Origin of the sequence: Thermoanaerobacterium aotearoense, assembly GCF_009905255.1 — a bacterium.
Taxonomy (GTDB): domain Bacteria; phylum Bacillota; class Thermoanaerobacteria; order Thermoanaerobacterales; family Thermoanaerobacteraceae; genus Thermoanaerobacterium; species Thermoanaerobacterium aotearoense.
This window is the reverse complement of sequence record NZ_CP047602.1, coordinates 2,460,245-2,567,500: the sequence shown is the minus strand read 5'-3', so window position 1 is coordinate 2,567,500 and position 107,256 is coordinate 2,460,245. Positions and strand designations below refer to the sequence as shown.

Below are 107,256 nucleotides of genomic sequence, written 5' to 3'. Positions count from 1 at the left end.
GGTGCCCGTACCACAAACCGACACAGGTAGGCGAGGAGAGAATCCAAAGACGAGCGGGAGAACCCTCATTAAGGAACTCGGCAAAAAGACTCCGTAACTTCGGGAGAAGGAGTGCCGAAAGGCCGCAGAGAAGAGGCCCAAGCGACTGTTTACCAAAAACACAGGTTTCTGCTAAGTCGAAAGACGAAGTATAGGAGCTGACGCCTGCCCGGTGCTGGAAGGTTAAGGGGAAGGGTCAGGAGAAAATCCAAAGCTCTGAACTTAAGCCCCAGTAAACGGCGGCCGTAACTATAACGGTCCTAAGGTAGCGAAATTCCTTGTCGGGTAAGTTCCGACCTGCACGAAAGGCGTAACGACTTGGGCGCTGTCTTGAAGGGGGACCCGGTGAAATTGTAGTACTCGTGAAGATGCGAGTTACCCGCGACAGGACAGAAAGACCCCATGGAGCTTTACTGCAGCTTGTCACTGAATTTTAGTAATATCTGTACAGGATAGGTGGGAGGCGGAGAGATATGGGCGCCAGCCTATATGGAGCCAACGTTGGGATACCACCCTGATATTACCGAAATTCTAACATAGGAGCCGTAAGCCGGCATATGGACACTGACAGGCGGGCAGTTTGACTGGGGCGGTCGCCTCCTAAAAAGTAACGGAGGCGTCCAAAGGTTACCTCAGCGCGGAAGGAAATCGCGCGTAAGAGTGCAAAGGCAGAAGGTAGCCTAACTGCGAGAAAGACAATTCGAGCAGGGACGAAAGTCGGGCTTAGTGATCCGGCGGTAGAGAATGGGATTGCCGTCGCTCAACGGATAAAAGCTACCCTGGGGATAACAGGCTGATCTCCCCCAAGAGTCCACATCGACGGGGAGGTTTGGCACCTCGATGTCGGCTCATCGCATCCTGGGGCTGAAGTAGGTCCCAAGGGTTGGGCTGTTCGCCCATTAAAGCGGTACGCGAGCTGGGTTCAGAACGTCGTGAGACAGTTCGGTCCCTATCCGTCGCGGGCGCAGGAAATTTGAGAGGATCTGCCCTTAGTACGAGAGGACCGGGGTGGACAAACCGATGGTGTACCAGTTGCGTAGCCGTACGCACAGCTGGGTAGCCAAGTTTGGAAGGGATAAACGCTGAAAGCATCTAAGCGTGAAACCCACCTCAAGATAAGATTTCCCATCCGAAAGGAGTAAGACACCTTGAAGAAGACGAGGTAGATAGGCCGGAGGTGTAAGAGTAGAAATACTTTAAGCTGACCGGTACTAATAAGTCGAGGACTTGACCAAAAGAAGCATTGTGCAGTATTCAAAGTTCATTTAGAAGGAAATGAACGAAAGATTTCCGGTGGCAATAGCGGAGGTTAAAAACCCGTTCCCATACCGAACACGGAAGTGAAGCCCTCCAGCGCCGATGGTACTGATTACTCGGGAGAGTAGGTCGCTGCCGGTAAAAATTTCATATATTAGCCCCCTAAGCAAAACTCCTTAAATAGGAGTTTTTTAATTTTTGTATTGACAAGTTAGAAAACATATACGAATATAGAATTAGAGTAGATTTAGTTTGCTTAGGAGGAGTGTTTATGAAAAAACTTGCCTGTGGCGTAGATCTTGGTGGTACAAAGATAAATACGGGCATTATGGATCAGGACGGAAATATTTTGTGCAATGTAAAAATACCTACAGAGGCAGATAAAGGACCGCAACACGTAATAGACAATATAAGAAAAAGCATAATGGAATCTTTGAATAAATCGAATATAGATGTCAGCCAGATTGCAGGCATTGGAATAGGTGCGCCAGGACCTTTGAATGCAGACAAAGGTGTGGTGGAATGTCCTCCTAATTTGCCTGGATGGATTGACATTCCCTTGGTGGACATATTAAAGGGAGATTTTGATACAGAGATAAAACTTAACAATGATGCTAATGCCGCGGCACTTGCTGAGCATTTATTTGGCGCAGGGCAAGGAATAAATAATATGGTCTATATGACTGTAAGTACAGGTATCGGCGGTGGTGCAATAATTGATGGAAAATTGTACAATGGCGCAAATTCAAATGCTGCTGAAATTGGGCATCACACCATAAACTTTGACGGACCTAGATGGTGCAATTGTGGCAATCCTGGATGCTTAGAGTCCTATGCTTCTGGAACGTCACTGGTTAAATTTGCAAAAAAATATATTGATTCAGGCAGAGATACTATTCTTAAAAACATACCATTAGACGATTTAAAAGCGGAAGATATTTTTGATGCTGCAAAATCTGGCGATGGATTAGCTTTAGAGCTTATTGAGAATGAGGCATTTTATCTGGGAATAGGTATTGTAAACATAATGGCTTTTTATAATCCTGAACTTATAGTAATTGGCGGTGGTCTGTCAAGTCAATGGGATGTCTTGTATGACAAAATGATGAAGACAGTTGATGAAAGAGCATTAAAGCCTAATAGGCAGATTTGCAAAGTTGTTAAAGCGAAACTTGGCGGAAATGTTGGCCTTATAGGTGCGGCGTCGTTGATATTATAAAATGGAGGGAAAAATGGATAGATGTCCTTGGTGTTTAAAAGATGAAATATACATAAAATACCATGATGTAGAGTGGGGTGTACCTGTGCATGATGATAGAGTCCACTTTGAATTTTTAGTATTGGAATCGGCACAGGCAGGATTAAATTGGCTTACGATCCTTAAAAAAAGAGATAATTACAGAAAGGCATATAGCGGATTTGATCCTCAAAAAGTTTCGCTTTTTGATGAGAAAAAAGTGCAGGAACTTTTAAATGATGGTGGTATCATTCGCAATAGGAGAAAAATAGAATCATCTATTGAAAATGCCAAAGCTTTTTTGAAGATACAAGGGGAATTTGGCAGTTTTGATGCGTATATTTGGAGTTTCACTGATGGAAGGCCTATCATAAATTGTTGGGAAAGCATTGAGGAAGTGCCTGCTAAAACCTCATTATCTGATAAGATAAGCAATGATCTTAAAAAAAGAGGGTTTAAATTTGTAGGTTCGACTATAATATATTCACATATGCAAGCGACTGGAATTGTGAATGACCATATAACATCATGTTTTAGGCATAAGGAACTATTGCAATTTGACTAATAAAAAAATACATGCAGGGCTTGGTGCAAAATGCACTTAGACCTGCCTTTTTTTATTCTTAAGATAATATAATGTTAATAAGGAAGCGTATAGATACTGGTTACCATGGAAATAATTATATTAGAATATTATGAAAGATGGTGTAGCATATGGAAAGCATGTTAAAAACTAAAAAGTGCTTTATATGCAATCATGAAAAGACGGATGGTATCGACGTATTGGGAGAATTTTTATGCAATGACTGCCAGAAGATAATCGCTCATATATCCCCAGATGATGCAAAGTACGAATATTATAGGAAAAAGATAATTGATATCTGGCGCAACTATACAAAGGATTTTGAATATGAGGACTGTTGAAAAGCGTCCTCATATTTTTATAGGCAATAATCATTTGTTTATGGTATTATATATGTATAATACGTGAAAAGGTGATAAAATTGGCAGCACCGCTTTATGAGGCATTGATTAAATATGTTGAAGACGGTACAATACCATATCACATGCCGGGACATAAAGAAGGGAAAATTATTTCCCGGAAATACATAGAAAACATTGCAAAAATAGATGTGACAGAAATTCCGGGTACAGACAATCTTCACGATCCACATGGCCCGATTTTGGAAGCGGAAAGACTTGCAGCGAAAGCATTTGGAGCCAAATCATCGTTTTTTCTCGTCAATGGTACTACGTGTGGTATATATGCGGCAATGTCATCAGTTTTAAATGATGGTGACATGGTAGTTGTTCAAAGAAATTCTCATAAATCTGTATATAATGGATTGATACTTACAGGCGCTATACCAGTTTATTTAAAACCGCTTATAGATGACGAAGATGCTATAGCCATGGGTATATCCATAGATGAGCTTGAAAAACTCCTTATAAAACATAAAAATGTAAAAGCTGTGGTCATTACATATCCAAATTATTATGGCTTTTGTGTCGATATAAGCAAAGTAGTTGATGTTGTTCATAAACACGACAAGATATTGATAGTAGACGAGGCCCATGGAGCTCATTTTGCATTTTCTGACAGATTGCCGTTACCGGCATCTTCAGTTGGCGCAGATATAGTGATTGAAAGCATTCACAAGACTTTACCCGCATTTACGCAAAGCTCAATTTTGCATGTGAATACAGATAGGATAGACATTGATAGGTTAAAATTTTACTTAAGCCTCTATCAATCAACATCGCCTTCTTATATATTGATGACATCAATTGATTTGGCCAGAGATTTTATGGAAAGAGAAGGTAAATCAATGCTTGATAAATGTGTAGATCTATCGATTCAAGCAAGGGGATTTATCAATGAGATAGACGGTGTAAGGTGTATTGGCGATGATGTCATAGGCAAATATGGAATCTGTGATTACGATGCAACAAAACTTGCCATTAACGTAAGTGGACTTGGCATATCCGGCAGTATGGCAGAAAGTATACTGAGAGAAAAATTCAACATTCAGATGGAAATGTCAGACTACAGAAATATACTTGCCATAATGACCGTAGCTGACGATGAGTCATCCTTCGATAAGCTAATAGAGTCTATCAAAGGTCTTTTAAAGTACAAAAAGGGTGAAAAATTAAGCTATCTTGATGGCAGTAGTTATCCGGATATTCCTGAAATGGCTATGAAGCCAAAAGACGCTGTAAATAAAGAGTATAAACATGTAAACATAGATGATGCTATAGGCATGGTCTCACTTGATTATGTAATTCCATATCCTCCAGGTGTGCCTCTTTTGTGTCCAGGTGAACTAATAAAAAAAGATATGGTACAATATATAAAATTACTATATAATATAGGTATAAAGATTATTGGAATTGATAATTTGAAAATACGGGTGTGTAAATAATGTACAAAGGAAAACTCATAACGTTTGAAGGAATAGATGGCAGTGGGAAAACTACGCAGATAAACTTACTTAAGAAGTACCTTTTGGAGATTGGACGAGATATTGTCGTTTTAAGAGAACCTGGAGGTACAGCAATAGGCGAGAAAATCAGAGAAATATTGCTTGACAAAAAGAACAATATAGTTCCATCTGCGGAAGCACTTCTTTATGCAGCATCTCGGGCAGAGTTAGTAAAAGAAGTGATAATACCGTCATTAAATGATGGGAAAATCGTGATATTGGACAGATTTGTTGACAGCTCCATTGTATACCAAGGATACGCGAGAGGACTTGGAGTAGAAGTCGTAGAGGAGATTAACAGTATCGCCGTAGATGGACTTGTACCCGATTTAACTGTGTATTTGGATATAAAGCCTAAAGATACCTTAATGAGAATCGACAGAAGGAAAGACAAGGATCGTTTGGAAATTGAAGATGTGCAATTTCATGAAAAAGTTTATGAGGGATATATGAATCTTATTAAGTCAAGACCAGGCAGGTATTTTATTGTAGATGCTACGCATGATATTTACCATATACAGAAGGCTATAATTGATGAAGTAAGCAAAATTATTTAAGGAGGGGAAAAAAGTGAAACTGATTTTTGCCATAGTACAAGACGAAGACGTGAGGAGACTTATGGATGGACTTACGGAAAAAGGGTTCAGCTTTACAAGAGTTGCTTCTACAGGTGGATTTTTAAGATCTGGCAATACGACACTTATGATAGGTGTAGAAGATGATAAGCTGGATGATGCTATTGAAGTGATTGAGAAGAAATGCAAAACGAGGGACAGGATAATCACATCTCCGACTCCTATGGGCGGAGCCACTGATATATTTATACCACAGCCTGTTGAAGTCTCTATCGGTGGCGCTACAGTTTTTGTCATAGATGTAGAAAAATTTTTCAGGATATAGGTGTTTTCCATGAAAATACAAGAGATAAATTCCAATAAAATAATGACAGGTTATGAGAAAGATGATAGAGGTGAAAGGACTTCTGCCATAAAGTTTGAAGACATCTTTGACAGTGAAATAAGCAAAGTTGAAGAAAGTATGTTAAACAAGATGCTTAATGATATTGACGATGCTGCTGAAAAATTAAAAGACGAAATGAACTTAGATAACCTTATGGTTTACAAGAGAAAAGTTAAAGAGTTCTTGCAGAAGTCTTTAAATGGCATGTTCCAAAAAAGCAAGAGAGAGTCAATAAATCTAAACGGACGGAAAAAAATCTACACTATTGTTGAAAAAGTAAATGAAAAACTTGAAACTATGACGCAGGAGTTTTTGAAGGGAAACAAGAAAAATCTTGATATTTTAGGTGCTATTGAGGAAATTAGGGGATTGTTGATAGATATATATTCGTAGGTGAAGCTTCATGCACAAAATTTACGGTCATAAAAACATTTTAGAATTGTTTAATAAAATCATAAATTCAGGTAAAATAGCAAATGCATACCTTTTTGTCGGAGAAAGTGGGTTAGGCAAAGAATACATGGCAAAGTATTTCGCCATGATGGTAAATTGCGTTAAAAGTCCTAAGCCATGCTTCAGTTGTCATTCATGCGTTCAATTTGTATCAGGCAATCACCCTGATATTTTCTTTATAGAGCCTGAGGGAAGCTCAATAAAAGTAGACACATTGAGAAATACTGTCATAAGCAATGCCTATATTAAGCCGTACAATTCGTACAAAAAGATTTTCATAATAAAAGAAGCAGAAAAAATGACAGAGCAATCTCAAAACAGCATTCTCAAGACTTTAGAGGAACCTCCTTTGCACGTTTTATTCATATTGACAGCGTCTAAAATGGATGGTCTTTTGCCTACAATTGTATCAAGATGCGAGACAATAAGGTTTAATAGAGAGTCGGATGATGTTATAGAGGATTATCTTATAAATGAGAAAAGCGTCGATGCAAATGAAGCTAAAAAGATTTCATCTGTTGCTTGCGGCAATTATGGCAAGGCGGACTTGTTGACTGATGAGAAGTATTCAACTATAAGGAATGAAGTCGGAGATGTATTGGAAACCTTATTAAAAAGCGACAAGGCTTTAAGGCTTGATAACTTTAGATTTTTCGACGAAAACAGGGAAATGATAGATGATATAATTGACATAATGCTTTCTTACGTGAGGGACATTATGGTTTTAAGCTTCCATGATGAAGAAAGCATTATAAACAAAGATGTACTGGATAGACTTAAAGCTATTTCAAATGATTTGACAGCCTTTAAGCTTAATAATATAATAAATGAGATAGAAGATCTTATATTCAATCTTAAGTCAAACGTCAATTACCAAATGGCCATTGAAAAATTTCTCTTAAGCATTTAGGAGGTTTTATTTTGTATACAGTTGTAGGAGTTCGGTTTAAAAAAGCCGGTAAGATATATTATTTCGATCCAGGTGATTTGCCTATAAATGTAGGTGACAATGTCATAGTAGAGACAGCCAGAGGAGTAGAGTTTGGCGAAGTCGTGGTAGGCAAACGAGAAGTTGACGACGATGAGATTATAGCTCCTCTTAAAATGGTTCTTAGGATTGCCACAGAGGAGGATTATGAACATTACAAGGAAAACAGAGCCTGTGAAGCAGAAGCATTTGGCGTCTGCTTGGACATGATAAAAGAGCATAACCTCGACATGAAGCTAATAGATGTTGAGTACACTTTTGACAATAACAAGATAATCTTTTACTTTACTGCTGATGGCAGGATAGATTTCAGAGATCTTGTAAAAGATCTTGCTGCAGTTTTTAAAACGAGGATAGAGCTTAGGCAAATAGGCGTAAGAGACGAGTCAAAGATAGTAGGTGGCCTTGGGCCTTGTGGCAGACCTCTTTGCTGTGTGACATTTTTAGGAGATTTTGAGCCTGTATCTATCAAGATGGCAAAGGATCAGAATCTTTCACTTAACCCTACTAAAATCTCAGGGCTGTGTGGCAGATTAATGTGCTGCTTAAAATATGAACAGGACACTTACGAAGAAGTCAGATCAGAGCTGCCTTCTGTAGGAAGCCTTATAAAAGTCGATGATAAAGAGATGAGAGTAGCGGAAGTTGACGTTGTAAGAAAGAAACTTAAAGTAAAGATGAAAAATGCTGAGGGAATAGAGATAACGAAGGAGTACGACCCAGAAGACGTCGTAGTTATAGAAGAAAGCCAAGACGATAAAAAAGACGAGATTTCTGAAATTTACGAAGAAATACTGGGAAGTGATTTTGTAGAATAAAAAAATAGAGGTTTTACCTCTATTTTTTTATTCTACTTTGCCTAACACAAAGCTTAATATAAGAATAATGAACACTGCCGTCGTTATGTATACATACATATAGTCTTTTTCCTGAAGAAATGTGATTATGGATACTCCCACGCGAAAGACGGGTGTTAGAATCAGCACTAGAAGCCCTGTCATGATTATGGCGTAAGGCTTTAGAGACATTAACCCTTTAATTATTGCTATTACTGATGTAGGATATACACCTGCAGGGTAGCCGCTGCTTTTTGTCACAAAAAATAGAATTAAACCGATGAGAATTATTAAAGCGCTTAATAAAACTCCTGCCCTTAATGTTTGACTTATTATTATCTCCATATTTTCTATTTTCTCATTTTGATTTTTTCTGTCTTCCACGGCTATACCCCCAATCCTTTAAGAAGCATTTCAATGGAAACATAAGCTAAAACAGGTATAAATATTTTCCTTATTGTTGTGCTTTTCATATTTGTCATGATTTTTGTTCCCAGTGTTGCACCTATAAGCACTCCAAGTGCCACAGGACCAGCTATCTTTGGGTCTATATCGCCCCTTACAAGGTATACTCCGGCACTGGCGGCTGCAGTAACACCGATCATAAAATTGCTGGTAGCGGTTGAGACTTTCATTGGAAGCCTCATAAATAGATCCATTGCCATTACTTTGAAAATGCCGCTTCCTATACCCAAAAGTCCCGATATTACACCAGCTATGTACATCATGCCAAATCCTTTGTTTACTCCAGTGACATTGTACTGTATTTCTTTTTTTAGGACTTTATCGTAGTAAGACCCTTCTAATTTCAATTTTTTTGCGATAGGCTGTGATACCACACCTACAGGAAGTTCTTCATTTCGCTTTTTTAACATAGTGAATGCTGAATACAGAAGAAGAAGGCCAAAGATAATATAAAGGTATTTTGAACTTATAAGCCCTGCAATAAAAGCGCCTGTCAAAGCACCTGTCGTGGTAGCTATCTCTAAAAACATCCCTATCCTTAAATTAGTAATTTTATCTCTTACATACGTTACGGCGGCACCGCTGGATGTGGCAATGACGGATACGATGCTGGCACCAATGGCGTATTTTATGTTTACGCCTAAAAGAAGTGTAAGCATTGGTATTACTATTATGCCACCGCCTAATCCTAAGAGGGATCCAAATACTCCAGCCACAATTGATATGAGAAGTATAATTGATGATGTCAATATCACTTTATCATCTCCTAAATTTCATTATGCTTTATTTCCCTTTCCAACATTATCAGTATTGGAGGAAATGCGTATATGCACATTGTGGAAGCAGCCACGATTCCAGCATCGTTAAAAGCCAACGCAAAAAGCATTCCTACAATGCTGCCAAAAAAGCCATAGTAGATATATTTATTTTTCTTAAATATGTTTTTTAGTATTCCTGTAGGCTTGTATGACAAGATAAACAAGCTCATTATGGTTATGATTAAAACCCACGACCATATTGTGTATCTTATTAATGTTAACTCCATGTCTAATTTGCGGGCAAATATCTTGTATAAAGCCATTATTCCTTCGTTTTTAACAATCAAAGCGGTTTGCGCCATGTGTGTTACAGTGCCCATAAACATTGATGCTATAAACATAAGCGTTAGAAGGACAGCCATACTTATGAACAAAATCAGCAAACTTTTGTAGTTGATTTTGATTTCTGACATAAGCAAAAGCGTTACGCCAAATGCCATAAATCCTGTTATAAATCCGCCAATTTTTGCACCATACTGTGGCAATACCATCAACATGAAAACTACCGCGAATAAGAGCACTCCTAATAATTTGTTTATTCTCGTGTCGTACTTTTGAATGTATGTCATGATGCCCATGATAGTTGACCCTATGAGAACACCCATGTATTCATTGCCTATTCCGTAAAATCTGGCACCTGCTATGACGTCATATCCTAAAATAGAGCCTTTCATCAGATGTGCTCCTGTAAAAATGTCAGCCGTGATTGTCAAAGCAGTTAAAAGGCTTATCACTATTAGCATATTAAGTTCATCTTTAGCAAAAAGCTTTATTATAAGCAATAAAGCTATTGTTATCAGTATCAAAGCGATCATGCTTGAATACACAGTCAAAGGACCAAAAAGGGACAAAATCAAAAGCGACAGAGGAACGATCATCACGCCTAAAACTACGGGCTTCAAGTATTTTAAATAGTTGATCTTTAGAAATAGCGTAATTAAGTACAGTATCAAGATTATAATGAGAAAAATTACGTAACTTTTTAAGACGATAGGCCGGGCATTGTAAATAGATACTACTTTGCTATTTAGATTTTCCAAGTAGTTGACTTTGTCTTGGGTTTTTATATTTGTTATGGGATGCCCTAACATCTCTACAGGTGCCTTTATGTTAAAATAGTTAAGTATTGTAGGTGCCAAATCCAAATTTGTAATGATTCCATCTCTTTTTGTCGTGATAGATGTTGTAAGTCCGTTGTATCCAGGACCATAGATTATTATTGGCGACAGCAGATTGTTGGTAGACATATCGCTTTTTGAAGGATAAGGTGTTGCCACTATAAGCAAATCTTTCGATGGATCTAAGCTTTTTAGAAGCTTTCCTATAAATGCATCAGCATTTTTTATGGCATACTTTTCATATTTTGATGCTAATTCATTGGAAACATCGGAAGAATAGCTATCCACCCTTGATGTGTCACCTGTGTCGATTACAAAGAATCCTCCATTTTTATCGTATTTTTGAAAATAGTCAAAGATTTTGTTGTAATCAGTGCTCATAAAATAGGGGCTATTTTTATCGTACTTCAATACATTTTCACTGACGTCGCCAAATGCTGTTCCTTTTTCATCCATGGCGATTAGCGCCCCATACCTTCTATATGAAATTGTGTTGTCAGTTATTGCATCAGAATTTCCAAAAACGTATGTAGGAATGTTGTTATCCTTTAGCAGTTGACCCAAAAGGCCAGGTGTAATCTTATAGTCTGCACTTTTGCTGCTTTGTATAAGGTTTGATATGCCTATATTAACTATATTTGCATTGCCATAGCCATATCCTGTATTAAGCTTGTAAATTTCCCCTGCGGTTCCGAAAGAATATTTTTCGTTCACATTGAGATTTATTTGACTTATGCCATGAGCACTTGCTCTTGTTCCAGTTCCAAATGTCAAATATCCAGATGCATCAACATAACCATCAGCATTTCTGACATTCATGAGACCAACTGAGCCATTGTCGATTAGCTTTTGAATGTTTTTTGCGTCGTATTTAATATAGTCGTTTAGGCTAACCCTGTCGATTATTACAAGCACTACTTTTTTATTGTTGCTTGTATCAGCGTAACTTTTTTGTGGCAGCATAAAAGTCAAAGTCATCAATAAAAGCATAAAAGCAGTGATAAATTTCTTCAAGTGAAACACACCCTCTATAGTTTTTTATTTATTATACAACATAAATGTTAAGAAATTATTAAAAAGAGGGTTTTACCCTCTAATATCTTAAAAGTGGCATGCTCATGCATCTTGGACCGCCTCTGCCTCTTGATAGTTCAGAACCTTCGATCTCGATTACCTCGATGCCTTCTTTCCTCATGATTTTATTTGATGATTCATTTCGGGAATATGTGATGACTTTGCCTGGCGCTATAGCAAGCGTATTTGTGCTGTCGTTCCACTGCTCCCGAGCTGACGTTATGGCATTAAAACCCCCTGTAGGTATTATTTCAATATTTTTGAGATTTAATGCAGATTTCAGTGCGTCTTGGAGATCTTTTTCCTTTTGGATCGAAAAGCCTTTGTCATCCTTTATTATGCTGAAAACCCTCAGATCTTTTTTTATTCCAGGATAGAAGACGAACCTTTCCTTATCTACCATGGTGAATACAGTATCAAGGTGCATGTAAGACCTGTTTACGGGAATCTGGACGACAAGAATGTGTTCTACTGTTGAATTGCCTTCAAAAAGATTGCGGGCAAGTCGTTCTATTGCTTGTGGCGTAGTCCTTTCGCCACATCCTACTGCTATTACCTTGTCGCTTAATATAAGCACATCTCCACCTTCTAAAGAATGAAAATAAGTGTTGTCATACCAGCATGGAATGTTGTTTTTCTTGAAAATATCGTGGTTTTTGTATATGTATTTCATTATGAGCGTTTCAGGCTTTCTCGCCGCAGACTTCATGGAGCTTATCATAAATCCTCCATCTATCATTGCGCCTGGATCTCTGGTAAAATACATATTCGGGACAGGCTTAATGTAGAAATAGTGTTCTTCGTAGATGAATTCAGCCAGGCCTTTTGGGATGATATTGTCAATATCGCCTTTTTCAAGGCCGCTTATGGCAATTTCCGCAACATCGCTGCAGCCTAAATCCATAAGGTAATCTTTAAGGTAGCTTTCTGTTTCGGTATTTGTTATGCCGTTTATCTTCAGAAGATCCGCTATAAACTGTTCCTTTATAGCTTCATCTCTCAGTACATCCTGAAGAAGGTCTTTTACGTACAAAACAGTTATACCGTTATCCTTTAACACTTTGGCAAATTCATCATGTTCCTCTTGAATCTTTCTAACCCATGGAATATCATCAAAAAGCAGCTCTGTCAAATTTTGAGGCGTAAGCCTTTCTAATTCCTTTCCGGGTCTATGAAGTACGACTGCTTTTAAAGTTCCTATTTCTGATGATACATGTGGCACTAATAATGGATGCGTCACCAACACATTCCTCCCTATGCATAAACTCTTTATATAGTATACTTTGCTTATATCCATTTTTCAATACGATTTATATTAATTTATTGATATGGTAAAATTATTTGTAACGAGGTGGTAATATGCTAAAAGATGGCGAGAGAATTGACGATTTGAATTTGAATGGACTTAAGCTCATACAGAGAGAAGACATGTTTAAATTTGGGATGGATGCTGTATTGCTTTCCAATTTTGTATACACAAAAAGAGGAGATAAGATTGTAGACTTAGGCTGTGGAACAGGCATCATACCAATTTTGATAGCAGGAAAATCAAGAGATACACGTATTGTAGGTGTTGAAATACAAAGTGAAGTTGCCAATATTGCTATAAGAAACGTATATCTCAATAATTTTGAAGGCAGAATAGACATAATAAACGATGATATTAGAAATGTTGTGGATAAGTTGGGAATTGAAAAATACGATATTGTGACGTCCAATCCTCCGTACATGCCGTACAAGACAGGGTTTGACAAAAATAGCGAAAGTGAAAACATATCGCGATATGAGTTAAATGGCGGACTTGACGATTTTATAAAGGTTGCAGCAAAGCTTTTAAAGTTTGGAGGCAAGTTTTTTTTAGTGCATAGAGTGGATAGGATTGTGGATATTGTTTATAATTTGCGGATTTGCAACTTAGAGCCTAAAAAAATAAGGTTTATCCATCCACATTTTGGGGAAAAGCCGAATTTAGTCTTGGTAGAGGCAAAAAAAGGCGCAAAAAGTGGTGTTGTAATAATGCCGCCCCTTTACGTCTACGAAGAAAATGGAGAATATACGAAAGAGCTTTTAAGCATATACGGAAAAACTTCGATAGAGGAGGAATAGCATGTCTGGAAGCTTGTATTTGTGTCCAACACCAATTGGAAATTTGGAAGACATAACCTTAAGAGTTTTAAGGGTGCTTAAAGAAGTGGATATAATAGCTGCTGAAGACACAAGGCAGACTTTGAAACTTTTGAATCATTACGATATAAAAAAAACAGTAGTAAGCTATCATGAGCATAACAAAGTTTCAAGCGGTGAAAAACTTTTGATAGATTTAAAAGCCGGTAAAAATGTAGCGCTGGTTACTGATGCTGGTACACCGGGAATATCTGACCCCGGAGAAGACCTTGTAAAACTTTGTTTGGAAGAAAAGATAAATGTAGTGTCACTGCCCGGTGCTACAGCTATAACAACGGCATTAGTAGGTTCTGGACTTGACACAAAGAAGTTTGTCTTCTTGGGATTTTTGCCAACAAAGAAAAGCGAGAGAGAAAGTGTCTTGGATGAAATAGGGAGAGAAAAGAGAACGGTTATCATTTATGAAGCGCCTCATAGAATTGTCAGAACGTTGGAAGAATTAAAGCCGTACATAGAGGACAGAAAGGTTGTAATAGCAAGAGAGCTTACAAAAGTGCATGAAGAGTACATAAGAGGTACGGCAGATGAAGTTCTATCAAAATTGGGGGATGACGTAAAAGGAGAAATTGTAGTCCTTATAGAGGGTGGAAAAGATGAAGTTGCGATGGAGCCAGAGGAGCTTCTCAGAAGGTATATTGAATGTGGCATGGATAAGAAGGAAGCGATTAAATTGACGGCTAAACAATTAAAAATACCTAAGAGCGAAATTTACAAGCTTGCATTGAAAGATGAATCGTAATTCGATTTCGCCTATCAGTATCAGTTGATAATGATAATCAATAATCTTTAACCATAAAAGTATCTTAATATATTGCATAATTTTTAGTTTAAGCATATAATATGTATTATATTAAAAATTATCAATTGATACAAAGGGGTTTTATAATGAATTCATTTAAAAAGATAAAGAATGTTTTGATACTCATACTGTTTATAAATATAGCTGTGGCGTTGGCTAAACTTTTATACGGTTTGCATATAAAAAGCGCCAGCATGGTAGCTGATGGGTTTCATTCATTATCAGATAGCTCAGGCAATATAGTAGGTCTTGTAGGCATATATTTAGCGTCAAAACCGCAGGACGAAGAACATCCTTATGGACATAAAAAATTTGAGACATTTTCATCAATTTTTATATCTGTGATGCTGTTTGCAGTAAGCTATACTATACTAAGAGAAGCTTATGGAAGGCTTTTAAATCCTGTAGAACCAAAAATCACCTTAGATAGCTTCATAATAATGATTACTACATTATTGCTTAATATATTTGTATTCACTTATGAGTACAGACAAGGAGTAAATTTAAAAAGCGACATACTTGTATCTGATTCACTCCACACAAAAAGCGACATATACGTGTCTGTCTCTGTTCTTATTACGCTTATTGCATTAAAACTTGGAATACCGCCATACATCGATCCGCTGATGTCTGTAGCAATATCAATATTCATCGTAAAAGCAGGTATTGAAATAATAAAGCATAGCTCTGATATACTGTGCGACAGAATAGTGATAGATTCAGAAAAAATCCGCGACATCGCTTTATCTGTAAAAGGTGTGCTTTCTTGCCATCAAATAAGAAGCAGAGGCAGAGAAGACGACATAAATATAGACATGCATATAATGGTTGACCCGAGTGAAAACATAACAGATGCCCATTATATAGCTGATCAGTTGGAAGAAAAATTAAAAAAGGAAATACCTGGTGTCACTGAAGTCATCGTTCATATAGAGCCTTATGATAAAAATGAAGTAACAGAGTAAAAAAATAATAGAAGTAAAACTTCTATTATTTTTTAATATTATTCGCTTTTTTTAATGTCATCGAGGCATGCTTTGCAGATGTTTTTGCCTTTGTAATTGACGACATTTTCTGCATTGCCGCAGAAAATACATGCAGGCTCGTACTTTTTAAGCACAATCTGCTCGCCATCCACGTAGATTTCCAAAGCGTCTCTTTCTGCAATATTCAGAGTCCTTCTAAGTTCGATAGGAATGACAACTCTTCCCAACTCGTCCACTTTTCTTACAATTCCTGTGGATTTCAACATATCTCTCCCCTCCTAAAACTACAAAATTCGACAAATTCTTTGCATTCTAATAATACCAAGTTTTGAAAAATAAGTCAATAGTTTAATGGCATTTTTTTTTAAAAATAACATAAATTTTTATAGGATGGGGGAGATAAAGTTGATAAATTATATATGGATCTTCATGATTGGTGTAGGTATTGTTGTCGGTATGATAAACGGTAGGATGGGGGAAGTATCAAAAGCTATAATTGATTCATCTGAGTCGGCTGTCACAATATCAATAGGACTCGTAGGCATCATGTCTTTATGGTTGGGTATAATGCAGATAGCTGAAAAATCTGGGCTTATGGACATGCTGGCAAAGGTCTTAAAACCAGCCATAATAAAACTATTCCCTGAAATACCTAAAGATCATCCTGCCATTGGTGCTATGATAATGAATATATCGGCTAATATGTTGGGGTTAGGCAATGCGGCCACGCCTTTTGGAATTAAGGCTATGGAGTACCTTCAAGAGTTGAATAAAAGGGATGTTGCATCTAACTCCATGTGCACATTTCTCGTCATAAATACTGCATCAGTTCAGCTTCTCCCTGCTGTAATGATAGGGTTAAGGGCTTCTTTGGGTGCGAAAAATCCAGCAGATTTTGTATTGGCTGGACTTTTATCCAGCGTTACAGCTTTAACCGTAGGCCTTGTGGTCGTAAAATCACTTGAAAAGTCATCACTTTTTAAGGAGTGATATTTTTGCTTAAATCAATTTCTGAGTTTATAATTCCAGCCATAATGCTTTTGATTCCTGCATACGGGTTAATTAAACATGTAAAAGTCTATGAAGTCTTTTTAGATGGTGCAAAAGAAGGCATTAATACAATAATAAAAATATTTCCTGCTTTGCTGGCAATGTTGGTGGCAGTGGGAGTCTTAAGGGCATCAGGTACTTTAGATATCTTTGCAAAGTGGATTTCACCGCTTACTGCAAAAATTGGGATGCCGTCAGATGTAGTGCCATTGGCACTCATAAGGCCTCTATCTGGAAGCGGTGCATTAGGCATAGCGACGGAACTTATTAAATCCCATGGGCCTGATTCATTTACAGCCAAACTTGCTTCTGTCATGTACGGCTCCACTGAGACTACGTTTTACGTCTTAGCAGTTTATTTTGGATCTGTTGGAGTCAAAAAGATGAGGCATTCCATAGTAGCAGGCATTGCTGCCGATATCGCCGCAATACTGTCATCTGTTTTTTATAGCAGACTGTTTTTTTAACGGTTCAAATTTGATATACTAAAGGCAGTAATAATAAAAAACGAGGAGTTTACATGATATGGGGATATTGATAAATAGGATAAAGCGCATACTATCTGATGAGGCCGAAAAAGTCTATATTGTAGGAGGAACTATAAGGGACAGAATACTAAATGTAGATATAAGCGATTATGATTTTGCTGTATTAGGTGATGCTGCTTCGGTTTCAAAGCTTGTATGTGATAAGCTAAAAGGCTCTTACGTGCCTTATGCAGAGGACAGAGGAACATATAGAGTCGTGTATGAAAATATAGTGCTGGATTTTACGCAAATCAGAGGCGAAAATATAGATGAAGATTTGCTTCATAGGGATTTTACGATAAATGCGATGGCAATAAGGCTAAATGATTTTTTTGATGTAGACTTGATAATAGATCCTTTAGGCGGGCTAAAGGATTTAAGAGAAAAGAAGATAAAATGCGTAGGGAAAAGTTCCTTCGATGATGACCCTTTAAGGATGCTTAGAGCTATTAGATTTGCAGCCAAATACAATTTTTCCATAGATGAGGATTCCAAAAATCTTATAAGAGAAAAAGCCGATTTGATTGAGAATGTTTCTTCAGAAAGGATTATGAGTGAAATATATTCTATACTTAAGTCAAAGGAGTCCTTCAAATACGTACAAATGATGGACGAGCTGGGGTTAATCGATGCGATTTTTCCTGAGATAGCTGAGATGAAAGAGATAGGCAAGTGCTATTATCAGGTTTTAGACTCATGGCATCATTCTATAAAAACGATAGAAGAATATGAAACGATTGTAAATGAGCTTAGATTTCCTTCAGATATAGAGAATTTGGTCAAAAAGTACCTTGATAAAGATCTTTCTTCGGGAAACAAACTAAAAGATGTATTGAAACTTGCTGCAATGTTTCATGAAATCGGCAAAAAAGATGCCATTTATATAGATTCTGATAACAGGCTTCAGTTCTACAATCACGATGTAAAGGGAGAAAAAATTGTTGCAGATATAGCTAAAAGATTAAAACTGGCGAAAAAAGAAGCATCCCTGATAAAGAAGATGGTCTTGTACCACGGAAACCCATTTTCACTGTACATAGATGGGATTGGAAACAAAGCATTGTTTAAGTTTTTTTCAGACCTTGAAGAAAATGCTTTGGGGTGCTTGCTTTTGTCGTTGGCCGATGTTACCTCGGCTATGAAAGGACAAGGCCGGTTAAATGAAGCTTCATGCTATAGAAATTTCATAACCAAGCTATTAAGAAGGTACATGGACTTTGAAAGGACGAAGACACCACTTCTTACGCCGCTTGATATAATAGTCAATTTCGATCTTAAAGATTATAAGCTTTTAAATCAAATACTGTACGAATTGAGAAAAAATCAATTTTACGGTGAAATAGAAAGCAGAGAAGACGCAGTAAAATTTGTGGAAGAAAGAATGAGGATGGAGAAAATATAGTTGACAATGTATTTGCGATAAAGTATATTATTATGTAATGATGTAAATAATATATTAAAAAGGCAATGAAGGGAAGAGTAGAAAGGAATTTCTCTTAAAGAGAGCTGGGTTAAGGTGAAAGCCAGCAGAGAATGAACTTTTGAACATGGACCTTGAGCTTCAAAGCTGAAACTAAGTAGGCTTTGGCGGGATTTCCCGTTACAGAGTAGGAGTGTGACAGCACTTTACGAGGCATACTGCCGTGAGGCGTATGTGAAAAGGGTGGTATCGCGATCAAACTCGCCCCTTAGTGGGAGGCGGGTTTTTTTACGCCTTAAAAATAAAGTTATAAGATGAGGAGGATTTTTATGGCGAAGACTTTTTACATTACGACACCTATATATTATCCAAGCGATAAGCTGCATATAGGTCATTCTTATACGACTGTCGCTGCAGATGCGATGGCTCGGTTTAAAAGGCTTACAGGTTATGACGTGATGTTTTTGACAGGAACAGATGAGCACGGTCAGAAGATACAGAGAAAGGCAAAAGAAAAAGGCGTTACGCCGAAACAGTATGTAGATGAAATTGTGGCGTGGATAAAAGATTTGTGGAAGACAATGGACATAAGCAATGATAAGTTTATAAGGACGACGGACCAGCAGCACGAAGAGATTGTGCAAAAGATATTTACAAAGCTTTACGAAAAAGGGGACATATACAAAAGTGAATACGAAGGTTGGTACTGCACACCTTGCGAGACGTTTTGGACGGAGAAACAGCTTGTAGATGGGAACTGTCCAGATTGCGGCAGACCTGTAGAGCTTGTGAAAGAGGAAAGCTATTTCTTTAAGCTTTCAAATTACGCTGACAAACTTCTTAAATACTACGAGGAGCATCCAGACTTTATACAGCCTGAATCAAGGCTAAATGAGATGGTAAGCTTTATTAAATCCGGACTTGAGGACTTGTGCGTATCCAGAACGTCCTTTGATTGGGGCGTAAAAGTTCCCTTTGATCCAAAGCACGTTGTGTATGTTTGGATTGACGCTCTTTCTAACTATATAACTGCACTGGGGTATTCTACAGATGACGATGAAGATTTTAAAAAGTATTGGCCGGCAGATGTACACCTTGTTGGAAAGGAGATCGTAAGATTCCACACTATTATATGGCCTGCAATGCTTATGGCGCTGGATTTGCCTCTACCTAAGAAAGTGTTTGGCCATGGTTGGCTTATATTAGAAGGCGGCAAGATGTCAAAATCGAAGGGCAACGTGGTTGATCCGAAAGAGCTTGTATCAAAATACGGCGTGGATGCCATAAGGTATTTTCTTTTAAGAGAAGTTCCGTTTGGAGCAGATGGCGTATTTTCAAATGAAGCTCTGATTTCCAGGATAAACTCAGATCTTGCCAATGACTTTGGAAACCTTCTAAGCAGGACTGTAACGATGGTAGAAAAATACTTCGACAGTGTAGTGCCTGAAACTTCGGATAAAGATGATGTTGATGATGAGCTAATATCCATAGCAAATAATTTGCCAAAAGTTGTTGAAAGCTATATGGATAAGCTGCAGTTTTCAAATGCTCTTGCGGAGATTTGGAAGCTTGTAGGGCGAGCAAATAAGTACATTGACGAGACGATGCCATGGGTATTGGCAAAAGATGAAGACAAGAAAGGAAGGCTTAAAACTGTTCTTTACAACCTTGTTGAATCGTTGAGGTTTGTCGCTATTTTGATAACGCCGTTTATGCCGAATACGCCTATCAAAATATACGAGCAGCTTGGAATCAGCGATGACTTAAAGACATGGGATAGCCTTAAATTCGGCTTACTGAAACCAGGCACAAAAGTCAAAAGAGGGGAGAATATTTTCCCGAGGATCGATGTAGAAAAAGAGCTTAAAGAAGCTGAAAAAGAATCGCCTAAAAAAGTAGATGTAGAAAAAGAGACAAATTACATCAAAATAGATGACTTTGCAAAGATCGATTTGAGGGTTGCGGAAGTATTGGAAGCCGAAAAAGTAGAAGGCGCTGATAAATTGTTAAAGCTTAAGCTTAAAGTAGGCGACGAGGTAAGGCAAGTTGTATCAGGACTTGCACTGCATTACAAACCAGATGAACTTGTAGGCAAAAAACTCGTCCTCGTTGCTAACTTGGAGCCTAAAAAATTAAGAGGCATAGAATCGTACGGAATGATTTTGGCGGCATCAAACGAAGGCAAATTGACCGTCGTAACTGTCGACAAAGATATAGAAAGCGGTGCGAAGGTGAAATAAAAAGAAGGCGGGGTGATTCCCGCCATTATTTTTATCTAATTGAATTACTTTAAGTGTTTTGCTTCTTATCATCTTTCGAATTTTTGTCTGAAGAACTATATGGTAATCCGGCTGCTAATCCAGTGAACAGAGCTAAGTAAAATGAAGATGTTTTTGGATAAAAGAAATCTAATATGGCAGCTATGACGACAATTGCTATAAAGCAGAAAAACTTAATTTTAGATTCTTTGTCTTTCGGTATGGAATACTTAAAAACCCGTCCAGAAAAGCGTGCCATTTCAAAACCAATTAGAAAAATGATTAAACTTACTACAATACTTATTAGCCAAACATATAAACTCTTCAAAGACAAACTCCTTCCTTATGGTTATTTACATCATAGAAATGATGCAAAATATTTCGTAGTGCAAATATATTGGGTATGTGCTGCATCGGCATACCATTCATCAATAACTTCTTTATTTAGCGATGAACCATAATACCAGACATTTTCGTGATAATAAAGAGAAGGTGTATTGCCATAAGGACAATTTTGGATAGCACTAATAATAGCGCTTGCTACCAATCTAGTGACTGGATTTGGTAGATAATTAGCTAATGCTGAAGATAGAGTATCAATTCCAATATTTTTTAACCAAGTACTCAAGGCCAAATCTTTATTAGTAATACCAGCGTGAATGTTGTAATCACTTTCTGTGCCAACTATTGGTGTATTCATTTGGTATACCCATTCATCAATCATTGGTTTTGCAGTTTTAGAATCAATGTTTGTAACATTATAAGTAGAACTATTTTCTTCTATGGATTTTATTGCTTTTTCATTTGAAGGGATTTCTAAAGCAAAAACAGAACTAAAAGTTGAAACTGTAAGTAGCACTATAGCAAGAATCAACGAAACAACCTTTTTTAACATTTTTAAACATCTCCCTTTTATAGTTAGTAATACTATTTTGGTACAAAACAGTATACTAACTATTTTTTATTAAACATCGAATGACCATTCATCTGTTTAATTACATTATAACTCTAACTCCAACATTTGGGAAGTTCCGAAATTCGGCACATTTTTTATGAAGTAGGTGCCGATTTTCGGAACTTCAATTTCTGCTTTACTAAGTTCACCTAACATGATATGTAAGACAAGCTTCAAGTTATGTAATAAGCTTTATTACAATAAATGATTAAAATAAATAGATAAACGTTCAAAAATGCCTTTCTGCTTGAATTCTAACGGAGGAAGTCCATATAGAGCTTCATTGCTGCCTATTGTTTTATAATTTCCTTGTTTTGCTTTTTCTTGAATATTATGTACTTTGTTCATAAAAGATTTTTTAATAATATCGCTGTTCACAAGTGTTTTTTCTTTTAAACCAGCAGTTTGATCAGAGTAATATGGTGAAAAGGCCATCTCTTCTCCATTTTTATTAACAATTACAAATATATCACCACCAAAATTCAGTAAAAAACAGTCATCCGGATTAAAGTTATTTTCACTTGCTAATTTATAAATATTTTTGGTTAATGCTCCACCAAAATCTACAACATGCCATTCTTCATTCTTTAATATGATTGAAAAATCAGTTATTACATTGTTTTCAGCTATTACTGGATATGTGTAAAATGGTTCACGAGTGACTTGATCACTTATTTTTATTGAAGGATCATATTTATTAATATTAATAGTGGCCCATTATACAGATATTAAAAAATCATTAATAATGCATTTATTATATTATGAATACTATGAATAGATAAAACAATTTTAAATGGAGTCAAAGTTTTATTTTTATAGATTACATATGAATAATTCAAAATCAATCCTGCCAAAAATGTCGAAAAAATATATATATAACTATAACAATGTGATAAGCCAAAAATTATTGAAGCCACAATTATAAGTAATATTTTATGATTATTTAAATAATTTATTTTTTTTAGTAGATAAATCAAAATAACTTGATACAAGTATGTTTCAAATATTGGACTAACAATTCCTACTAAAATCAGTATTAATATTGGTGACATATCAAGCTTAGGACCGTTAAACTTTATATTCGAAATATTCATATATATCAATATTACATTATCTATTATGAATGAAAATACTACCATCATTAGAATATAACCATGATCAGAAATTTTGTTTATGTAATTACAAATTATCTTATTGATATTCATTAAGATACCTCTTATCTTTATAAACTATTTAATGAGCAAATTTAACTTTTCAACAAAAATTGTTACTATAGATAAGAAATTAGTTAACATATATATTAACAAGGTTATTGATTGAGAAGTTATTTTTTTATTATTATACAAAATATATGAATACGACAAAATAATTCCAAATAAAAACATTGGAATAAAACTATCATAATACGTAATAGCAAAAAGTAAAGACGAAAAAAGCATTAATAATAGATCACTTTTTATATTAAATTTTTTCAAAATATATATTACTATACGCTGGTATAAATAAGTGTTAATTATAGGATAAAGAATTAATAATTTTCCTAACACTTTTGCTATATTTATAAATCCATCTTTAGAAGTTAGATTTGCTATATTCTGAATAATAATTTTATTCTTAAATATCACTGTCACCATCAAATACGATAAAAACGCCATTATAACAATATATTCTAAATCATTTAATTTATTTAACTTTTTCATATTTGTAATCATTCCTTATAATTATTCTAATATTTATTAATTGTACCGAAATTCAATATACTCAAAACTGTTCTTCAAGCATCATTAAAATCATGATATTTGTTACAGATTAACCTCTATTTTTTATATAGAATTAAGCAATACAATATAAACATATCATAAGGTTTACCTTTTCTACAAAATAATAAATTATCCTTTTGATGGTAAATAATCCTCATATTTCAATCATGTATACCGTTCATACTCAACTTATTTAACTTGAAATTGATTTATAGCTAAATATGCTTTTAAAACTTTTTATCTTTTACCTTCTTTAGCTGCAAGTTAATTTTTAAGGACTCTACTCCCTTGCTACCCTGCCGGATAAAGGGTTAGATAATATCACCTCTAGTATAATATACACGATTTATATCAAGTATAGAGTCAATACAGCAAATAATAATTTAACATAGCCTTTCTATGTTCGGATTTATTCTAAATACTCAACTCCCATATTATGCATATCTCATCATAAATGACTTTATATTTCACATCTAAAAAGTCATTTAGGCTGCTTTTAAATAAATAATTCGGGATATCCTTTAAACCGGTATAGACTTAAACTTTTGTGTACAATCTTCTCTGAATAGAGGATAGATAAAAGTCCTCCTGGGAAATCATCCTTATGGTCTATACTTGTGAAAAAGCTAATTATTCCATTTAGTGAGGGTTAATGTTTTGATTGGTTGGGACTGGCTTCCCGGGATATCCGCGGCACATGCTAGGTTGTTTACTCACTAGATAAAATGGATACTTTTATTCACTTTTATTTAAAGGAGTTGTTGTTTAATGAATTTTTTGCCTAATTATATTAGTGTTGGTATTGATGTTGCAACTTAAAAATGGTGATTATAAAATGTCTGTCAAGGATGGCAACGTCTCGCTTCATCCTCGACAGACTATGGCTAATTGCCACAAGCATTGCATTATACACGTGGTCAACTAATGTGAGTAGTTATACAGTAAATTCCTTTACCATTAACATTAATTATTATATGAAATCATCGTCCAATTATGTCAAAGGGATTAGGTTCGGTATAATAAGCACCTTTACATAACAAGTAAGCCACATATCCTATCCCATAACCAACGTAATAAAAAGCACGCATAGGGTTAAAATCGCCACCATTTATAGATAGTAATTCTTCTTCTTTTAAAGTGTTCATATTTATTTTATCCATATTTGCTCACATTCCTCCTTCCAATTTATCAACTATATTAATTTATTAGAAAGCTACCCTACATATGCCCAACCCGAATATAAATTATGAGGAACTGAATTATTGTCATGGCTAGCAGCAGAGTTAAATCCGTCAATAAATCCTTTACCAGCTTCATATGCTACAGTCAGCCAAAAAACATATTTTTCTACGGTTCCACGAACCTCCTCTAATGCGCTACCAGCATTTATATTTTGCAAATCATCTTCTGTCAATTCCATAAATCCATTCATTGGCATTACGGCTTCCATCTCTTTCCCTCCTTTAATTTTTGACTACAACCGCGCGATTTTCATCTAAATTTTAAAATACCATGGTAAATCTTTTTAGAAAGCACAAAATAGGAACTAAAATTATGACTATTCCAGATGTTTATGTAAAATTTACTCAGCTGATAATTCTTCATCTATAAGAATAATTTACCTCTATTGGTAAACATGTTCAACCTTTAAAAAACTCTCTTCCTCCATTTTTATCTGTTTTTTTAAATTTACTACTTTACTACTCATGTTTTCTCAATTTATTTCAACTTTATATTAATCATCTTTATTGTTTGTTTTAAGTGCAAATTCTCCTTGTTTTAAGTTTTAAAAATCATACAATTACATACTGCCTATATATTCCATATACTGTTCTTTCCATGTTTTTCATTTTCTTTATAATAGCACAAAACTGTTCATTTTTTCAATGTCCGAAAGTATACTCTTTTTGATTTTTTTAATAAATTTTTCTGCAAAAAGTATACTTTCGCATACTAATAACTATACTATAGATGAGAAAATTCACTAACATAAACTACCATAATAAACTTATAATGAGTAAATTTCATATTTCAAATAGCTTGATATTCCTATAGAGACAAAACTTGAAATGGTTTTGTCGCAGCTTGATTTCTCAAATGTCGTGCTTTCACTATTAAGGTCCGAATATAAAAGAGGCCCTAAAGGATATGACCCATTGTCTTTGCTTTATGCCTTAGTAGCTATGCAACTTGAGAAAATTCCCACTATAGCAAAGTTTGTAGATAGACTAAAATCAGATCCTGTATTTAGATATAACTGTGGTTTAAATGTATTGGGTCCCGTACCATCTACATCAACCTTTAGCAGATTTTTAAACCTAATATCAAAATCAGAGGCACTGGAGGAAGACTTTAAGCAATTAATACTTAAGGCTAAAAACCTCAACATAATTGATGGTACTAATATAGCTATTGATTCAACTAAATTGAACTCTTTTGAAAAGCCAAAACCTAAATCTAAGCTAAAAGATGATGGTAAATCTCCTAACTGGGGAAAGAAAAAAGATACTGATGGCAATGATATAAAATGGTTTGGATGGAAGCTACATATATTAGCTGACTCTTAAGTGAGCTTCCACTCGCCATAGAAATTACTCCTGCGAGTGTAAATGATAGTATTTTAGCAATACCTTTATTAAAGAAGCTAAAAGATTTCTATGGCAATACTTTTAATGTAAAACACTGTATTATGGATTCGGGCTATGATATAAAAGAGAATTACGATTATATTATGAATGAGTTTCATGCACAACCAATCATAGCCTACAATAAAAGAGGAAGTTTCGCTCCACCAGAAGGACTAAATGAAAGACTTCATCCAATTTGTTCTATGGGATATGAACTTGTGTATTGGGGCAAAGACGGTGATTATCTAAAATTCAGATGCCCACATGTATTAGGAAAAGTAGATTGTCCTCATGGTTCTTCTTGGTGTAGCAGTTCAAACTATGGGTATTGCCTTAAAATCAATTACAAGAAAAACAACAGGTATTTTAGCTTTCCAATAAGAAGTTCTGATGAGTGGCAGGAAATATATAACCTTAGAACTTCTATTGAGAGATGTAACAGCAGGTTGAAAGAATATTTAAATACTGACAATATACGCTCAGCAGGTATTAAGAAAGCTAAAATCTTTGCCTTATTAAACTGTATTACACTTGTTGCAGGTACTATTGCTGTTAATGTTAATAAATCATTGTCAAAAGTAGCTTAATAAACTGCTTATGCTTAAACAAGCATATAGAAACAGACAAAAATTATTTTATAAACTATTTTTGTATTAAATTTTCAAAGTTCATAAGTTATCCACAGGCATTGCTATGCTTAGCTTTGCTATTGCCTTTTTTAGCTTCAAAAAATTAAAGCTTAATTGTGCAATTTTCTCACATAAACAAATTAAAGATTGTAGAAAGAAGTGATGACATGATAAATGATTTTGCAAAAAGAAATAAAATATTTCTATCAAATAGTAATTTTATGCTTTATATTATTGGCTATGTAATATCAGGCATTGGTACAAGACTTACGACGATAGCTATCTCAAGCAAAATATTGTATCTTACAAATAGTGGACTGTCTTTAAGTGCAACACTAATGCTTGAAGGGATACCGAGTTTTTTGCTAGATTTGTTTGCTGGGAATGTAGTCGATAAGGTGAGAAAAAAGAACATGAACATATTGATGATTTTATATATATTATTTGCTTTTACGTCTTTTGGATTGATATTTGCAAATGACATGAGCCTAATATACATAATTAGTTTTATAAACGGTATTCTCACATCGTTTGAATATCCCGCCAGAAGTTCGATTGTTCCGCTTTTGGTTGATAAAGACCATCTTTTAGAGGCAAATAGCATAAGAAGCAGTTTATCAAGTATAAATATGATAGTGGGGTATTCTGTAGGTGGTATAATTGTTTCGATATTTGGGAATGATATATCTTTTTTAATAGATAGTCTTACATTTATCATAATTGCGATTTTGATTGCCTTTATTAGAATAGATGAAAAGGCTCAAGAAGATAAAAGTGAGAATATATTTGATGATGTTTCAAAAACAATCAGCAATATAGTAAGTGAAATAAAGCAAGGAATAGGATTTATCAAGGGCAGCATGGTAATAAGACAGGTGATAAATCTTAATCTATTGAGTACGCTTATAATAAGTATGCAAACGCCACTTGTGTATATTTTTGTTAAGAACTATTTAGGTGGGGAGAAATTGCTTGCAGCAAGAAGTGGTATGCTTTTTTCGCTGGCAGGTGTTGGAGGGCTTATTGGAGGTATATTGATAAATTCAATAGGGAAGAAATTTAATAATATTTCAATTATGACGACTGTACTGCTTTTTGATGGAATTACTCTTATTACATTTTCAAACAGCAAAATATTTTTATTATCATCAATACTTTTTACCTTCTTAGGTGTAATATTTGTAGTATTTGAAACACTTACAGATACGATAATACAAGAAAATACTAATGACGATAACAGAGGCAAGGTTTATGGATTTTTAGGTTCATTAGTCGATCCTTTATCGATAATATCATTAGGCATCGGCGGTGCTTTAACAAATGTATTTACTGCAAAGGCGATTTTTATTCTATGTGGAATCTCGGAAATTACTGTATCACTGATATATAAAGTATGTAATAAGGTTAAATCAATTAATTGAACCTGTGTAAAAATTGTAGACGATCATCTGAACTTGCTTTTTTAGCATAGTATGATTTTTCACTTTATACTTCGAATTAATAAAATATGTTAAAATAAAAAAGACTATAAAAGCATTTAGGAGATGATTTTATGCTTATAGATTCACATGCCCACTTGGAAGATGAAAAGTATGACGAAGATAGGGATGATGTTATAAAAAGGTGCAGAGATGAACTTACATTGTTGATAAATGTAGGATCCAGCATTGAGACGTCAAAAAAATCGATTGAGCTTGCTGAAAATAATGGTTTTATATATGCTGCTGTCGGCATTCATCCTGAGCATTCGCAAAAGGAGATAAACGACATTAGGGTTATTGAGAAATTGTTATCTCGAGAAAAAGTCGTTGCGATAGGAGAGATAGGACTTGACTATTATTACGGCGATCCACCGGTGGAATATCAGAAGCAGTGTTTCATAGAACAGATAAGGCTTGCCAAAAAGTATGATTTGCCAATAATAATCCACGACAGGGATGCACACGGCGATGTGTTTGACATTGTGAAAAGTGAGTGGACAAGCAGTTTGAGAGGGGTTTTTCACAGCTATTCCGGCAGCAGTGAGATGGCATTCCAGTTGATTGAGATGAACTTTTACATTTCATTAGGAGGACCAGTGACATTTAAAAATGCAAAAAAAGCCGTCGATGTAGCTATGAAAGTACCGATAGAAAAGCTGCTTATTGAGACGGATAGCCCTTATTTGACGCCTGTGCCCCATAGAGGCAAGAGGAATGAACCTATTAATGTGAGATACGTAGCACAAAAGATTGCAGAGATAAAAAATATGGCATTTGATGAAGTTTGCGATATAACGGCATCTAATGCATTAAAGCTATTTAAAATAAGTCAAAGCAATTTATAGCAATTTAAAAGGTGGAACATATACTGTATTGAAATGGATATTTCAAAAAAAGGAGGAAAAGTGAAAGATGGATAGAGAAAATGTAAATGAAAATCCTATGAATGTTCCACCTGTAAATCCAGAACCGTATTTAGGCCCAATGCAGCCGCCTATGGGAGGTATGCCTACGATGCCGTGCCCTTCCGAGCCACCAATGGGACCTATGCCTTATCCTATGCCAGGAATGCCGGGTATGATGCCACCAATGCAGTGCCCTCCTGAGCACATGAGAATGTTTATGGATGCTTATAACCATGTTTCGATGGCATACATGATAATGACACAAATGATGCAGATGATGCGCCCGTGAGGGCGTGTTTTTTTAGAAGCATAATATTTTTATGTATATAATATAATAATATAGTAGATAATATAAATGATAGCTTATAATGGAAATGGAGATAAAAATTATGAAATCAATTTGACAAAAATAACATGGTGTATTAAAATTAAAAAAAGTCTTCCCAATAAAAATGAGGAGGTTATGTAATGGATGCAAGCAACCGAAGAATTTGGCCGGATGCATTTACTGAGTTTATCAAGAAACCGGCTGGAATTCTGATAGTGGCTGCCTTGGTCATTTTGTTAGTAGGTATAACTGTATACGTTAACTTGAAAAAACAGGTTACAATCACAGATAACGGGAAAACAGTTGCTGTGACCACATTTAAAAGCAGTGTAAAAGACTTATTGGCAGAGAAAAATATAAAGCTTAGAAAAGAAGACGAAGTTACACCATCGATAGATTCGAAGTTGAAAAATGGAATGAGAGTCAGCATTAAAAGAGCATACCCCGTGGTAATTCACGTTGATGGAAAGGATATTACAATATACACAGTAAAACCAACATTAAAAGATGTATTAGCTCAAGGAAAAATCACAGTAAGTCCCATCGATAAAATTAGCACTCCTTTAGATAGCAAAACATATAGCGGAATGAATGTCACAATTACCAGAGTAAATGAAAAAGTAATAACTCAAGATGAAGATATAGCTTTCAACGTTCAAACAATCCAAAATGACAATATGATAAGAGGTCAGACTTTAGTTGTGCAAGAAGGTCAAAACGGAAAGCGAGAAAAGACGATAAAAATTACATATGAAGATGGGAAAGAAGTATCAAGGCAAGTTATAAAAGACGTTGTAGTACAAAATCCCATAACAAAGATAGTACAGGTAGGCACATTAGGGCTTTTGACTACATCAAGAGGAGAAACCTACAGATATAGAGAGATGAAGATAATGGATGCAACAGGGTATGATGCACCGCCTGGATCCCTTACGTATTCTGGTGCTACAGTCGGGCGTGGTATCATTGCAGTTGACCCGAGAGTAATACCTTTAGGTACAAGACTTTATGTTGAGGGGTATGGTCCTGGGGTTGCAGCAGATATTGGGGAAGCGATAAAAGGCAATATCATCGATTTGTTTTTTACATCATATAAAGAAGCATGTAATTGGGGAAGACGAACTGTTAGAGTTTATATACTTAAGTAGACAGGTTTAACCTGTCTTGTTTTTTGAAAAAAGCGAGGTTAGATGAGGATGAAAGTAAAAGGATTCAACGCGAAGAAAAGACTTGGACAAAATTTTATTTTTGATGAAGCCATACTATCAAAGATAGTTGATTTATCAGGTATAACAAAAGATGATAATGTGATAGAGATAGGTGCGGGATTAGGCACCTTGACCAGAAAGATATTAGAGAAGGCTAATATGGTAGTGTCTTATGAGATAGACAAAGAAGCTTATGACATACTGAAGGCAGATTTTAAAGGACATGATAATCTAATCGTATTAAATGACGATATAATGAAAGTTGACTTAAAAGAGACTGTAGATGCGTATTTTGGAGGGGAAAAGTGCAAAGTCGTTGCAAATTTGCCTTACTACATAACATCGCCTATAATAATGAAACTTTTAGAATCTCACCTGATGAAAGACATAACTATAATGGTGCAGAAAGAGGTGGCGGAAAGGATATGTGCAAAGCCAGGAGGCAAAGATTATGGTGTATTGACGGTGGCAGTAAACTATTACTCTAATCCAGAGATATTGTTAAATCTTCCTCCGGAAGTATTTTCACCTAAGCCAAAGGTAAGCTCATCGCTTATAAAATTACATGTTTTAGATAAGCCATCTGTATTTGTAAAAGACGAAAGACTTTTTTTCAGAATTGTAAAATCCTCTTTTGGACAGAGGAGAAAAGTCATAACAAATTCATTAAAATCCCTAAACATAGATCAATCGATAATTGCAGATGCTTTGACAAAATGTGGCATAGATTTAAAGCAAAGAGGAGAGACTCTTTCAATAGAAAAGTTTGCAGAGCTTACAAATACCATTTATGATATGAAGATGTAATATTAAATCCTCCTGTTTCATAATATATATTGCTAAAATATATTTGAAATAAGGGGGATATAAAATGCCTTTAAGGAAGGACATTTATAAGCGCATGTATATAATGCTGGAACCTGACGAGAGGGGTGCGGCGCTTTTAAAGGACAAGGAAATATCAGGGTACCTTAAAATAGAGACTATAAACGGAAGAGGGAGAATTACAGCGTCGCTTCAAAATCTCGATCCCAATTATTCGTACACGGTAAAATTTTTAAAAATCGGAGAAAGCCCTAAATTGGTTGAGTTTGGAGCAATAAGAGTGGATGACAAAGGCAGAGGTGGCGCGGAATGGTCTTTTAATACAGATGACGTTCTTGGTAGAGGAGTGAAATTCGAGGATCTTGCTGTGGCATTAGTAGAAGCGGATAATGGACAACAAAGGTTGATTCCTTTGTCAGGCGTCATAGACAAGTCCAGATTTAACTGGAAAGCTACTTACAAGAAACTTATGAAAAGTATAGAAAATATTGAGAAAGATAAAAGCGAGATTCAGTTTATTGATGATTTAGTTGAAAATCAGAAAGAAAACGCAGATGATGGTATAGTATTGCCACAGTACAATGATGAGGAATATCACGAAGAAGAAGTCGAAATTCAGGTTGAGCCTGAAGAAGATGTGGGAAATGGACAAATTGATAATATAGAGAAAACCGTTGCTGATGATGTTGATGCAAATGATGAAGAGCATACAAGCGTTCAAATGGAACACCAAAGCGATGATAGTATAAGCAAAAGTGATGTTTACGAGCAGGAAAATAGCGGCTATGTAAAGTATTTAAAAGAATATGTAAATAATATTGTGAATTACCTTGATGAAGTTCATCCGTTTGAAAACAATATGGAAGGTTACAGATGGTGGAGGATAAACACAGGATATAGAAATGGCTTCTACGATCATTATCTGGTGGGCTTTGTAAATGACGAAAATGGAAAGCTTAAATACATCGTCTATGGAATGCCAGGGCTGTTTACACTTACAGATCAACCTTTTGGAGGCATGACAGGATTTGTGTACTGGTGCCCACTGAAAGAAAACATGAGAAATGCTGGTGATATGGGATATTGGTTGATGCATATTGACGCATTAACAGGGCAAATAGCAATACCAAAAGGCTCTACACCGCCACCAATAATATAAAAATGAAAGCGTAGATAGTCTACGCTTTTAAATTTGCTTTTTACTTCATGTATTCTTTTATGTCATCGGAAAACTTCGCTAATGTTTCTTCATCGTCTGTATGCGGTATGACCGTAAGCAGATTTTCGAGGTTTAAGCTGAAAATCCCCATTATGGACTTTGCGTCTATGACATAACGACCTGATACGATGTCAATATCAAAAGGGTATTTTGACATCTTCTCTACAAAAGTTTTGACTTTGTCGATTGAATTTAAAGAAACCTGAAATTCTTTCATACATTTATCCCCCTTATATGTATTTATTTTAATCATATATTAAGAACTAACTTTATTCAATTAACCGATTTAACAAAAATTTCATTGTTAATTTGGTAATTGTTTTCACCATAAAAATAAATTTCAAAGTGACATATGATAAAAATATTGCCTTATAGGTATTCTATTTAGAGTAATTGTATATTATAATATAAGTGTTAAAAGATAAAATACCGTTAGGGGGTATATACTTGGTTACAAAAGAACAAATTTTAAATGCACTAAGAGATGTTTTTGATCCTGAGATAGGGAGAAGCATCGTCGACCTTAATATGGTTGATAATATCAATATAGACGGCAGTACAGTCACGGTTGACATAAAATTGACAATTAAAGGCTGTCCACTTCAAAACACTATAAGGGAAGATGTCATAAATAAGCTTAAAAACTTAGATGGTGTTGATGATGTGGTGGTCAACATGGGTGCCATGACAGAAGAAGAAAGGCAAAAGCTTGCAAATAGCATGAATCAAGGAAAAGTGCCTGTATTCGAAAAGACCCGTGTTATCGCAGTGGGAAGCGGCAAAGGCGGCGTTGGCAAGTCTACGGTTTCTGCAAATCTTGCCGTTGCACTCGGAAAGTTAGGCTACAAAGTTGGCTTAATTGATGCTGATGTTTTAGGTTTCAGCATACCTCGCTTATTAGGCATAGTTGGCGAGAGACCCTATGCATTAGATGAAAATACGATACTGCCGATAGAGAAGTACGGCATTAAGGTCATTTCAATGGGCAATTTTGCTGATGAAGATACGCCGCTTATATGGAGAGGGCCGCTTTTAGGAGGTGTCCTTGAGCAGTTTATGAATGATGTTTACTGGGGAGAACTTGACTACATGATAATTGACTTACCACCAGGCACTGGGGACATACCTCTTACAATAATGCAGAAAGTGCCTGAGCAGAAATTTTTACTTGTCACAACTCCGCAAGCATCTGCTTCACATGTGGCGGGAAGAATTGCCTATATGGCTCAGAAGGTAAATATAGACCTTATAGGAATAGCGGAAAACATGTCGTACTTCGAGTGCCCTGATTGCCACAAAAAGTACAATATATTTGGAGAAGGTGAAACAGACAGACTTGCAAAAGAGCTTAATACAGAAGTTCTTGTGAAGATTCCTATTGACATAAAGATACGGGAAAAAAGCGATATTGGCTTACCTATATCTTTTATAAACGGGCCACAAGCAAAATACTACTTAGAACTGGCTAAAAAAGTGTCGGAAAAAGTAAAGCCCATCCGCTGATAAGTTAATTAAAAAAGGAGGCATCGAAATTATCAATGCCTCCTATAATTTTTTTATTTTTTCTTAAATAATTCTTGCTCTGGTATATCATACGCTGCGCTATTTAAGTATGTTTCAAGGTTTTCGATGACTTCTTCAAATGGCAAGCTTTCGTTAAGCCTTATGAATTTGATGCCGCTGTTTTTAGCCTTGCCATACGATATATCGCAGAATGATTCGGGTATTGTGATTACATGATCGACTTTTTTGTCTATTAGAAAATTAACTGTAGCGATTCGCCTACCGTCTTTTAGAGTAAAACCTGGATTTTCGTATTTTTCTGCGTCTTTTTTCCCGCTATCATAGATAACTATATAAGGACCGTCTGGCAATTTAGAAATTAATCCGTCAGTTGTTACCGTAGCTGCTATCCTCATGATCATTCACCTCTGTATTTGTAAATTTTAAACATTAAGTTTTGAGTAGAAGTTGTAATATAATTATATATTATTAAGCTAATTATAGTTTTATGAATTGCTGAAGTCAATCGAGATGGTGTTGTCTGAGTATATATTTTGTGATATAATATGATATATCATGTCGCCGGAGAGGGGGTATATTATGTTTTCGAAATTGAAATGGCAGGTAGTCATAGTAACGGTGACGTTGGTGCTGGGTGTGCTTTTAGGAGGATTTAATTTATATCAGAATCGCATATTGCCGCAGAAGATAGCCACTGACATAAAATCGTTCAATGGCGTTCAATCTGCAGATGTGACCATTGGAAATAGCGGTTATACGGCAAATGTCAAGCTTAAAAAGGTGGACAACCTTATGTCAGCGTACAAAGACATTGAGAAGATAGTTGAGAAATATCCGGCTAAAATTGATATAAAGATAGTTGACAATCCTAACGAGAAATTAGACAATCTGTTTTATGAGGATCAGTTTGCAATATATCAGGCTATCCAAAATGGCGATTATATAGAGATGAGCAATATTATCGATAAAAATAGCATTGAAAAAGGCGCCAAGACGAATTTATATATTGATGAGAACAATATATATTTAAGCATATATGATGGTCAAAATTACCTGTACAAGATTATACCGCGCAATACAAAGGGGGATGTAACGGATGGTTAAAGAAATACTCATCGGTATTTCAATTGCTTTAGTGATTTTTGCCGCTATTTTGGGCATAGATATAACTCCTATTGTGATAGTAGGAATGATGATTTTCGCTTTAAGCTTCTTGCTGGAAAGCAGGGGACTTATTAGCTCGTCAGGAAAAGTAGTGAATCCTGACACAAGCGTGTCTTTTGATGACATAGGTGGACAGAATACAGCTATATCTGAGTTAAAGGAAGCACTGGATTTTGTGATAAACAGGGATAAAATCAGGAAAATGGGCATAAGGCCTCTTAAAGGGATACTTTTAAGCGGACCTCCAGGTACAGGTAAAACTCTCCTTGCTAAGGCTGCTGCTAAGTACACTGACTCTAGCTATGTAGCTACATCTGGCAGTGAGTTTATAGAGATGTACGCAGGTGTCGGTGCACAGAGGGTCAGGAAACTGTTTGAATCAGCAAAAGCATTGGCTAAAAAAGAACAAAAAAACAGTGCGATAATATTTATAGACGAAATAGATATACTTGGGGCAAAAAGAGGCACAAACGAAAGTCATCATGAATACGATCAGACACTAAACCAGCTTCTTGTTGAGATGGATGGCATAAAAAGCGATAATGATATAAATATTCTTGTAGTGGCGGCTACAAATAGGCCTGACATGCTGGATCCTGCCCTATTAAGACCGGGAAGGTTTGACAGACAGGTGACGGTAGACCTTCCTGACAAAAGTGGTAGACTGCAGATACTGAAAATTCATACGAGAAATAAGCCTTTAGATGAAAATGTAAATTTAGAAGCGATCGCAGAAGACACTTTTGGCTTTTCAGGAGCTCATTTGGAAAGCTTGTGCAACGAGGCAGCCATATTGGCTATGAGGGATGGTTCACCTAAGATAATGCAAAAGCATTTGCAGGAAGCAGTTGATAAAGTCATACTTGGTGAAAAGACAGACAAAAAGCCTACAGAAGATGAGATACTAAGGGTATCGATACATGAAGCAGGACATGCTATAGTTGGAGAAATAGTCAATCCCAATTCTGTGGCTACTGTAACGATAGTGCCAAGGGGCAAGGCTTTAGGCTTTGTGAGGCAGACTGAGAAGGATGATACGTTTATATACACGAAAGAACAGTTGGAGCATGAAATAATGGTGGCCCTTGGTGGAACGGCTGCGGAGCTTCTCGTATTAAACAGCAGAAGCACTGGCTCTGCCAATGACTTTGAGCAAGCGGTGGATATTGCAAAGAAAATAGTCTATACAGGGCTTTCAAGCCTTGGCATCATCAGCAAAGACGATATATCAGGGGATAAGGTAAACGAGGAAGTAAACAGGATAATAAAAGAACAGGAAGAAAAGGTCAAAGAACTTTTAAAGGACAAAATAGATGTGTTAAACGAGATATCCAGCATATTAGTTAAAGAAGAAACGATATCTGGTGAATATTTAAGAAGGATACTGAATGGAGAAACTGCACAAAAAGCTTGTTGACGGCAGCAGAGGAGATTATTCCTCTGCTATTTTTGTGGGAAAAACTGCAAAATTCATTGAAATATTGTTAAATAATAAACAAAATTAATTAATATTAAATACAATTGACTTATCATTTAATTAGATTTATAATCAAAATGGGTATTTAAAAATGTATACAATATATAATATTCATTAAATGAAATAAAGAAGGAGTGAAAAAATGGCAAGTGATCTGGTTTTAATAAGCATTGTTGTTCCAATTGTAATGAGCTTGATAACAATTACAATTGGTAAGGCTTCAGCGAGAAAGGTATTTGTTTCGGCTACACTGCTTATCGTATTTTTAAGTTCATTGGCAATTTTTAAAACTGCCAATTTACCGGCGGTGATTGGAACATCGTATTATGGAATCATCGATAAATTGATAAAAGTTGGTGATTATGTACTTTTACTTTATACTCTTTATGTGTCATTTAAGGTTAAAGAGCCTAAGATAGCGATTTTTTCAATATTGCAGATACTGCCTCTTGCATACTTTGAATTATTTGTACTGAAAGAACAAGAAGTAAGCGCATTTTACATCGACAATCTTTCAATCATAATGAATTTGGTGGTTTCGATAGTAGGGCCTATAATAGCTTTGTACGCTTTTGGTTACATGGATCATCATGAAAAAGAAGAAAAATTGGTTAAATCAAGGCAATCAAGATTTTTTGCAGTCATACTCTTGTTCTTTGGAGCAATGAATGGCATAATATTCTCCAATAATCTGATGTGGCTGTATTTCTTCTGGGAGATAACTTCTCTGTCATCTTTCCTGCTTATTTCTCACGATAAGACAGAAGTGGCAATCAAAAATGCATCAAGAGCCTTGTGGATTAATATGTTTGGCGGATTTTCATTGTTGGTTGGAATCATAATCCTATACAAATATACTGGCATGATAACATTAGATGCTGTTTTGAAGTCTGATACATCGTATATTTTGTTGATACCTGTGGCTTTTATGGTATTAGGTGCATTTACAAAGTCTGCTCAGATGCCATTCCAAAGTTGGCTTTTAGGTGCTATGGTGGCACCGACACCGGTGTCAGCACTTTTGCACTCAAGCACGATGGTGAAAGCTGCTATATACCTTATCTTAAGATTAGCTCCTACATTTAGAGGTACGACATTAAGCGGGTTTATAGCACTGTATGGTGCTTTCACATTTATCGCTACATCCATATTGGCTTTAAGTCAAAGCAATGGCAAGAAGATATTGGCGTATTCCACGATTGCCAACTTAGGATTGATGATATCCAGCATAGGAATCAATACTTCCAGCGCTATAACAGCGGCAATTTTGCTTTTAATATTCCACGCAGTGTCAAAGGCTCTCTTGTTCCTGTGCGTCGGCACAATTGAACAAAATATCGGTAGCCGCGACATCGAGGACATGAAAGGGCTCATTACAAAAATGCCTGTTACGACCATCATAACTTTTATAGGCATTTTGTCGTTGATGATTGCACCATTTGGTATGCTTTTAAGCAAGTGGATGGCAATAGAAGCGGCATCGAGAAATCTGCTTGTGGCACTGCTTTTGATATTAGGCAGCGCTATAACGGTCATGTACTACACCAGGTGGATAGGCAATATATTGTCAGAAGGACATAACAGCAAATTTTTCGTAGAAAAGCAACCGACGACAGTAAAGTTTGCCTTGTACAGCTTAGTTACGATAGCGATTGTGCTGAGTTTGGCTGTGACGCAGCTTTTTAATGCTATTGTAAAGCCTGAAATAAACATGCTTAAGATGTCTATTTCGATAAAAGCTGCAGCAGGATACCTTGAAAGCAATCTTGGTGGATTTTCCATATATCCAGTGTTTTTCGCCATAGGTTTAGCTGTCATCTTGGCATTTTTGACAATAAGGAATTCACGCGACATAGTAGAGACAAAACCGTATGAGGCTGGACTCAATTACGATGACTCAAACAACGGCTATGATGTAAAAAATTATTATCTTCCAGGTATAATAAATGAAGAGAAGATGACGAAGTACATGAACTACATCTCGTTTATTTTGATACTGGCGGTTTTCGGAGGGATATTGCTATGACGTGGACAGATTATTTGATTTTTTTGGCGGCGGTCATTTTGACCCCGCTTATAGGTGGTCTCATAACCGGATTAGACAGAAAAGTAACAGCTCTTATTCAAGGCAGGTATGGTCCACCTGTATTGCAACCTTTTTACGACGTTGTAAAATTGCTTTCTAAAGAGAAGATGATAGTAAACGACTTTCAGATATTCGCAGCTTATATATATTTGTTATCAGCTATACTAAGTGTTGGCTTCTTTGCAATAAAAGCTGACCTTCTTATGATAATTTTTATAATGTCAATAGGGCTTGTTTTCTATGTAATAGGGGCATTGGCTACAAGGTCACCGTACAGCCAAGTAGGAGCTCAGAGGGAACTTATGCAGATGCTTGCTTATGAACCTCTCCTTATATTTGTGCTTATTGGCATGTACTATGTAGCTGGAAGCTTCAATTTGCACGATATAATGTCACATGGAAGGCTTCTTCTGGATTTGCCGCTTATTTTTGTGGTTTTAAGCCTTGTATTGGACATAAAAATAAAGAAATCTCCTTTCGATTTTTCTACATCCGAACATGCTCATCAAGAGCTTGTAAGAGGGATTCTTACAGATTATGCAGGGCCGTATCTGGCTTTAATTGAAATAGCTGATTGGTACGAGTTAGTGCTGCTTTTGGCAATGCTGGCAATTTTCTGGTCGCAAAATCTTGTGATTGGTGCTTTGATATCGCTTTTTGTATTCTTTTTAGATATAATTGTAGATAATATATCTGCAAGGATGACGCTTAAGTGGATGCTTAGTTTTAGCTGGATTGTGGGTATAAGTTTTACAGTCTTAAATATTGCTTACCTGTACTTTAGCAATGTATCGAGGTGATAAATTTATGGGTTTAAAAGAATTTGTAAAAAAGTCCTTTTCAAAATCACCATGGGTAGTCCATTACGATTGTGGAAGTTGCAATGGATGTGATATAGAGGTTTTGGCATGTATGACGCCTATATACGACATGGAAAGATTTGGAATGGTAAATGTGGGGAATCCAAAACATGCTGATATCCTAATAGTAACAGGCACTGTAAATGAAAAAAATAAAGATGTACTGAAAAATGTCTATGACATGATGCCAGATCCAAAAGTAGTTGTGGCAGCCGGAATTTGTGCATGCAGCGGAGGCATATTTAGGGACTGCTATAACGTGTTAGGCGGCATAGACAAAGTGATTCCTGTTGATGTATATGTTCCTGGATGTCCAGCTAAGCCTGAGGCCATGATAGACGGCCTTTACAAGGCAGCCCAGATATTAAAGGACAAGTACTCTCGCAGGGAAGTAATAGTTTCAGCCAAAAGCTTAGGTTAGGAGTGATTTTATGATCGTCAATAGCAGAGAAGTTGAGATTGGCAACTTAAAAAACGAAGTAAAAAAATACCACGATGGTGGATATAGATTTGTCACAGAAACGTGCCTTAATTTAGAAGATAAATTTAAAATCATATACACATTTGCCATCGGTTATGATTTAGAAAACATCCACATCATAACCGACGGGAAAAATGTTCCCAGCGTTTCAGATATTTATTCATGTGCGCTGGCAGTAGAAAATGAGATAAAAGAGCTTTTTGGAGTTGAGTTTGATGGCCTTGCAGTTGACTTTGGAGGAAACTTTATGTTGGGTGAAAGCTCTCCAATAAGTCCACAAGCAGACATAGAGATTATAAGAAGAGAAAAGGGTGGTAAGAATGAGTGATAAAAGTACGATTCCGTTTGGACCGCAGCACCCTGTTTTGCCTGAGCCTATTCACTTAAAACTTGTTGTAGAGGATGAAAAGGTAGTAGAGGCATATCCTGCTTTCGGTTTTGTCCATAGAGGTTTGGAAACTTTAGCGCAGAAAAAGGACTTTAACCAGATGGTTTACGTCGTAGAGAGGGTTTGCGGTATATGCAGTTGTATGCATGGGCAGGATTATTGTGAAGCAATAGAGGAATTGATGGGGGTTCAGGTTCCTGTAAGAGCTGAATATTTAAGGACTATTTGGGCAGAACTTCACAGGATCCACAGCCATCTTTTATGGCTTGGACTCTTTGCTGATGCATTTGGCTTCGAAAACCTCTTTATGCAGACGTGGAAGATTCGCGAGAAGATAATGGACATACTGGAAGCTACATCAGGCAACAGAGTCATAATTTCAGTTAATATAGTAGGCGGAGTCAGAAAAGACATAAATAGCGAACAAGCTAAGTGGATCTTAAAAGAATTAGACGATGTTGAAAGGCAGCTTAAAGATATCAACGATGTCGTCATGAATAACTATACTGTAAAGCAGAGAACGGTTGGCATAGGAGTCTTGACGAAAGAAGAAGCGTATGAGCTTGGCGCAACTGGACCTATGGCTAAGGGAAGCGGCGTGGATTTGGACCTTAGGACTACTGGCTATGCTGCTTATAAGTACCTTGACTTTGAGCCGATCGTGGAAAAGGCTGGTGACAGTTATGCCAGGAATTTGGTTAGGATGAGGGAGATATTCCAGTCAATTGACCTTATAAGACAGGCATTAGGAAAGATGCCTGAAGGAGAAATAAGTGTTCCTGTAAAAGGCAATCCGCCTGCCGGTGAAGTCATATCAAGGCTTGAGCAGTCAAGAGGAGAAGTGGTGTATTACATTAAATCAAATGGCACGAAATTTTTAGATAGGCTTCGCATAAGAACACCTACCTTTGCCAATATACCGGCTCTTTTGAAAATACTGCCTGGATCTCATCTGCAAGATGTCCCTGTACTAATACTGACGATCGATCCTTGCATCAGTTGTACGGAAAGATAATCTGTCAGGGAAGAGGTGTTATTGAGATGTTGGATATGCTAAAAAGCGTGTTTTCTAATCTGTCAAAGAAGCCAGTGACTCGAATGTATCCGTTTGAGGAGAGAAAGCCATTTGATATAAACAGAGGCCATTTGGAAAACAACATTGATGAGTGCATTTTTTGCGGCATGTGCCAGAGAGTGTGTCCCTCAAACTGCATAAAGGTGGATAGAAAGACCGGCGTTTGGGAGTACAATCCGTTTGAATGTGTCTTGTGTGGCGTATGCGTAGAAAAGTGTCCTAAGAAATGTTTAAAGCTTGATGTACATTACAGAAGTTGCACAGACAAGAAGTACAACATTCACTTGGAAAAACACGATGATTCTGAGAAAGCCGGTGCTTAAATGCATGAATTGTCTATAACTGAAAGCATCGTAAACATGGTTTCTGATGAAGCTAAGAAAAGAAATGTCAATAAGGTCACCAAAATAAACATCGTGCTTGGCGAATTAACCGGGTTTGAAGAAGAAAGCATAAGGTTTTATTTTGAGGTTTTAAGCGAAGGAACGCCATTATACGGTGCTAAGCTTGATTTTAAAAAAGTAAAAGCAGAGTTTAAATGCCGCAGTTGCGGCATGATTTATAATAGGGGGAATTTCACGTTTAAGTGTCCATATTGCGGCAGCAGCGGTGTTTTGATTGAAAAAGGCAAAGAACTTTATATAGATAGTATCGATGTTGAATAAGGAGTGTATTATAAATGGAAATCAAGATTATTAAAGATGTGCTTGAAGCTAATAACAACATTGCGGAAGAAAACAAAAACATAAAAGATGAAAGAAAAATCATGATGGTAAACATAATCGGTTCGCCTGGCACAGGAAAGACAAGTTTCATATTGAAGCTTATAGAAAACATGGATATCCCTTGTGGTGTGATAGAAGGCGATGTAGCGTCAGATATAGATGCCCGCAAGATGGCTGAAAGAAATATACCGGTAGTGCAGATAAATACAGGTGGCGCTTGTCATCTGAATGCCAATTCAATAAACAAAGCGTTGTCTACGCTTGATTTTGAGGGTGGCATATTGTTCATAGAGAATATAGGAAATCTAATATGCCCTTCAGATTTTGAACTTGGTGAAGATTTCAAATTGGCTATGGCAAATGTGGCTGAAGGCGATGATAAGCCATACAAATATCCTCTCTTGTTCTCAAAGGCGAAAGCAGTTGTCATAAACAAGATAGATTTACTGCCGTATTTTGACTTCAATAAGCAGTATTTTTACGACGGTGTGAAGACGCTTAATGATGAAGCTGAGATTTTTGAAGTATCGGCAAGGACTGGAGAAGGCTTTGAGGTGCTGGCAAAATGGCTGAAAAAGAAATACAGCGAATACGTGCAAGGCAAATAAACATTAAAGGGATTGTCCAAGGTGTGGGATTTAGGCCGTTTGTGTACAATTTGGCATTAAAACACAGCTTGTCAGGCATCGTTTATAACACATCATCTGGTCTTTATATTAACGTGGAGGGTTATGAGGATGACATAGATGCGTTTTTATCGGAATTAAAAGAAAATCCTCCGAAGCTTTCAAAGATCGATGAAGTATTCGTAGAAGATTGCGATGTTGTAGGATATAAAGGTTTTAGCATAAAGTCAAGCAAAGCAGATGAGGGATTTGTGCCGATTTCTCCTGACATGGGTGTATGCGACGAATGCGTAAGTGAGATGATGGACGAAAAAAACAGAAGGTATAACTACCCGTTCATAAATTGTACAAACTGTGGCCCAAGATTTTCTATCATAGAGGATATACCATACGACAGGCCAAAGACGTCTATGAAAAAATTTCCCATGTGCAAATTGTGCAAAGACGAGTATGAAAATCCGTTAGATAGGAGGTTTCATGCACAGCCTGTAGCATGTTACGATTGTGGACCATCCCTTAAATATGTTGGCGAAAGCACGAATTTTGATCCTATTATGGCGATTGCTGAAGATTTACGAAATGGGAAAATCGTGGCCATAAAGGGAATAGGTGGGTTTCATCTGGCCGTAAATGCATTATCCAAAGATGCTGTATTAAGGCTTAGAGAAAGGAAAAACAGATATGGAAAGCCACTGGCGCTTATGATGAAAGACGTAGAAGATGTAAAAAGGTATTGTCATGTAAGCCCTGAAGAAATAGAGCTATTAAATAGTCAAAGAAGACCTATAGTTCTTCTTAAAAAGAAGTACGAGTTTGAAGGTGTAAGTGATGGTCTTGACAGTGTGGGTGTGATGCTACCTTATGCACCTATACATTATCTTTTGTTTAAATATATAGATTTCCCGGTTGTCATGACCAGCGGCAATATCAGTGAAGAACCTTTGTGTAAAGACAACGACGAAGCATTAAAGAGGCTTAAAGGCATAGCAGACAGTTTCCTTTTAAATGATAGAGACATTGTAAATAGGATTGACGATACGGTTACATCTTGGAAAGGTAAAAGTGAAAGAGTCATAAGGCGATCAAGAGGATATGCACCAGAGCCTATGGTGTTTAAAATGGACTTTAAACCGATACTTGCTGTTGGAGGGTATTACAAAAACACGTTTTGCTTGACTAAAGGCAATTACGTATTTCTAAGCCATCACATAGGAGATCTGGATAACAGCAAGACGTACATGTACTATGTAGAAGAAATAAAGAAGTACATGAGACTTTTTAAAGTCCAGCCGCAATTTGTGGCTTGTGACATGCATCAAGGCTACTTGTCGACGCAGTTTGCAAAAACACTGGGTTTGCCTGTAATATACACGCAGCATCATCATGCCCACATAGTAAGCTGTATGGCGGAGTATGGCATAGAAGACAAAGTCATAGGTTTTTCATATGACGGTACAGGATACGGATTAGATGGAAATGTTTGGGGCGCTGAATTTTTGATAGCTGATTTGAAAGACTTCGTAAGGGCTGGCCATATAAAATACAATCCGCTTCCAGGCGGGGAGCTTGCCATAAAAAGGATATACAGAACTGCAATAGGTTTTATAAATGAAGATATGATTTTTTATAAAGACTATCTTAAAAGGTTTGATGCAAAGGAATTGGAGATCATAAAAGCGCAGATAGACAAAAAAATAAACGCACCATTGGTGTCCAGCATGGGCAGATTGTTTGATGCAGTTGCATCACTGATCGGCGTTAAAGACACTGTTATATATGAAGGACAAGCGGCTATGGAGCTTGAAAGCATCATAGAAAAGGATCAATCGTATTATGACTTCACAGTATCAAGTGATGACCAGTATGTGGTGGATACATCGGATATTTTAAGGCAAGTTTATTCTGACTATAAAAAAGGGGTAAATAAAGGGATAATATCCGCCAGATTTCACAATACCATCGTAGAGTTTACTGCTTATGTAGCATTGAAACTTGGCGAAAAGTACAATATAGATAAAGTAGTATTAAGCGGTGGAAGTTTTCAGAACAAATATTTATTGGAAAATATCATTGATAGATTATCAAAAGAAGGATTTTCTGTTTATTCAAATAGCAAGATACCTTGCAATGACGGCGGCATTTCCTTAGGCCAAGCAGTCATAGCAAACTATAGGATGGAGGTGTGATTATGTGTATTGCTGTAGCACAAAAGGTGTTAAAAATCGACGGAGATGTGGCAGAGACTGAATTAAACGGTCTAAAAAGAAGGGTATCCATATCAATGGTACCTGATGTCAAGATTGGAGATTATGTCATGGTTCATGCAGGTGTGGCCATAAGCATTGTAGACAAAGAAACGGCTGAAGAAGATCTAAAGCTTTGGGAGGAAATGGAAGAAGCTTTAAGAGAAAGCTTCAAACAAAATTAAGAAAGGAAAGGTATTTCTATGCAAGGCATCATAAATAGAGCCAAAGAGCTTATAGATAGGTACAATACTGGAGAATTTATCAAGATAATGGAAGTCTGTGGTTCTCATACTATGGCTATATCTAAGTACGGTTTAAGGCAGATATTGCCGCCAAATATAAAGCTCATTTCGGGGCCGGGATGTCCCGTCTGTGTGACAGCACAAAATGAAATCGATGCATCAATATCTTTGGCAAGTCAAGGAGTGACTATTGCCACATTCGGAGATTTGGTAAGAGTTCCTGGAAATGATTCTTCGCTGCAAGAGGAAAGAGCGAAAGGCAAGGATGTAAGAGTGTTTTATTCACCACTTGATGCACTGGATTATGCTATGGCAAATCCAAGTAAAGAGGTAGTTTTTATTGGAATAGGTTTTGAGACGACAATTCCGTCTGTCGCCATGACTATAAAAGAAGCATACACAAGAAAAATCAAAAATTACAGTGTGTATTGCCTTCATAAGACAATGCCAAAGGCTTTGGAGGCACTTGTTGTAAATGGTTCAGATATTCAGGGCTTTTTGCTTCCTGGCCATGTAAGTGCCATAACGGGAAGCAGCATATATGGTTTTTTGGTTGACAAATACAAGATTGGCGGTGTCGTATCTGGATTTGAAGCTACAGATATATTGATGAGCGTCGTAATGATTTTAAAAAACTTAAAAGATCCCAAAATAGAAATCCAGTATAAAAGGGTCGTAAAAGAGGGAGGAAATACTGAAGCGCAGAGATTGATGGATGAAATCTTTGAAGAAAGCGATGCTGAATGGAGAGGCCTTGGCATGATAGAAGGATCAGGGCTTAAGATACGTGAAAAGTACAGCGAATACGATGCGGAAAAGAAATTTAACATTAAAAAGCCTAATAGCAGAACAGAGATAAAAGGCTGTCGCTGTGGTGATGTGCTTAAGGGACTAATAACGCCAAAGCAGTGTCCGCTATTTGGCAAAGCTTGTACACCTTTGAATCCTGTGGGACCATGCATGGTTTCATCGGAAGGATCTTGTGCAGCGTATTATAAGTATGGTGAGTAAACAGAGGAGGAATGTTATATGGACAAGGTACTTATGTCACATGGCGGCGGTGGCTCAATGATGCAAAGTTTCATAAGTGAAATATTCATAGAAAAGTTCAATAATGAATATTTAAGTCAGATGGAAGATGCTGCATTGCTGCCGGGTAAAACTGTTTTTACAACAGACAGTTTTGTAGTGAAACCTATCTTTTTCTCAGGCGGTGACATCGGTAGACTAGCAATATGCGGCACTGTAAATGACATTTCCATGCGTGGTGCAAAGCCTCTTTTTTTAAGTGCATCATTTATAATTGAAGAAGGATTCCCGATTGACGACATTAAAAGGATAGTCGACTCAATGGTGGATGCTGCTAATGAGGCAGGGGTACAAATTGTGACGGGTGATACAAAGGTTGTAGAGAAACACAGCGCAGATGGCATTTTTATAAACACTGCAGGGATAGGCATTTTGCATGATGAAGCTTCCGTATCTATTAAAAATGGAAAGCCTGGAGATGCAGTGATAATTTCAGGTACTATAGGCGATCATGGCATGGCAGTGATGGGAGATAGAGAAGGGCTTGATTTTGAACCACCTCTCCTCTCTGATGTGTCGCCTCTAAATAAAATGGTAGAGAAGCTTATGACTCTTAAAGATGCTGTGAAAATCTTGAGAGATCCTACAAGAGGCGGTGTCGCAGAAGTGCTGTATGAGATCGCCAGCATGAGCAATGTGGGAATCAAAATATATGAAGATAAACTGCCTGTGAAAGAAAGTGTAAAATCTGCTTGCAGTATGTTAGGCATCGATTATCTGCATCTTGCCAATGAAGGGAAACTCGTATGTGTAGTTGATAAAGATTATGCTTATAAGGCATTGGAAATAATGAAAGATGATAAATACGGCAAAGATGCCGCCATTATCGGCGAAATCGATGATTCTGGTCTTGTGACGATAGAAACAATCTATGGCACAAATAGAATCGTGGATAGGCCAATTGGTGAGCTTCTCCCCAGAATATGCTGAAGAAAGCAAGGCATTGCCCTGCTTTCTTATGCTATAAAATTATGCTTTCCTATGGTAACGCTTACTTTTTTTGATTTAATCCAATCGTTTGTCGCTGTATACATATTGTAAAAGTACAGAGAACCGTCTGTCGGGTCTTCTCCTTCCAATGCTTTTAAAGCTGAAATAATACATTCCTCGTCTATGTTTTCTACATTGAATATGCGGTTATTTGTTACGCTTTCAAATTGTCCAGGCTCAAATATGACTTCAGATATGGTATTAGGGAAATTTGGATTTTGTACTCTGTTTACGACAACGGCTCCTATAGCGACTTTTCCAATCATTGGTTCGCTTTCACCTTCTGCCTGAATTAATTTTGCTAAAAGCAAGACGTCATTGTAATCAGCATTTACTATAAATGAGTGTTTCTTTATATCAATCAATTTTTTATTCATATAATACATCTCCATAAGAATTTTTAAAAATTATTTTGATTATATATATGCAATTTCAATATTATATGTTAAAGTATTTATATCGAATTCTTTTAAAGCCAATTTTATGAAAGGAACGGTCTTTATGATCATTCGAAAAGCTAATATAGATGATATTGAAAGGATAAATTATATATACAATCAGGCTGTGTTAAATACGACAGCAACAATTGATACTGAGCCAAGGCCATTAGAGTATCATAAAAAATGGTTTGAGATGCACAATGACAGATATGCTGTTTTTGTGGCAATAGAAGATGACATTGTTGTAGGTTGGGCGTCTTTATCCCTTTGGTCTGACAAATGCGGCTATAGAGCTGTGGCGGAAGACTCGATTTACGTTGATGAGGCGTACAAGGGGCGCGGCATTGGGGATAGATTAATCAAAAAGATTATAGATCATGCAAAGGAAAATGAATTTCACACTATAGTAGCCAGAATATCTGAAGGCAATGATGTAAGCATTCACTTGCACGAAAAGTACGGCTTCAAAATTGTTGGCACATTAAAGGAATTAGGTTATAAGTTTAATAGATACTTGGATATTCACATATTGCAGTTGATTTTGTAAAAAATAATACCAAGTGAATAAAAAATATTAAGGAGACAAAAGATTAATGGATTTTAAGGAACTAAATTTAAATGAAAAAATTTTAAAAGCTATCGACGATATGGGCTTTGAGGAGCCATCTAAAATACAGTCGGAAGTAATACCTGTTTTGTTAGAAGGGTTAGATGTAATAGGACAGGCAGAGACAGGGACTGGCAAGACGTTGGCGTACGGTGCACCTATCATAAACAATTTTAGTTCAAATGATGGGAAAGTGTTTTGCCTTATTTTGACTCCCACAAGAGAGCTGGCAATACAAGTAAATGATGAATTGGCCCGCATAGGAAAGTATTCTAAAGTAAGATTGCTTCCTGTCTATGGAGGTGTGCAAATAGATAGGCAGATTAAAGCAATAAAAAGAGGCGTAGACATCGTTGTAGGCACGCCAGGGAGAGTTTTGGACCTTATAAAGAGGAATGTGCTTGACTTAAAGAGTGTAAGGTATCTTGTCATAGATGAAGCAGATGAAATGCTGGATATGGGGTTTATAGATGATATCAAAGAAATCATAAACCATACAAATAGAGAAAGACAGACCATGATGTTTTCTGCTACGATGCCGGATGAAATAAAGAATCTTGCAAAAAAATACATGAAAAGCAATGCGAAATTTATTTCTATCGTAAAAAAGACTATGACTGTTTCAACAGTCCAGCATTTTTATTACGAGGTAAAGAACCAAGAAAGGTTTGAATCTCTTTGCAGAATATTAGATGTTGATGAGCCGTCAAGCACGATAATTTTCTGCAAGACAAAAAAGGAAGTTGATGAGCTTACAGAAAATATGCAGTCGAGAGGATACAATGTTGAAGGTATGCATGGTGATATGAGCCAAAATCAAAGGATAAATACGCTCAGGAAATTCAAAGAAGGTATTTTGGATTTCTTAGTAGCGACTGATGTAGCAGCAAGAGGTATAGACATTGAAAATGTGACACACGTCATAAATTACAATTTGCCACAAGATGTAGAATCATACGTCCACAGAATTGGCAGGACGGGAAGGGCAAATAGAAGCGGCGTCGCTTATACTTTAGTGACATCAAGGGAGTATCCAGCGTTAAAGAGGATAGAAAAAGCTACCAGGTGCAAGATAAAGCGAAAAGAACTGCCAACTGTAGATGACATATTGGAAGTCAAGTACAATAAAATGATAGCTGAAATCAAAAAGACATTGGAGAAAAATGATTATAAAAGGTTTGTGCCATTGGCAATGGAGCTTGACGAAGAATACAACCTTGTAGATGTTGCGGCAGCTTTGATGGATATGTATTACGGAGAAGATGTATATAGAAATGACATTGAACGGGATTATTTAAGGCTGTTTATCAATTTAGGAAGAAAAGACAAATTCAATAAGAGGACGGCAATTAAGCTTCTTGCAGATTGCCGCATTCCAAAAAATGATATACAGGATATAGACATATTTGAAAAATTTTCATTTGTAAATGTGGCCAGAAGTGCTGCAAAAAATATAATTGACCAATTGTCTGGTAAAATAATTGATGGTAAAAGAATAAGCGTAGAAATTTCAAAGCCCAGAAAATAATTTAAAAGACTGCCGTTTTGGCAGTCTTTTAAATAGTTATATGCTTAAATAAAGCGCCTTATTATACTCATCCAAGAGAGTATTAATTAAATCTTTAACAGGTATTATTTTATCTGCTCTATAAGCATTAGCTCCAGCAAATGCAAATCCATTTGCCATAAGTCCCTTTTGAGCGTTTATGAGTGCTTGCGATATACAGTAAGGGCTTTTTTTATAGTCACACGTCTTAATGCAGTGATACAAACACTTATATGGTTTTCTTTCACCTGATTTTACATCATTAAGGAACTTATTGATGATTGCCCTACCTGGCATACCGACAGGGCTCTCTATTATAGCTATATCCTCTTTCTTGCAGTTTAGATATGACTTTTTAAACTCATCTGATGCATCGCATTCATCGGTTGTGACAAAACGTGTGGCCATTTGTACACCAGCGGCACCCATTTTTAGATATTTGTATATGTCTTCACCTGTATATATTCCGCCAGCGGCAATAACAGGTATTTGCTTTCCTGAGATCTCCTCGTATTGTCTTGCTTCTCCCAATACGTCTTTAACTATTTTATCAAGAGAATAGTCAGGGTTTGATATCTGCTCATTTGAATAGCCTAAATGACCACCAGCCATTGGACCTTCAACGACAACAGCATCTGGCAAATAATCGTATTTTTGTAGCCATCTTTTCGCTATAAGGTTGAATGCCTTTCCAGATGAAACAATAGGTACTAACTTAGTCTTAGATGTTTTATTTAAAAAGTTAGGAAGATTTAGCGGAAGCCCTGCACCGGAAAAGATTATATCGATACCTTCATCTATTGATGTTTTAACCATGTCAGCAAAATTTGATAGCGCTACCATTATATTAACGCCAATTATACCTTTAGTTTTTTCTCTGGCTTTCTTAATTTCCTTTCTAAGTGCCCTTATATTTGCCTCAATGTAATTTGTAGCAAAATCTTTTTCTATCATGCCAATACCTGCTGCAGATATTACACCAATGCCACCTTCATTAGCGACGGCAGAAGCGAGATTGCTTAGTGATATTCCTACACCCATGCCACCTTGGATTATTGGCAGTTTTGCCACTAAATCGCTTATTTTTAAACTTTTAATATTGATATCTATTGCAAATTCCTCCTCATATGATTTTATAAAGTTACTCTAACATTATTTCGATTGGGAGTCAAGAAGAAAATTTTCTACACAAAATATATGCAAATTATAATTATATTTATTTTTATAATATTTTTCAATAAAAATAACCTATATTTAATCTATAAATAACAGTGATTAAGATAATTTTTGCATAATAATATGCCAAATTGATGTAAATAAGTGAAAATGAGATAATATTATTGACAACAGTACATAAATATTCTATACTAAACTATAAGTTAATAAATGAATTCAATACAAATTATTTAGTTAAAAAGTAATTATAAATAATCAAATATAACGTTATGAACATAAATACAATATAAATAGGGGCTATCAATATATCATCGTGTATTTCTAAGATTTAAAATTTTGAAATTCGCTTAAATTATTTCACTTATTAATAATACATAAATATTAGCATAGAAAGGAGCTGATAAATAAAGATAATTTTAAGTTTTTATGATTTGAATAAGCTTGGGAAGAAGGTGAGAAAAGCTTTTATTATTTATTTTTGCAATAAAAAACTATTTGTTGTTTGGAGGGATTTATGATGAGTCTTTTTCGTGAATTTATCGCTGGAATTTTATCTGTTTTGTTAATAGTTTCTGCTACCCCATATAATTTCTTTTCGACTTCATATGCTGCTACTTCGGAGGCTGTAGTATCAAATTTAAATAGCTTTGCATTCAGTGACATAAGAGATAATTGGGCAAAGAATAGTATAGAAAATTTAAAGAACTATGGAATAATAAATGGATATCCTGATGGAACATTTAAGCCTCAAAAAGAAATTACTCGTGCAGAAGTCGTATCAATTTTAAATCGGATTTTCGGTTTTTCTGCTAAATCCGAGCATCAATTTTCTGATGTTAAATCAGGTGCATGGTATTTAGATCAATTGCTTATAGCAAGATATGCTGGATACTACTCTGGATTTCCTAATAACATATCAAAAGCTGATGCAAATATAACACGTGAAGATGCAATTACGCTATTGGCAGATGTTTTTAATATGAATGGACAAGGTGATTCTTCTAATATTAATAAATTTAAAGATGCTTCACAAATCAGCGACTATGCAAAAGGTGCCGTAGATTCTCTTGGGGAAATAATATCCGGATATGATGATGGTACATTCAAACCTGAGAAGACTATCACACGTGCAGAGTTTTGCGCGCTGCTTGACAGGTTAATAGCAGGTTATTTTAATATAGGTGGCAATTATGAAGGTAAATCTTTTAATGGGAATGTTATAATCAATCATGATGGTGTAACGCTAAAAAATACAGTAATTAAAGGGAATTTGTTTTTTGCATCAGGCATAGGAAATGGAGAAGCAGCTATTGATAATGTAACTGTTGATGGAACAGTTTATATATCTGGTGGTGGGGAGAATTCAATCTATATTAATAATTCCAACATTAATAAAATTGTCGTAAATCGTTTAGATGGGAAAGTTCATGTGGCTTTCAGTGGGAATAACGAGGTTGGAAATATTGCGGTTAATAGTGAATCATTAATTGATTTAAATGACAAATCTGATATTGGTACTATTGAAGTAAACACCTATGTTGCACTTAATATTGGCAGAGAAGCAAGTGTTTCTGAAATAAATGTTAATAGTGGAGCAAATGGAACTATTATAAATGGCTATGGCACAATAAAAAAAGCAAATATTGAAGCGGAAAATGTCTCTTTGAATGGAAGAATTCTGGAGAAGGGATTGTTGAATCTCAGTTCTAAAAATGATAACAACAATAGCACTAATACTAATATAAATACAAATAATAACTCAAATAGTAGTAGCAATGAATCTACAACAAGAAGTATTAACTTGGTAGATCCTGATGCAACTGCAGCGACAAAAGAACTTTTTGTTTATTTAAATGATATACGTGGAAAAGAGGTATTGTTTGGCCATCAACATGATACTGACGAAGGAATTACAATAACTTCTGGTTCAAATGAATTACAGTCAGATGTAAAGAACGATGTTGGAGATTTTCCAGCTGTTTTTGGATGGGATACCTTAAGCTTAGAAGGGAAAGAGAAACCAGGTGTTCCGAATGATCTGGAAAAAAATCGTGAAAATTTAATAGCAGCTGTTAAGAAAATCCATGAGATGGGTGGAATTTTCACTTTAAGTGCTCATATGCCTAATTTTGTTACAGGTGGCAGTTTTAATGATGTTTCTGGTGATGTTGTAGAAAAGATACTTCCTGGTGGCGAATACAACAGCCAATTTAATGAATTTTTAGATAATATAGCCCTATTTGCAAATAACCTCAAAGATGATGATGGGAACTTGATACCAATTTTGTTTAGACCATTCCATGAGCAAAATGGTGGTTGGTTCTGGTGGGGAGCAAAGACGACGACGCCAAGCCAATATATTGAACTATACAGATATACGGTAGAATATTTGCGAGACAAAAAAGGAGTTCACAATATATTGTATGTATATTCACCTAATGGCCCTTTTAATGGCAGTGAAGATAATTATTTAGCAACTTATCCTGGTGATAATTACGTAGATGTTCTTGGTATGGACCAGTATGACAACATTGACAACCCAGGAACAGCACAATTTTTAAGCGGTCTAGTTAACGACTTATCTATGATTTCAAAATTGGCTGATAGCAAAGGGAAGATAGCTGTTTTATCTGAATTTGGCTATAGTCCTCAAGGAATGAAAGTGACAGGAAATGGTGATCTTAGCTGGTTTACTGACGTATTAAATGCTATTAAATCTGATAGCAATGCAAGGCGTATTGCGTATATGCTGACATGGGCTAATTTTGGATTGAATGGTAATTTATTTGTTCCATATAAGAACGCACCAAATTTAGGAGATCATGAATTGTTGCCCGATTTTATAAAATTTTATCAAGATCCTTATACGGCATTTCTTAATGATATAAAAGGGACAAATTTAACTGAAGATGTCATTGTCAATCCAGGTAAGCCATTTATGCATATTGTTACGCCAACTGATAATTCAGAAATAACAACTAACACAACAAAGATTAGAGTGCGAATATTGAATGACACACCAACAAAAGTTGTGTATAAAGTTAATGATTCTAATGTTGAAGTACCAATGACATTAGATCAGGATGGATATTATTCTCAGGATTGGTCTCCTTCTTATCAATACAATGGTAAAACAACGAAGATTACAGTCATTGCATATAATGGTGGGAGCATCGAATTTGAACAGTCTGTCAACGTTTTTGTAAAAATTCCTGAGATATTGATTAAAGATTATACTTTTGATACAAATATAGAAGGCATTCAAAATAATGGTACTTACCCTGAATCTATGAGTTTGAATATAGGGCATGCAGTATTAGATGGTGATGGAAAACTCGAAATGACTGTCAGTGGGATGACTTATGCAGATTCATGGCAAGAATTGAAATTGCAATTGACTAATATAAATGATGTATTGCCATATGTGAATCGTATTAAATTTGATGTCTTGATTCCGGTAGCAGCAGCAAATGTTAATCCTGATGCAACTGTGCGTGGGATTGCAATGTTGCCAGACGATTGGGATACGAAATATGGTATGACTACTACGGAGAAGAAAATTACAGATTTGAGTACAGAAAGTATTGATGGCATACAATATGCTTATTTCCCAGTTACAATTGATTTAGACAGTTCAAAGGTAGCATCGGCTAAAGGACTTGCTATATCAGTAGTAGGAAATGGCTTGAATTTTGATGGTACAGGAGAAATATATGTTGACAATATTCAACTGATAAATGCATTTGTAGAAGCGCCTACTGATCCATCTTTAGTTGATGATTTTGAATCATATCAGGGAAATGATGCTGCATTGCAGTCAAAATGGATTAAAGCATCAGGAGATGATATTTCAGTTTCGCTTACTAACAATAATGCAGCAGATGGTAAGTATGCTATGAAAGTCGATTATAGGTTGGGTAGCTCTGGATATACGGGAGTTACAAAGACTTTAGGTGGTGTTGATTGGTCGGGATATAATAAATTGAAGTTTTATTTAGTGCCAGATGGAAGCAATCAGAAATTAGTAATTCAAATGAAAATAAATGGAATTTATTACGAAGCATATCCGTCTCTTTCAAATAGTATACCGCATTGGGAGGAAATTGGGTTTAACAGTTTTACGGTTGCGCCGTGGGATACAAAGGATCAAGGTAAAGTCATAACAAAAGAAGATCTTAAAAATGTTCAAGAGTTTTCTATATATGTTAATGATGCTGGAGGATCAAAAAGTGGAACGCTTTACTTTGATGGCATACGAGCTATAAATGATGGTACCGGCGGAATACCCAATGGTAGTTCTGGATCTAACAGCACTCCTGCTCAGCCTGGTGTGTTGTATGATTTTGAGAATGGAACAGATGGTTGGACTGTTGATCAAAATAATGCAAATGCGATAGCAACAAGTATAACAACTGATGCTGCAAGCAGTGGCACACATTCACTTACATCTAATTTTGATTTAAGCAAGACGGATGGTTTTGAAATTGATAAGGTACAGGCAATTGATTTGTCGGCAGTTAAAAAAATAAGTATCGATATTAAATTATCAAATGGTACTGCAACCGCGGCGCTTTATATAAAAACAGGGTCCAGCTGGACCTGGTATGATAGTGGTTGGCAACCAATTAGCAGTAGTGGATTTACGATTCTATCAATTGATTTGGATTCATCAAAGATAAGTAACCTTGACAATGTGCAGTCAATTGGTGTAAAGATTATACCTGATAGTGGACAAACTGGAAACAGCAATGTTTATTTAGACAACGTTGTGTTGTCAGATTAAGGGCTTAAGAATGATGGGAGCAATCCCATCATTTTTTGCAAAATTATTTAATTATATAAATATTGCTTACACAAGAATCAAAGTATAATAAGCGTGAAGTTAGATTATATAAGTAAATATATAACCATAAAGTAAACTAAAATAAAGGTTAAATAACCATTAGATACGTGTTGTATACGTTAAATACAATAAATATATGTAAATAAATGAAAATAACAATTTTGTATTGACATTTTGTGATAGTTATTTTATACTTAAATTAAAGTTAAAAAGTTAAACACAATATACTTTATAATTGTGACAAATTAGCATAAAATAACTTTAAAATATTCAAAAAATAAATAGTTATTTGAAGTTGATAATGTGGATAATGTATGTTGAAATTATTATTTCAATTGTGTTGTTCTTTATATTTTTGATAATCGTGCAAAAGGTGACATTAACCTTTTAATAAAATTTAACAATGAGAGGAGGTTGATAAATGTATTGTAAACATTTGAAGCATTTGAAAAAGTTATACTAAAAAGTTTTTAAGGAGGAACGGTAATGAAAGCAAAAAAAATGTTGTCATTGTTACTGGCTACTGCAGTAATATCTACTTCACTTGCCGGGTGTGGTAATTCAAACAATAATAACAATGCCAGCAGCAATAAAACGAGCAGCTCCAGCAATGAGCTAAAAGGGACTATCACTGTATTGACGCACAGGACTGATATGACAGATACATTTAATAAATATGCTGATGAGTTTGAAAAATTGCATCCTGGGACTACAATAAAGTTTGAAAACCTAAATGATTATCAAAATGCAATTTCTACAAGAATGTCTACTGGCAACTATGGCGATGTTTTAATGATTCCTGCCAATATAACAAAGGACAAGTATAAAGATTTCTTTGCTCCTCTTGGAACTAAAGATGAGCTATCAAAAACTTATAATTACCTTGATAATTTTGACGTAGATGGTACGATCTATGGTATTCCTACAGGAGCTAATGCAACAGGTTTTGTATACAATGCAAAGGTTTTAAAGGATGCCGGTGTAACAAGTCTTCCAACGACACCTGATGAATACATCAATATGCTAAAGGCAATAAAGGAAAAGACAAATGCTATACCATATTATACAAATTATACATCAGAATGGGCCTTGACAAATTTCTCGAATGCGTTACAAATCGGCATATCTGGTGATCCAGATTACATGAATAAGATGATCTATAATCCAAATGAATTTACAAAAGGTACTGCAACGTATACTTCGTTAGACCTTCTTTATGAAGCTGTAAAAAATAAATTAGTTGAAAAGGATCCTATGACGTCAGATTGGGAATGGTCTAAACAAGCTATGGCAGATGGGAAAATTGCGGTTATGTGTTTAGGTACGTGGGCAATTGGGCAAATTCAAGCGAAATCAAAGACACCTGAAGATATAAAGTACATGCCCGTTCCGGTTCGACACGATGGCAAAGCGATAGTTCAAGTTGGACCTGATTATGGTATGGGTGTAAATATTCATAGCAAGAACATACCATTAGCAAAAGAATTTTTGAAATTCTTTATAACAAAGTACCCACAAGACTCTAATATGTTTTCACCTATTGTCGGTGCAAAATTACCTGATTATTTGAGTGGTGCCACAGATGTCGAATTGGTAGAAGCAAAACCTGGTACAACACAACAAGCACAGGATTTAGATACAGTTCAGAAAGTTTCACTGATAAATTTAAATGACGGTAAATGGGTAAAGAAAATTATAGAAATTGGGTTAGGAGTAAGTAATGAGACATTTGATCAATATATGTCCGAATTAAATTCAAAATGGGCACAAGGAGTTAATGCTGTCAAAAAGTAAATGAAATATGGTTTAGAAATTATGCTTTATGCCTTTTTGTTCATTTGCATAAAGCATAATCTAAACCATTTATTTATTAAGCGATAAATAACAATTGTGCATTAAAACTGAGAGGGTGAAATTATGGAAGTTGATGTAAAGAGAAAGAGATTTAGCATATCATCACTCACATACAAACAACAGAAAATCCTTATTTCAATTACATTTTTATTTGTACCTGTATTGTTGCTTATATTATTTACTTATGTTCCATCAATATTTATGTTTGGTTACAGCTTTACTGATTGGGATGGAATAAGCCCTACGAAAAATTTTATTGGTTTAGATAATTATAAATTAATATTTAGCAGTGCAGATTATTTCAGGCCATTTATTGTCAGCTTGTATTATATTGTAGCTGCTTTTATACAGATTGCTTTAGCAGTATGTATTTCATACTTAATTAGCTTTAGATGCAGATTTGCAAATTTATTTAAAGGAGTTTATTTTTTTCCTTCTTTAATCAATAGTGTCGCAATAAGTTTTATATTTATATTTTTCTTTCAGCCAGGTTCTACACTTGATACGATTTTAAAATTGTTAGGATTAGGGCGATATATACACTTTTGGCTTCAGGATCCACATCTCATAAATGTATCGCTGGCATTCGTTTCAGTGTGGCGATATATAGGATATGATATTGTAATGTTTTCGGCAGCTATGCAGTCGATTCCTACAGACATAATTGAAGCCGCAGAGGTTGACGGTGCCAATAGATTTCAACAATTTATTCATATTATAATACCGGGGATATCGACAATATTAAAGTTATTGGTATTTCTTTCGGTAACTGGTTCATTAGCTGCATTTGAAATACCATATATTATGACAGGCGGTGGAAATGGCAGCATGACATTTGTCATTCAAACAGTAAATTTTGCATTCCAAAACTACAGAGTTGGATTAGCTTCCGCTTTAGCTGTTATCTTGCTTATAATAAGCATTTTGATATTTGCAATTCAAAGATTTGCATTACAATCGAGGGGTGCGTAAAACATGATTATGAGAAAAACGAATATAAAAGATATTATTTTAATTACATTAAAATATGCTATACTAATATTGTTACTTTTCGTGTTCATAGTGCCTGTGTTAGTAGTTTTTTTTGCGGCATTTAAAACTAGTGCTGAATATGCTTCTACAGGCGTATTGACATTACCATCAAGTTTTTTAAATATCAAGAATTTTATCATTGCATTTACTGAAGGACATATGCTGACAGGGTTTGAAAATACTATAATAATATTAATTTTTTCATTGGCAGGTTCTGTCCTTACTGGTTCAATGTCTGCATTTGTGTTTAGTCGCTTTAAATCTAAAATCAGTAAGGCTGCAAATGCTTTATTTTTGGTTGCTACAATGATTCCCATGATTTCTACCCAAGTTGCGACGTTTCAGATTATAAACGCTTTAGGATTGTTTAATACAAGACTTGCTCCTATAATTTTATATTGTGGTACAGATATTGTATCTATATATATTTTTCTGCAATTTATGGAAAACATATCTGTATCATTGGACGAATCTGCAATAATAGATGGTGCAAATTATTTTCAAGTATTTTTTAAAATTATTTTTCCATTAATAAGACCAGCGGTTGCGACTGTGTTAATTACAAAAGGCGTAGCTATATACAACGACTTCTACATTCCTTTCCTCTACACACCGGATCAAAGTTTACTTACAGTATCAACCGCACTATTTGCTTTTAAAGGACCTTATGGTGCTCATTGGGAAATAATTTCTGCAGGTGTAATTCTTATAATGATACCTACACTTATTATTTTTCTGGCGTTGCAAAAACAGATCTACAATGGATTGGTTGTTGGATCTGTTAAAGAATAATTTTAAAGGAGAGATAGTTTATGAGTAAAATAATAGGAAGTAGTTTGACGAACATTCCATGGCAGGATAAGCCGAAAGGATTTAACGGGCCAATATGGCGTCACAGTGAAAATCCAATAATAAATCGCAACCCAGTGAATGGAGTGGGAAGAATCTTTAACAGTGCAGTTGTTCCTTATGAAGGTGCTTTTATTGGAGTATTTCGTGGTGAAACTATAAATGGAAGACCACATATATATTTGGGAAGAAGTGATGATGGGCTTCACTGGGAGTTTGATGAAGAAAAAATTAAATTCTTTGATGAAGATGGAAAACCGTATCAACCGTTATATGCATACGATCCAAGACTTGTAAAAGTAGAGGATGCCTATTACATTATATGGTGCGGTGACTTCGATGGAGCATCAATAGGACTTGCCAGGACGACGGATTTTAAGACATTTACAAGACTTGAGAATCCGTTTTTGCCATTTAATAGAAATGCGGTTTTGTTTCCACGGAGAATAAATGGTAAATACGTAATGCTGTCACGACCCAGTGACAATGGACATACTCAATTTGGAGATATTATGTTAAGCCAAAGCCCTGATTTAAAATATTGGGGAGAACACAGGCTTGTCATGCAGAAGGGCGGCAATGGATGGTGGCAATCTGTTAAAATTGGATGCGGTCCTGCACCTATTGAATTAGATGATGGATGGCTTATCTTCTATCATGGTGTTACAGGCACATGCAATGGCTTGGTTTACTCTATGAGTGCAGCCATATTAGATAAAGATAATCCTGCAAAAGTGTTGTACAGAGCAGGAAGTTTTATGCTGACACCTGAAGAATGGTATGAGGAAAGAGGATTTGTACCAAATGTAGTATTTCCATGTGCTGCTTTATGTGATGCTGATACAGGTAGAATAGCCATATACTACGGTGCTGCTGATTCCTATGTGGCAGTTGCTTATACGACATTAGATGAAACTTTAAACTTTATAAAAGAGCACAATGAAGTTTTGCCTCTTGATGCAACAGATGGAAAAATATAGAGGTGTAGCCGATGGATAAACTTTACAAGTGTCAAATAGAGCATTTAAAAGACTACAAAGGAATAGGAGATCCGCCAAAAGATTATGATGAATATTGGATGAGAGCAAGAAAAGATCTTGAGAATGCGTCTTTAGAATATGAGCTTAAAAGAAGTGACTTTGTTTCAAGAAGTTGCGATGCATACGATTTATACTTTACCGGTGTTGGTGGAGGAAGAATACACTGTCAGTTTTTAAAGCCTAAGAGGATAGAGGGGAAGATACCTGCTGTTGTCATGTTTCATGGATATTGGAGTAACAGCGGCGAATGGAGCGGAAAACTTCCATATATCGCAGAAGGCTTTTGCGTGCTGGCGATGGACGTTAGAGGCCAAGGAGGGTTAAGTGTTGACAATGGCGTATACAAGGGAAATACACAGAGTGGTCATATTATAAGGGGCTTGGAGTGCGACAATCCTGATGATCTTTTTTATAGAAATGTTTATTTAGATACTGCACAGTGTGTGAAAATCTTAAAGACGATGGATTTTGTGGATGAAAAAAATATTTTCGCTACAGGAGCATCGCAGGGTGGTGCACTTACCATCGCATGTGCATCCTTAGTAGATGATTTGAAAGGGGCTGCTGCTATTTATCCATTTTTATGTGATTTTAGAGGTATATATCAGAACAATTTTAAAAATCCTACTTATGAAGAAATTACGTGGTATTTTAGGCAGAGGGACCCAAATCATCTAAAGGAGGATTTCTTCTTTGAGCGGCTTGCATACATCGATATAAAGAATCGGGCAAAAGATGTTAAGTGTGATATACTTTGGATGACAGCTTTAATGGATAACGTGTGTCCTCCATTTTCACAGATGGCGGCATACAACAATATTACATCAAATAAAAGAATTGTATTTTTTCCGGAGTACCAGCATGAATACCTTCTGTATTCGGGCGATATAATTCTTAAGTTCTTCTTAGAATTATTAGAATCATAGTGAAAGTCTACATTCAAAGCAAAAGTTGTGGGAAAATTTATCAAAAGCAAATAAATATTAAATATTCAAGTAAATAAGCGTTGATAAATTTTTCAAATAAGTGGAGGATTTTTATTATGCCGATACGTTATTATGAGAAGTCGAAATCATTTAAACTTGATGCTAAAGATACCAGTTATATAATGGCTATCGTTGATGAAGAAAAGTTTTTAGGACATGTCTACTTTGGAGAGATGATTCCTGATGAAGATGTGAATTACCTTTTAAGATTAGATGAACCTCCTTATGTTCCTTCAAAGAATGGAAGAGACAGGATGTCGTTTTTAGACAGCTTCCCTACAGAATACCCTACAAGTGGTTTGGGGGATTTTAGAGAGCCATGTTTAAAGGTTATGACAAAGTCAGGAATTACTGCGTGCGGGATTTTTTACAAGTCTCATAAAATATATAAAGGCAAGCCAAAATTAAATGGCTTGCCATCAACGTTTGGCAATGAAGATGACTGTACTACGCTTGAAATAAAGTGTGTTGATAATCATTTAAATTTAGAAGTTGTTTTGATTTATACGGTTTTTGAAGATTTAGATGCAATAACGAGAAGTGTAAAAGTAAAAAATTGCTCTGATGAAGATATCATATTGACGAGAGTGTTGTCCGTATGTGTTGATTTTGACCGAATTGACATGGATATGGTAACTTTACATGGCTCATGGGCCAGAGAATTTCATGTAAAGAGAAGGAAAGTTGAGCTTGGGAAACAAGCTGTTTCATCATATAGAGGTGAGACAAGTCATCAGGCAAATCCGTTTTTAGCTTTAATGGATAGGAATGCCACTGAAGATTTTGGTGAAGTTTATGGGTTTAACCTTATATATTCTGGTAATTTCTTAGCACAAGTAGAAGGATGTCAGTTTGATACAACTCGCGTTGTTATGGGTATAAATCCATTTGATTTTGGATGGAAACTTGAACCTCAGGAGGAATTTGTGGCACCAGAAGTAGTGATGGTCTATTCAAACGAAGGTATTGGGAAAATGTCACGAACTTTTCACGATCTATACCGCAATCATCTTATACGAGGTGAATATAAAAATAAAAGAAGACCTGTCCTTATAAATAGCTGGGAAGCTGCATATTTTGACTTTGATACTGATAAGCTTTTGAGATTGGCAAGAGAAGCATCAAAGCTGGGAATTGAGATGCTTGTGATGGACGATGGTTGGTTTGGAAAGCGGAACAGTGATAATTGTTCTTTAGGTGATTGGGTCGTCAATGAAGAAAAGTTAAAAGGAGGGCTTAAATATTTAGTAGATGAAGTAAATAAACTTGGCATGAAGTTTGGGATATGGTTTGAGCCTGAGATGGTTTCGCCGGATTCCGATCTTTATAGGGCACATCCGGATTGGTGCATACACATAGATGGAAGAGAAGGTACATTGTGCCGCAATCAATATGTATTGGATTTGTCCAGAAAGGAAGTCAGAGATTACGTTTATGGAAGCGTAAGCAATATTTTACGCAGTGCAAACATAGAATATGTAAAGTGGGATATGAATAGGCAGCTTAGCGATGTCGGAAATTGTGTATTGCCACCCGATCGTCAGAGAGAAATATGGCACAGATATGTTTTAGGCGTATATGAAATTATGGACAGGCTTACGACAGAATTTCCGCATATCATTTTGGAAAATTGCTCTGGAGGAGGAGGGCGCTTTGACCCTGGAATGCTGTATTTCAGCCCTCAGATATGGCTTTCAGATGATACAGATGCGATTGAGAGGCTTAAAATCCAGCATGGGGCTTCATACGTATATCCTGTATCAACAATGGGTGCCCACATAAGCGATTGTCCAAACCACATTGTTGGAAGAAACACTCCTTTTGAGACGAGAGGACTTGTAGCATTGTCCGGGACTTTTGGATATGAATTGGATGTTACAAAGATATCTCAGGAAGACAAGGACATGATACCTAAGCAAATAGAGATGTACAAAAAGTACAATAATTTGATATACAATGGGGATTTATACCGTATAGGAAATCCATTTGAAAATATAGAGTTTGAATGCGTAGAGTATGTTTCAAAGGACAAGAATGAGGTGCTTGTTATATACGTTCAAATCTTGAATAGGCCCAATTACCACAGCAGAAGAATCCGATTGAAGGGCCTTGAGAAAGATGCTTTTTATCGCAACGAGGAGACAGATGAAGTTTTTTCAGGAAGCGCTCTTATGAACGGTGGAATCCTCATAAAAGAATTGAAAGGAGACTTTAGAGGAAAATTGTTTCACTTTGTACGGGTGTAAATAATGTGATTTTGTAATATTAAATAAATTTTATCACCTTAAAGGAATGTTTTATATGCATTCCTTTTTTTATATGATGTTTAACTTTATAAAAAATACATTAGGTGGGATTGACATTGATGTTAATACTGTATATAATATATATATACAGTATTAACTATATATAGTTAAAAGAAGGAGATATGCATGTAAATGAACATCATAATTTCGAATTCATCTGATGAGCCAATATATGAACAGATAAAAAGACAGATTAAAAATTCAATCTTAAACGGTGAACTTAAAGAAGGAGAATTGATGCCATCTATTAGAAATCTTGCAAAAGAACTTATGATAAGTGTTATTACGACAAAAAGAGCTTATGAAGACCTTGAGAAGGAAGGTTACATTGTTACAAAACCTGGCAAAGGATCATATGTAGCCGCTCAAAATAAAGAATTTATGAGAGAGATGAGATTAAAAATTGTAGAGGAGAAACTTTCTGAGGCTGTTGAGGCGGGAAAAGCTATTGATTTAAAGTTAGAAGAAATGGAAGAGATGCTGAGACTTTTATATGAATGAAATTTATCTTACAGATTAAGTATCTATCAATAAGTTTTAGGAGGTTGTACGATGGAACCGATATTGGAGGTTAAAAATCTGAGGAAAAATTATAGAGATTTTAGCTTGAAAGATATAAGTTTTAGACTCGATAGAGGATATATAATGGGATTTATAGGACAAAATGGCGCCGGGAAAAGCACTACTATAAAGCTTATAATGAACTTATTAAAAAGAGATGGCGGTGAAATAAAGGTCTTTGGAAAGGATAATATAAAACATGAGATGGAAGTGAAAAATAAGATAGGTTTTGTGTACGACGAGTGTTATTTTTATGAAGAATTGACTGTTTTAGAAATGAAGGAAATAATTGCATCGTTTTATAAAGAATGGGATGATGATTTGTTCAGTAAGTATATTAAAAAATTTGATATACCGCAAAAAAAGAAAATAAAAGATCTCTCGAAAGGAATGAAGATGAAGTTTTCACTGGCGATTGCTCTTTCTCATAATGCCGATTTATTGATAATGGATGAGCCTACGTCAGGGCTTGATCCTGTTGTTCGCAGTGAAATTTTAGATATTCTTTCGAATATTATTCAGGATGAAAACAAAAGCGTGTTTTTTTCTACACATATAACATCAGATTTAGATAAGATAGCTGATTATATAGTTTTGATTGACAATGGTGAGATAATACTATCATCTTCAAAAGATGAGATTTTAGAAAATTACGGCTTGATAAAAGGCAACAAAGAATTGTTAAATGATGAGATAAAAAAGAGATTTGTTGGAGTCAAGATAAATAATTTTGGCTTCGAAGGTCTTGTAGACGACAAAAAGCAAATGAAAAGAATTTTAGGCGATAAGGTGTTAATTGAAAAGCCGACGTTGGAAGATGTAATGCTCTATTATACCAGGAGGGATTTTAATGTATAGTCTATTGTTGAAAGATATATTAGTGCAGAAAAAGCAATTTTTATACGGCATATTGTTGGCAGCGATTTATTCATTTGCCTTCAGCAGCAATAATTTAGGCGGCGTATTGACTGTTTTTGTATTTCCATACATTTTCGTGCTTACTGCCGCTTCATATGAAGAGAAAAACAGATCCGAAATTGTTTTAGCCAGCCTCCCAATCAAGCGTTCTGTTTTAGTAATGGAAAAATACGTATCTGTTTTTCTGTTTGCTGTATTAGGTGCAATAGAATATATAATAGTAGTGGGTATCGGAAATTTGCTTCAGTTACCTATAAGGTTTTCTACATTGACGATTGAACCAGTTTTGATTTTTGGATTAGCTGTTTATTATGGTATATACCTGCCTTTTTATTTTAAATTCGGATACATCAAGACGAGATGGATAAACTTTGTCATGTTTTTTGGGTTGTTTTTTGGTGTTACGGGATTAATAAGTGTAATAAACAAGTATGGAACGAATTCTCAAGTATTAAATTCTTTAATCACGCTTTTTAAGAATCAATCAAATACATTTGTGGCAAATGAACTGATTATAATGGCACTTCTCATTTATGCTCTTTCATATATGGTTTCAGTAAAAATATACAATTCACGCGAATTTTAAGGTTTAATTTAAAATTTTAGTTTATTTTTTTGAAAATTATGCTATAATAAAAATAAAGAGGCAGCCGTCCGCAAAATGCGGTTGCCCCAAAAGACGGTTTAAATTTTAACCGCTCTGGGTTCAGCAGGGCGGTTATTTCTTCCTCTTAAAATCGAGGATTGCTATAATTAGGAAAACCACAGTAATTATATTAGGACTTCACAAGAGATTAAATAATTTATATACTATATGTGTAGCGAATAAAGGGAGAAGGAGTGCTTAAAGTGTTTGAAGCAGTTATTTTAGACATGGATGGTGTATTAATCGACAGTGAACCGCTGCACATACAATTGGAAGAAGAAATTTTCAAGGAAATTGGAGCCGATATATCTTTAGAGGAGCATATTTCATTTGTTGGGACGACTTCTCACTACATGTGGGAATACGTAAAAAATAAGTGCAATGTATCGTTTACGGTTGAAGAACTTGTTGAGATGGACAGAAAAAGGTATTTTGACTATATATCAAAACACGATGGTGCAGTAAAACCTATAGAAGGCGTAGACGAACTTGTAAAGGAACTGTATTCAAGAGAAGTGAGACTTGCAGTTGCTTCATCATCACCTATTGATGTAATTGAACTTGTTGTAAAAAAGCTTCATCTCAATGATTATTTCTGTGAGCTTGTATCAGGTGATTTTGTCAAGAGAAGTAAGCCATATCCGGATATTTTTCTTTATGCTGCTGAAAAACTTGGTGTTTCGCCTGAAAGATGCCTTGTCGTTGAGGATTCAAATAAAGGCGTTTTAGCAGCAAAAAGCGCTGGAATGAAAGTAATAGGCTTTATAAATCCTAATTCAGGAGATCAAGACATAAGTATGGCGGATATGGTTATACGTTCATTTTCTGAATTAAACTACGAAAAATTGCAAAATATATAAAGTTATTGCATGTACTTGGAGGATTTTTAAGATTTGTGTAGAAATATATATTGTTGTGTATTGTTGGAACTTTGAAAGGAATTGATATAATGGAGCAGTACGATGTTTTTCTTATAAATCCTCCATCATCAAGTATGAAAGATAAATACGAACATTTAGGACTTGCATATATAGCAGCTTTTCTCAGGAAAGAGAACATCAGTGTAAAGATATTAGACATGCCACTTTACGATTTATTTCCAGATGATGTAATCTACGATATAAAGCAAAACAAACCAAAATTAATAGGTGTAAGCATACCATTTCAAGATAGTGCGATTGAAGCTTTAAGGTTCATAAAAAGAATAAAAGAGACAGGTTATAAAGGGCATTTGTCTGTAGGTGGCATATACCCTACTTTTTCATACGATGAGATAATGATGGAGTGTCCTCAGATTGACACAGTTATTTTAGGTGAAGGGGAGCTTACTTTTACAGAGCTTGCAAAAAAGATACTGAATGATGAAGAATGGAAGAATATAGAAGGCATAGTCTATAAAGACGGCGATACATTAAATGTAAATGACAAAAGACCTCTCATAGATGACCTTGATAGTATGCCATATCCTGAAAGAGATACGCTTCCGATAGTAATCTTGAAGTCAGGTTTTGCCTCTATACTTACATCAAGAGGATGCTATGGAAGATGCAGCTTTTGCAGTGTTGGGCCATTTTTTTCTCAGTTTGGACAAAAGTACAGACAAAGAAGCGTAGAAAATGTCATTGATGAGATAAAAATACTATATGAAAGATACAATGTAAGAAATTTATTTTTCAACGATGCAGAATTTGTAGGCGGTAAAGGTAAAAGTTATGAAAGGGCATATAGATTAGCCGAGGAAATCATAAGAAGCGGCATGAATATCAATTTTAGCATACAATGCAGAGTAAACGATGTAGACCAGGAGCTTTTTTCTATTCTAAAAAAGGCTGGACTAAGAAGAGTATTTTTGGGCGTCGAATCAGGGTCGCAAACAGTTCTTGACCGTTTTAAAAAAGATGTAAAGGTTGAGGATAATGCAAATGCTTTAAAGATTTTAAATGATTTAGATCTTTATATATCTATGGGATTTATCATGTTCGATCCTCATATAAATTTTAAAGAGCTTAGCGAAAACATTTCTTTTATAAATAATGCAGTAAAATTGATAGGCAAGGAAAGGCTTGACTATTATCCTGTAAGCAGACTTTTGCCTTTAGCAGGTGCAGAAGTTGAAAGAGAAATGAAAGAAAAAGGTTTGTATAAAGGGAATTCTTTAAACTACAATTATGAATTCGATGACAAAGCTATTGGATTTATTTACAAGTTATCACATGGTGTGTTCAATTTAGTCGGGAATTTAAAATCAAGGTTTAAAGGAAGTAGCGAAAGTAATACTAAATGGATAAAAAGATAAGCCGAAAATGGCTTATCTTAATCATATATTGTATTTCTTTCATATCTATAACCTATATAATCTATATGATTTGCTACTTTAGCTTTTTTAGGCAGTTTGACGTCTTTTAATGCTTCTTCTTTGAACTTTTTAAATCCTTCCCTATCGACGATATATCCAACATGCTCTTTATCTAAGGTTCTGTCGATGTATTTATCGATAAAGTCGTACATGTTTTTTATTATTTTTAGCACAGATTCTTCGTCTGCCCACTCTATAAATGTCTGTGCCAGTCTCGGGTTTTTCTTGCCTGTTCTGCCCATTATGACGATTCTATAGTATTTCTCGCCTCTTGTCCATGCAGAAGTTGGGCATTTCAATATGCATTCGCCACAACCAATGCATCTATTGGGATCTCTTACAACTTTGAAGTTTTCAAAAGTAAGGGCGCCAGTAACTCTTCTTTTACAATTTTTCACACATGCTTGGCAGCCGATACATCTTGATGGATCGTAAATTGGCTCAACTTGACCTATGATGCCTATGTCCTGCATGTGTGCTTTTATGCAGTCATTTGGGCAACCAGTGACTGCAATTTTTACATGATAGTCATTAGGATATATTAACTTTTCTATCTTTAATGCAAGTGCTGTTGTATCATAGTTGGCAAATGGGCATACCCGATTGCCAATGCAAGCTGATACGTTTCTTGTACCTGCGGCAGGGTATCCTTCTTCTTCATCTTCTATTTGGACGCCTTCATCTTTAAGCCCTTTTATAATAGGAGATATAAGCTCATTTATCTTGTCAATTTTCTCCATTGGTATTCCTGGTATTTCAAAGCCTTGACGTGTAGTAATGTGAACAGTCCCATTGCCGTACTTTTCAGCTACTTCTTTTATTATGTCCAGATACTTTATATTTAGATCTCCGCCGGGAACCCTTATTCTAAGAGCTGTTATGCCTCTTTGCTTTGTCACTCTGTAAGCATTTTTCTTTAAGAGCTTTGTGTCGATATCGAGAATCATAATTTCACTCCTTTAATCGAGAAGTTGCTTTGATTTTGTGTAATTGAATACAGGACCTTCTAAGCAAACGTAGGTTTCATTTATCTTACAATGGCCACATTTTCCTATGCCGCATGACATCTTTCTTTCGAAAGATACCCATATATTTTCATCCGGTATATTTCGCTTTAAAAATTCAAGGCATGTAAATTTCATCATCATAGGTGGACCTACGACAATTACGATCGTATCATTAGGGTTTTCGATTTTTAATTCTGGTATAAATTTTGTGATTAAACCTGTATTTCCTGTCCACGTTTCATCTCCATTGTCAACAGTCAATAAAACATCAAATTTTTCTTTCCATTTTTTTATTTCATCTTCAAAAAGTATGTCTTTCGGAGATTTAAAACCCATCAAAATATTGAGGTTTTTTATCTCTTTAGGATTTCTGTAATACCTGTTTATTATGCTTTTGACTGGTGCTAGACCTGTACCGCCAGCGGCGATCACTACATTTTTATCTTTAAAATCTTCTACAGGAAATCCGTGGCCATATGGGCCTCTTATAAACAAGAAATCGCCTGGTTTTAATTCATGTATAGCATCTGTTACAGTGCCTACTTTTCTTATGGTAAGTTCGATGTATTCATCAGTGTAATCGCTTATCGATATTGGGGCTTCACCGATTTTAGGTATAGATACTTGTAAAAATTGTCCATGTCTTGGCAGAATATCGGATTTTAGCCTAAAAGTATAATCGATATCTGTTTGAGGAATTATAGACAATATTTCTACTTTTTTTGGCATGTACACATTTATCATTTTGATTCACCTCTCTACTGCATCAGTGACCTTTGATACGATCTTTATAAATGAAATGTACTCTGGACATACATCGTCACACCTTCCGCATCCAACGCACATTGTTGTGCCAAAACGTTTTTTGTAGTTGTATATCTTGTGCATCACCTTAAATCTCATTCTCTCACCGTATTTTTGCCTGTAGCTGTGACCTCCTGCCACATCAGTAAATCCATCTACCATGCAACTTGCCCATACTCGCCTTCTCTCTCCGCATTTAGGGTTATCTTTGTAAAATATATCTTGCATTGAAAAGCAACTGCATGTAGGACATGATACAGTACATCTTCCGCAAGCTATGCATCTTTTCGTGTATTCGTCCCACAATTCATGATTAAATACATACTCTATATTTCGAGATATTTTGTCTACATCAGGCAATTTAACTTCGATTTCATTTTTTTCTATAAATTCTGGAGTGAACTCCACTTCTTTACCTGAAAAAACATAGCTAAACTCGTCGTTTTTTACATCGCATGTTATTTTGTCATTATCAAACCGGAAAAAAACATCATAATCTAAAAACTTGTTAGAACCTGTTGACACACAGAAACAAGTAGAAAAGCCTTTTGTGCACTCTATAACAAAAAATTTGACTTTATCTCTCAGTTTTTTGTAGTAGTTATCTTCGTAAGGACCATTTTTTAGAAAAATATTGTCTAATTTTAGATATGAATTAGCGTCGCAAGGTCTTAAAAAGACGATGATTCCTTTATTGTCAATTTCAGGTTCTTTGTATTCATCTTCTGTAAAGTAAAATAGGGTCTGCGTTATAGGGTAAATTACCTCTTTCGGGGAATACCTTGATTTTTCGCTTAATTCCATATCTCGATAGGAGGAAATTTCTCCGTATGTCACAAGATCAGTATCAGAAAATGCTCCTTTTCCTTTTAACCTTATAGGAGCAAATATTTTGTAATCTTTGCTTAATATTTTCAGGGCATCATCAAAACTTTTTACATCTAATTCAATACCCATTATATCACCTCGTATTGCTGTTTTTATGCACTGATGATGGTTATTTATTTAACAAAATTTTATCATAAAATCGCAAATTTTTATGTGATATATCTCACAAATAATATAAAAACTCCCTCAAAAGAGGGAGCATATTAATTGTATATCTGCTTTGAAGTGCAATTGCTGTAATTATGATAGTGGTCTTTATCATAAGATGTTCTGCCATCCATCTTATGAACATGACCATCTTTAGTCCTTATAGCAGGTCCTGTGTATCCATTCACATAATGTTTGTGACCTTTGTCTACTGACGTATAGCCCGAGTAATAGTGTATATGGCTTGTGCCATATGGTATAGCATAGCTGGTACATCCTTTGTAATTGTGGTTGTGCTCTAACACTGTGCTGGTTGTACCAAAATAATCATGGTAGTGTTTATCTCCATCTGACATAATATATACCTCCAAAATATATTATTGTATTTTACATTATATGTTTGATGGTGATATAGTGATAATATATAAGTAATAAGACCGAATTAAGAGAGGTGTAAATTGATGAATAAAAAATTAGTAACTAAAGAAAGCATTCTTATAAGCTTGGCAGTATTATTGATTACTGTGATTGCAATCATGTCATTGACAGGCTTACAGGATAAAAATAAAAATGAAGATATAATTAAAATAAAACAATTAATTAGTGATGCAGAAAACATGGAAGCCTCAGTTTGTATTTTGCCAGAAGCGTATACAACTTCACCAGATATAGATGTTCCAAATGACGTTGCAGATGCCATGTACCAAAGGGTTGTTTCAGAAGCAGAAAAATATTATAGTGCAAAGTCTGGAATTCTGGCTGACAGAATTCAGATTTTACAAATGGGTGTTAAAGCTGAAATAGAAAGTAAAGATTATAGGGACAAGAATAATATAGTTGAAAAAATAAATTTTATCAGTGTTGATGTAAGCGGTGATACAGCGACTGTAATAGCTGATGTGACTGGACATTCAACCGCTGTAGGATTAGTTCCGGAAGGTATTGATATTAGCAAATACAAAACAAGTGATAAAAAAGAAGAAATGAAGCCGGAAATGAAAGCAAAATTACAAGAAGATATAAAGAATGCTCCAAAAAAATTAGTTACATTTACACCGGGAGGAACGATGAGATTTTACTACAATTTAGCTAAAGAAGATGGAGTTTGGAAAATAACTTCCAGAAAAGGTGACTATCTACCTGGACAAGGACCATAAAAGTAAAAGTTTCCTTAATAAGGACAGAAAATGCTCTGTCCTTATTTTTTATCTTGCAATTGAAGAAAAATTAAAAGCTAAAAATTCTTTTTTGTTCCTGAATTAACAATATTCAGATGAAATCATATATACTGAAATTGATAAAAATTTTTTATAAAAAACTGTAACGAAATCCATTGTAAGTTGTTTTATATTTATGAAAGGGAAAATATTTAAATTTTTATCGTTCATTTTATCAAAAGATTTTATTAAAGGGTGGAAAATATCATGAAAAGGAGATATGTAATTATCATTTATGTATTGTTTTTTAACATTATAGTATTATGCTCATCAACAGTTTTGATAAACAATTTTATTAACGCATTTGAGAAAGCATATATGAGATTATTTATATACCACACTATTATGTTGCCTCAATATCATGATGTTTTATTCACAAGATCTCTCATAATATATTTAGCTGGAGCATTTCACGTAATAATTCTATTTTATTCGTTAGATAAAATTTTTGGTAAAAAGTATCTCGCTGATAAAATATACAAAAAAGGGCGTATATATTTTATCAGTAATGTTATAATCATGTCTTTTTTCTTTTTATATGTTAATAGTTTTATTGATGCCTTTGGAGAAATATATAAAAAATTTAATATATATCATACTATCACAATACAATATTATCATAATATCATATTTTATAGAATATTTGTGATATATCTAATTGGTATATTACATGTCCTATTAATTTTATATATTTTTAAATATATTGATAGAGGAGAATCGGTGCAATAAAATTTCAAATTTTTTTATTATAATGATACCAGAAAGCTAGACAGACAAAAAGTAAAAAATAAGTTAGAATTTTTATGGTGCTTTTTATATTGAAATAATTTGCTGTATAACAATTAATTCTATGAAAACTATTTTTTCTCTTTTCGTAATTGTAATAAGCGCATAAATAGCTCTCCAAATCTTAACCTTTCACCAATATAATTTGCTGCATTCATTAAAACCTTAATAATTATGACAAATAAAAGTAAAACATATATGAATTGTAAAATATACATAATATTGAACATAATTTTCCCCCACTTCAAAAGTATTTTTATATATTATACAATATAGTTCAAAAAAATGTATACATTTTTTAGAAGTTATAAAATCAAGATTTGATAAAAATTTCCTTTAAATTTATGATTTTTTACTTTGATAAAAAATTTTTATAAAAAACTGTAACGAAATCCATTGTAAGTTGTTTTATATCTATGAAAGGGAAAAAATTAGTGAGGTGCGGAAAGCTAACTGGTCAAATGTTGGGGTTAAGGTTATATAGAGGTGATTAAAATAAATAAAGATAAAAATATGAATAGCAAACCTATTTATTGGTTTTCTGGCAGTAGTAAAGATGGGTATAAAGTATGGTATGATGAAATTGAAAATGTGAAGTTATTTAATTAAGTGTGTATTTTTATTCATCAATAATGTATAGAGGGGAGGGATTTTATGAAAAAAATAATAATATGCATTGCTTTTGCTGTTACAGCAATAAGTTTGTATTTTTCTATTTTTATTACTTATAACATTGACAATACTAGAGAATCGGAGCGAAATGCTATAATTAAGAAAGTCTCTTTATTACAAAATAAAATGGTTACAATTTTAGATTCTTCAAAAGAAGTTTTGAAAAATTCAATAAATATAGAAAAGACTATAACAATAGATAATGTTAAATTCATACTTTTCTCTTATAGCCCGCCAAAAGTTAATTTTAAATTTGTTGGAGCTGCTATTTTAAAAAAAGGAATAAACAACAAATATAAAATCGAATCATTTGGGTATGGAACAAATCTTAATAATGATTGTATTATCAAAATTGGGAAAGAGAATTATTTGGTTTTATATGGTATAAATTATAAAGGGAAAATAGCCGAAATTGTTGGCAAATATGATAATCGAAATTATGAGGTCAATATCAATAGAGATGATAAATTTTATTTAAAAGATTTTAAGCTAAACGAGATGATTGAGAATACTAATTCGATATCTATGAATTGGACATTATATGATAATAACTTGAATGATATTACAAATCAAATTAATAGAGAATACAATGAGGAGGTATTAAAATACCATGGAAAGTAAAAAATTACTAATACTTTTATGTTAATAATAATTGTTTTATTGTTGATATTAGTTTTGGGCAATCGAACAAGTAGCGTACAATATGTCCCCAACAATAATGGATATGCAAGTCACAATATAGCCATAGTAAATATTGGTAATAATCGCATATTGATAATAGATCCTGATATAAATTCAGGCTCTTTTGGCAAGGTAATGGTATTAGAATATGATGAAAAAAATTTAAAATTTAAAGTAATGCAGGAAGAAGATTTAAAAAACGAATTTAGAGGTTTTTTAGGTTTATCAAAAAGATAAAGCAAAAAAGAATTGGTTATATCCAGTTTAATATAAAATTTCTATTTATTAATAAAATTCGGGGTGGTGATATAGTGAATTTTGTGGCAATATTAGTTATGTTGCAAGGGACGTTGTATATATTAGACTCAATTATAAGGATGGTTGAAGGAGCAAACTTTAAAATTGGCAGTAATGTCATACTAAGTACAAATTTTTATTTTATTGGTATTATATTTGGAGCTATATTTATTATATCTTCAATTGGGCTATTTAAGAAAAGGATATATGGATATTTTTTAGCATTATATCTTTATGCAATATTGATTATTTACTATTTAATGGCTATAGCGTATTTAATTATTAATCAGCAGTATTTTTTGGCATTTTACTGTATTGCTGTAATGGTTGTTTTTTATATGATTATTAATTATGTCAGGAAGAATAAATCGGAGTTTACTAAATGATCATATAATTTTTAATACTTTAAAATTGCATTAAATTTAGCGAAATATCCAACAAAGAACAATGACATATTTATGCGGTTTAAATTGGCGTTAATGCAGGCATTGAGAGGAGTTGTTATGCTTGGGATTAGGTATAATGATAGACGTTAAAACTATTATGCCGGTGATAGTTTTAATATATGGATGGCTAATTTTTTATATGATGAGAAAGAAACAACGCAGTATTGGATATATATTATGTTTTTCGATGTTTTTCATATATTTGCTTTCTGTAGCTCATTATACTTTGTTTCCGATTCGATTATTCCAACACAATGACTTGATTAAAGATGGAGTTGATTGGAAAAATGGTTTAAACTTTATTCCATTTCGTGAATTGACATATTCTTATCTTAATTCAGTACAAGGATGGGGAAATGTGATAAGAAACATATTTTATTTATCTGGTTATGTTGCCAGAAGGGTTGATATTAACGATGTAATACTGAATGTCTTAGGTGTATTATTAGGTTACTGTTTATTTTGTATACTTTCTTGGCTTTATATTAAAAGTATACCGCCAAATGAAAAGGCGAAAGGAGTGTGGGATCATATTCACAAAGTTTTAGTTAAGAGAGAATTTTAGAAGTATATAATATTTGCCTTTACATGGGCTGGTTTGGATAATATGATTAAAGAGGAGTTGGTGTGAGGATGAAATTTGTTTTTCTTAAACGTATTTTGTTTGTTGCTATTTTTACTGTTGTATGTGCAGGCTCCATCGCTTATGCCATACAAGATGATGGAAAATCTGTAACCAAAGAAACTGTTCTTCCAGCAGGATATTCTCAAGAAATGGACAATGGCATAATCATTTATAAAGATTCAGGTGGAGGCACTGTAATACATTTTCCTTATGTCCCGAAAATCAAGTTAAACGGGCAAGAGATAAAATTTACAGAGGAGCCATTTACTTTAATAGACGGCATTACATTAGTACCGGCCCGTGAATTTTTTGAAAAATTAGGTGCAACAGTGAATTGGCATAATGACAGTCAAACGATAACAGTAGAAAAAGGCAGTACGACTGTAGAGTTGACAATAGGGTCAAAGGTAGCAAAAATAAATGATAAGACCAATGAACTTCCGGTGAAGGTGAGATTAGTCGATAATTGCACATATATCCCTCTAAGGGTTATAAGTGAAGCATTTGGATATAAAGTAGATTATAAGGATGGTGTTATAACAGTAGATGCTGCTCAAGGCAATTAAATATAGTGCATATCTATAATAAGCTGTTGACAAATGTAGCTTACAAAATAAGGACAGATAATGCTCTGTCCTTATTTTTTATCTTGCAATTGAAGAAAAACTAAAAGCTAAAAATGCTTTTTCGTTCCTTAAAATGATATTTTCGTTCCTGAACTAACAATATTCAAATGAAATCATATATACTGAAATTGATAAAAAATTTTTTATAAAAAACTGTAACGAAATCCATTATAAGTTGTTTTATATTTGTGAAAGGGAAAAATTAGTGAGGTGATAGTGTGTTTAAAAAATTCTTGTCTATTTTTCTGTTGACAACAATAATGATGACATCACTTTCAACCACTGATTTTGCGGATGACGGCATTTCGAAAAAATTGGTGACAAGTCCGGTAAAGCCCAATTGGATAGCCATATCCCAGTTTACTAACACATTCGACATATCATCGATGGGAAAATCGACTGTCGACAGCGTATTATATGCCTTCAGCGTCGACAAAATCAGAATTGATGCGTATCTTCAACAGTACAAGAACGGAAACTGGGTGACAATAAAAAGCTGGTCAAACACATCGACAGATATTAGCTGCTCTATAAGTGAAATATGGTATGTGGAAGAAGGGTATTATTACAGGCTTGTAACAAAAGGTACAGTCTATAGAAATGGAGTTCAATTAGAGCAAGCCAACTATACAAGCGATGCACACTGGTATTAAAAGAGGATATTGCAATTAACAGAAAGATAAGATGATGGAGTGATATAGATGAACAATGACATATTTATAAAAAGAGGAAACGGTAAGCTGACTGTGTCTTATGGGGAATCATTGCTTTTAAATATCAATCCTGACAAAAACTCTTTTGACAAAACAATTGATGATAATGCATTGGTAAAAAAGAAAAGAGAAAACAACTTTTTAATATTGTTGTTAAACAACTTTGTAAATCAATGCTATAGATATAAAGTGCTTATTGAAGAAGGCTATTTCTTTATTCTGTGTGATAAAGACGGTTATGTGATTGAAATTATAGCTAATGACCAATTAAATGAAGATTTCAAAAAGCTACAATTTAAAGAAGGCATAAGTCTAAGGCTTGAAGACAGTGGCACAAATGCAGTCAACATAGCCATGGAATACAAAAGTCTTGCACAGTTGTACGGAAAGGACCATTATTGCGACTTGCTTAAGGACTGGTATTGCACTGCAATGCCTATTACAGATCATTATAGCAAAGAAATAGTTGCATATCTTGATATATCCCGCATAAAGATTCCCAGCATAAAAGAGCAGAGCATCACTCTAAAAAACATAGCAATTTACCTTGAAAAATGTATATCATGTAGAAGTGAAAATATGTCTTTCATAGGAGGAGAGATCGATGATACTGATAAGCTTATTTTGTCATCATTGGTCCGAAACGGAGTAAGGAAAGCAGTAATGGATGAGGTAGGCATATCTGACAGAGCATTGAGAAATCATCTAAACAAATTAGGTAAACTATTTGGAGAGAACAATGACATAAAAATAATAATGGCAGCCATAAATATAGGCATCATAGATACACATGGCAATATATTATAGAATGATGTACCGAAAAACGGCACTTACTTCATAAAAAATGTTCCGAATTTCGTAACTTCCCAAATGTTGGACTTGGTGTTATAATGTAGTCAAACAAATGAATGGCCATTCGATTTTTAATAAAAAAGTAGTTAGTATGCTGTTTTGGTACCGAAATAGTGTTACTAACTAAAACTTTGCACTTATAAAAGTAGTTTTGTACCTTGATAATTCAATATTGTTGGGTTATAAAATTTTGAGAAAATTTAACAACAACTACTTTACACAAACTTTTTTACACCTAGTGTACTATTGATTTTATTGAACGTACTTGATACATATTTAGTCCGAGATTATTCTTTGTCTGCCTAAAGAATATTTCTATAGGCCATCTCTGGCTGTAATAATTTAGAATTGTCTTGGTATCTAATTCAGTATCAGTACAGATAAATGCATGTGGAGCATTTTCGTTTTTAAAAGCTTTCTTCAGACCAGCACAATACTACTACAGCATTATCTATGCCATTTAAGGCTCCTTCATAACGATATGCCCAGTATCTAGAACCGTTTACTGTAACGAGGCAAACTTCGTTCTTTTCAATTAGACATTGGAAGTATGGACACCATTTCGCATATTCTTTCGATGTTGCTTTTGCCACCTTTTTTATAGCGCTCAATACTGTAAGGTAATACTACTTTGCTGCAGGATAGCAACATGTTAAGAAACTTATGTCCCCAAACTTGTTTCCCTTTTAAATGCGATTGATGGAATTTGGTAGTTTATGTCAGTGAATATTCTCATCTATAGTTATATATTCGACATTTGGGGTGAACTTCCTTTTTTGTCTCTCACAAAGTTAGGAATACCAAGCTTTTTAAAATATGAAATTTACGCAATCTCAAAAAAATTAGGAGGTAATTTGGATGTTGAAGAAAAAATCTATTACGATTTTAATAGCCGTTGCGCTTATAGTATCCTCTATGGTCTCAACTGCATTTGCTGAAGTTGATAAATTCCCTGTGAAATATGGGGAACCCATTGAGGTAATGGAAGAAACAACTACAACCCAACAAGATATTGATAATACTATTAAAGCTATTGAAGACGATTTTAACAAAAGCAAACTTCCCAAAATAGATCAAGCCCAAATTCAACAAAATACTGAAAAAGCAATAAAGCTTCTTGATAAGTTAAATGGAACCAAATCGAAAAACGACAAAAGTGATCAACTAATAACTGCTACCGGTACTTACTATGATCAAAATAAAGCCAAATTAAGAGCAGCTAACTTTATGGAAGGAGTTCTCGATCTAGATGAAGGCTTAACCAGTACAGAGATATATAAAATTGGAGTTACCTTTGCTAACCAAGCAAGAGATGCGGCCCTAAAAGAATTCCCTAGTAATGTTATGTTGCAAGATGCTTTTAGACACTTTAGTTGGAATTACATTTCTACCGGGGGTGTAGGAACCCTGAAAACACGGACTGCTACAATAAATCATGAATGGGGGCTATTAATCCTTGAACCCGTAACCAACTATTATACAAATAGATATAATACGTACAGAAGCCAAGGTTATAACGACTATAATGCAGCCAATAAAGCTTTTTCTGATGCAGTTGCATATATTCCTGATTTAAAATATCAATTAGTCACAATTTGCAAGTCCAGTTATTCGTTTTTCAAGTCGTTCTTTACGGTAAGCAACATTATGGATTTGCATAATAATTGCTATGGTAGAGCATATTATGAAGAAATGCCAAATGCAGGTTATAAAACAGCTTTCTATACCGCTAAAAATAAAGGTGAGTTAATTTTATCTGAAAGCTCTGTAGGCGATTATCAGTACAAGTATGTATGGCAAAGCCAGTGGTATACCTATTAAAGTTTTTTAATGAATTAGGATAATGCTGCGGATTCTCAACATTATTTTATTAATAATTTTTCAATCTCCATCGTTACTAATGAGGCTTTCGCCTTATAGTTTACTCATTGCTGGTTAAATGTATAATTTCTGCTGATTAATAGCTCATCAAATATACCGGAAAACAATCCAGGACGTGACTTTTGGGGTTGCATCTTGGATTGTTTTGCACTACAATAATTTCAGGAAAGGAGATCGTCTTATAAGATGAAATATAAAATATGGTTGGGAATTTCATTAATTCTATTAATTTCAACACTATACATCGTTATTACCTTTTGGCCAAACTATAAAGGTAATATGTTTCCTTTGTTCACTGATATAACTACCGTATTTCTTTTTATACCAGCTTATTTCACCCTACTAGTAGGAATACTGCCTTATATTGTTACTAAAATAATTCCTAATATTACATTACAATTAGTATTAATCACGCTTATATTTGTGGGTTCATTTTTATATTCCCTTAGCTTTTTGGAGTATTCTCTGGGTTTTAAGATTATTATTTCTATTATATGTTCCGGCTTTGGATTTTTATACTTTATTCTATCTAAGATTGTAAATGATAAAAAAATGTGATTATATCTTTAGCTCAATAATCTCTTGCCGCCCCTATTTCTCGATTGAGAAAATTGCACAATTAAACTTTAATTTTTGAAGCTAAAAAAAGGCAATAGCAAAGCTAAGCATATCAATGCTTGTGGATAACTTATGAACTTTGAAAATTTAATACAAAAATAGTTTATAAAATAATTTTTGTCTGTTTCTATATGCTTGTTTAAGCATAAGCAGTTTATTAAGCTACTTTTGGCAATGATTTATTAACATTAACAGCAATAGTACCTGCAACAAGTGTAATACAGTTTAATAAAGCAAAGATTTTAGCTTTCTTAATACCTGCTGAGCGTATATTGTCAGTATTTAAATCTATAGATGAGAAAAATTGATAACAAATATTACCATAGAGTAGATGCACTACACCTATGCTAACCGTAGCTGTTCTAAAATTTCATCAATAGACACATTGCTATCAGCTTGTTCATATATCCATTGAATACGCTGCTTTTGTACCTCTTTTCGAACCATTTTTATTCCTTGCCCAAATTTGCAATATTCATCGCCTGAAGTCGTACAATACAGGTATGTCAATGATATAAGCCATAATAATCTGTCTATTGATTTTATTGAACGTACTTGATACATATTTAGTCCGAGATTATTCTTTGTCTGCCTAAAGAATATTTCTATAGGCCATCTCTGGCTGTAATAATTTAGAATTGTCTTGGTATCTAATTCAGTATCAGTACAGATAAATGCATGTAGAGCATTTTCATTTTTAAAAGCTTTCTTCAGACCAGCACAATACTACTATAGCATTATCTATGCCATTTAAGGCTCCTTCATAACGATATACCCAGTATATAGAACCGTTTACTGTAACGAGGCAAACTTCGTTCTTTTCAATATATTGGGCAAAGTCTTTTATCTGTATCCTGATGCCTTGTGGATAGATAATTCTGTTAGTCTTTAGTGCTCCTATGAGATGGTATCCCCTTTCAAAATGTGTTTCTATTACTTTTTTGTTTATGTACCATGAATCATATAAACCATATACTGCTCCTTTAGATATTGGAAGCATAGATACCATTTCGCATATTCTTTCGATTTTGCTTTTGCCACCTTTTTCATAGCGTTCAATACAGTAAGGTAATACTACTTTGCTGCAGGATAGCATCATGTTAAGAAGCTTATGTCCCCAAACTTGTTTCCCTTTTAAATGCGATTGATGGAATTTGGTAGTTTATGTAAGTGAATTTTCTCACCTATAGTTATTAAAATAAAATTTAAAAAGGGGTGTGTAGTAATTGAATAATACTCATAAGTTGGAAGGTTTAGTTATTCCATGCATTACACCATTTACTGATGATTTGAGTAAAGTTGATTTTGAAAAGTTTGATAAATTGGTGGATTACTTGATAGAAGAACAATGCGCAGATGCAATAATTCCAATTGGAACAACTGGGGAATCGACATCATTATCACATCTTGAAAAGGAGTTAGTTATAGAAAGAGCAGTAAAACGAGCTAATAAAAGAGTGCCTATTTTTGTTGGTGCTGGAGGTGCAAACTTGGATGAAACAATAAGTTTGACTAAATATGCTGAAAATATTGGAGCCGATGGTCTGTTAATAGTTGTTCCATATTATATTAGACCAGATCAGGAAGGTATTTATCAATTTTTTAAGGCGGTAGCCCAACATACAAATTTACCAATCATGATTTATAATATACCATCTAGGACAGCAGTTAATATGAGTATTGATACAATTATTAAAGTAGCAAATATTGACAATGTAATCGGTATAAAAGATTGTTTTAACGACATTACAAATACTTCCGAGATGATAAGGATATGTCGGAATGAATTAAAAAAAGAATTTTCTATCTTGACAGGTGAAGATACTAATATATTTATAAATCTATGCCTCGGAGGAAATGGTGCAGTTGCTGCAACAGGTCATGTTGTTGATAAAAAAATAAAAGAGATGATAAATAAATATAAAGCTGGAGATATAATAGGTGCAAGAAAAATTCAATTTGACATATGTACACTTCAAAAGAGTATGTTTAAAGCTCCTAATCCTGCACCAATCAAAGCAGCATTGGATATATTAGGTCTAAATTTAGGAGGTAAAGTAAGATTGCCCTTAGTAGATATAAATGATGACATTAAAGAACTTATAAAGTCAGAGTTGCGTAAATTTTATGATTTTTAATACATGAGGAAATTGTATAATTCAAAAATCGAATGCAATTGAACAACATATAGTGTTATAACTATAAATAAACGACAATATGTTGATATATTTTGATAAGAAAGTTAATTATGAAATTCGTTCACATAAATAGCTTATGGCGATAAATATAATGATGCCAGAAAACTAGACAAATCAAAAAACAAAAATTGTGTTATGTGTATTGAGAGAAGTAATGTTCATAGTGTTAGGTGGTATTATATGAAAACAAATGTATCTAAAAGAATAATTTTAATTATTTGCGTAGTGGCTATTTTATTTGTTGGCTGTTCTAAAAGCGGAATTAGTATGAACTATGTCAAAACTCCAGATAAAATTTATTTAACTGGAGATTTACATAGACAGGAAATTATTGAATTAAATAAAAAATATGAAGAAACAAAGGATTATAATGAAAAACAAAAAATATTACAAGAAATTGCCCAGCTTGAGGTTAGATCTACAGTAATGATTGATGATAAAGTATTTATTAATAAGTTTTTAAATTATATCCACAATTCAAAAGGAAAAGATGAAAATATAATTTTGGATAGGTCGAGTAAAGATTATTATTCAATGCAGTTTGTATATAATGGTTTAAAAACAATGGATGAAAATAAGCTGAAAGAAGGATATATGATAACAAATATTAATATTTACAATGGCTATGCGCTATTCCCTAAATATGATAAAACCTCAAATAGCAATATAACTTTCATAAGTGTTAAATTAAGCGGATAGTATGATGAATTATTTAAAAGATTATTACAAATCAAAAGGGAGATAGAGTTTACGCATATTGATATAAAATATTTTGCATCATTTGTCGTTATAGCTGCCATATTAGATTTCTTTTATCCAAAAAAATCTTCATTTTACTTAGCCTTGTTCATTGGATTGGCAGCCGGGTTGCCATATAGCTCTTCAGACAAAGATTAGAAAGATATGAATAAGAAAAATACTTGAAGTAGTTCAAAATAATCATTATGTTATAATAATTTGCTAATTTGCCGCCTACTTCGCTAAAAATGCGAATTTTGGAGTTTTCCAAAAAGCTGGTTTGAAGTTAATAATGTTGTCAAGTCGGTAGAATCCAAAATATTTATATTTGATTTAATCTCTCAAATATTTTATATTTTAATTTTTCCAACTTGTCAACATATATTTCTTTTATTCTTTTACATATTTCTATTGCATTACTTTGACTATATATGTGTGATGTGGCATTTCTGTCTACAAGCATATCAAGCCATATTTTTTCATCATCAATTAACCCTGATGAATATGCTTCTCTTAATACGGTTTTTGGTGAATTTAATCCAATTAAGCCTTCATCTTCAAAGATTTCTTTTAAAGTTTTCCAAGCAAGTTCAAAAGTAAATTCATACCTTTGAATTATTCCATCCCTTTGAAGTTCGTCTTCCTCGTCATATTGCAACAAGCCTTCTTTTAATCTATCTAACGCTTTTATAAAATTTTCAAGTTTATTATTGCTTTTCATATACAATAACACCATCCCGGTTAATATTATCTAATAACTTTTTGTCAGTATTATCATCTATAAAGACTATATCAAGTTTCAATAGAGTATTTATATCATCTAAATCGCAATAAATTGCGCCTTTATGTGAATCATCCTTGCAATATACGGCAATATCTATATCGCTGGTCTTTCTATTATCTCCTCTTGCTCTCGAACCATATATTACTATTTTATCAATATCATTATATTTTTCACCTATAAATTTAATTGAATCTATTATTCTATCATCTAAATCTAATTTCATGATATGCCTCCAAGTGTCGTTCTTTAGATTGATTATACAATATTATGAAATACACTACAATCGGCATTTTGTTTAAAAATTTTATAAAATCTATTTACAACGTAACAGTGTTATGTTATACTATCAGTGTGGAGGTGAACATTAGTGGATAACAATGATTTAATATCGAAAAAAGAATTGCTTGAGATTACTGGTATTTCATACGGTCAGCTTTACAGGTGGAAAAGAAAAAATCTTATTCCTGAGGAGTGGTTTATAAGAAAGTCTACATTTACAGGCCAAGAGACATTTTTCCCAAAAGCAAAGATTCTTGAAAGAGTAAATAAAATTCTAAGCATGAAAGAAGACTTATCATTGGATGATCTTGCAAATATGCTTTCGCCAAATCCTTCAGAGATTGTATTAAGCTTAGATGAGATAAAAAAACGCAATATTGTTTCGCTTATATCTTTGGAGCTATATATAAAGACGTTTGGAGAAGAAAAAGAGTTTTCTTTTAATTCAATTCTATATATTTACATTGTTGATGAAATGATAATTGCAGGAGATATAAATCTTGAAGAAGGAAAAATTATTTTAGAAACGTTAAAAGAAAATTACAATAAATTCAATGGGAAGAATTGTGATCTATTATTTGTGAGAAAGTTTGGAGTATCTACATGTTTTTTGGTATCAAGTGGGTCTGAGGTTTATTTCGAACCAGGTGCGAAAATCATTAAAAGGCTAAGTGTTGCGGGAATTATTGAAGAATTAAAGATAAAATTAGTAAATGGGGGCGAGTTTAATGAGTAGTGAAAACTTAAATGATTTAATTGGCAGTGGCGTAGGCGACTCTGCTGGTGGCAAGTATCGAAATGTCATAATAAGTGGTGTTATGGGAGTAAAAGGCGATGTAGAATGCACAGATTTTAAATGCAGTGGTGTTTCAAAAGTAGATGGCAGTATAAAAGCAGAAAGCATCCTTGTAAGTGGGGTCAATAATGTAAATGGAGATATTAAGTGCAAAGAGTTATCTGTGGAAGGGTCGTTGAATGTTGCTCATGGTGTGAATGCTGAAAAAGTCCAGATATATGGTGTGCTTAAAGTAAATGATGACGTAAATTCAGAGATATTTGTCTCACGAGGAGGATTCACCATAAACGGACTTTTAAATGCGGAAAATATAGATATAAGACTATTTGTAAAATGTAAAGTGAGAGAAATCGGCGGCCAAAGTATTAATGTTTGCAAAGACAATACAAACAATATAAAATTCTTTGAAAAAATCCTTGAGACATTTTCTATGCCACAAAAATTGATCGTAGATACTGTCGAAGGTGATGATATTTATATAGAGTACACTAATGCAAAAATTGTGAGAGGCAAAAATGTTAAAATTGGTCCTGGTTCAAATGTTGACATTGTAGAATACAAGGATAAATTTGAAAAAGATGATAATGCAAATGTTAAGGAATTTAAAAAGGTTTAAAGGAGTGCTTTTTATGGATTTAGAGAAAAGGCAAAATATAAAGATTGTCGGGGATAATACATCTGCAGGCGGCTTATTTAATAATGTTTCGGTAGTGGGAAATGGGATTTTTAATAGCTCTGTTGATTGTGCATACATCAAAGCTACCGGAGACTGTACAATAAATGGAGACTTAAAAACTGTTTCTGGGGTAGTTGCAGGGAGTGTAGCTATAAAAGGCAGCCTATCTGCCGATATATTTAAGGTTGCAGGCAACGTGACAGTAGATGGTGATACGTCTATTAAAAATTTAATAACGCACGGAAATGTAACAATTAAGGGGAATATTTCGTCTGAAAAAATAGATGCAAATGGCCATTTTACAATAGAAGGAAATTGTAATTCTGAAATTTTCACATCAAATAGCATTGTCATGAAATTAAATGGTCTTTTGAATGCTGATGACATAGAAATCTACATCTATGGTAGTAATTTTGTCAAAGAAATTGGCGGAGAGAAAATCATGATAAGACGAGGTTCTGAATCAATATTTAAGAGGCTTAAGCTTATCAAATCGATGATTTATGATGCGTGTAAAGGTGACCTTACAACAGATGTCATCGAAGGTGATGAAATATACCTGGAGTATACGACGGCGAAAGCTGTGAGAGGTAAGAATGTCACAATTGGGCAAGGATGCAATATAGAGCTTGTAGAATATGTGGATAACTTTAATCAACACAGTGATTCTGTTGTCAGAGAAAGCAAAAAGATGATATTATAGCCAAACACAGGTGTCCTGCGTCTGGCTTTATTTTTTACTGTATATCTATTTTTCTGCCTTTTGGCTTATCTGGATGCAATTTTGGCATTATGATGGTCAATATGCCGTTTTCAAATTTCGCAGTCGTCCTTTCTGAGTCTACTTCAGCAGGAAGCCCTATTCTTCTTTCAAATGAACCATAATACCTTTCGTTTAAATAGTAGCTTTGATTTTTTCTTTCGGATTCTTTTGACGTCTGCCCCTTTATCTCAAGTACATCATCGTGAACGCTTATTTCTATGTCTTTTTTGTCAACGCCGGGTAATTCGGCTGTCGCTGTAATTTCAGTTTCGGATTCTGTAATGTCTATTCTGGGGCGTGCAAATATATTTGATAGTGCAGGTAAGTTAAAATCAAAATTAAAGTCTGGCCACATGTCGTTGCCGCGCCATTTTATCAAGCTCATAAATGACACCTCCAATAATTTTTACAAAAATATTTTGTGAAAAATAGGGTTTTTTATTCTTACATTTTCAATATATGTATGGTAAAATCTATTGTAGACAAAATGAAAAGGAGTTTTGGTATGAGGCCGTCTGAAAAAGATGCTAATAAAATCTATCTGCTTATACTGATCCTATTTGTTTTTGTAGGTTCATACGTTCAGAGAAAATCATTGTATTTAGGGCTTGTTATTACAGAGTTTGTTATCGTTCTACTGCCTGTTGTACTTTTTTTGATTTTTAAAAGGTACGACGTAAAATACGTATTAAGGCTAAATAAACTTAACTTAAATCATGTGTTTTTAATAATAGCTATAATGATATGCGGTATGTTTGTATCCAGCTTTTTTAGCATCTTGACAAATTTCATACTAAGTAAATTCGGTAAAATACCCATACCGCCTATAAATGCTGCCAGCGATATTGTGGGATTGATAAAACAGATATTGATAATTTCAGGGACTGCAGCTTTATGCGAGGAGATACTTACGAGAGGGCTTATTTTGAGAAGCTATGAGATGAGAGGCTCTACAAAGGCTGTCGTCATATCAGGCATAATGTTTGCCGCATTGCATCTTAATGTGCAGAATTTTTTAAGTGTAGTCTTTTTAGGGTGTTTATTAGGGTTTCTTGTGCAAAGGACTGATTCAATTTACGCATCGATGTTGGGGCATTTTACAAACAATACTATGGTTCTGGTATTGCAATATGCATCAAATAAAGTTTCAAGTACAGCGGGATTTAAGCCAGGAACATTGGTAAAAATGAATATTCCGTTTTTATCTGTGGTGGTGTATGGATTCATCGCTATAGCGGCAGGCACGATTCTTTACATGCTTCTTGAAAAACTCGTAAAAACTACAAATCCATACATTATTCACAGTACTACAACTTTAAAAGACGATTTAAAGATATTGCTTCAATGGCCTCTTTTATTATCTGGATTGATCTTTTTGGCCATGATAGGTTTGGAGCTATTGGGAATTTCGGGATCTCAGTATTATGGAAGAATTGTAAAGTTCATCTATTGAGGCTTTTGCGAGTTGACAATAATTATAAATTGATATAAAATATAAGTAACTGCAATCGGTTTCACTAAGGTGGTGTTAAGATGAATGTAACTATAAAAGATGTTGCACAAAGAGCACATGTTGCGCCTTCGACTGTATCAAGGGTTATTGCGGATAATCCAAGGATAAGCAAAGAGACGAAAGAAAGAGTTTTTAAGGCGATGGAAGAGCTGGGTTATTACCCTAATGCTATTGCTAGAAGTTTAGCCAGCAAGATGACCTACACTATAGGGCTTATAATGCCTCGATCTGCAGAAGATGCGTTTTCCAACCCTTTCTTTCCTGAAGTCATGAGAGGCATAAGCGTGGTTGCTCATAACGAAAAGTACGATTTGCTTATATCGACATCAGGCAATGAAGAGGAAGAAAAACAGGCTGTCATAGATATGGTGAAAGGGAGAAGAGTTGATGGCATCGTTCTTCTCTGCTCAAGGACTACAGATGAGCTAATACCTTGGCTTAGAGAGGAGAAGTTTCCTTTTACTGTAATAGGAAAGCCTTTAGATTCGAAAGGTGTATGCTGGGTAGATAACGACAATATTGGAGCATCAAGGCTTGCTACAAATTACCTTATAAAACATGGCCACAGAGAGATAGCATTTATAAGTGGTTCACTGGAGTTTGTAGTGAGTCTTGACAGACTTGATGGTTATAAGTTGGCATTAGAGGAGAATAATATTCCGTTTGACAAAGAATTGGTTGCACAAGATGAATTTTCAGAAGATGGCGGTTACAATGCCATGATGAGGATATTGAAGCAGAAAAAGCCTACCGCGGTTGTTGTGACGGATGATATAATGTCTTTTGGTGTCATAAGGGCAGCGATAGATTATGGATTGAAGGTGCCGCAAGATGTATCCCTTATCGGGTTTAACAATATTCCTCTTTCTGCTTATGCAAATCCGCCCCTTACAACGATAGACATTTCTACTTTTGATTTAGGCGTGAAATCTGCAGAATTGCTGCTTAAAAACATTAAGAATAAAGACTTTGTTGCAGATCACATAATTGTACCGGTAAAATTGATCGAAAGAAAGTCATGTATAAAAAGATAAATAGGCTAAATGCCTATTTATCTTTTTATGCGCCTATTGCTGCTTTTTTGTTGAAGCTTAAAAGCATGTTTCCTACCTTGTACACATCGCCTGCACCTATTGTTATCACAAGATCGCCACTTTTTATAGTGTTTTTGAGGTAATCTACTATGTCGGTGAAATCTTTTATGTAGTATACCTCATTTCCTCTATTTTTTATGAGATTAACCAGATCTTCCGCCCGTACGATACCTGTGTCTTTTTCCCTTGCAGCGTATATATCTGTTATTATCGTAATATCGGCATCGTCAAAAGAAGCAGCGAAGTCATTCAAAAGCGAATAAGTCCTCGTATATGTATGAGGTTGAAATACGCATATTATTCTATTATGAGGGTAATTTAATGCGGAAGACAATGTAGCTTTGATTTCTGTCGGATGATGTGCATAGTCGTCGATTACGATTGCGCCGTCGATTGTGCCTTTGAATTCAAACCTTCTGTGGGTGCCCTTAAACTTCTTAATGACATCCGGACATTTTTTTATATCCACGCCTAAAAGGTGACATACTGATAGTGTTGCCAATGCGTTTAATATGTTGTGTTTCCCTACAATGGACAGCTCAAAACGTTCCACAAATGTACCATTGTAGTACACATCAAATGAAGGAAATCCTTTTTCGTCAAATTTTATGTTTTTGGCGTTCCATGTACAGTTGCTGTCGATTCCAAACGTGATGATATTGCGGTTTACATCTTTAAGCACACTCATTGTATTAGGATCATCGCCACATGCGACTACAAATCCGTCATTTGGAACGAGGTTTGCAAACTGTGTAAATGACTGCTTTATGTTGTCGATGTTTTTAAAGTAATCAAGGTGGTCTGAATCAACGTTTAAAATGACTGCAATGTACGGATAAAACTTTAAAAAACTGTCTGTGTACTCACATGCTTCTGTTATAAAGTATTCTGAATTGCCTACTCTTACATTTCCGCCGATTATGTCAACTTCTCCGCCAACTAATACTGTCGGATCGTAATTCATTTCTTCTAGCAAAACAGATATAAGCGACGTTGTGGTGGTTTTTCCGTGACTTCCAGCGACTCCGACTCCGTACTTGTATTTTTTCATTATTTCGCCTAAAAGCGTCGCTCTATCTATTGTGGGTATGTTAAGCTGCCGCGATCTTATCATTTCGGGATTGTCTTCCTTTACTGCCGCTGTGTATACGACTAAGTCTGCTCCGTCCACATTTGAAGCGCTATGGGGGATATTAATTATTGCACCTTCATTTCTTAATTTTTTTATTATATGAGAATCCTTTATGTCTGACCCTGTTACAATGTGTCCAGAGTTTAGCATTATATGTGCAAGGCCGCTCATGCTTATGCCACCAATTCCTATAAAATGAACTCTTTTAAAATTTTCGATGTCTATTGTCATTAATATAGCACCTCTTTCAAATTTTGTTATTATTATTGCCAAAAAACGGTCTCTTTATGAAGATAAAATACTATACAAAAAGATTATATCACATATTGCAAATTAATGAACTTTAAAATATAATGTTAATTAAAAGTTTGTCTTTGGAGGTTTTTCGATGAATTCATACAAAAGGTACGAGAGGATCAGTGTCATACTTAAGATATTGACCGAAAACCCCAATAAATTGTATAACTTGAATTATTTTATGGATCTATTTAATGTCGCAAAGTCCACTGCATCAGAAGACATGGATATACTTCAAGGTATATTAGAAAAGTTCGGCTTAGGTAAGATAAAGACTGTTGCAGGTGCTGGCGGCGGTATAAAGTACATTCCTATAAATAATATAGATAATTATCGCGAATTTATGATAGATATATGCAATAAGCTTCAGGATCCCAAAAGGATTATTCCGGGAGGTTTTTTGTACACTGCCGATATCATTTATTCTCCTCAATATGCCAATAAGATAGGTGAAATTCTATCATATCCATTTCAGGACAAAGATGTTGATGCAGTTGTCACAGTTGAGACAAAAGGGATACCTATTGCCATCATGTGTGCCAAAGCATTAAATGTTCCATTGGTGATTATAAGGCAAGACAATAGAGTGACTGAAGGTTCATCTGTTTCAATAAACTACGTTTCAGGTTCGCAAAAGCAGATAAAAGCCATGTCCCTTTCAAGGAGATCTTTAGAGAGGAATTCAAAAGTGGTTTTGATAGATGACTTCATGAAAGCAGGTGGCACTATAAAAGGCATGATTGAGCTTATGAACGAGTTTGATGCAGAAGTGATAGGCGCTGGTGTCATGATATCTACAAAAGAGCCTGAAAACAAGGTTGTGAAAAACTATTTTTCCGTATTTACGCTTGTAGACATGAATGAGGAGAAAGAAACTGTAAAGATGGAGATAAGCGATTGGTTAAAATAATGTATAATATGCATAATAATGGAAATAATAGTGTGGTGGCATAAAATGAATTTTTTTATCAAAATTTTTCTAAATTTTAATTTTTCATGGAGGAAATTTTGATTTAATGGCGAATAATATTAAGGTAAGAAATTTTATTTAATTTTTCTTATATTTAAAGTCATAAATTATTGGCTTATATTGCAGGAAGGTGGTGAGCTTATGGAAATTACAGACGTTAGGGTGAGAAAAATAAACGAGGAAGGCAAAATGAGAGCTGTGGTTTCTGTAACCTTCGATAATGAATTTGTTGTTCATGATATAAAGGTTATTGAGGGACAGAATGGTTTGTTTATAGCTATGCCTAGCCGCAAGACACCCGAAGGAGAGTTTAAAGATATTGCACATCCAATAAATTCAGAGACAAGAGCAAAGATTCAATCTGCTATACTTAGCGAATACGAAAAAGCTAAAGAGCAGGACAAGCCGCAAGGACAGGAATAAAAAGGAGGTTTCTCCTTTTTATTTTTTTGTTGAACTTTGTCAAATTTATAGTTAAAATAGTATAGGAGTAAAGAGTTAAAATATTAAGAATGTATTAGAAGGTGTCGCGATGGATAATTTTGTTACGCTAATACTTGCTGCAGGACTTGGAAAGAGGATGAAATCAAAGCATCCAAAAGTGATTCACAAAGTTTGTGGAAGGCCTATGGTTGAATGGGTTGTAAAGAGTGCCAAAGAAGCTGGTTCACAGGACGTAGTCGTTGTTTTAGGACACGGTGCTAATGAGGTAAAGAATGTATTGGGTGACAGCGTTAAATATGCGTATCAAGAAAAACAGCTTGGTACTGGACATGCTGTCATGGTTTCGAAGGACTTATTGCCTGATACGGGCAACATAATGATCTTAACTGGTGATACACCGCTTATAACGTCTGAGACATTGAAGAAATTCTATGACTTCCATTTAAAAGAGCAAAACTCTATCACAATATTATCTTCTTTTTTTGATATTCCAGATGGATATGGAAGAATTGTAAGGGACTCAAATGGCAATGTTTTAAAAATTGTTGAGGACAAAGATGCCAACGATGTGGAAAAAGGTATCCATGAGATAAATTCCGGAATGTACATTTTTAATTCTGACTATTTAAGGAAATCGCTTCAACATATAGGCAACAACAATGCACAAGGGGAATATTATCTGACGGATGCCGTAGAGATAGTGATAAGGTTAGGCGGAAAAGTCGGAGCATATCAAGCTTCAAATGAGGAGATAATGGGAGTCAATACGAGAGTACAGCTAAAAGATGCGGAGAAAGTCATGAGAAAAAGGATAAATGAAAGGCTTATGTTAGACGGAGTTACCATAATCGATCCTGATAGCACTTACATTGGCCCTGATGTCATGATAGGAATGGACACGATTATATATCCCGGCACTATGATAGAAGGCAAGACTACGATTGGAGAAGACTGTGAAATAGGACCTAATTCCTACATCATCGATTCGGAAATAGGAAATGGCTGCAAAATAGTATTTTCTATGATCACTGAGTCGAAGCTTCACAACAATATAAAATTAGGACCGTTTGCCCAAATAAGGCCTGAAAGCGTAATACATGACAATGCTAAGCTTGGCAATTTCATAGAGATAAAGAAGTCTGTCATAGGTGAAGGGACAAAAGTGCCTCATTTGACTTATATAGGCGATGCAGAAGTCGGAAAACGCGTTAACATGGGCTGTGGTTCTATAGTCGTCAATTACGATGGCAAGAACAAGCACAAGACCATCATAGGCGATGATGTTTTTGTTGGATGCAATGTAAACTTGGTATCGCCTCTTAAAGTCAACGATAATGCTTTTATAGCTGCAGGCTCAACCATAACAGACGAAGTGCCGGAAGGGGCATTGGCGATAGCAAGATGTCGCCAGACGAATAAAGAAGGATGGGTAGAAGAAAGAAGAAAAAAAGGAGGACTATAGGAGTGGTAAGACACGGAGGAGCAATAAAGATTTTTAGTGGCAACTCAAACCCTGAATTGGCGAGAGAGATTGCCGAAAACTTAGGACTTACATTAGGTGATTCAGAAGTTGGTACATTTAGCGATGGTGAGATAAGCGTAAGGATCAAAGAAAGCATAAGAGGTGCAAATGTATTTGTCGTTCAGTCTACGTGTTCACCAGTAAATGATAACCTTATGGAACTTCTTATAATGATAGATGCATTTAAAAGGGCATCTGCTGGCGAGATAACTGCTGTCATACCTTATTATGGTTATGCCAGACAAGATAGGAAGTCAAAACCGAGAGATCCGATAACAGCAAAGCTGGTTGCTGATCTTATTACAGTTGCAGGTGCCGACAGAGTTCTCACAATGGATCTTCATGCGGCACAGATTCAAGGATATTTCAATATACCAGTTGACCATCTTCTTGGCGGTCCAATACTGGCGAAATATTTCATGGAAAAGGATTTGGGCGGAGATGTGGTGGTTGTATCCCCAGATCACGGAAGTGTAGTAAGAGCAAGGAATTTTGCGGAAAAACTTAATGCGCCTATAGCCATAATAGATAAGAGAAGGCCAAAGGCTAATGTAGCAGAGATAATGAATCTCATAGGTGATGTAAGAGGTAAAATAGCTATATTGGTAGATGATCTTATTGATACAGCAGGGACGCTGCAGCAGGGAGCGCAAGCGCTTATCGACAATGGTGCAAAAGAGGTGTATGCGTGTGCTACACACGGTGTTTTGTCAGGTCCTGCGATAGAAAGGTTGATGGATTCTCCGATAAAAGAATTGGTTATAACAGATACTATTCCACTTCCTGAAGAAAAGAAGATAAGCAAGATAAAGGTAAGGACTGTAGCTCCATTGCTGGCGGAAGCCATAATGCGAATATATGAAGGCATGTCTGTAAGCAAATTGTTTGTATAGGCACTAAGGTGCCTTTTTTTATATATACATCTATCGTTGCGGTTTTTAAATCAATTATGTATAATAGTCTTAAAAAGAGGGGTGTTTATATGGGCGAAAACAAAAAAATATATATAGTTGACGACGATAGAAATATATGTGAGATAATTTCACTTTATCTTGAAAAGGAAGGCTTTGCAACAGTGAAGATTAGTGACGGGCTTACGGCATTAAACAAAATAAAAGAAGAACTCCCCTTGCTTATTATACTTGATTTGATGCTTCCCGGCATTGATGGAATGACGCTGTGCAAAGAAGTAAGGAAATTTACGAATGTGCCTATTATAATGCTTACAGCAAAAGGCGATACATTTGACAAAGTTTTAGGTCTGGAGATAGGCGCCGACGATTACATCGTAAAGCCTTTTGATGGGAAAGAATTGGTTGCTCGTGTCAAAGCTGTGCTTAGAAGGTATGAGCATGAGGAAAATGATGGCGACAGTGTCACATATCCTGATCTTTCTATAAGCTTAAGCGAGTACAAAGTGAAATACAAAGGTGAAAATGTAGACCTTACACCGAAGGAATTGGAGCTTTTTTACTTTTTGTGCACTCATCCCAATAAGGTCTTTACAAGAGATCAACTGTTAGAAAACGTATGGGGATACGAGTACATGGGCGATAGTCGAACTGTGGATGTACACATAAAACGTTTGAGAGAGAAAATAGGGGATGGTCCGAACTGGAAACTAACAACTGTATGGGGTGTGGGATATAAATTCGAGGTGAAATGATTTGAGCAGAAATAGGCTCTTTAGAAGGCTGCTTTTCACAAACATTGCAATAATACTGCTTACGATGTCTATACTTTCCGTGCTTTTTTACATCATGTTTGAAAATTATTATTTTCGCGATAAAGAAAAGATAATGGTAGAAGAAGGCAAGCAAATAAATACCGTTTTGAACGATTACCTCATAGGGGACATAGACATTGACAGGCTTAATCAAGATTTGAATGTCATTGACAGGCTTATAAATGCATCGATATGGGTTGTAAGCACAGACGGGCGCATATATATACAGTCGAAGAACTTTGAAAAGAATTGGACAGGTGTCACATTAAGCAAAGATGACATCAAAAGCATTTTAAAAGGTGAGACTATTGTAAGAAGGGGATATTTTGGCGGCAGATTTACGCAGCCTGTTTTGACTGTTGGTTTTCCGCTGGTACTGGCTGGGAAGATTCAAGGTGCCATATTCATGCACGCTCCTATTGTAGAGATGCAGAAAACCTTGATGGACATATTTTTCATAATGCTTTTAGCCATAGCCATATCCATAATAATAGCATTTATACTTATTTCTTATACATCAAAGAGAATCTCTAATCCTTTAAAAGAGATGAGCATTGCAACAGAAAAAATGGCAAAAGGAGATTTTTCAACAAAGATAAACGTTGTAGATGACGACGAAATAGGAGACTTGGCAAAGTCCTTCAACATAATGTCAAGTGAATTGGGAAGGATGGATAATGCCAGAAAAGAGTTTGTGGCTAATGTCTCACACGAGCTTCGCTCGCCTTTGTCAACCATTCAAGGCTATATAGATGGAGTCGTGGATGGGACTATACCTGCAGAGAAATCCAAATTTTATCTTGAGATAGCTCAAAAAGAGACGAGGCGCATGTCCAGATTAATATCTGAACTTTTGGATATAACGAAGATGGAATCAGGGGCTTTCCCTTTAAATATATCAGAATTTGATATAAACGAGCTTATAAGGCTGACCATAATAAAGATGGAAGCAAGGATAAGCGATAAGGATCTCATGGTTAAGGTGGACTTTGAAAGTGACAAAGAAATTGTAGAAGCAGATAAAGACAAGATAGAACAAGTGCTTACTAATTTGATAGATAATGCAATTAAATTTTCAAATCCTGGTGGTTATATACACATATCTACAGAAAAGGTGAAGGAAAAAGTCCATGTAAAAGTCCAAAATAAGGGCAAGACGATACCGCCTGATGAAATTGACCATATATGGGACAGGTTTTACAAAGTTGACAAGGCCAGAAGTGGCAGCCCTGGTGTCGGATTAGGGCTTTATATAGTAAGAAGCATCATAAATCTTCACAATGAGGATATATGGGCTACCAGTAGTGATGCAGACGGAACTACATTTACTTTTACATTGAGGGCGAAAAAAGTTAAGCAGTAAAATAAAATTTTTACAATTTGTTCATACTTTATTCATAAATTAAGGTTATAATAATAATCGAGAGAGAGAAAAGCCTCTCCTTGACCTCCCTTATTATAGCAGCTCGAGCCACCCCTCGGGCTGCATTTATTTTTCTTCTCATATAAAATTATTAAAAATAATTTACAATATGTTCACAGTTTATTAAAAATTCTAATTTATAATGTAATCATGAGAGATGATAAGGAGGATGATGAATATGGATTTTGAAAATGAACAAAACAAAAATATAGGCGAAAATGAAATAGATAATTTTAGAACTGACGATGCCTTAGGTTCTGATGACATAAAAGGCGAAAATATAGATGACACTCAAGAAATTAAAGCAACATATGGTGCTGAAGAAAGTGGAACCTATACGAATCCAAGGGTAGAATTTAGAAGCAACAAAAAAAGCTTAGGCAAGATGGTAAAAAGATTTAGAAGAAGGATGCTGGTTTCATTTGTGGCTGTTGCATTGATTGCAGCACTTATAGGTGGCGGAACTGTGGCAGGAATCATGAAGTACACTAATTTGGGGCAACAGACACAGGTTATAAATAGGTACTTGCCACTTTCATCATCAGACAACAACAATTACAGCTTGATTGCCAATATAGCTAAAATTGTAAGTCCTTCCGTTGTTGGAATTGATACAAGCGTATCATATTCCAATGGATTTGGCAGCGCACTGGTGCCTGAAGGCAGTGGTTCAGGAATAATCATCGACTCACAAGGCTATATAGTGACAAACAATCATGTTGTGGATGGAGCTTCTAAGATAACAGTAAATTTATCTGATGGCAGAAAGTTCCCTGCACAGCTTATAGGAAAGGATTCAAAGACTGACTTGGCAGTATTGAAGATAAATGCTACAAATTTGATTCCGGCAAAATTGGGTGATTCGTCAAAGCTTGAAGTAGGAGATCTGGCAGTTGCCATAGGAAATCCTCTCGGCGAAAGCTTTGCAGGTACAGTTACAGCAGGCATAATAAGCGGTCTTAACAGAAATCTTCAAAGCGATTACGGACCAGTTAACCTCATTCAGACAGATGCAGCTATAAATCCTGGTAACAGCGGTGGACCTTTGGTCAACAGCAATGGTGAAGTTGTTGGGATAACAAGTGTGAAGTTGACATCAACAGGTGGTTCAGATACTCAAGATCCATTTGGAATGTTCCAGAGCCAAAGCACACCTGTTGAAGGAATGGGATTTGCGATTCCGATAAATGAAGCAAAACCTATAATAGATGACTTGATAAAACATGGATATGTAGAAAGACCAATGATGGGTGTAAGCGTACAGGAAGTAACCCAACAAGATGCAGCGCAGTACAATATACCGGTTGGACTCTATATAGCGCAAGTACAGCAAGGAAGCGGTGCTGATGAAGCTGGACTTCAAGCAGGAGATGTGATAACGGCAGTAGATGGAACAAAAGTACAGACTTTTGATGCACTGCAAAGCATAATATCTAAGCATAAAGTTGGCGACACGATAACTGTTACATTCTGGAGAAATGGCAGAACCATGAGTACAAAAGTAAAGCTTATGAGCAGTTCAAATGCACAATAAAATGTAAATAACGCTAAATAGTTCTTTACCAGTCTCCTCCCGCTGGTAAGGAACTTTTTTTATTGTTGAACTTGAACTTTTTTTCACAGTTTTTTGTGATATAATAAAAAATAGCATGACTGGAGGGGTTATAATGTACATTGTTGTAGGACTTGGGAATCCCGGGAAAGAGTATGAAAAAACGAGACACAATGTAGGTTTCGAAGTGATAGACAGTCTTTCTAAAAAATTAGATATAGCTGTAAAGAAAATTAAGTTCAAATCATTAATCGGTGAAGGACTTTATAAAGGAGAAAAAATAGTGCTGCAAAAGCCTCAGACATTTATGAATTCCAGTGGTGAGGCTGTTTACGATATAGTTGATTTTTACAAATTGCCACTTTCTAATTTGATTGTAGTATATGATGATAAGGACCTGGATGTGGGTAAAATAAGAGTGAGGAAGAAAGGCAGTGCAGGTGGGCATAATGGAATGAAATCGATTATATATATATTAAATAGCGAGGACTTTCTAAGAGTGCGATTAGGCATAGGAAAGCCAAAAGGCGACATGATAGAGCATGTTTTAGGTAGATTTGAGGAAAGTGATATGGATATAGTTGAAAATTCTATCGATAATGCGGCAAAGGCCGTTTTGGATATAATAGAGAATGGAGTTGAACATGCCATGAATTTGTACAATGGCAACAATATATGTTTATCGTAGGTGGTTTTATAAGCGCAATTTTGTCCTACTTTTTGAATAAACTTGTTGTGGATATGTACGGTGACAAAGCTGTAATATACGGCGTGCCGCTTGTTGAAGAATCGTCAAAAACTGCTATTGGATACATCTTTGGCAGTGTTATTGGCGTTCATTTCGTGTTTGGGGTTGTAGAAGCCTTTAAGGATTTTGTTGAATCACCAAAAGAAATAAATTTTAAGGCATCAGTTTTAAGCATTGCCACACACCTTGTTTTTGGAATTGTTGCTTTTTACGTTTTAAGACAGATAAATATATATGCTGCTATTTTTATGACAGCCGTCATTCATGGGTGCTGGAATTGGATTATGTTGAGGTGATTGCATTGTTTATAAAGCCAATAGAAAATTTAAGAGAGGTTGGGGAAATAAATGAGGCTCTTACAGACGAGAGACTCCCGCTTTTAATATACGGTCTAACTGATTCTCAAAAAGCACATATTGCTCATTACATTGTAAAGAAGCTTGGGAAAAAAGTGCTTTTTATAACATACAATGATGTGGAAGCCAAGTTGATGCATGAAGATTTAAGTTCACTGTTAAATGGCGATGCATATTTGATTCCATCAAGAGATGCACTTTTTTACAAAGTGGATGCATCCAGTTTAGACATAACTGGCAAAAAACTTGCTGCTATCAGGAAAATTCTTGATGATAAGCCCTATGCATTTGTCGCTTCAATAGATGGCGTTTTAAACAAAGTTGCTCCTAAAGATGTGTTTTTAAAGTACAAAAGGAAATACAAAATTGGAGATACGATTGATTTAAATGAGCTTTCATCGTTTTTTGTCACTATGGGATATGAAAGAGTGCCTATGGTGGAGGGCAAAGGGCAGTTTAGCATACGTGGCGGTATAATTGATTTTTTCTCGCCTATGGAAGAAGAAGGTTTTAGGATAGAGCTTTTTGATGATGAAATTGATTCCATAAGAAGCTTTGATACATTCACGCAAAGGTCTTTGGACAATGTAGACGAAGTTGAATTGTTTCCTGCAAGAGAGTTTGTTCTGGAAGATGAGAACATTAAAAAAGGGCTTTCTAATTTAAGCAAGAGGGTGAATTCCTACATTTCAAAAATAAAAGAGACACAAAGCGGCAGAGCAGAAAAGATTAAGAAAAAGTTTGACGAAATAATGGAGAATATCTCTGAAACCAGAAATATAACAAATATAGGAGAATTGATAGGCTTTTTTTACGACAATCTTTATTCTATTGTTGATTATTTTGATGGTGCTTTTATAATAGTAGATGAGAATTTGAGGGTGAAAGAAAGGGCCTCAAACATCGTTAAGGAGTTTAATGAGAATTTTAAGTCGTTGCTTTTATCTGGAGAAGTCATACCTGATCAGTCGAACCTTTTGTTTGGTTATGACGACATTTTAAAGAAGCTTTCGGATAAATCGCTGATTTTGATGAACACAATTGTAAAGTCTGATGAAAATATACAAGTAAAAAAAATCGTTAATTTTGTATCAAGGACGATGCATTCTTTTCATGGAAAATTGGATCTTCTGGCAGATGATCTTAAGTTCTATAAAAGTTCTGGATATAAAGTTGTCATGCTTTCCAGCAATTTAGAGAGAGGAAAACTATTGAGAAATTCACTTATAGGGTATGGATTAGAAATTCCTATCATAGAAGACGAAGAGTACGACATACCAGAGGGCGGTGTGTTAATTTATCCAGGCACAATAAGCAAAGGATTTGAGTACGTAGATGCCAAATTTGCCCTTATAAGCGATGTCGAGATTTTTGGCCAATCGAGGAGGTCGAAAAAATCACTTAAAGTTAAAAATAGTGGAAGGATTAAGAATTTTACAGAACTCACTGTTGGTTCATACGTTGTCCATGTAAATTATGGCATAGGCAAATATGAAGGAATCGAGAAAATAACTGTTGATGGTGTTACGAAAGATTACCTTAAGATAAAATACGCTGGCGATGACAAGTTGTTTGTGCCTGTTGAACAGTTGGATTTGGTGCAAAAATACATAGGTCCAGAAGACAAACCGCCAAAACTAAATAAGTTAGGCAGCAGCGATTGGTCTAAGCTTAAGAAAAGGGCTAAAAAGGCCGTTGAAGATATAGCGAAGGACTTGATTAAGCTGTATGCAAAAAGGCAGACAATGAAGGGATATGCTTTTTCTAAGGATACGCCGTGGCAAAAAGACTTCGAAGAAAGGTTTCCGTACGAGGAGACGGAAGATCAGCTTAGGTGCATAGAAGAAATAAAAAAAGACATGGAAAGCGATAAACCCATGGACAGATTGCTTTGCGGTGATGTAGGATATGGAAAGACAGAAGTAGCACTTAGAGCCGCATTTAAAGCTGTTGCAGATGGCAAGCAGGTGGCCTTTTTGTGCCCGACGACGATATTAGCCGAACAGCACTACAATAATTTTGTGCAAAGGTTCAAAGATTTTCCAGTCAAGATCGAGATGCTTTCGCGTTTTAGAAGCAATAAGGAGCAATCGCAAATAATTAAAATGGTAGCTGATGGTACTGTAGATATTCTGGTGGGGACACATAAGATTTTGCAAAACGATGTGAAGTTTAAAGACCTTGGTCTTTTAATCATAGATGAGGAGCAAAGATTTGGTGTAAAGCATAAGGAGAAGATTAAAAAACTGAAGGAAAACATCGATGTGTTGTCTCTTTCTGCAACGCCTATTCCAAGGACGCTTCACATGTCCCTTGTAGGTATAAGGGATATGAGCGTATTGGAGAATCCTCCTGAAGATAGGTATCCAGTTCAAACGTACGTGGTGGAATTTAATGAAGATCTCATAAGAGATGCGATTTTAAGAGAGCTGGGACGTGGAGGACAAGTTTACTTTGTCTACAACAGAATTGATGGCATAGAAAGAATGGCTTCGATTTTAAAAGAGTTGGTGCCTGAAGCACGTATTGCTGTTGCACATGGTCAGATGGATGAAGGAAGACTGGAAGATATCATGATAGGATTCTTAAACAGGGAATATGACATATTAGTTTGTACTACGATAATTGAAACGGGCTTGGACATACCAAATGTAAATACCATAATAGTGTATGACTCAGATAAGATGGGGCTTTCTCAATTGTACCAATTAAGAGGAAGAGTCGGAAGATCTAATAGATTGGCTTATGCGTATTTTACTTACAGGAAAGATAAGGTTATTACAGAAGTTGCAGAAAAAAGGCTTGAAGCAATAAAGGAGTTTACTGAATTTGGTTCCGGGTTTAAAATCGCCATGAGGGATTTAGAGATAAGAGGTGCTGGTAATCTTTTAGGAGCTGAGCAACACGGTCATATAGATGCTGTAGGGTATGATATGTACTTGAGGCTTCTCGACGAGGCGATCAAAAACTTAAAAGGAATATCTGAAGAAGACAAGCCTAATACAGCAATCGACATTAAAGTTAGCGCTTATATAGATAAAGAGTACATTGAAGATGAAAATCAAAGGCTTGAAATGTATAAAAAGATTTCTTCCATCGAAAATGAAAAAGATGTTGAAGACATAAAGGATGAGCTTATAGACAGGTTTAAAGAGTACCCAAAAGCTGTAGAAGCTCTCATCGATGTGGCTTATTTAAAAGCGCTGGCAAGAGATGCAAATATATTGGAAATTACTGAAAGAGGTAATTCTATAATCTTGAAGTTTAAGGACAACAAGTCCATAAATTCAAGAATAGTTGATGCCTTAGTCAATGAATTTAAAGGTAAAATAATGTTTTCGGGCCAAATTCCACCATACATCACTTATAAGTACGGCAAAAAGGAAGACTTATTGAAGGAATTGATCAATTTGGTCAGCAAGATTAAATGTTTGCAGATAAATTAAAACTGATATATAATGAGTATATAAACAGTAATGAAAGGATGAATGCATTGAAGCTTAAAAGATTAGGAGCAATTTTAGCATTGACGCTTGCGCTTACTACACTGACTTCTTGTGGCGTAAATAAAAACATCGTTGCAAAAGTTGACGGACAAGACATAACGCTAAAAGAATATCAGGATTCGTTTAATCAGGTTAAAGCACAGATAGAAAGCGATCCGCAGTACACCAAAGACATCTGGAATCAAAACTACAATGAGCAAAAGTTTATTGACGTAGTTGAGAATTCTGTCTTAGATAATCTGATCCTTGAGAAGCTTCTTCTAAAAGAAGCTGAAAAAGAGAAGTTTACAGCAACAGACAAAGAAATAACCGATGAATACAATGCGGAAAAAGCTACAAACAGCAAAGTCACCAAAGAGATGGCGAAAGACAACGTCCTTATAAACAAGCTTGTAGATAGCTGGACGAAGAATGTAAAAGTCACTGACAGTGAAGCTTTAAAATATTATAACGACAATAAAAGCCAGTTTGAGGTAGTTAAGGCCAGCCACATATTAGTTTCTGACGAAAAGACTGCCAATGAAATATACGATAAGCTTATGAAGGGTGCTAACTTTGCGGATCTTGCAAAGCAATATTCGATAGATACTTCTACAAAGGACAATGGCGGTGAACTTGGAGAGTTTACAAGAGGCACAATGGTGCAAGAATTTGAAGATGCTGCATTTGCCCTAAAGCCTGGAGAGATATCAAAGCCTGTCAAGACACAGTACGGATACCACATAATTAAATCAGAAGCAAAATACACAAAGTCTTTTGATGAAGCAAAAAGCAGCATAATATCCTACTTGGAAAGCAACAAAAAGCAAGACATATTTAATCAGAAATCAGAAGCTTTAAAGAAAGCAGCTAAAATCGAGAAATTTCCGCAAAACATAAAAGTAACGATATAAAAGACACTTAAAAGAAGTGTCTTTTTTTATGTATAAAATAATGGAAATGCATAAATACTAATCTTGAACTTAAAATTTCAGGAAATGGAGGTACATAATTTGAAAGCGACTGGAATTGTTAGAAGAATAGATGACCTTGGAAGAGTTGTAATTCCAAAGGAAATAAGAAGGACATTGAGGATTAGAGAAGGTGATCCTTTAGAGATTTTTACTGACAGAGAAGGTGAAATAATATTAAAGAAGTACTCTCCTATAAGTGAACTTGGAGATTTTGCACAAGAATACGCAGACAGCATATATCAATCAACAAAACAACCTGTTTGCATAACAGATGGCGACAACGTCATTGCTGTGGCAGGTATGCCTAAGAAGGAATTGATTGACAAACCGATAAGTCCAGAGTTGGAAAAGTACATGGAGGAAAAAAGGACTGTAATACTTGGCGAAGGAAAGGACAAAGGCACTATTGCAATAGCAGAAGGGCAGGAATTTATGCCTGTATCACAGGTTATAGTTCCGATTATTTCACGGGGTGATACGATTGGAACTGTAATAATCTTTACGAGAGAAAGTGGTGTCGCCCTTACCGATGTTGAGGCCAAGATAGCTGAGACAGCTGCTACATTCTTAGGAAAACAAATGGAAGAATAATATATAGCAAGTATATAGAACCCTGCATATTATAGTATATGAAAATGACTATAATGTTGTGGGGGGATCTTTATGCCTTTTAAAGTCAATGACATAGTAGTGAGGAAATCACACGGTTTTGATTTGCTGTTTAAAGTCATAGATGTCATAGAAAATAGAGGAACAAGACATTACCTTTTGCACGGACTAAATATGCGAATTGTTGCTGATGCACCTGAAGATGATCTTATGCCGGCTTCATTGACAAGGATTAACGAATACGATGAACCATATCAGAGAAAGGCAAATTATATAATTAAAAAGATTGCTCAATCAAAAGATTTGAGGAAATCGAATGTGATGCGATCAAACCGAAGTGAGCCGTACGGCAAACCCGGTACGGTTCTCCATATAGACGGCGATGAAGGGTATCTGAATATTTGCTTAGATGCATACAAAAAAGCAAATATAGTGGCTTATGGAGAAATAGTAGATGAAAAAGAGCAGCCTGATAAGGTGGTGGCTCTACTAAATAAATACAAACCGGATATACTGGTGCTGACAGGACACGATGGCGTAAAGAACACTAGAAACTATTCAGATCTAAACAATTACAGAAACTCAAAGTATTTTGTAGAAGCTGTAAAAAAAGCCAGAAGCTATGAGCCATCTCTGGACGATTTGGTGATTTTTGCAGGTGCTTGCCAGTCTAATTACGAAGCATTAATATCATCTGGAGCAAATTATGCAAGCTCCCCTGAAAGAGTGTTGATACACTGCCTTGATCCCGTTTTGGTGTGTGAAAAAGTAGCTTACGCTCATATAAATGAGATAGTAAAAATCGAAGAGCTTATAGAAGACACCATCACAGGTTCAGCAGGGATTGGCGGACTGCAGACGATGGGAAAGTTCAGATATGGCGTTCCAAAGGCTAAATTTTAGCGAGTCAACTGACTCGCTATTAATTTTTCCCGGCTTATGTCGGATATTTCTCTATTTAGCGCATTTATTTGTGCTTTTAAGCATGAATTGATTTGTTGACAAACTACATTTTCACTGGTATAATAATATATTTTATTTGACAAAGGATGAAAAATGTGTTATAATATTTTCAGAATTTTGTAAGGAGTGATAAAATTGGCCGATAGATTAGCCCTACATGAGATTAAAAAGAAGCTGGATGACCATGTTGGCGCCAGAGTCCGGCTAAAAACTAACGGTGGCAGAAAGAAGACAATAATCCGTGAAGGATTTTTAGAAAAAACATATCCCAGCATTTTTATTATTGTCATAGATGGACATGGAACAACCCGCAGGGTCTCATATAGTTATTCTGACATTTTGACAGATACAGTTGAGCTTACACTTATGAAAGGTGAAAAAGAAATACGATGCATGTAGCAAAAACCGATTGTTATCGGTTTTTGTTTTTAGCATATTTTTATACCTCCTTTTATATTATTATATTAGATAAATATAGCTTCTATATTTGATCATATATTTAATACGAGGAGGTAAAAAAATGTTACAAGGTGCATTGACAAATCCCATAAGTTATGACAGGTTTGTAGGCGGGGAAGATAGTCAGGCTCTTATAGAAAGCGACGTAATAGTGCCGGAAGATATGCCTGATGCCATAAATGTGATTGCGGTTTTGGGAGAATCTGTAATAAACGACGTTGTCGAAAGCGACGGCAAGATTCAAGTTGATGGGCAGCTTAAGCTAAACATACTATATGTAGCTGATAAGGACAAAAAGCTCCTTCGAATTAACAAGTCCGTGGATTTTACGCATTTTTTAGAGATTAGCGGTGTTGACTCAAAGTGTAAATCCATTGTCAACTGCAGAGTAGAACATGTAGATTTTTCTCTTATAAATAGCCGCAAGATGAATGTAAAAGCCATAGTAAGCGTATCTGGCAGAGCATTTG

At 35.1% G+C, this 107,256-nt stretch carries 107 protein-coding genes, 2 rRNA genes, 3 pseudogenes and 1 other annotated feature (2 of these 113 only partly in view); of the genes and pseudogenes, 86 read left to right on the top strand and 26 right to left on the bottom strand.

The window, feature by feature from the left end; all coding sequences use genetic code 11:
• The 11 genes from GSH73_RS12865 to GSH73_RS12815 form a co-directional block, all read left to right on the top strand.
• Window positions 1-1,274 (top strand): 23S ribosomal RNA (locus GSH73_RS12865) (it extends 1,603 nt beyond the left edge of the window).
• Window positions 1,275-1,328: 54 nt separating this feature from the next.
• Window positions 1,329-1,437: ribosomal RNA gene (rrf, locus tag GSH73_RS12860) — 5S ribosomal RNA — on the top strand.
• A 130-nt stretch (window positions 1,438-1,567) separates the two neighbouring features.
• A complete protein-coding gene (locus GSH73_RS12855; protein ID WP_014757570.1) occupies window positions 1,568-2,515 on the top strand; it encodes an ROK family protein in 948 nt (315 codons plus the stop codon).
• A gap of 13 nt (window positions 2,516-2,528) precedes the next feature.
• On the top strand, window positions 2,529-3,098 hold the full coding sequence (locus GSH73_RS12850) for a DNA-3-methyladenine glycosylase I (RefSeq protein WP_014757571.1): 570 nt from the start codon (window positions 2,529-2,531) through the stop codon (window positions 3,096-3,098).
• A 149-nt stretch (window positions 3,099-3,247) separates the two neighbouring features.
• Window positions 3,248-3,457 carry a sigma factor G inhibitor Gin gene (locus GSH73_RS12845; RefSeq protein ID WP_038069622.1) on the top strand — a complete coding sequence of 70 codons (210 nt, stop codon included), beginning with the start codon at window positions 3,248-3,250 and terminating at the stop codon, window positions 3,455-3,457.
• Window positions 3,458-3,537: 80 nt separating this feature from the next.
• On the top strand, window positions 3,538-4,959 hold the full coding sequence (locus tag GSH73_RS12840; RefSeq protein WP_014757572.1) for an aminotransferase class I/II-fold pyridoxal phosphate-dependent enzyme: 1,422 nt from the start codon (window positions 3,538-3,540) through the stop codon (window positions 4,957-4,959).
• On the top strand, window positions 4,959-5,576 hold the full coding sequence (gene tmk / locus GSH73_RS12835) for a dTMP kinase (protein ID WP_014757573.1): 618 nt from the start codon (window positions 4,959-4,961) through the stop codon (window positions 5,574-5,576). The genes GSH73_RS12840 and tmk overlap by 1 nt, the downstream gene beginning before the upstream one ends.
• A 13-nt stretch (window positions 5,577-5,589) precedes the next feature.
• A complete protein-coding gene (gene darA / locus GSH73_RS12830) occupies window positions 5,590-5,919 on the top strand; it encodes a cyclic di-AMP receptor DarA (protein WP_013786900.1) in 330 nt (109 codons plus the stop codon).
• 9 nt (window positions 5,920-5,928) lie between these two features.
• A complete protein-coding gene (locus GSH73_RS12825; RefSeq protein ID WP_014757574.1) occupies window positions 5,929-6,372 on the top strand; it encodes a YaaR family protein in 444 nt (147 codons plus the stop codon).
• Window positions 6,373-6,382: 10 nt separating this feature from the next.
• Window positions 6,383-7,342: a DNA polymerase III subunit delta' gene (holB, locus tag GSH73_RS12820; RefSeq protein WP_014757575.1), complete on the top strand. Its 960-nt coding sequence runs from the start codon at window positions 6,383-6,385 to the stop codon at window positions 7,340-7,342.
• 11 nt (window positions 7,343-7,353) lie between these two features.
• Window positions 7,354-8,238, top strand: coding sequence for a PSP1 domain-containing protein (locus GSH73_RS12815; protein WP_014757576.1), 885 nt, complete (start codon window positions 7,354-7,356; stop codon window positions 8,236-8,238).
• Window positions 8,239-8,265: 27 nt separating this feature from the next.
• Here GSH73_RS12815 and GSH73_RS12810 read toward each other — a convergent pair whose 3' ends face one another.
• The 4 genes from GSH73_RS12810 to GSH73_RS12795 form a co-directional block, all read right to left on the bottom strand.
• The gene (locus tag GSH73_RS12810; protein WP_038069630.1) at window positions 8,266-8,601 is read right to left on the bottom strand and encodes a DUF1634 domain-containing protein; all 336 of its coding nucleotides are present in this window, start codon (window positions 8,599-8,601) and stop codon (window positions 8,266-8,268) included.
• Window positions 8,602-8,642: 41 nt separating this feature from the next.
• Window positions 8,643-9,476 carry a sulfite exporter TauE/SafE family protein gene (locus GSH73_RS12805; RefSeq protein ID WP_014757578.1) on the bottom strand — a complete coding sequence of 278 codons (834 nt, stop codon included), beginning with the start codon at window positions 9,474-9,476 and terminating at the stop codon, window positions 8,643-8,645.
• 11 nt (window positions 9,477-9,487) lie between these two features.
• The gene (locus GSH73_RS12800) at window positions 9,488-11,671 is read right to left on the bottom strand and encodes an alkaline phosphatase family protein (protein WP_014757579.1); all 2,184 of its coding nucleotides are present in this window, start codon (window positions 11,669-11,671) and stop codon (window positions 9,488-9,490) included.
• 79 nt (window positions 11,672-11,750) lie between these two features.
• The gene (locus tag GSH73_RS12795) at window positions 11,751-12,971 is read right to left on the bottom strand and encodes an arginine deiminase (RefSeq protein WP_014757580.1); all 1,221 of its coding nucleotides are present in this window, start codon (window positions 12,969-12,971) and stop codon (window positions 11,751-11,753) included.
• A gap of 119 nt (window positions 12,972-13,090) precedes the next feature.
• On the opposite strand from GSH73_RS12795, the gene GSH73_RS12790 reads away from it, so the two are divergent.
• The 3 genes from GSH73_RS12790 to GSH73_RS12780 all read left to right on the top strand — a co-directional run bounded on the left by GSH73_RS12790 (window position 13,091) and on the right by GSH73_RS12780 (window position 15,679).
• Entirely contained in the window at window positions 13,091-13,837 is a 747-nt protein-coding gene (locus tag GSH73_RS12790; RefSeq protein ID WP_014757581.1) for a tRNA1(Val) (adenine(37)-N6)-methyltransferase, read from the top strand.
• A gap of 1 nt (window position 13,838) precedes the next feature.
• The gene (gene rsmI / locus GSH73_RS12785) at window positions 13,839-14,654 is read left to right on the top strand and encodes a 16S rRNA (cytidine(1402)-2'-O)-methyltransferase (RefSeq protein WP_014757582.1); all 816 of its coding nucleotides are present in this window, start codon (window positions 13,839-13,841) and stop codon (window positions 14,652-14,654) included.
• Between the two features lie 146 nt (window positions 14,655-14,800).
• Window positions 14,801-15,679 (top strand): cation diffusion facilitator family transporter, encoded by an 879-nt coding sequence (locus GSH73_RS12780; protein WP_014757583.1) that lies wholly within the window; start codon window positions 14,801-14,803, stop codon window positions 15,677-15,679.
• 38 nt (window positions 15,680-15,717) lie between these two features.
• On the opposite strand, the gene GSH73_RS12775 is transcribed toward GSH73_RS12780, so the two are convergent.
• A complete protein-coding gene (locus tag GSH73_RS12775) occupies window positions 15,718-15,966 on the bottom strand; it encodes an AbrB/MazE/SpoVT family DNA-binding domain-containing protein (protein ID WP_014757584.1) in 249 nt (82 codons plus the stop codon).
• A 139-nt stretch (window positions 15,967-16,105) separates the two neighbouring features.
• Here GSH73_RS12775 and GSH73_RS12770 point away from each other — a divergent pair, with 139 nt between their 5' ends.
• The 4 genes from GSH73_RS12770 (at window position 16,106) to metG (ending at window position 20,937) form a co-directional block, all read left to right on the top strand.
• Window positions 16,106-16,690 (top strand): nucleoside recognition domain-containing protein, encoded by a 585-nt coding sequence (locus tag GSH73_RS12770; RefSeq protein WP_014757585.1) that lies wholly within the window; start codon window positions 16,106-16,108, stop codon window positions 16,688-16,690.
• Between the two features lie 5 nt (window positions 16,691-16,695).
• Window positions 16,696-17,217, top strand: a complete 522-nt coding sequence (locus tag GSH73_RS12765; RefSeq protein WP_014757586.1) for a spore maturation protein — start codon at window positions 16,696-16,698, stop codon at window positions 17,215-17,217.
• 58 nt (window positions 17,218-17,275) lie between these two features.
• Window positions 17,276-18,679, top strand: coding sequence for a CCA tRNA nucleotidyltransferase (locus tag GSH73_RS12760; RefSeq protein WP_014757587.1), 1,404 nt, complete (start codon window positions 17,276-17,278; stop codon window positions 18,677-18,679).
• Between the two features lie 56 nt (window positions 18,680-18,735).
• Window positions 18,736-18,969: a binding site (T-box leader), on the top strand.
• A 57-nt stretch (window positions 18,970-19,026) separates the two neighbouring features.
• On the top strand, window positions 19,027-20,937 hold the full coding sequence (gene metG / locus GSH73_RS12755; protein WP_014757588.1) for a methionine--tRNA ligase: 1,911 nt from the start codon (window positions 19,027-19,029) through the stop codon (window positions 20,935-20,937).
• Window positions 20,938-20,986: 49 nt separating this feature from the next.
• Here the strand turns inward: metG and GSH73_RS12750 are convergent, their stop codons facing one another.
• The 7 genes from GSH73_RS12750 to GSH73_RS12720 form a co-directional block, all read right to left on the bottom strand.
• On the bottom strand, window positions 20,987-21,289 hold the full coding sequence (locus tag GSH73_RS12750; protein ID WP_160175251.1) for a hypothetical protein: 303 nt from the start codon (window positions 21,287-21,289) through the stop codon (window positions 20,987-20,989).
• 24 nt (window positions 21,290-21,313) lie between these two features.
• Complete coding sequence (locus tag GSH73_RS12745; protein WP_014757590.1) at window positions 21,314-21,850, bottom strand: hypothetical protein; 537 nt, start codon at window positions 21,848-21,850, stop codon at window positions 21,314-21,316.
• A 255-nt stretch (window positions 21,851-22,105) separates the two neighbouring features.
• Window positions 22,106-22,345, bottom strand: coding sequence for a hypothetical protein (locus GSH73_RS12740; RefSeq protein WP_014757591.1), 240 nt, complete (start codon window positions 22,343-22,345; stop codon window positions 22,106-22,108).
• 293 nt (window positions 22,346-22,638) lie between these two features.
• Complete coding sequence (locus GSH73_RS13885; RefSeq protein ID WP_432416192.1) at window positions 22,639-22,962, bottom strand: CPBP family glutamic-type intramembrane protease; 324 nt, start codon at window positions 22,960-22,962, stop codon at window positions 22,639-22,641.
• A gap of 177 nt (window positions 22,963-23,139) precedes the next feature.
• Window positions 23,140-23,610 carry a type II CAAX prenyl endopeptidase Rce1 family protein gene (locus tag GSH73_RS12730; RefSeq protein WP_014757593.1) on the bottom strand — a complete coding sequence of 157 codons (471 nt, stop codon included), beginning with the start codon at window positions 23,608-23,610 and terminating at the stop codon, window positions 23,140-23,142.
• Between the two features lie 1,040 nt (window positions 23,611-24,650).
• Complete coding sequence (locus GSH73_RS12725; RefSeq protein ID WP_014757594.1) at window positions 24,651-24,830, bottom strand: hypothetical protein; 180 nt, start codon at window positions 24,828-24,830, stop codon at window positions 24,651-24,653.
• Between the two features lie 53 nt (window positions 24,831-24,883).
• Window positions 24,884-25,120 (bottom strand): hypothetical protein, encoded by a 237-nt coding sequence (locus GSH73_RS12720; protein ID WP_014757595.1) that lies wholly within the window; start codon window positions 25,118-25,120, stop codon window positions 24,884-24,886.
• A gap of 619 nt (window positions 25,121-25,739) precedes the next feature.
• On the opposite strand from GSH73_RS12720, the gene GSH73_RS12715 reads away from it, so the two are divergent.
• The 8 genes from GSH73_RS12715 to GSH73_RS12680 all read left to right on the top strand — a co-directional run bounded on the left by GSH73_RS12715 (window position 25,740) and on the right by GSH73_RS12680 (window position 32,832).
• Window positions 25,740-26,237: a transposase gene (locus GSH73_RS12715; protein ID WP_014757596.1), complete on the top strand. Its 498-nt coding sequence runs from the start codon at window positions 25,740-25,742 to the stop codon at window positions 26,235-26,237.
• A 17-nt stretch (window positions 26,238-26,254) separates the two neighbouring features.
• The gene (locus GSH73_RS12710; RefSeq protein WP_084214963.1) at window positions 26,255-26,884 is read left to right on the top strand and encodes a transposase; all 630 of its coding nucleotides are present in this window, start codon (window positions 26,255-26,257) and stop codon (window positions 26,882-26,884) included.
• Between the two features lie 209 nt (window positions 26,885-27,093).
• Window positions 27,094-28,347 carry an MFS transporter gene (locus tag GSH73_RS12705; RefSeq protein WP_038069617.1) on the top strand — a complete coding sequence of 418 codons (1,254 nt, stop codon included), beginning with the start codon at window positions 27,094-27,096 and terminating at the stop codon, window positions 28,345-28,347.
• Between the two features lie 131 nt (window positions 28,348-28,478).
• Window positions 28,479-29,252: a TatD family hydrolase gene (locus GSH73_RS12700; RefSeq protein ID WP_014757599.1), complete on the top strand. Its 774-nt coding sequence runs from the start codon at window positions 28,479-28,481 to the stop codon at window positions 29,250-29,252.
• Between the two features lie 67 nt (window positions 29,253-29,319).
• The gene (locus tag GSH73_RS12695) at window positions 29,320-29,601 is read left to right on the top strand and encodes a hypothetical protein (RefSeq protein ID WP_014757600.1); all 282 of its coding nucleotides are present in this window, start codon (window positions 29,320-29,322) and stop codon (window positions 29,599-29,601) included.
• A 179-nt stretch (window positions 29,602-29,780) separates the two neighbouring features.
• Entirely contained in the window at window positions 29,781-30,788 is a 1,008-nt protein-coding gene (locus tag GSH73_RS12690; protein WP_014757601.1) for a resuscitation-promoting factor, read from the top strand.
• 48 nt (window positions 30,789-30,836) lie between these two features.
• Window positions 30,837-31,655, top strand: a complete 819-nt coding sequence (gene rsmA, locus GSH73_RS12685) for a 16S rRNA (adenine(1518)-N(6)/adenine(1519)-N(6))-dimethyltransferase RsmA (protein WP_014757602.1) — start codon at window positions 30,837-30,839, stop codon at window positions 31,653-31,655.
• Between the two features lie 64 nt (window positions 31,656-31,719).
• On the top strand, window positions 31,720-32,832 hold the full coding sequence (locus GSH73_RS12680) for a hypothetical protein (RefSeq protein ID WP_014757603.1): 1,113 nt from the start codon (window positions 31,720-31,722) through the stop codon (window positions 32,830-32,832).
• A gap of 40 nt (window positions 32,833-32,872) precedes the next feature.
• Here GSH73_RS12680 and GSH73_RS12675 read toward each other — a convergent pair whose 3' ends face one another.
• Window positions 32,873-33,109: an HPr family phosphocarrier protein gene (locus GSH73_RS12675; RefSeq protein ID WP_014757604.1), complete on the bottom strand. Its 237-nt coding sequence runs from the start codon at window positions 33,107-33,109 to the stop codon at window positions 32,873-32,875.
• Between the two features lie 230 nt (window positions 33,110-33,339).
• On the opposite strand from GSH73_RS12675, the gene GSH73_RS12670 reads away from it, so the two are divergent.
• Window positions 33,340-34,395 carry an Mrp/NBP35 family ATP-binding protein gene (locus tag GSH73_RS12670; RefSeq protein WP_014757605.1) on the top strand — a complete coding sequence of 352 codons (1,056 nt, stop codon included), beginning with the start codon at window positions 33,340-33,342 and terminating at the stop codon, window positions 34,393-34,395.
• A 53-nt stretch (window positions 34,396-34,448) separates the two neighbouring features.
• Here the strand turns inward: GSH73_RS12670 and GSH73_RS12665 are convergent, their stop codons facing one another.
• Window positions 34,449-34,811: a NifB/NifX family molybdenum-iron cluster-binding protein gene (locus tag GSH73_RS12665; protein ID WP_014757606.1), complete on the bottom strand. Its 363-nt coding sequence runs from the start codon at window positions 34,809-34,811 to the stop codon at window positions 34,449-34,451.
• 184 nt (window positions 34,812-34,995) lie between these two features.
• Here GSH73_RS12665 and GSH73_RS12660 point away from each other — a divergent pair, with 184 nt between their 5' ends.
• The 14 genes from GSH73_RS12660 (at window position 34,996) to hypE (ending at window position 47,805) form a co-directional block, all read left to right on the top strand.
• Window positions 34,996-35,520, top strand: coding sequence for a hypothetical protein (locus GSH73_RS12660; RefSeq protein ID WP_014757607.1), 525 nt, complete (start codon window positions 34,996-34,998; stop codon window positions 35,518-35,520).
• The gene (locus GSH73_RS12655; RefSeq protein ID WP_014757608.1) at window positions 35,513-36,997 is read left to right on the top strand and encodes an AAA family ATPase; all 1,485 of its coding nucleotides are present in this window, start codon (window positions 35,513-35,515) and stop codon (window positions 36,995-36,997) included. The genes GSH73_RS12660 and GSH73_RS12655 overlap by 8 nt, the downstream gene beginning before the upstream one ends.
• Before the next feature lie 202 nt (window positions 36,998-37,199).
• The gene (locus GSH73_RS12650) at window positions 37,200-39,083 is read left to right on the top strand and encodes an NADH-quinone oxidoreductase subunit 5 family protein (RefSeq protein WP_014757610.1); all 1,884 of its coding nucleotides are present in this window, start codon (window positions 37,200-37,202) and stop codon (window positions 39,081-39,083) included.
• Window positions 39,080-39,943 carry a respiratory chain complex I subunit 1 family protein gene (locus GSH73_RS12645; protein ID WP_014757611.1) on the top strand — a complete coding sequence of 288 codons (864 nt, stop codon included), beginning with the start codon at window positions 39,080-39,082 and terminating at the stop codon, window positions 39,941-39,943. Before GSH73_RS12650 ends, GSH73_RS12645 begins: the two co-directional genes overlap by 4 nt.
• Window positions 39,944-39,950: 7 nt before the next feature.
• Complete coding sequence (locus tag GSH73_RS12640; RefSeq protein ID WP_014757612.1) at window positions 39,951-40,424, top strand: NADH-quinone oxidoreductase subunit B family protein; 474 nt, start codon at window positions 39,951-39,953, stop codon at window positions 40,422-40,424.
• Window positions 40,425-40,434: 10 nt separating this feature from the next.
• A complete protein-coding gene (locus tag GSH73_RS12635) occupies window positions 40,435-40,812 on the top strand; it encodes an NADH-quinone oxidoreductase subunit C (protein WP_014757613.1) in 378 nt (125 codons plus the stop codon).
• Window positions 40,805-41,887 (top strand): hydrogenase large subunit, encoded by a 1,083-nt coding sequence (locus GSH73_RS12630; protein WP_014757614.1) that lies wholly within the window; start codon window positions 40,805-40,807, stop codon window positions 41,885-41,887. Before GSH73_RS12635 ends, GSH73_RS12630 begins: the two co-directional genes overlap by 8 nt.
• Window positions 41,888-41,913: 26 nt before the next feature.
• Window positions 41,914-42,270, top strand: a complete 357-nt coding sequence (locus GSH73_RS12625) for a 4Fe-4S binding protein (RefSeq protein ID WP_014757615.1) — start codon at window positions 41,914-41,916, stop codon at window positions 42,268-42,270.
• Window positions 42,271-42,612 (top strand): hydrogenase maturation nickel metallochaperone HypA, encoded by a 342-nt coding sequence (hypA, locus tag GSH73_RS12620; RefSeq protein ID WP_014757616.1) that lies wholly within the window; start codon window positions 42,271-42,273, stop codon window positions 42,610-42,612. It begins immediately after the preceding gene.
• A gap of 14 nt (window positions 42,613-42,626) precedes the next feature.
• Complete coding sequence (gene hypB / locus GSH73_RS12615) at window positions 42,627-43,280, top strand: hydrogenase nickel incorporation protein HypB (protein WP_014757617.1); 654 nt, start codon at window positions 42,627-42,629, stop codon at window positions 43,278-43,280.
• Window positions 43,238-45,484 (top strand): carbamoyltransferase HypF, encoded by a 2,247-nt coding sequence (gene hypF, locus GSH73_RS12610; RefSeq protein WP_014757618.1) that lies wholly within the window; start codon window positions 43,238-43,240, stop codon window positions 45,482-45,484. The genes hypB and hypF overlap by 43 nt, the downstream gene beginning before the upstream one ends.
• Window positions 45,485-45,486: 2 nt before the next feature.
• Window positions 45,487-45,726, top strand: a complete 240-nt coding sequence (locus tag GSH73_RS12605; RefSeq protein WP_014757619.1) for a HypC/HybG/HupF family hydrogenase formation chaperone — start codon at window positions 45,487-45,489, stop codon at window positions 45,724-45,726.
• Window positions 45,727-45,744: 18 nt separating this feature from the next.
• Window positions 45,745-46,797, top strand: coding sequence for a hydrogenase formation protein HypD (hypD, locus tag GSH73_RS12600; protein ID WP_014757620.1), 1,053 nt, complete (start codon window positions 45,745-45,747; stop codon window positions 46,795-46,797).
• 18 nt (window positions 46,798-46,815) lie between these two features.
• Complete coding sequence (gene hypE / locus GSH73_RS12595; protein ID WP_014757621.1) at window positions 46,816-47,805, top strand: hydrogenase expression/formation protein HypE; 990 nt, start codon at window positions 46,816-46,818, stop codon at window positions 47,803-47,805.
• A gap of 26 nt (window positions 47,806-47,831) precedes the next feature.
• Here hypE and GSH73_RS12590 read toward each other — a convergent pair whose 3' ends face one another.
• Window positions 47,832-48,242 carry a cell wall hydrolase gene (locus tag GSH73_RS12590; RefSeq protein ID WP_014757622.1) on the bottom strand — a complete coding sequence of 137 codons (411 nt, stop codon included), beginning with the start codon at window positions 48,240-48,242 and terminating at the stop codon, window positions 47,832-47,834.
• A 124-nt stretch (window positions 48,243-48,366) separates the two neighbouring features.
• On the opposite strand from GSH73_RS12590, the gene GSH73_RS12585 reads away from it, so the two are divergent.
• Complete coding sequence (locus GSH73_RS12585) at window positions 48,367-48,852, top strand: GNAT family N-acetyltransferase (protein WP_014757623.1); 486 nt, start codon at window positions 48,367-48,369, stop codon at window positions 48,850-48,852.
• Window positions 48,853-48,898: 46 nt separating this feature from the next.
• Window positions 48,899-50,440 carry a DEAD/DEAH box helicase gene (locus GSH73_RS12580; protein WP_014757624.1) on the top strand — a complete coding sequence of 514 codons (1,542 nt, stop codon included), beginning with the start codon at window positions 48,899-48,901 and terminating at the stop codon, window positions 50,438-50,440.
• Window positions 50,441-50,476: 36 nt separating this feature from the next.
• Here GSH73_RS12580 and GSH73_RS12575 read toward each other — a convergent pair whose 3' ends face one another.
• Window positions 50,477-51,529, bottom strand: a complete 1,053-nt coding sequence (locus tag GSH73_RS12575) for an NAD(P)H-dependent flavin oxidoreductase (RefSeq protein ID WP_014757625.1) — start codon at window positions 51,527-51,529, stop codon at window positions 50,477-50,479.
• A gap of 622 nt (window positions 51,530-52,151) precedes the next feature.
• Here GSH73_RS12575 and GSH73_RS12570 point away from each other — a divergent pair.
• The 12 genes from GSH73_RS12570 (at window position 52,152) to GSH73_RS12515 (ending at window position 68,965) form a co-directional block, all read left to right on the top strand.
• Window positions 52,152-56,417: a glycosyl hydrolase gene (locus GSH73_RS12570; protein ID WP_235062580.1), complete on the top strand. Its 4,266-nt coding sequence runs from the start codon at window positions 52,152-52,154 to the stop codon at window positions 56,415-56,417.
• A gap of 546 nt (window positions 56,418-56,963) precedes the next feature.
• Window positions 56,964-58,271, top strand: a complete 1,308-nt coding sequence (locus GSH73_RS12565) for an ABC transporter substrate-binding protein (protein WP_014757627.1) — start codon at window positions 56,964-56,966, stop codon at window positions 58,269-58,271.
• A gap of 123 nt (window positions 58,272-58,394) precedes the next feature.
• Window positions 58,395-59,303 carry a carbohydrate ABC transporter permease gene (locus GSH73_RS12560; protein WP_014757628.1) on the top strand — a complete coding sequence of 303 codons (909 nt, stop codon included), beginning with the start codon at window positions 58,395-58,397 and terminating at the stop codon, window positions 59,301-59,303.
• Window positions 59,304-59,306: 3 nt separating this feature from the next.
• Window positions 59,307-60,155: a carbohydrate ABC transporter permease gene (locus GSH73_RS12555; protein WP_014757629.1), complete on the top strand. Its 849-nt coding sequence runs from the start codon at window positions 59,307-59,309 to the stop codon at window positions 60,153-60,155.
• 20 nt (window positions 60,156-60,175) lie between these two features.
• A complete protein-coding gene (locus GSH73_RS12550) occupies window positions 60,176-61,192 on the top strand; it encodes a glycoside hydrolase family 130 protein (RefSeq protein ID WP_014757630.1) in 1,017 nt (338 codons plus the stop codon).
• An 11-nt stretch (window positions 61,193-61,203) separates the two neighbouring features.
• Window positions 61,204-62,178: an acetylxylan esterase gene (locus GSH73_RS12545; protein WP_014757631.1), complete on the top strand. Its 975-nt coding sequence runs from the start codon at window positions 61,204-61,206 to the stop codon at window positions 62,176-62,178.
• A gap of 116 nt (window positions 62,179-62,294) precedes the next feature.
• Window positions 62,295-64,484, top strand: coding sequence for an alpha-galactosidase (locus GSH73_RS12540; protein ID WP_014757632.1), 2,190 nt, complete (start codon window positions 62,295-62,297; stop codon window positions 64,482-64,484).
• A 192-nt stretch (window positions 64,485-64,676) separates the two neighbouring features.
• A complete protein-coding gene (locus tag GSH73_RS12535) occupies window positions 64,677-65,045 on the top strand; it encodes a GntR family transcriptional regulator (RefSeq protein ID WP_014757634.1) in 369 nt (122 codons plus the stop codon).
• Window positions 65,046-65,096: 51 nt separating this feature from the next.
• Window positions 65,097-65,963, top strand: a complete 867-nt coding sequence (gene pmtA, locus GSH73_RS12530; protein ID WP_014757635.1) for a phenol-soluble modulin export ABC transporter ATP-binding protein PmtA — start codon at window positions 65,097-65,099, stop codon at window positions 65,961-65,963.
• On the top strand, window positions 65,956-66,609 hold the full coding sequence (locus tag GSH73_RS12525; protein WP_014757636.1) for an ABC-2 transporter permease: 654 nt from the start codon (window positions 65,956-65,958) through the stop codon (window positions 66,607-66,609). Before pmtA ends, GSH73_RS12525 begins: the two co-directional genes overlap by 8 nt.
• Window positions 66,610-66,872: 263 nt before the next feature.
• Window positions 66,873-67,529, top strand: coding sequence for an HAD family hydrolase (locus tag GSH73_RS12520; RefSeq protein ID WP_014757637.1), 657 nt, complete (start codon window positions 66,873-66,875; stop codon window positions 67,527-67,529).
• An 89-nt stretch (window positions 67,530-67,618) separates the two neighbouring features.
• Window positions 67,619-68,965 carry a B12-binding domain-containing radical SAM protein gene (locus GSH73_RS12515; protein ID WP_014757638.1) on the top strand — a complete coding sequence of 449 codons (1,347 nt, stop codon included), beginning with the start codon at window positions 67,619-67,621 and terminating at the stop codon, window positions 68,963-68,965.
• 17 nt (window positions 68,966-68,982) lie between these two features.
• Here GSH73_RS12515 and asrC read toward each other — a convergent pair whose 3' ends face one another.
• From asrC to GSH73_RS12495, 4 genes are all read right to left on the bottom strand, one after another.
• Window positions 68,983-69,972 carry a sulfite reductase subunit C gene (asrC, locus tag GSH73_RS12510; protein WP_014757639.1) on the bottom strand — a complete coding sequence of 330 codons (990 nt, stop codon included), beginning with the start codon at window positions 69,970-69,972 and terminating at the stop codon, window positions 68,983-68,985.
• Between the two features lie 12 nt (window positions 69,973-69,984).
• Window positions 69,985-70,776: an anaerobic sulfite reductase subunit AsrB gene (asrB, locus tag GSH73_RS12505; protein ID WP_014757640.1), complete on the bottom strand. Its 792-nt coding sequence runs from the start codon at window positions 70,774-70,776 to the stop codon at window positions 69,985-69,987.
• 6 nt (window positions 70,777-70,782) lie between these two features.
• Window positions 70,783-71,793, bottom strand: coding sequence for an anaerobic sulfite reductase subunit AsrA (gene asrA / locus GSH73_RS12500; protein WP_014757641.1), 1,011 nt, complete (start codon window positions 71,791-71,793; stop codon window positions 70,783-70,785).
• Window positions 71,794-71,927: 134 nt separating this feature from the next.
• Window positions 71,928-72,227, bottom strand: a complete 300-nt coding sequence (locus GSH73_RS12495; RefSeq protein WP_014757642.1) for a YmaF family protein — start codon at window positions 72,225-72,227, stop codon at window positions 71,928-71,930.
• Between the two features lie 105 nt (window positions 72,228-72,332).
• Between GSH73_RS12495 and GSH73_RS12490 the strand changes: the two genes are divergently transcribed.
• The 8 genes from GSH73_RS12490 (at window position 72,333) to GSH73_RS12455 (ending at window position 78,741) form a co-directional block, all read left to right on the top strand.
• Window positions 72,333-73,028 carry a hypothetical protein gene (locus GSH73_RS12490; RefSeq protein WP_014757643.1) on the top strand — a complete coding sequence of 232 codons (696 nt, stop codon included), beginning with the start codon at window positions 72,333-72,335 and terminating at the stop codon, window positions 73,026-73,028.
• 1,500 nt (window positions 73,029-74,528) lie between these two features.
• The gene (locus tag GSH73_RS12485) at window positions 74,529-75,167 is read left to right on the top strand and encodes a hypothetical protein (RefSeq protein ID WP_014757646.1); all 639 of its coding nucleotides are present in this window, start codon (window positions 74,529-74,531) and stop codon (window positions 75,165-75,167) included.
• Window positions 75,168-75,209: 42 nt separating this feature from the next.
• Entirely contained in the window at window positions 75,210-75,464 is a 255-nt protein-coding gene (locus tag GSH73_RS12480; RefSeq protein WP_152528718.1) for a hypothetical protein, read from the top strand.
• Window positions 75,465-75,538: 74 nt separating this feature from the next.
• Window positions 75,539-75,910, top strand: a complete 372-nt coding sequence (locus GSH73_RS12475) for a hypothetical protein (RefSeq protein ID WP_014757648.1) — start codon at window positions 75,539-75,541, stop codon at window positions 75,908-75,910.
• A 121-nt stretch (window positions 75,911-76,031) separates the two neighbouring features.
• On the top strand, window positions 76,032-76,535 hold the full coding sequence (locus tag GSH73_RS12470; RefSeq protein ID WP_014757649.1) for a VanZ family protein: 504 nt from the start codon (window positions 76,032-76,034) through the stop codon (window positions 76,533-76,535).
• Between the two features lie 68 nt (window positions 76,536-76,603).
• Window positions 76,604-77,161 carry a copper amine oxidase N-terminal domain-containing protein gene (locus tag GSH73_RS12465; protein WP_014757650.1) on the top strand — a complete coding sequence of 186 codons (558 nt, stop codon included), beginning with the start codon at window positions 76,604-76,606 and terminating at the stop codon, window positions 77,159-77,161.
• Between the two features lie 278 nt (window positions 77,162-77,439).
• Window positions 77,440-77,874: a hypothetical protein gene (locus GSH73_RS12460; protein ID WP_014757651.1), complete on the top strand. Its 435-nt coding sequence runs from the start codon at window positions 77,440-77,442 to the stop codon at window positions 77,872-77,874.
• A gap of 48 nt (window positions 77,875-77,922) precedes the next feature.
• Window positions 77,923-78,741, top strand: coding sequence for a hypothetical protein (locus GSH73_RS12455; protein WP_014757652.1), 819 nt, complete (start codon window positions 77,923-77,925; stop codon window positions 78,739-78,741).
• 289 nt (window positions 78,742-79,030) lie between these two features.
• On the opposite strand, the pseudogene GSH73_RS13880 reads toward GSH73_RS12455, so the two are convergent.
• Window positions 79,031-79,310: pseudogene (locus GSH73_RS13880) on the bottom strand (transposase); the annotation flags it as partial.
• A 334-nt stretch (window positions 79,311-79,644) separates the two neighbouring features.
• On the opposite strand from GSH73_RS13880, the gene GSH73_RS12445 reads away from it, so the two are divergent.
• Complete coding sequence (locus tag GSH73_RS12445; RefSeq protein ID WP_014757653.1) at window positions 79,645-80,607, top strand: hypothetical protein; 963 nt, start codon at window positions 79,645-79,647, stop codon at window positions 80,605-80,607.
• A gap of 1,020 nt (window positions 80,608-81,627) precedes the next feature.
• Here GSH73_RS12445 and GSH73_RS13875 read toward each other — a convergent pair.
• Window positions 81,628-82,438: pseudogene (locus GSH73_RS13875) on the bottom strand (transposase); the annotation flags it as partial.
• Window positions 82,439-82,511: 73 nt separating this feature from the next.
• Between GSH73_RS13875 and dapA the strand changes: the two are divergent.
• Together dapA and GSH73_RS12425 are read left to right on the top strand one after the other, a co-directional pair.
• Window positions 82,512-83,423: a 4-hydroxy-tetrahydrodipicolinate synthase gene (dapA, locus tag GSH73_RS12430; protein ID WP_014757654.1), complete on the top strand. Its 912-nt coding sequence runs from the start codon at window positions 82,512-82,514 to the stop codon at window positions 83,421-83,423.
• Window positions 83,424-83,663: 240 nt separating this feature from the next.
• Window positions 83,664-84,182, top strand: a complete 519-nt coding sequence (locus GSH73_RS12425) for a hypothetical protein (protein WP_014757655.1) — start codon at window positions 83,664-83,666, stop codon at window positions 84,180-84,182.
• A gap of 361 nt (window positions 84,183-84,543) precedes the next feature.
• Here the strand turns inward: GSH73_RS12425 and GSH73_RS12415 are convergent, their stop codons facing one another.
• Both GSH73_RS12415 and GSH73_RS12410 read right to left on the bottom strand, forming a co-directional pair.
• Window positions 84,544-84,942, bottom strand: coding sequence for a nucleotidyltransferase substrate binding protein (locus GSH73_RS12415; RefSeq protein ID WP_038069579.1), 399 nt, complete (start codon window positions 84,940-84,942; stop codon window positions 84,544-84,546).
• Window positions 84,929-85,228 (bottom strand): nucleotidyltransferase domain-containing protein, encoded by a 300-nt coding sequence (locus tag GSH73_RS12410; RefSeq protein ID WP_014757657.1) that lies wholly within the window; start codon window positions 85,226-85,228, stop codon window positions 84,929-84,931. Before GSH73_RS12410 ends, GSH73_RS12415 begins: the two co-directional genes overlap by 14 nt.
• Before the next feature lie 144 nt (window positions 85,229-85,372).
• On the opposite strand from GSH73_RS12410, the gene GSH73_RS12405 reads away from it, so the two are divergent.
• The 3 genes from GSH73_RS12405 to GSH73_RS12395 are packed head-to-tail and all read left to right on the top strand — an operon-like array spanning window position 85,373 to window position 87,459.
• Entirely contained in the window at window positions 85,373-86,020 is a 648-nt protein-coding gene (locus GSH73_RS12405) for a YhbD family protein (RefSeq protein WP_013296733.1), read from the top strand.
• On the top strand, window positions 86,013-86,696 hold the full coding sequence (locus GSH73_RS12400; RefSeq protein WP_014757658.1) for a polymer-forming cytoskeletal protein: 684 nt from the start codon (window positions 86,013-86,015) through the stop codon (window positions 86,694-86,696). Before GSH73_RS12405 ends, GSH73_RS12400 begins: the two co-directional genes overlap by 8 nt.
• A 13-nt stretch (window positions 86,697-86,709) precedes the next feature.
• Window positions 86,710-87,459, top strand: coding sequence for a hypothetical protein (locus tag GSH73_RS12395; RefSeq protein ID WP_014757659.1), 750 nt, complete (start codon window positions 86,710-86,712; stop codon window positions 87,457-87,459).
• 34 nt (window positions 87,460-87,493) lie between these two features.
• Here the strand turns inward: GSH73_RS12395 and GSH73_RS12390 are convergent, their stop codons facing one another.
• Window positions 87,494-87,904, bottom strand: a complete 411-nt coding sequence (locus GSH73_RS12390) for an Hsp20/alpha crystallin family protein (RefSeq protein WP_014757660.1) — start codon at window positions 87,902-87,904, stop codon at window positions 87,494-87,496.
• Between the two features lie 120 nt (window positions 87,905-88,024).
• Between GSH73_RS12390 and GSH73_RS12385 the strand changes: the two genes are divergently transcribed.
• Both GSH73_RS12385 and GSH73_RS12380 read left to right on the top strand, forming a co-directional pair.
• Complete coding sequence (locus tag GSH73_RS12385) at window positions 88,025-88,972, top strand: CPBP family intramembrane glutamic endopeptidase (protein WP_014757661.1); 948 nt, start codon at window positions 88,025-88,027, stop codon at window positions 88,970-88,972.
• An 80-nt stretch (window positions 88,973-89,052) separates the two neighbouring features.
• Entirely contained in the window at window positions 89,053-90,066 is a 1,014-nt protein-coding gene (locus GSH73_RS12380; protein WP_013786963.1) for a LacI family DNA-binding transcriptional regulator, read from the top strand.
• 25 nt (window positions 90,067-90,091) lie between these two features.
• On the opposite strand, the gene murC is transcribed toward GSH73_RS12380, so the two are convergent.
• The gene (gene murC, locus GSH73_RS12375; RefSeq protein WP_014757662.1) at window positions 90,092-91,489 is read right to left on the bottom strand and encodes a UDP-N-acetylmuramate--L-alanine ligase; all 1,398 of its coding nucleotides are present in this window, start codon (window positions 91,487-91,489) and stop codon (window positions 90,092-90,094) included.
• Between the two features lie 157 nt (window positions 91,490-91,646).
• Here murC and purR point away from each other — a divergent pair.
• The 15 genes and pseudogenes from purR to GSH73_RS12300 form a co-directional block, all read left to right on the top strand.
• Window positions 91,647-92,509 (top strand): annotated as a pseudogene (purR, locus tag GSH73_RS12370) (pur operon repressor).
• Window positions 92,510-92,666: 157 nt separating this feature from the next.
• Window positions 92,667-92,948: a septation regulator SpoVG gene (spoVG, locus tag GSH73_RS12365; RefSeq protein WP_013786966.1), complete on the top strand. Its 282-nt coding sequence runs from the start codon at window positions 92,667-92,669 to the stop codon at window positions 92,946-92,948.
• Window positions 92,949-93,057: 109 nt separating this feature from the next.
• Window positions 93,058-94,431, top strand: coding sequence for a bifunctional UDP-N-acetylglucosamine diphosphorylase/glucosamine-1-phosphate N-acetyltransferase GlmU (gene glmU / locus GSH73_RS12360; RefSeq protein ID WP_014757664.1), 1,374 nt, complete (start codon window positions 93,058-93,060; stop codon window positions 94,429-94,431).
• Between the two features lie 2 nt (window positions 94,432-94,433).
• Entirely contained in the window at window positions 94,434-95,384 is a 951-nt protein-coding gene (locus tag GSH73_RS12355) for a ribose-phosphate diphosphokinase (RefSeq protein ID WP_013786968.1), read from the top strand.
• Between the two features lie 89 nt (window positions 95,385-95,473).
• The gene (locus GSH73_RS12350) at window positions 95,474-96,157 is read left to right on the top strand and encodes a response regulator transcription factor (protein ID WP_014757665.1); all 684 of its coding nucleotides are present in this window, start codon (window positions 95,474-95,476) and stop codon (window positions 96,155-96,157) included.
• 1 nt (window position 96,158) lies between these two features.
• On the top strand, window positions 96,159-97,580 hold the full coding sequence (locus tag GSH73_RS12345; protein WP_014757666.1) for a sensor histidine kinase: 1,422 nt from the start codon (window positions 96,159-96,161) through the stop codon (window positions 97,578-97,580).
• Between the two features lie 238 nt (window positions 97,581-97,818).
• A complete protein-coding gene (locus tag GSH73_RS12340) occupies window positions 97,819-99,174 on the top strand; it encodes a S1C family serine protease (protein ID WP_014757667.1) in 1,356 nt (451 codons plus the stop codon).
• A 133-nt stretch (window positions 99,175-99,307) separates the two neighbouring features.
• Window positions 99,308-99,880: an aminoacyl-tRNA hydrolase gene (gene pth / locus GSH73_RS12335; protein ID WP_014757668.1), complete on the top strand. Its 573-nt coding sequence runs from the start codon at window positions 99,308-99,310 to the stop codon at window positions 99,878-99,880.
• Window positions 99,868-100,236 carry a hypothetical protein gene (locus GSH73_RS12330; RefSeq protein ID WP_014757669.1) on the top strand — a complete coding sequence of 123 codons (369 nt, stop codon included), beginning with the start codon at window positions 99,868-99,870 and terminating at the stop codon, window positions 100,234-100,236. The genes pth and GSH73_RS12330 overlap by 13 nt, the downstream gene beginning before the upstream one ends.
• 5 nt (window positions 100,237-100,241) lie before the next feature.
• The gene (gene mfd, locus GSH73_RS12325; RefSeq protein WP_014757670.1) at window positions 100,242-103,742 is read left to right on the top strand and encodes a transcription-repair coupling factor; all 3,501 of its coding nucleotides are present in this window, start codon (window positions 100,242-100,244) and stop codon (window positions 103,740-103,742) included.
• A 47-nt stretch (window positions 103,743-103,789) separates the two neighbouring features.
• Window positions 103,790-104,695 carry a peptidylprolyl isomerase gene (locus GSH73_RS12320; RefSeq protein ID WP_489884367.1) on the top strand — a complete coding sequence of 302 codons (906 nt, stop codon included), beginning with the start codon at window positions 103,790-103,792 and terminating at the stop codon, window positions 104,693-104,695.
• A 99-nt stretch (window positions 104,696-104,794) separates the two neighbouring features.
• Complete coding sequence (gene spoVT / locus GSH73_RS12315) at window positions 104,795-105,346, top strand: stage V sporulation protein T (protein WP_014757672.1); 552 nt, start codon at window positions 104,795-104,797, stop codon at window positions 105,344-105,346.
• A gap of 72 nt (window positions 105,347-105,418) precedes the next feature.
• Window positions 105,419-106,267, top strand: a complete 849-nt coding sequence (gene yabG / locus GSH73_RS12310; RefSeq protein WP_014757673.1) for a sporulation peptidase YabG — start codon at window positions 105,419-105,421, stop codon at window positions 106,265-106,267.
• A 195-nt stretch (window positions 106,268-106,462) separates the two neighbouring features.
• On the top strand, window positions 106,463-106,726 hold the full coding sequence (locus GSH73_RS12305; RefSeq protein WP_014757674.1) for a Veg family protein: 264 nt from the start codon (window positions 106,463-106,465) through the stop codon (window positions 106,724-106,726).
• A 121-nt stretch (window positions 106,727-106,847) separates the two neighbouring features.
• Window positions 106,848-107,256, top strand: partial view of a DUF3794 and LysM peptidoglycan-binding domain-containing protein gene (locus GSH73_RS12300; protein WP_014757675.1) — the start only. It continues 1,124 nt past the right edge of the window; the window shows 409 of its 1,533 coding nt (coding positions 1-409); its start codon is at window positions 106,848-106,850; its stop codon lies off the right edge, out of view.

What these genes read in the sequence shown, in the direction of transcription:
- GSH73_RS12855 (WP_014757570.1), top strand. Translation starts at nt 1,568, where the DNA reads ATGAAAAAACTTGCCTGTGGCGTAGATCTTGGTGGTACAAAGATAAAT.
- GSH73_RS12850 (WP_014757571.1), top strand. Translation starts at nt 2,529, where the DNA reads ATGGATAGATGTCCTTGGTGTTTAAAAGATGAAATATACATAAAATAC.
- GSH73_RS12845 (WP_038069622.1), top strand. Translation starts at nt 3,248, where the DNA reads ATGGAAAGCATGTTAAAAACTAAAAAGTGCTTTATATGCAATCATGAA.
- tmk (WP_014757573.1), top strand. Translation starts at nt 4,959, where the DNA reads ATGTACAAAGGAAAACTCATAACGTTTGAAGGAATAGATGGCAGTGGG.
- GSH73_RS12825 (WP_014757574.1), top strand. Translation starts at nt 5,929, where the DNA reads ATGAAAATACAAGAGATAAATTCCAATAAAATAATGACAGGTTATGAG.
- holB (WP_014757575.1), top strand. Translation starts at nt 6,383, where the DNA reads ATGCACAAAATTTACGGTCATAAAAACATTTTAGAATTGTTTAATAAA.
- GSH73_RS12810 (WP_038069630.1), bottom strand. Translation starts at nt 8,601, where the DNA reads ATGGAGATAATAATAAGTCAAACATTAAGGGCAGGAGTTTTATTAAGC.
- GSH73_RS12790 (WP_014757581.1), top strand. Translation starts at nt 13,091, where the DNA reads ATGCTAAAAGATGGCGAGAGAATTGACGATTTGAATTTGAATGGACTT.
- rsmI (WP_014757582.1), top strand. Translation starts at nt 13,839, where the DNA reads ATGTCTGGAAGCTTGTATTTGTGTCCAACACCAATTGGAAATTTGGAA.
- GSH73_RS12780 (WP_014757583.1), top strand. Translation starts at nt 14,801, where the DNA reads ATGAATTCATTTAAAAAGATAAAGAATGTTTTGATACTCATACTGTTT.
- GSH73_RS12775 (WP_014757584.1), bottom strand. Translation starts at nt 15,966, where the DNA reads ATGTTGAAATCCACAGGAATTGTAAGAAAAGTGGACGAGTTGGGAAGA.
- GSH73_RS12760 (WP_014757587.1), top strand. Translation starts at nt 17,276, where the DNA reads ATGGGGATATTGATAAATAGGATAAAGCGCATACTATCTGATGAGGCC.
- metG (WP_014757588.1), top strand. Translation starts at nt 19,027, where the DNA reads ATGGCGAAGACTTTTTACATTACGACACCTATATATTATCCAAGCGAT.
- GSH73_RS12745 (WP_014757590.1), bottom strand. Translation starts at nt 21,850, where the DNA reads ATGTTAAAAAAGGTTGTTTCGTTGATTCTTGCTATAGTGCTACTTACA.
- GSH73_RS12740 (WP_014757591.1), bottom strand. Translation starts at nt 22,345, where the DNA reads ATGGCCTTTTCACCATATTACTCTGATCAAACTGCTGGTTTAAAAGAA.
- GSH73_RS13885 (WP_432416192.1), bottom strand. Translation starts at nt 22,962, where the DNA reads ATGTCACCAATATTAATACTGATTTTAGTAGGAATTGTTAGTCCAATA.
- GSH73_RS12730 (WP_014757593.1), bottom strand. Translation starts at nt 23,610, where the DNA reads ATGAAAAAGTTAAATAAATTAAATGATTTAGAATATATTGTTATAATG.
- GSH73_RS12725 (WP_014757594.1), bottom strand. Translation starts at nt 24,830, where the DNA reads ATGGATAAAATAAATATGAACACTTTAAAAGAAGAAGAATTACTATCT.
- GSH73_RS12720 (WP_014757595.1), bottom strand. Translation starts at nt 25,120, where the DNA reads ATGGAAGCCGTAATGCCAATGAATGGATTTATGGAATTGACAGAAGAT.
- GSH73_RS12715 (WP_014757596.1), top strand. Translation starts at nt 25,740, where the DNA reads ATGGTTTTGTCGCAGCTTGATTTCTCAAATGTCGTGCTTTCACTATTA.
- GSH73_RS12705 (WP_038069617.1), top strand. Translation starts at nt 27,094, where the DNA reads ATGATAAATGATTTTGCAAAAAGAAATAAAATATTTCTATCAAATAGT.
- GSH73_RS12700 (WP_014757599.1), top strand. Translation starts at nt 28,479, where the DNA reads ATGCTTATAGATTCACATGCCCACTTGGAAGATGAAAAGTATGACGAA.
- GSH73_RS12695 (WP_014757600.1), top strand. Translation starts at nt 29,320, where the DNA reads ATGGATAGAGAAAATGTAAATGAAAATCCTATGAATGTTCCACCTGTA.
- GSH73_RS12690 (WP_014757601.1), top strand. Translation starts at nt 29,781, where the DNA reads ATGGATGCAAGCAACCGAAGAATTTGGCCGGATGCATTTACTGAGTTT.
- rsmA (WP_014757602.1), top strand. Translation starts at nt 30,837, where the DNA reads ATGAAAGTAAAAGGATTCAACGCGAAGAAAAGACTTGGACAAAATTTT.
- GSH73_RS12680 (WP_014757603.1), top strand. Translation starts at nt 31,720, where the DNA reads ATGCCTTTAAGGAAGGACATTTATAAGCGCATGTATATAATGCTGGAA.
- GSH73_RS12675 (WP_014757604.1), bottom strand. Translation starts at nt 33,109, where the DNA reads ATGAAAGAATTTCAGGTTTCTTTAAATTCAATCGACAAAGTCAAAACT.
- GSH73_RS12665 (WP_014757606.1), bottom strand. Translation starts at nt 34,811, where the DNA reads ATGAGGATAGCAGCTACGGTAACAACTGACGGATTAATTTCTAAATTG.
- GSH73_RS12660 (WP_014757607.1), top strand. Translation starts at nt 34,996, where the DNA reads ATGTTTTCGAAATTGAAATGGCAGGTAGTCATAGTAACGGTGACGTTG.
- GSH73_RS12655 (WP_014757608.1), top strand. Translation starts at nt 35,513, where the DNA reads ATGGTTAAAGAAATACTCATCGGTATTTCAATTGCTTTAGTGATTTTT.
- GSH73_RS12650 (WP_014757610.1), top strand. Translation starts at nt 37,200, where the DNA reads ATGGCAAGTGATCTGGTTTTAATAAGCATTGTTGTTCCAATTGTAATG.
- GSH73_RS12645 (WP_014757611.1), top strand. Translation starts at nt 39,080, where the DNA reads ATGACGTGGACAGATTATTTGATTTTTTTGGCGGCGGTCATTTTGACC.
- GSH73_RS12640 (WP_014757612.1), top strand. Translation starts at nt 39,951, where the DNA reads ATGGGTTTAAAAGAATTTGTAAAAAAGTCCTTTTCAAAATCACCATGG.
- GSH73_RS12635 (WP_014757613.1), top strand. Translation starts at nt 40,435, where the DNA reads ATGATCGTCAATAGCAGAGAAGTTGAGATTGGCAACTTAAAAAACGAA.
- GSH73_RS12630 (WP_014757614.1), top strand. Translation starts at nt 40,805, where the DNA reads ATGAGTGATAAAAGTACGATTCCGTTTGGACCGCAGCACCCTGTTTTG.
- GSH73_RS12625 (WP_014757615.1), top strand. Translation starts at nt 41,914, where the DNA reads ATGTTGGATATGCTAAAAAGCGTGTTTTCTAATCTGTCAAAGAAGCCA.
- hypA (WP_014757616.1), top strand. Translation starts at nt 42,271, where the DNA reads ATGCATGAATTGTCTATAACTGAAAGCATCGTAAACATGGTTTCTGAT.
- hypB (WP_014757617.1), top strand. Translation starts at nt 42,627, where the DNA reads ATGGAAATCAAGATTATTAAAGATGTGCTTGAAGCTAATAACAACATT.
- hypF (WP_014757618.1), top strand. Translation starts at nt 43,238, where the DNA reads ATGGCTGAAAAAGAAATACAGCGAATACGTGCAAGGCAAATAAACATT.
- GSH73_RS12605 (WP_014757619.1), top strand. Translation starts at nt 45,487, where the DNA reads ATGTGTATTGCTGTAGCACAAAAGGTGTTAAAAATCGACGGAGATGTG.
- hypD (WP_014757620.1), top strand. Translation starts at nt 45,745, where the DNA reads ATGCAAGGCATCATAAATAGAGCCAAAGAGCTTATAGATAGGTACAAT.
- hypE (WP_014757621.1), top strand. Translation starts at nt 46,816, where the DNA reads ATGGACAAGGTACTTATGTCACATGGCGGCGGTGGCTCAATGATGCAA.
- GSH73_RS12590 (WP_014757622.1), bottom strand. Translation starts at nt 48,242, where the DNA reads ATGAATAAAAAATTGATTGATATAAAGAAACACTCATTTATAGTAAAT.
- GSH73_RS12585 (WP_014757623.1), top strand. Translation starts at nt 48,367, where the DNA reads ATGATCATTCGAAAAGCTAATATAGATGATATTGAAAGGATAAATTAT.
- GSH73_RS12580 (WP_014757624.1), top strand. Translation starts at nt 48,899, where the DNA reads ATGGATTTTAAGGAACTAAATTTAAATGAAAAAATTTTAAAAGCTATC.
- GSH73_RS12570 (WP_235062580.1), top strand. Translation starts at nt 52,152, where the DNA reads ATGAGTCTTTTTCGTGAATTTATCGCTGGAATTTTATCTGTTTTGTTA.
- GSH73_RS12565 (WP_014757627.1), top strand. Translation starts at nt 56,964, where the DNA reads ATGAAAGCAAAAAAAATGTTGTCATTGTTACTGGCTACTGCAGTAATA.
- GSH73_RS12560 (WP_014757628.1), top strand. Translation starts at nt 58,395, where the DNA reads ATGGAAGTTGATGTAAAGAGAAAGAGATTTAGCATATCATCACTCACA.
- GSH73_RS12555 (WP_014757629.1), top strand. Translation starts at nt 59,307, where the DNA reads ATGATTATGAGAAAAACGAATATAAAAGATATTATTTTAATTACATTA.
- GSH73_RS12550 (WP_014757630.1), top strand. Translation starts at nt 60,176, where the DNA reads ATGAGTAAAATAATAGGAAGTAGTTTGACGAACATTCCATGGCAGGAT.
- GSH73_RS12545 (WP_014757631.1), top strand. Translation starts at nt 61,204, where the DNA reads ATGGATAAACTTTACAAGTGTCAAATAGAGCATTTAAAAGACTACAAA.
- GSH73_RS12540 (WP_014757632.1), top strand. Translation starts at nt 62,295, where the DNA reads ATGCCGATACGTTATTATGAGAAGTCGAAATCATTTAAACTTGATGCT.
- GSH73_RS12535 (WP_014757634.1), top strand. Translation starts at nt 64,677, where the DNA reads ATGAACATCATAATTTCGAATTCATCTGATGAGCCAATATATGAACAG.
- pmtA (WP_014757635.1), top strand. Translation starts at nt 65,097, where the DNA reads ATGGAACCGATATTGGAGGTTAAAAATCTGAGGAAAAATTATAGAGAT.
- GSH73_RS12525 (WP_014757636.1), top strand. Translation starts at nt 65,956, where the DNA reads ATGTATAGTCTATTGTTGAAAGATATATTAGTGCAGAAAAAGCAATTT.
- GSH73_RS12515 (WP_014757638.1), top strand. Translation starts at nt 67,619, where the DNA reads ATGGAGCAGTACGATGTTTTTCTTATAAATCCTCCATCATCAAGTATG.
- asrC (WP_014757639.1), bottom strand. Translation starts at nt 69,972, where the DNA reads ATGATTCTCGATATCGACACAAAGCTCTTAAAGAAAAATGCTTACAGA.
- asrB (WP_014757640.1), bottom strand. Translation starts at nt 70,776, where the DNA reads ATGATAAATGTGTACATGCCAAAAAAAGTAGAAATATTGTCTATAATT.
- asrA (WP_014757641.1), bottom strand. Translation starts at nt 71,793, where the DNA reads ATGGGTATTGAATTAGATGTAAAAAGTTTTGATGATGCCCTGAAAATA.
- GSH73_RS12495 (WP_014757642.1), bottom strand. Translation starts at nt 72,227, where the DNA reads ATGTCAGATGGAGATAAACACTACCATGATTATTTTGGTACAACCAGC.
- GSH73_RS12490 (WP_014757643.1), top strand. Translation starts at nt 72,333, where the DNA reads ATGAATAAAAAATTAGTAACTAAAGAAAGCATTCTTATAAGCTTGGCA.
- GSH73_RS12485 (WP_014757646.1), top strand. Translation starts at nt 74,529, where the DNA reads ATGAAAAAAATAATAATATGCATTGCTTTTGCTGTTACAGCAATAAGT.
- GSH73_RS12465 (WP_014757650.1), top strand. Translation starts at nt 76,604, where the DNA reads ATGAAATTTGTTTTTCTTAAACGTATTTTGTTTGTTGCTATTTTTACT.
- GSH73_RS12455 (WP_014757652.1), top strand. Translation starts at nt 77,923, where the DNA reads ATGAACAATGACATATTTATAAAAAGAGGAAACGGTAAGCTGACTGTG.
- GSH73_RS12445 (WP_014757653.1), top strand. Translation starts at nt 79,645, where the DNA reads ATGTTGAAGAAAAAATCTATTACGATTTTAATAGCCGTTGCGCTTATA.
- GSH73_RS12425 (WP_014757655.1), top strand. Translation starts at nt 83,664, where the DNA reads ATGAAAACAAATGTATCTAAAAGAATAATTTTAATTATTTGCGTAGTG.
- GSH73_RS12415 (WP_038069579.1), bottom strand. Translation starts at nt 84,942, where the DNA reads ATGAAAAGCAATAATAAACTTGAAAATTTTATAAAAGCGTTAGATAGA.
- GSH73_RS12410 (WP_014757657.1), bottom strand. Translation starts at nt 85,228, where the DNA reads ATGAAATTAGATTTAGATGATAGAATAATAGATTCAATTAAATTTATA.
- GSH73_RS12400 (WP_014757658.1), top strand. Translation starts at nt 86,013, where the DNA reads ATGAGTAGTGAAAACTTAAATGATTTAATTGGCAGTGGCGTAGGCGAC.
- GSH73_RS12395 (WP_014757659.1), top strand. Translation starts at nt 86,710, where the DNA reads ATGGATTTAGAGAAAAGGCAAAATATAAAGATTGTCGGGGATAATACA.
- GSH73_RS12390 (WP_014757660.1), bottom strand. Translation starts at nt 87,904, where the DNA reads ATGAGCTTGATAAAATGGCGCGGCAACGACATGTGGCCAGACTTTAAT.
- GSH73_RS12385 (WP_014757661.1), top strand. Translation starts at nt 88,025, where the DNA reads ATGAGGCCGTCTGAAAAAGATGCTAATAAAATCTATCTGCTTATACTG.
- GSH73_RS12380 (WP_013786963.1), top strand. Translation starts at nt 89,053, where the DNA reads ATGAATGTAACTATAAAAGATGTTGCACAAAGAGCACATGTTGCGCCT.
- murC (WP_014757662.1), bottom strand. Translation starts at nt 91,489, where the DNA reads ATGACAATAGACATCGAAAATTTTAAAAGAGTTCATTTTATAGGAATT.
- spoVG (WP_013786966.1), top strand. Translation starts at nt 92,667, where the DNA reads ATGGAAATTACAGACGTTAGGGTGAGAAAAATAAACGAGGAAGGCAAA.
- glmU (WP_014757664.1), top strand. Translation starts at nt 93,058, where the DNA reads ATGGATAATTTTGTTACGCTAATACTTGCTGCAGGACTTGGAAAGAGG.
- GSH73_RS12350 (WP_014757665.1), top strand. Translation starts at nt 95,474, where the DNA reads ATGGGCGAAAACAAAAAAATATATATAGTTGACGACGATAGAAATATA.
- GSH73_RS12340 (WP_014757667.1), top strand. Translation starts at nt 97,819, where the DNA reads ATGGATTTTGAAAATGAACAAAACAAAAATATAGGCGAAAATGAAATA.
- pth (WP_014757668.1), top strand. Translation starts at nt 99,308, where the DNA reads ATGTACATTGTTGTAGGACTTGGGAATCCCGGGAAAGAGTATGAAAAA.
- GSH73_RS12330 (WP_014757669.1), top strand. Translation starts at nt 99,868, where the DNA reads ATGTTTATCGTAGGTGGTTTTATAAGCGCAATTTTGTCCTACTTTTTG.
- yabG (WP_014757673.1), top strand. Translation starts at nt 105,419, where the DNA reads ATGCCTTTTAAAGTCAATGACATAGTAGTGAGGAAATCACACGGTTTT.